Source organism: Burkholderia sp. 9777_1386, from assembly GCF_015712265.1.
Lineage (GTDB): Bacteria > Pseudomonadota > Gammaproteobacteria > Burkholderiales > Burkholderiaceae > Burkholderia > Burkholderia cenocepacia.
In genome coordinates this window covers 1-115,343 of record NZ_JACCQB010000002.1, presented here as the reverse complement: position 1 = coordinate 115,343, position 115,343 = coordinate 1, and the positions used below count along the sequence as shown (strand labels likewise).

Genomic DNA, 115,343 nt, shown 5'->3' with positions numbered 1-115,343 from the left:
GGACGTCGCCGCGGCGTGGGTGCTGGCGCGCCTGCCGGACGCGCACCGGCCGGTTCTGGCGGCTGCGCGTGCGGCCTATCTCGATGGTGACGCAGGCGCGGCGATCCTGTCGGGCGAACCGCTGGCGGAATTCATCGGCTACGCGCGACGGACGATCGAGTCGATGCTGTCGGCGTAGCAGTTCGCGCCGACGATGCACGCTACCGGTTTGCCGGCCGGCCGCGAAGCCGGCGGCATGCGCGCACCGTCGAGCCGAGCGCGTGCACGCGACCCGGCGCGGCGTCACGCATGCGCGGCCCGGTGCGCCGGGTCAGCTCGCGGTGCCCGCAAAGGCGGCCTTCAGCGCGGCGTCGTCGAACTTGGTCATCTGCATCATCGCTGCGGCCACGCGGCCCGCCTTGACCGTGTCGCGGTCGGCCATCATCGGAATGAGCGCTTCCGGAACGATCTGCCACGACACGCCATAACGATCCCGCAGCCAGCCGCAGCCGTCGGCCGTGCCGCCGTTGTCGAGCAGCGCGCTCCAGTAGCGATCGAGTTCGGCCTGGTCCGCGCAGCTGACGAGCAGCGAGATCGCGTGGTTGAACGTCTCCGTGCGCGGGTGGCTCATCGCGAAGAACGGCTGCCCGAACAGCTCGAATTCGACCATCCGCGTGCCGTCGGTGCCGGGCACCGCCGTGACGCGCACGATCCGCGAATCCGGAAAGATGCCGGCATAGAAGGCCGCTGCTTCTTCGGCTTCCGTCGAATACCAGAGAAAAGGCGTGATCTTCTGAATCGTCATGACGAATCTCCTGTCTGTATGGGTCCGGGGCAAACCACGTGCCGCCATCGATACGACGGACGACGCCCGCCGAAATCGACACGCGGCGCGAACCAATCCCGCATCGGTCGGGCCGGGCGGTGCCGGCAGTGCGGATGTTAGTCGTCCTTGGCGGAAACGGCGAGCTCTCCGGGCCGCGGAAACCGGGTTGCGCGGGCATGGCAGCGGCCAGGCGCCGCTGCCGGCCGGCCGACCTATGTCGGGCCCGGCTGTCGCGCGGAGGCCGTGCAGACGCTGCCGGCCCGCGAGCCGGAGGCGGACGAAAAAAAGCCAGCCGCGGCCGAAACCGGGGCTGGCTTTCCAGGTCGGCGACAAGGCGTCGGAGACGCCATGCACGCCGGAAACGTACTTCTTAGAACTTGTGGCGCAGGCCGAGTGCGACGATTTCCTGCGAGCTCTTGCCGGCGATGCCGTACGAGCCGATCGACGCTTGCGCATCGCTGCCGTCTGCGTTGTGGCCGCTTGCGTGCTGGTATGCGCCGACCAGGTACACGTCGGTGCGCTTCGACAGCGAGTAGTCCGCGCCGAGCGAAACCTGGTGGTACTTGGCGTTGTTGTCGCCGCTACCCTTCGTGTAGATGTAGCCGAGGCCGAGCAGCAGCGGTGCCGATGCCTGGTACGTGACGAAGCCGCGACCCGTGTTGTACTTCTGGTTCGTGCCGAACGTCGACGCGCCGTCAGCCTTGTACTGGGCGTTGCTGTAGCCTGCACCGACCGTCACCGGGCCGAATGCGTACTGGGCTGCCACTTGCGCGATGCCGATCGACGTCGACGACGTGAACGCGTTGTTGATGAAGGTCGTGCCCGAGTCGCCGTCGAAGATTGCGTCCGACGTACCGGTCCAGCCGCTACGCTTGCCGGCCGTGAGCGCCGATGCGTTGTTCGCGTGGAAGTAGCCGGCAGCCACGCCGAGCGGGCCGTTGTTGTAGGCTGCGGCTGCGGCCCACGTCTGACCCTTGCCGGTCGAGCCGGCGACGCCGCCGAGTGCGTACATGCCTTCGAACTGGAGGCCGGCGAACACCGGGGACGTGTATTTGATCGCGTTGCTGACGCGCAGGCTGTTGTCGTTGTTGTCGACGTCGCCCGGCGTGGCGAACACGCTGCCGAAGTAGTTGTCAGCCGTGACTGCCTGAACCAGGTCGACCAGCGGGTCGTACTGGCGACCCAGCGTCAGCGTACCGTACTGGTCGCTTTGCAGGCCGACGAACGCCTGGCGGCCGAACATGCGGCCACCCTGGCCCAGTGCGCCCGATGCCGAGTTGAAGCCGTTTTCCAACTGGAAGATCGCCTTCAGGCCGCCACCGAGGTCTTCCGAACCCTTCAGGCCGAAGCGGCTGCCTTGCAGGTTGCCGCTACCCATCGACCACGAATTGTTACCTTGACCGGCGTTACCGTGAACGTACGTGATCGACGTGTCGATCACACCGTAGAGCGTCACGCTCGACTGAGCCTGAGCGGCGCCAGCGGCGCCCAGCAGGGCGAGCGAGAGGGTCGAGAGAGCAAGTTTCTTCATCGTTGAGTTTCTCCACGCAAGTGATTCATCGTTATTTGTTGCGGATTGGAGAATAGCTCAGTGCCATACACGCAAGAAAGCTTAAAAAATAAAGTGTCTCGAAAAGGTAACAGCAGGAAAAAGTCCATATATATCAAGCACATCAGACACTGTTCCTGTTTATGAAATAGTTGACAATTGCTGCGCTGCGATTGTTTCAATCGCTGATGCACATGGCGGCAGACCCCCTGTTTCGGCCCGTTGCAGCAAGGAAATGAGGGTGTGCAAACGTTTGCGGTTGCAGGTGCATGCACGCCGACGTGTCAGGCAAGCGTCGACGCCGCGCGAATGCGCGGCGAACCACGGGGTTGCAAGCGAGGGGAGGGTGTGCCGGGTACGCGCGGGATCGATGCGCGGCCGTCTTCAGCGGGCTGAATCAGTCGTCGCGCGGGCGATTCCCGGCGGGATCGGGCCGAGCGGCGCGAGTCGCTTGAGCGGCCGCGGCCGGCGCCGGATTCGCGGCCGGCCGATGCGCGTCGCCGCGGGCGGCCGCGAATTCCGCGCCGAGCAGCAACACGATCGCGGAGAAGTACAGCCACATCAGCAGGACCGCGAACGACCCGGCCGCGCCGAACGCGCTCGCGGTGCCCGCATGCGCAAGATACAGCGCGAACAGCTTCTTGCCGCCGGAAAACAGGATCGCGGACACGATGCCGCCGATCGCGGCGTCGCGCCACGCGACGCGCGCGTCGGGCAGGAACTTCATCAACGACGCGAACGCGGCCGCGAGCACCGCGATGCCGACGAAGAACTGCACGACGTTCGTGACGACCACGTACGGCGAATTGCCCAGCAGCCAGGTGCCGATGAAGGTGATCGCGGTGTCGAGCACGAGCGACACGATCAGCAGGAACGCGACGCCGAGCACGAGCCCGAACGAGATCAGCCGCACGCGCACCAGCCCGAGCATGCTCGACCAGCGGCTTTCGGTGGCCGGCCAGATCACGCTGAGCGCCGCGCTGAGCGACGCGAACGTGGCCGACGCGCCGATCGCGAGCGCGGCGAACGAGATCAGCGTGGCGATGCCGCCGCGTTCGCCCGCGCGGTGCGCGTTCTGCACGATCGTCTGGATGCTGGCGGCCGCGTCGTCGCCGATCAGCTGGTGCGCCTGCTCGAACACCTGGCCGCGCGCGGCGTCGTCGCCGTAGAACCAGCCGGCCACCGCGATCACCATCACGAGGGTCGGCGCGAGCGAGAACGCGGAGAAAAACGCGATGCCCGCGGCCATCGCGGAGCAGCGGTCGGACGAGAAGCGCTTGAACGCGGTGAGGGCCCAGTTGGCCTGCTGCTGGGCGAGACGGGTGGCTTCTGAAGTGATCTGTCGTTTCATGACGGTTCGGTTGCGCGCGGAACGCGGATCATCGCAGGTTAATCGGACATATCGGTATTGATCCGAGGATTCGATCATAGTTGCCTGAACTGTCTATAATTCCTTTCAGTTTCACCCCACCCCACAATAACGCCGAGACCGCCATGCTACAAATGTCCCGGCGCCAGTTCCTGAAGGTGACGGCCACGTCGCTTGCCGGATCGAGTCTTGCCCTGATGGGCTTTTCTCCGTCCGAAGCGCTGGCCGAAGTCCGACAGTACAAACTGGCGCGCACCGTCGAAACGCGCAACACCTGTCCTTACTGTTCAGTGGGTTGCGGCATCCTGATGTACAGCCTCGGAGACGGCGCGAAGAATGCGCAGCCGAGCATCATCCACATCGAAGGCGATCCCGACCACCCCGTCAATCGCGGCACGCTGTGCCCGAAGGGCGCGAGCCTGATCGACTTCATCCACAGCCCGAACCGCCTGACGCACCCCGAGTATCGTGCGCCCGGCTCGGACAAGTGGGAACCCATCTCGTGGAACGACGCGCTCGACCGCATCGCGAAGCTGATGAAGGCCGACCGCGACGCGAACTTCGTCGAGACGGCCGAAGACGGCGCGAAGGTCAACCGCTGGCTCACGACCGGCATGCTGGCCGCGTCGGCGGGCAGCAACGAGGTCGGCTACCTGACGCACAAGACCATCCGCAGTCTCGGGATGCTCGCATTCGACAATCAGGCGCGTGTCTGACATGGCCCGACGGTGGCAGGTCTTGCCCCGACGTTTGGCCGTGGAGCGATGACGAACCATTGGGTCGACATCAAGAACGCGGACGTGATTCTCGTGATGGGCGGCAATGCAGCCGAGGCCCATCCGTGCGGTTTCAAGTGGGTGACGGAGGCGAAGGCGCACCGCAAGGCGCGGCTGATCGTCGTCGACCCGCGCTTCACGCGTACGGCCTCGGTGGCCGATTACTACGCGCCGATCCGCACCGGCACCGACATCGTCTTCCTGGGCGGCGTCATCAACTATCTGCTGACGAACGACAAGATCCAGCATGAGTACGTGAAGAACTACACGGACTTCTCGTTCATCGTGCGCGAGGATTTCGCGTTCAACGACGGCATTTATTCCGGCTACGACGCGCAGAAGCACGCGTACCCGGACAAATCGAGCTGGGACTACGAGCGCGGCGACGACGGTTTCGCGAAGATCGATCCGACGCTGCAGCATCCGCGCTGTGTATATAACCTGCTGAAGCAGCACTACGCGCGCTATACGGCGGACATGGTCCAGCAGGTCTGCGGCACGCCGAAGGACAAATTCCTGAAGGTGTGCGAGATGCTCGCGAGCACGGCCGTACCCGGCCGCGCCGGCACGGTGCTGTACGCGCTCGGCTGGACCCACCACTCGATCGGCGCGCAGATCATCCGCACCGGCGCGATGGTGCAGCTGCTGCTCGGCAACATCGGCATCGCCGGCGGCGGGATGAACGCGCTGCGCGGCCACTCGAACATCCAGGGGCTGACCGACCTCGGGCTGATGTCGAACCTGCTGCCGGGCTACATGACGCTGCCGATGCAGGCGGAGCAGGACTTCGACGCGTACATCAAGAAGCGCGTGCAGCAGCCGCTGCGGCCGAACCAGTTGAGCTACTGGAAGAACTACAAGGCGTTCCACGTCAGCTTCATGAAGTCGTGGTGGGGCGACGCGGCTACCGCCGAGAACAACTGGGCGTACGACTACCTGCCGAAGCTGGACAAGCAGTACGACCTGCTGCAGGCGATCGAGCTGATGAATGCCGGCAAGATGAACGGTTACATCTGCCAGGGCTTCAACCCGCTCGCGGCGGCGCCGTCGAAGGTGAAGACGGCGGCTGGCCTCGCGAAGCTGAAGTGGCTCGTGATCATGGATCCGCTCGCGACCGAGACGTCCGAGTTCTGGAAGCCTCACGGCGACTACAACGACGTCGATCCGTCCAAGATCCAGACCGAGGTGTTCCGCCTGCCGACCACCTGCTTCGCGGAGGAAAACGGCTCGCTCGTGAGTTCGAGCCGCGTGCTGCAGTGGCACTGGAAGGGCGCGGAGCCGCCGGGCGAAGCGAGGAGCGACCTCGAGATCATGTCGGGGCTGTTCCTGCGCATGCGCAAGCTGTACCAGAAGGACGGCGGCAAGTATCCGGACCCGATCGTGAACCTGACCTGGCCGTACGCGAACCCGGAAAGCCCGACGCCCGAGGAACTGGCGATGGAGTTCAACGGGAAAGCGCTCGCCGATCTGCCCGATCCGAAGGATCCGGCGAAGACGCTCGTGAAGAAGGGCGAGCAGCTTGCCGCGTTCGCGCAACTGAAGGACGACGGCACGACCGCGAGCGGCTGCTGGATCTTCTGCGGCGCGTGGACCCAGGCCGGCAACCAGATGGGGCGGCGCGACAACTCCGACCCGACCGGTATCGGCCAGACGCTGAACTGGGCGTGGGCATGGCCGGCGAACCGGCGGATCCTGTACAACCGCGCGTCGTGCGACGTCGCCGGCAAGCCGTTCGACCCGACCCGCAAGCTGATCGGCTGGAACGGCAGCGCGTGGAAGGGCGCCGACATCCCGGACTTCAAGGCGGACGAACCGCCCGAAAACGGGATGGGGCCGTTCATCATGAATCCGGAAGGCGTCGCGCGCTTCTTTGCCCGCGCGGGGATGAACGAAGGTCCGTTCCCCGAGCATTACGAGCCGTTCGAGACGCCGCTCGCCGCGAACCCGCTGCACCCGAACAACCCGCAGGCGCTGAACAACCCGGCCGCCCGCGTGTTCCCGGACGACCGTGCGTCGTTCGGCAAGGTGGCGGAATTCCCGCACGTGGCGACCACGTACCGGCTGACCGAGCACTTCCACTACTGGACCAAGCATGCACGGCTGAACTCGATCATCCAGCCCGAGCAATTCGTCGAGATCGGCGAAGACCTCGCGAAGGAAGTCGGCGTCGCGCATGGCGAGCGCGTGAAGGTGTCGTCCAAGCGCGGCTACATCATCGCGGTCGCCCTCGTCACGAAGCGGATCAAGCCGCTGACGGTCGACGGCAAGAAGGTCCAGACGGTCGGCGTCCCGTTGCACTGGGGCTTCAAGGGCCTGACGAAGCCCGGCTATCTCGCCAATACCCTGACTCCGTCCGTGGGTGACGGCAACTCCTATACACCGGAATTCAAGTCGTTCCTGGTGAAGGTCGAAAAGGCGTAAGGGGGAAGAGATGGCATTGCAATCGCTGGATATCAAGCGCGTCTCGGCCACCACGACGCCACCGCCCACGGTGCGCGAACCGGTGACCGGGAGCGTCGCGAAGCTGATCGACGTATCGAAGTGCATCGGCTGCAAGGCATGCCAGACGGCATGCATGGAGTGGAACGACCTGCGCGACGAAGTCGGCACCAACGTCGGCGTGTACGACAACCCGGCCGACCTGACCGAGCATTCGTGGACGGTCATGCGGTTCTCCGAATACGAGAACCCGGCGGGCGACCTCGAGTGGCTGATCCGCAAGGACGGCTGCATGCACTGCGAGGATCCGGGCTGCCTGAAGGCATGCCCGTCGCCGGGCGCGATCGTGCAGTACAACAACGGGATCGTCGACTTCCACGAGGAGAACTGCATCGGTTGCGGCTACTGCGTGACCGGTTGCCCGTTCAACGTGCCGCGGATCTCGAAGAAGGATCATCGCGCATACAAGTGCACGCTCTGTTCCGACCGCGTCGCGGTCGGCCAGGAACCGGCCTGCGTGAAGACCTGCCCGACGGGCGCGATCGTGTTCGGCACCAAGGAGGACATGAAGCAGCACGCGGCCGAGCGGATCGAGGACCTGAAGGAGCGCGGCTTCGAGCATGCGGGGCTGTACGACCCGCAGGGCGTCGGCGGCACGCACGTGATGTACGTGCTGCACCACGCGGACAAACCGTCGCTGTATCACGGTCTGCCCGACAATCCGTCGATCAGCCCGATGGTGAAGCTGTGGAAGGGTATCGCGAAGCCACTCGCGGTCGCCGGCCTCGCGCTGACCGCGCTGGCCGGGTTCTTCCACTACACGCGGGTCGGTCCGAACGAGGTCACCGACGAGGAAGAAGCTGCTGCCCGCGACGAGGCACGACGCATCAAGGAGGACGCGAAATGAGCCACGACGACCCCAACCTGATCGTCCGCTACACGCCGAACGAGCGCACGAACCACTGGATCACCGCGATCACGTTCGTGCTGCTCGCGCTGTCCGGGCTCGCGCTGTTCCATCCGTCGATGTTCTGGCTGACCGCGCTGTTCGGCGGCGGCCAGTGGACGCGGATCCTGCATCCGTTCGTCGGTCTCGTGATGTTCGTGTCGTTCGCGATTCTCGTGGTGCGGTTCTGGCACCACAATGCGCTCGATGCGGACGATCGCCAATGGCTGAAGCAGATCGGCGACGTGCTGACCAACCAGGAAGACAAGCTGCCGCCGGTCGGGCGCTATAACGCCGGACAGAAGCTGCTATTCTTCACGCTGGTGGCGTGCCTGTTGCTGCTCCTGCTGTCGGGAATCGTGATCTGGCGGCGCTATTTCTCGTTCTACTTCCCGATCGGGGTGATCCGCGCGGCCGCTGTCGTGCATGCCGTGGCGGCCTTCGTGCTGATCGCGAGCATCATCGTGCACATTTACGCGGCGTTGTGGGTGAAGGGTTCGATCGGCGCGATGGTGCGCGGCACCGTCACGCTGGGCTGGGCCCGCAAGCATCACCCGAAGTGGTTCCGTGAAAGCGTGAAATAACGCACCGGAGCGGAAGCGGTACGCCGATTGCGGCGTACCGCTCCGCCAACCGCCGGAATCGCCTGAAGAGCGCCGATTCGTCGGCGCTTGTTTTTTGGAAGAAATTTTCGTGACACAACGCATTCTCGAACCGACCGAGATCTCGGCACTCGATCATTCGGCCATTCCGCGCTTTCGCCTGCCGGAGCGCGCGACCGCGTTCGCGGCGCGCGCCGCGCGGCTGCGCAAGCTTGCCGACCTGAACCCGATCAGCGGCTACCTGCGGCTGATGGCCACCGTCGCCGACGCGCAGCACGCGACGCTGCAAGCGCTGGAGCTGCCGCTGCCGTCGAAGGAAGCGATCGCACGCGCACAGGAACATTCGATGCCGCTCGTGCCGGCGCTCGACGGCGAGCGCGATGCGCGCTGGCGCGCCGTGCTGTATGAATTGCTCGACCGCGTCGAAAGCGCGGGGCTCGTCAATCCGCAACTCGCGAAGCTGCTCGACCGGCTGCGCCTGATGGCGCCCGCCGAGCTTGACGCACAGGCCGACGCGATCCTCGCGCTGCGCTTCGCCGAGGTCGACCCGGCCACCGCGCCGTTCCTGATGGCCGCGCTGCAGGTCGCGTGGACGGACCTCGCGAGCCGCGTGACGCCGACCGATGTCCCGTATCTCGACCAGCCGGGGCTGTGCCCGGTGTGCGGCACGCATCCGGTCGCGAGCGTCGTGCGGGTCGGCGGCCAGTATCAGGGCTACCGTTTCCTCCAGTGCGGGCTGTGCACGACCGAGTGGCACATGGTGCGTACCAAGTGCTCGCACTGCGATTCGACGAAAGGCATCGCGTATCACGGGATCGAAGGCGGCAGCGAAGCGATCAAGGCCGAATCGTGCGACGAGTGCAAGACCTATCGCAAGATCGGCTATCAGGAGAAGGACTACGAGTTCGAGCCGCTGGCCGACGATCTCGCGAGTCTCACGCTCGACCTGCTGATGAACGAGGCCGGCTACCAGCGCAGTTCGCCGAACCCGCTGCTGTGGCCGGACGTGTCGCGCGAAGCGGACTGACGGCACGGGGCCGGGGCGGGGCGCGAGCGCCGGCCCGGCCGACTGCGAAGCATGAGACTGGAGCCACGACGACGTGACCGAACCGGGTGTGAATGAACTGAATGCCGTGCTGGCGCGTGTGCCGTCCGTCGAGCGCGTGCTGTCGTCGACACCGTTGCAACCGCTGATCGACGACTATGGCCGCACGCGTGTGCTGAACGCGGTGCGCGCCGAACTGGAACGCTGGCGCACGGCCGCGCAGCACGATCCCGCGGCGGCCGAGCCACTGGACGAGCCGCGCATCGCAGCGGCCGTCGCGCGGACGCTGGCCGCGCAGAGCGCGGGCGCCGTGCGCACCGTGTTCAACCTGACCGGCACCGTGCTGCACACGAACCTCGGGCGCGCGTTGCTGCCCGACGACGCGGTGCGCGCGGTGGTCGACGCGCTCACGCGGCCCGTCAACCTCGAGTTCGACCTCGCGACCGGCCGCCGCGGCGATCGCGACGACCTGATCGACGATCTGCTGTGCGAACTGACGGGTGCGGAGGCCGCGACCGTCGTCAACAACAATGCGGCGGCCGTGCTGCTGACGCTGTCGGCGCTCGCGACGAAGCGGGAAGTGGTCGTGTCGCGCGGCGAGCTGGTCGAGATCGGCGGGGCGTTCCGGATCCCCGACATCATGAGCCGTGCCGGCGCGAAGCTGCACGAGGTCGGCACGACCAACCGCACGCACCTGCACGACTACGCGGCCGCGATCGGCCCGCGCACGGCGCTGCTGATGAAGGTGCACTGCAGCAACTACGCGATCAGCGGCTTTACGAAGGAGACGACGCTCGCTGAACTCGCGCCGCTCGCACGCGAGCGCGGGGTGCCGGTCGCCGTCGATCTCGGCAGCGGCACGCTCGCCGACCTGTCGCAATGGGGCCTGCCGCACGAGACGACCGTGCAGGAAACCGTCGCCGCCGGCGCAAACGTTGTCACGTTCAGCGGCGACAAGCTGCTCGGCGGGCCGCAGGCCGGCCTGATCGTCGGCGACCGCGCACTCGTCGCGAAGATCAAGAAGCATCCGCTCAAGCGCGCGCTGCGCGTCGGCAAGCTGACGCTCGCGGCGCTCGAACCCGTGCTGCGGCTGTATCAGTCGCCCGAATTCCTGCGCGACCGGCTCACGACGCTGCGCCTGCTGACGCGCCCGCAGCGCGAGATCGCCGAGGCCGCCGAACGCGTGCGTCCGGCGTTCCAGGCCGCGCTCGGCAGCGGTTTCGACGTGACGGTCGAGCCGATGTTCAGCCAGATCGGCAGCGGCGCGCTACCGGTCGACCAGTTGCCGAGCGCCGGGCTCGTCGTGCGCTCGGCGGACGGCAAGCGCAGCGGCCGCGCGCTCGCGCAGCTCGAGAAACGCCTGCGCGAATGGCCGCGCCCGGTGATCGGCCGCGTGGCCGACAACGCGCTGCGGCTCGACCTGCGCTGCGTCGAAGCGGCCGACGAAGCGGCGTTCGTCGCGCAATGCGTGCCGCTCGCGGGGCCCGCCGCATGATCGTCGGGACCGCGGGACACATCGACCACGGCAAGACCACGCTCGTGCGTGCGCTGACGGGCGTCGACACCGATCGGCTGAAGGAAGAGAAGGCGCGCGGCATCTCGATCGAGCTGGGTTATGCGTATACGCCGCTCGACAATGGAGACGTGCTCGGCCTGATCGACGTGCCGGGCCACGAGAAGCTGATTCACACGATGGCGGCCGGTGCGTGCGGCATCGACTTCGCGTTGCTCGTGATTGCCGCCGACGACGGCGTGATGCCGCAGACGCGCGAGCATCTCGCGATCCTGCAATTGCTCGGCGTCACGCATGGTGCCGTCGCGCTGACGAAATGCGATCGCGTGGATGCCGCGCGGGTCGCCGAGGTGCGCGACGAGATCGCCGCGTGGCTGCACGATTCGACGCTCGCCGGCGTGCCGATCTTCGAAACGCGCGCGACGGTGGCCGACGATCCGGGCGTCGCCGCGCTGAAGCGGCACCTGGCCGACGCGGCGATCGCGTGGCGCGCGCGTCGCGATGACGGCCTGTTCCGGCTCGCGGTCGATCGTGTGTTTACGCTCGCCGGGCAGGGCACCGTCGTGACGGGTACCGCGTTCGCGGGCCGCGTCGCGACCGGCGACACGCTCGCGATCGTGCGCACCGGCGGTGCGGCCCGCGTGCGCAGCATCCATGCGCAGAACCGGCCGGTCGAGGCCGGTCGCGCGGGCGAGCGTTGCGCGCTGAATCTGGCCGGCGTCGACAAGGCCGACGTCGAGCGGGGCGATACCGTCGCCGATGCGCGGCTCGTCGCGACGTCGCCGCGCCTCGATGTCGAACTGACGTTGCTCGCGGACGCGGGGCTGACGTTGACGCACTGGGCGCCGCTGCATGTGCATCTCGGCACGCTGCATCGCGTCGCTCACGTCGCGCTGCTCGACGGCGACACCCTCGCGGCCGGCCAGCGGATGCGCGTGCAACTGGTGTTCGACGAACCGGTGTTCGCGCTGCCGGGCGACCGCTTCATCGTTCGCAATCCGCAAGCAACGCGCACCGTCGGCGGCGGTCGCGTGCTCGATCCGTTCGGGCCGGCGCGCAAGCGCCGCACGCCGGCGCGCCGTGCGTGGCTCGATGCGCTCGCCGCGTGGCTCGACGAAGGGCGCCTCGATGCACTGCTGGCGCAGGCGCCGCTCGGCATGCCACGCGCGACGCTCACGCATCTGACGGGATTCGCACCCGATGCGCTGGCGTTGCCGGACGACGCGCTGGCGATCGGGCAGCGCGATGCCGCGTCGAATGAAGGCGCGGTGATTTCGCGGGCGCACTGGCGTGCGTTGCAGGCATGGGCGGTCGATACGCTGCGCGCGTACCACGAGCGCATGCCCGACGAGCAGGGGCTCGACGCCGCACGCCTGCGGCGGATGGCGGCGCCGCTCGTCGGCGATGCGCTGTGGCGCGCGCTCGTCGAGGCGCTGGTGGCGGGCGGCGAGGTCGTGCGCAGCGGGCCGTGGCTGCATCTGCCGTCGCATTCGGTGAGCCTCGAGCCGCGCGAGGAAGCGCTGGTGCAGCAACTGCTGCCGCTGATCCACGCGGGGCGCTTCGATCCGCCGTGGGTGCGCGACCTGGCTCGCGACACGGGCGTGGCCGAGGACGCGGTGCGCACGCTGCTGCGCAAGCTCGCGCGGCGCGGCGACGTGCACCAGGTCGTGCGCGACCTGTTCTATCACGCGGACGTCGCACGGGAACTGGCGGAACTGGTCGCGCACCTCGCGCCGTCGCGCGGCGGCGGGCTCGATGCCGCGACGTTCCGCGATGCGACGGGGCTCGGTCGAAAGCGCGCGATCCAGATTCTCGAGTTCTTCGATCGGGTTGGGTATACTCGCTTCCACCGCGATCTTCACTACCTGCGGCCTGACAGCGGTTGGGTGGGTATTCAGGCGTAGGCGCTCGTCGTTCTTCTCGCTCTTTTGATTCTTTTCCCCACGGAAGGCATTCGTATCCGGTGGTACGGCCGGGCTTCAAACCCGGTTAGGGGCGTCAGACGCTCCTGGGTAGGTTCGACTCCTGCTGCCTTCCGCCACCTCGTTTTTCTCCCGACTCGGCATGCTTCGGACTGCGCGCGCCCGCGTCGAGCGCCCGCATCGCGCAACGGCCGCGACCGCGCAAACTTGATCGGGAAAAGCACTAGAAGTGCGGGAATTATTTCCCGGCTATAGTGAAATGACTGAAGGTAGACGCGCGCGTTTTTGCCGATACCGTTCAGGTCATGACTGTAGACGGGTGCTGTATGAAAAATAAAATCGAAAAGACCGCCGGACCGATCTGGGGTGTGGCTGCAGGATTGTTTCTCGCGGCGGCAGGGTTGAGTCTCGGCATCTTCCCGCAATCCTTGCACGGCTCGGGAAGCGCGAACGACTTCATGGCGTCCGGCGTCGCGATGCTAGGCGTTTTCCTCGTCGTCTATTCCACGCACGAACTGCGAAGAAAGCGCTCGCATTGAGCGCACGCGTGCCGCTGATCCACGAAAATTGACTCGAGTTCGCCGGCTGCGCGTGCATGCGTTCGCCGCGCCGATGTCTACGCTTTACGGATTTCGTGGTTGTAGACGAGTTCGACGATCCGTTTCGTCGGGATGCTTGCGCGCAGCGCATCAACACCGTCGATCGGAAACCACTTGCATTTCTCGATCTCGTTGTTCGCTTGCGGCGTCTGGTCCGGGCCGACTTCCGCGAAGAACACGTGATGGATTTTTGCGAGCCCGGTGAACTGCATCGAGTACACGAGATGCTGGCCGGTCACACCGGTTTCTTCGCACAACTCGCGATGCGCGGCTTCGAGCGGCGTCTCCCCACGCTTGATCGTGCCGCCCGGTAGCGCCCAGCGCGACGACGCACGCGCGACGAGCAGGACTTGCTCGTCGCGGTAGCAGACGACGGTCGCGCGTTCCTTGATCGGGACGGCGCTCGTTTCGGCGGAGGGGTTGGGCGCTCGCGTTTGGGGCATGGAGCCATTCTAACCAGCGCGGATCGATCGGCCAAGGCAGCCTGACCCGATTTGACGTTCGCGGACGACGGTCGAACGACGCGGCCCGTCATGCGTGCCGCGCCGTCATGCGGTTCGTGCCGCGTTTGCCTTTACTTCTTTTCCGGCAGGAACCAGTTCATCACGAGCGCGCAGATGCCGCCCGTCGCCACGCCCGATTCCAGCACGTTCTTCAGTGCATGCGGCAGGCTGTTCAGAATGTCCGGCACCTGCGACACGCCGAGGCCGAGCGCGAGCGACACCGCGATGATCAGCAGCGCACGGCGGTCGAGGTGGACGCCCGCGAGGATGTTGATGCCCGACGCGGCCACCGCACCGAACATCACCATCGCCGCACCGCCGAGCACCGGCTCCGGCACCGCCTGCAGCACGCCGGCGACGACCGGGAACAGGCCGAGCACCACCAGCATGCCCGCGATCCAGATGCCGACGTAGCGGCTCGCGACGCCGGTGATCTGGATCACGCCGTTGTTCTGCGCGAATACCGAGCTCGGAAACGTATTGAACACGCCGGCCAGCAGCGAGTTCGCGCCGTTGACGAGCACGCCGCCCTTGATGCGCTGCATCCACACCGGCCCTTCGACCGGCTCGTTCGAGATCTTGCTGGTGGCCGTCACGTCGCCGATCGCTTCGAGCGACGTGACGAGATAGATGATCAGCATCGGCACGAACAGCGCCCACGAGAAGCCGATGCCGAAGTGCAGCGGCGTCGGGACCTGGAACAGCGCGGCCTGGTGCATGCCGGTGAAATCGAGGCGGCCGAGGAACGCGGCCGCGAGGTAGCCGATCGCAAGCGCGATGACGAGCGCGGTGCTGCGCACCCAGACGACCGGCACGCGGTTCAGCAGGATGATCGTGCCGAGCACGAGGCCCGACAGCGTGAGGTTCTCCGCGCTCGCGAACGTGCCCTTGGCCATCGCGCCGTAGCCGCCGCCCATGCTGATGAGGCCGACCTTGATCAGCGTGAGGCCGATCAGCAGCACGACGATGCCGGTGACGAGCGGCGTGATCAGGCGTTTCACGAACGGCAGGATGCGCGACACGCCCATCTCGACGAACGACCCCGCGATCACGACGCCGAAGATCGCGGCCATCACGGTCTCGACCGGCGTGCCTTGCTTGACCATCAGGCTGCCGCCGGCGATCAGCGGGCCGACGAAGTTGAAGCTGGTGCCCTGGACGATCAGCAGGCCGGCGCCCAGCGGGCCGAAGCGCTTGCACTGGACGAAGGTGGCGATGCCGGAAATGACGAGCGACATCGACACGATCAGGGTCGTATCGCGGCTGGACACGCCGAGCGCCTGGCAGATCAGCAGGCCCGGCGTGACGATCGGCACGATGATCGCCAGCAGGTGCTGCAGCGCGGCGACGAAGGCGACCATCGGCGCCGGCCGGTCGTTCGGGCCGTAGACGAGGTCGCGGGCCGATTCTGCGGCGTCGGCGCCATGGGAGGCGGATTGGGCGGAGGAGGCGGGTTGCATGGCGAGCGGGCCGGACAAGGTGGAAAGTGCGGCATTTTAGCCGAAGGGCCCGCCGGCGCCGCCCGGCCGTGCCGCAATAGTCGACGGCGGCCGGCTGGCGTGAGCCGCGCGACGTCAGCCCGCTGCGCGCGTTGCTTTGCCGCGCGTCGTCGTGCGTGGCGGGCGCGAATCCGGATACGCGCGCTGGCAGACGGCGATGACCGCATCGCGCAGGCGGCGATGCACGGGGTCGCCGTGCATGCGCGGATGCCACAGCGCGGACACCAGGATCGCCGGCAAGCGGACCGGGATCTCGAAACTGCGCAGCCCGAGCGCGTCGGTGAGCCCCGGCGAGCACGCGTTGCCGAGGCTGGAGCGCGGCACCAGCGCGACCAGGTCGGTACTGGCCGCGACACGCATCGCGTCCGGATAGCCCGGCACGACGACGTGCACGGCGGGGCCCGGGCCGGCCTGGCCGGTCGAGTCGTCGGCCGGTCCGTCGAAATCGCCGAACTGGGCCGCGATGACGTGACGGCAGGCTGCATAGCGCGCGGGCGTGATCCGGGCCGACGCGAACAGCGGATGCCCGACGCGCGCCACCGCGACGTGCCAGTCGTGAAAGAGCATCCGCGTGTGCAGCTCGGGCGCGTCGTCGCCGCGCTTGCCGATTTGCAGGTCGACGGTGCCGTCGCGCAGCGCTTGCGGATCGCTGTCGAGCTTCGGGACGAAGCGGATACGCACGTGCGGCGCGACGTCGGCCAGCGCGGCCACGACCGGGCCGGCCAGCATTTCCATGAACGACGCGGCCGCCCGGATCGTGAACGTGGCCGTGAGCGTCGCGAGGTCGACGTCGGCCGTCGCCGGCCGCAGCACGGCGCGCGCGTCGCTCGCGACGGCATGCACGCGGTCGCGCAACGCGGTTGCGTGCGGGGTCGGCACGAGCCTGCGCCCGGCGCGCACGAGCAGTTGATCGCCGGTGGCGGCGCGCAGCCGCGTGAGCGTGCGGCTCATCGCGGACGTGCTCAGGCCCAGCCGGCGCGCGGCGCCGGTCACGCTGCTCTCTGACAGCAGCGCGTCGAGCGCGGTGACGAGGTTCAGGTCGATGTTTTCCATGTGGACAGGATACGCCACTGCGAGGCGTGACATGGCGTTCGATGCAACGATGGATTGCATTCGGTGCGTCTGGCGCCTGTCGTGGTGCCCGCCTATAGTGGGTGCATGACGAACACGGTAAACGCAAAAACCATGCAATCGACTGAATCGAATCGACGCAACGCGCCCGCGATCCTCCTCGTCGCGGCGTCGCGCGGCCTCGGGCTCGCGATGGCGGAGGCCTTCCTGAACAAGGGCTGGAACGTGACGGGGACCGTGCGCGCAGAATCGGGGCGCACGCAGCTGCACGAGCTGGCCGAGCGGTTCGACGGCCGGCTCGAGATCGGCACGCTCGACATCTGCGCGCCCGCGCAACTGGCCGCGCTGCGCGAGCGTCTGGCGGGCCGGCGCTTCGACATGCTGTTCGTGAACGCGGGCACGACCAACGATCCGAACGAAACGATCGGTGAAGTGACGACCGACGAATTCGTACGCGTGATGATCACGAATGCGCTGGCGCCGATGCGCGCGATCGAGACGCTGCAGGATCTGGTGACCGACGACGGGCTGATCGGCGCGATGTCGTCGGGGCAGGGCAGCGTCGCGAACAACGTCAGCGGCATGCGCGAGGTCTATCGCGGCAGCAAGGCCGCGCTGAACCAGTTCATGCGCAGCTTCGCGGCGCGTCAGGCCGATACGCGCCGCGCGATGGCGCTGATGGCGCCCGGCTGGGTCCGCACCGAACTCGGCGGGCCCGACGCACGCCTGACCATCGACGAAAGCGTGCCGAGCCTCGTCGACGTGCTGCTCGCGAAGCGGGCGCGGCCCGGGCTCGAATACCTCGACTATCTGGGGCGCACGGTGCCGTGGTGAACAGGTGGCTGACCGCGCGCGGCCAGCCGGGAGATGACGTTGCGTACGCAACGATTGCGGGGAGCGCCGACGTGCGCGTCGCTGCATCGCACAACCGACCGCGCTTGACACCAGCGCGTTGCCCGCCGTAAATTGCGCAGGCAGATCTAGATAAGAGACTATCTGTAAGATGGTCTCTCCATGCGTCGATCGCATCTGCAATGTCGAGCCTCTTACAGAACAAATATACGGAGGCCGATTGTGCAAACGATCGCGGTCAAGCTTCATGGCATTGAAGACGTCATCTCCTTTCTCGACACGCGCCCCGGTATCGCGGGCAGGGCGGGACTCGTCTGGTGGCTGTCGCTCGGCGGGCTGTTTCTCGACGCATTTTCCAACTCGGCATTGAGCGCCGGCCTCGGGCCGATGACGCACGAATTGCATCTGTCGGCCGCGCAGGTCGCATGGATGACGTCGTTCGCGTCGTGGGTCGCGATCGCGTTCAACCCGATCGGCGGCTGGATGGCCGACCGCTGGGGCCGCGTGCGGCCGCTGATCGCCGCGAAGCTGCTGTCGGTGATCGGCGCGCTGCTGGTGGTGTTCGCGCCCGATTTCAATACGATTCTCGCGGGCCGCTTCTTCGTCGGGATGGCGTACGGCATCGACTTCGCGATCGCGATGGCGATGCTCGCGGAATTCACGCCGGGCCACCTGAAGAGCCGACTCAATACCTGGCAGGGCATGTGGTACACGGCCGTGTGCCTGAACCTGCTGCTCGCGCTGCTGTTTCATGCCTGGCAGGTCGGCGATTCGATCTGGCGCTACTCGGTGGCGGCGACCGCCGTGTTCGGCGTCGCGATCCTCGCGCTGCAATGCGCATTCCTCGTCGAAAGCCCGATCTGGCTCGCCCGCAAGGAGCGGCTCGACGAGGCGGCGCGCGCGATGACGCGCATCTACGGGCAGCCATTCGTCGCCGCGCCCGCGCATGAACGTACTCCCGTCGTCAATCCGGCCACGCGCGGCCTCGCGAACGTGCTGCTGATCTTTCGCGGCGTCTACCTGCCGCGCACGATCCTGGCCGCGACCGTGCAGATCGGCCAGTCGATCGAATACTTCGCGATCGGCTGGTACCTGCCGCTGATCAGCGCGGCGCTGTTCGGCAAGGACTTCGTCTACGCGACGCTCGGCGCGCTCGTGTTCAACCTGTTCGGGATCGTCGGCGGCTTCTCGTCGTCGGCGGTCGGCCGCCGTGTCGGGCTGCGTCGCGCGTCGGCGTTCGGCTTCGCGGCGGTCTGCGTGATGCTGGTTACGCTCGGGTTGTTTCATGCGCGCATGCCGCTGTGGCTGTCGGTGGTCGTGCCGTCGCTGTTCATCCTGTTCCACTCGGCCGGCCCCGGCGCGAACGGCAAGAGCCTGTCGTCGCTGTCGTTTCGCGGCGAATTGCGCGCGGGTGCGAACGGCATCGTCGGGGCGCTCGGCTCGATCGGCGCCGCGCTTGGCCTGCTGGTCTTTCCGCTGTTTCGTGCGCGCTACGGCCTCGAACACACGTTCCTGATCCTCGCGATCGTGCCGTGCGTGGCCAGCGCGATCTGTTTCGCGATCCGCTGGGATCCGACCCGCACCACCGTCAATCCCGACAACGAACCCGACGCGCCGCACTTCGGCGACGACGCGCGCGCCACGTCGGACTTCCTGAAACCCGCCATCGAGAAAACGCAGCGATGACCGAATCCCGAAACGCCATTCTCGCGATCGACGAAGGCACGTCCGGCACGCGCGCCGCGCTCGTCGACGCGAGCGGCCACGTGTCGTGCCTGGAATACCTGCCGCTGTCGGTCGAGAGCCCGCAGCCCGGCGTCGTCGAACAGGACGCGAACGCGATCCTCGACAAGACGCTCGCCGTCTGCCGTGCGACGCTCGCGCAGGCGCATCAACAGCACGTGCGCATCGTCGCGCTGGCGCTCGCGACGCAGCGTGCGACCGCCGTGCTGTGGGACACGCGGACCGGGCGCGCGCTCGTGCCCGCGATGGTCTGGCAGGACACGCGCCATGCGGCCGAGCTCGACCGTCTCGCGGCCGACTGGGACCGCGTGCTGGTGCCGCAGGTCGGCCGGCCGGCGGGGGTGCGCTCGCCGTATCTGTGGGCCGTGCACCAGTTGCGTACGTCGCGGGCGGTGGCCGATGCGCATCGCGCCGGCCGTCTCGCGTTCGGCACGATCGACACGTGGCTGCTGTGGCATCTGTCCGAGGCACGCGCGTGCATCACGACGCCGACCAACGCGACGTCCGCCAGCGCATACCTGCTCGGCGAGCATCGCTATTTCGACCCGTGGCTCGACGCACTCGGCTTTCCGCGCGAACTGCTGCCGGCGCTGCGCGAGGACGCCGACGCGTTCGGCCACACGCGCGCGGACGTGCTCGGCATCGACGTGCCGATCCTCGCGTGCGCGGGCGACCAGTTCGCGGGCGCGGTCGGCCTCGGCTGCGTCGAGCGCGGCCAGGCGATGTGCGTGCACGGCACCGGCAGCTTCGTCGACCTGCTGACGGGGACGGCGCGCCCCGACGCCGGATCGCATGCGCAACCCGGCCACGCGCACGACGGCACGCTGGCGATGACCGCGCGGCGGCACGGCGGCGTGTCGCATTACTCGCTCGAAACCTTCGTCGCGACGACCGGCTCGGCGTTGCGCTGGGTCTGCGAAAAGTTGCGCTGGTTCGACGACCCCGCGCAGATCAGCGCGCTGGCTGGCACCGTGGGGTCGGCGCGCGGCGTGACCTTCGTGCCGGCGCTCACCGGCCTGCGCGTGCCGAGGATGGAGCCGAACGCGCGTGCGCTGCTGTCCGGCATCTCGATCGCGACGACCCAGGCCGAGGTCGCGCATGCGGTACTCGAAGGCATCGCGCATTCGGTCGCGTCGTGCATGGAGGCGAACGAGGCGGTCGCGCGGGCCGGCGTGTCCGAGCTGATCGTCGGCGGCGGCCTCGCGGGCAGCGACACGCTGCTGCAGATCCAGGCCGACGTGAGCGGCGTGCCGGTGCGCCGGATGCGCGACGGCGATCGCGCGAGCCTGCGCGGCGCGGCGTTTCTCGCGGGCGCGTCGGGGTTGCTGTGGGAATCGCTCGAGGCGGCCCGTGCGACGCTCGTCACCGACGCCGTCTTCGAACCGTCGATCGATGCGGACAGCCGGCAGCGGCGGCGCGCGGCCTGGCATGCGCGGATCGCGTCCGAGCTCGCGCACGCGGCCAATTTTGCTCATGCGTAAGCACGGAGAACGACCAGCATGATGTTTTTGCCATCCAGAAAACCCCGCACGGACCGGGCCGGCATGACGGCCACGGAGCCGCTACGCGTGAACCGCGACGAGCATCTGGCGCGACTCGAGACGGATACGTTCGACGTACTGATCGTCGGCGGCGGCGTGACGGGCGCTTACGCGGCGTTCGACGCGAGCCTGCGCGGGCTGCGCGTCGCGCTCGTCGAGAAGAGCGATTTCGCGTCGGGCACGTCGTCGAAATCGTCGAAGATGGTGCACGGCGGACTGCGCTACATCGAGCAGGGCAATCTCGGGCTCGTGCGCCATTCGCTGCTCGAGCGGCAGCGGTTGCGGCGCAACGCGCGCCATCTCGTGCAGCGGCTGCCGTTCCTGTTCCCGGTGATGGAGCGCGAGGGCGTGTTCGACCGGCGTCTCGCGAAAGCCTTCGAAAGCCTGCTGTGGACCTACGACATCGCCGGCGGCTGGCGCGAGGGCATCCTGCACCAGAAGCTGACCAAGGCCGAGGTGTTGTCGCATTGCCCGACCTTCAACGAAACCTACCTGACGGGCGGCTTCCTGTACTTCGACGCGCGCGTCGACGATGCGCGCCTGACGCTGAACCTCGTGCGCACGGCCGCGTTCCATGGCGCGGCGGTGGCGAATCATGCACGCGTGGTGGAACTGACGCGCGACGGCCACGGCAAGGTCGACGGCGCGATCGTGCACGCCGACGGCCGCGAGCGGCGCGTGCGGGCACGCGTGGTGGTGATGGCGACCGGCGTGTGGCTGCGCGACTGGACCGGTGCACGCAAGGGCGACGCATCTGGATTGCAAGTGCGGCCCGCGAAGGGCGTGCACGTCGCTATTCCGTGGCTGAAGATCCGCAACGACTGCACGGTGACGATCCCCGTGCCGGGCCGCAACCGCCGCGCGACGATCACGCGCTGGGGCAACGTGTCGTATCTCGGCACGACCGACGAGGACTACGACGGTGATCTCGACGACGTGCACTGCACGCGGCAGGAACTCGATTTCCTGCTGGAAGGCGCGCGCTCCGCGTTGAAAGTCGACCTGAGCGCGGACGACGTGGTCGGCAGCATCGCCGGATGCCGGCCGCTCGTCGGGCCGCCCGGCGGCAAGACGATCGAGATGAAACGCAATCACGAGATCCATGTCGCGCCGGACGGCCTCGTGACGATCGTCGGCGGCAAGCTGACGACGTCGCGGCACATGGCCGAGCAGACCATCGATACGGTCGGCAAGCTGCTCGGCCGCCGCACGCGCTGCCGCACGAAATCGGCGTACCTGCTCGGGGCGGCCGGCTACGACCCGCAGGCGATCGTCGCATCGGGCGGGCTCGCCGCGCATCTCGGCGAACGCTACGGCACCGAGGCGCGCTTCGTCGGCGACCTCGCCGATGCGACGCCGTCGCTGCTCGCGCCGATCGTCGAAGGGCTGCCGTACAGCGAAGCGGAAGTGCTCTATGCGGTACGCCACGAATTCGCGCGCAGCGTCGACGACGTGCTGTCGCGCCGCACCCGCGCGCGGCTGATGGCGCGCGACGCGTCGGCACGCGCCGCGCCGCGCGTCGGCGCCATCCTTCAGGCGGAGCTCGGCTTGTCCGACGCGGCCATCGCCAGCCAGGTGCGCGACTACGTCGCCGCCGTCGCACTCGAAAAAGCCATCCTCATCGGAGAAAACGGATGATCAGCAAGGAAGCCATCAAGCGCGGCTACAACCGCGGCAACTACGTCGTCGGCGCGCATACGCCGCCGCCCTACGCACTGAACCTGCCCGCGACAGGCGGCGCGCCTGTCGAGGCCGGCATGCAGCGGGCGCCGGTCACGGTATCGCCGCAGCAGGTCGACGCGCTGCGCGCGGTGGCCGACGAGGTGCTCGTGCAGCCGGCCGACGTCGTCGTGTGGACGCGCGACTGGTGGGCCGCGTCGATGGTCGCGGAGACGGGCGGCCGGCCCGCGACGCCGCACGCGGTCGTCGTGCGCGTGTCGACGGTCGAGCAGGTGCAGGCCGTGATGCGCATCGCACACGCGGCGACGCTGCCGGTCACGGCGTCGGCCGGCCGCAGCAACGTGACGGGTGCGGCGCTGCCGGTGCGCGGCGGCATCGTGCTCGACGTGTGCGGGTTGAACCGGCTGGTCGGCGTCGACGCCGAGAGCCAGATCGTCGACGTCGAAGCCGGCATGTTCGGCGACGTATTCGAGGCCACGCTGCAGCGCGAGCACGGGCTGACGATGGGGCACTGGCCGTCGTCGTTCGGGATCAGCACCGTGGGCGGCTGGATCGCGTGCCGCGGCGCGGGGCAACTGTCGACGCGCTACGGCAAGATCGAGGACATGGTGTTCGGCATGGACGTGGTGCTCGCGGACGGCAGCCTCGTCACGCTGGGCGGGTATTCGCGCGCGGCGGTGGGCCCGGACCTGCAGCAGTTGTTCATCGGCAGCGAAGGCATGCTCGGCATCATCGTGCGTGCGCGCCTGAAGCTGCATCGGCTGCCGGACTACGGCCGTGCGCTCGCGTACGGCTTCGACACGTTCGCGGCCGGCCTCGACGCGTGCCGCGAGATCCTGCAGCGCGGCGCGAATCCGGCGGCGCTTCGGCTCTACGACGCGCTCGAGAGCGGCGTGCAGTTCGGCCTGCCCGACACGAACGTGTTGCTGATCGCCGACGAGGGCGCGCCGGAGATGGTCGATGCGGTGATGGCGATCGGCGCGCGCGTCGGCGACGCGAGCGGGCACAAGCTCGATGGCGACGCGATCTTCGAGAAGTGGCTCGACACCCGCTACCTGACCGGCAAGAGCGCGGAAGGCTTCAAGCGCAGCCCGGGCTTCGTCGCCGACACGCTGGAAATGTGCGGCCGCTGGCGCGACCTCGCGGCGATCTATCGCGACGTGGTGGCCGCGTTGCAGGCGGTGCCGGGCACGCTGGCCGGGTCCGCGCACCAGTCGCATGCGTACGCGGACGGCGCGTGCCTGTATTTCTCGCTGCGCGGCGACGTCGCGGTGGCCGAGCGGGCCGCGTGGTATCGCGCGGCGTGGGACGCGGCGAACGCGGTGCTGATCCAATACAATGCGGCGTTGAGCCATCACCACGGTGTCGGGCTGTTGCGTGCGCCGTACATGCGCGATTCGCTGGGCACCGCGTTTCCGGTGCTGCGGGCGGTGAAGCGCGCGCTCGACCCGAAGCATATCCTCAACCCCGGCAAGCTCGGTCTCGGCGACGAGACCGGCCCGCACGTCGACCGGTAAACGTCATGGACAAGTCGCTGGGCGCGCGTCTCGCCCGTCATCCCGTCATCGCCACGCTGTACGGTGTCGAGCAGGCCGACAGCTTCGTCGACAGCGCGGCCGAGGTCGGCATCGTCGCGAACGTCGACCTGCGGCGCTTGCAGGCAGTGGTCGCGGCGCTCGCCCGGGCCGGCAAGTTCGTGATCGTCAACATCGACAGTTGCGACGGGCTGTCCCAGGACAAGGGCGGCGTCGAGTATCTGGCCGATATCGGTGTCGCGAGCGTCGTGTCGACGCGCGTCGCGACGATCCAGCGCGCGAACCGCGCGGGGCTGATCACGATGCAGAAGGTGTTCGTGACCGACCGTTCGACGTGGCCGCGCAGCGTGAAGGCGATCGAGCAGAGCGATCCGAACCTGGTGCAGCTGATGCCGGCGCCGATGCTCGCGCACCTGAGCGAAGCCGACCGGCAGGCGCTGCCGCCGATCGTCGCGTCCGGTTTCGTCGGCAACGCGGACGACGTGCGCAGCGCGCGGCGGCACGGCGCGGTCGCGGTATCGACGAGCGACAGCGCGTGGTGGAATTTCGACCCGTCGGCGTGACGGGCTTGTGTCGAACCTGGAGCCCAGCATGAACGAACCCTATCTGCAGGTGATCGCGCATTACTTCGCAAAACCCGGCAACGGCGACCGCGTGGTCGAACTGCTCGCGGAACTCGCGCCGGCCACGCGCGCCGAGCCCAAGAACCTCGACTACGCGTATTTCCGGTCGCCGGAGCATCCCGACCACATCGTGATCCTCGAGCGCTACCGCGATGCGGACGGCCTCGACGCGCATCGGGAAACGCCGCATTTTCAGCGGATCGGAATCGGGGCGATCATGCCGTTGCTCGATCGCCGCGACGTGTCGCGCTACATGGTGCAGCCGGACACCGGCACGGCGACGCCACCGGGAGGCACCCGATGAATCCGTTTCAATTCCGTACCGTGCCGACGCAGATCGTCGAATTCGGCGCCGCGCGCCGGCTCGGCGCGCTGTTGCGCGAACGCTTTCCGGCGCTCGCGCGGCTGTGCGTCGTCACCGATGCGTTCCTGCATCGCAGCGGCGTGCTCGCGCCCGCGCTGGAGAGCCTCGCCGCGCACGGCTGGCAGGTCACCGTGATCGACGACGTGATCGCCGATCCGCCCGAGCACGTGGTGCTGGACGCGACCGAGCGGGCCGTCGCGGCCGATGCCGAGATCGTGCTCGGCCTGGGCGGCGGCTCGTCGATGGACGTCGCGAAGCTGATCGCGGTGCTCGCGCCGGGGCAGCAGGCGCTGGCCGACATGTACGGCGTCGACAAGGTCGCGAGCGCGCGGCTGCCGCTCGTGCAGATGCCGACCACGGCCGGCACCGGCTCCGAGGTCACGGCGGTGTCGATCGTCACGGTCGGCGAGGCGCGCAAGATGGGCGTCGTGTCGCCGCATCTGTTCGCGGACGTCGCGATCCTCGACGCGGAACTCACGCTCGGCCTGCCGCGCGCGGCGACGGCCGCCACCGGCATCGACGCGATGGTGCATGCGATCGAGGCGTACACGTCCGCACGGCTGAAGAATCCGGTCTCCGACATGCTGGCCACGCACGCGCTGACGCTGCTGTCGCGCAACCTGCTTGCCGCGTGCGACGACGGCCGGAACCGGCACGCGCGCGAAGCGATGCTGGTCGGCGCGATGTTCGCGGGGCAGGCGTTCGCGAATGCGCCGGTCGCGGCCGTGCACGCGCTGGCCTATCCGGTCGGCGGAATCTTCCACGTGCCGCACGGGCTGTCGAATGCGCTGGTGCTGCCGCACGTACTGCGCTTCAATGCGCCGGCCGCCGCGCCGCTGTATGCGGAACTGGCAGCCATCGTCGCGCCGTCGGCCACCGGCAGCGACGAAGCGAAAACGCATGCGCTGATCGCCGAGATCGACCGGCTGATCGTCGCGACGGGCATTCCGCGCACGCTGCGCGAAGTCGGCATCGGCGAGGCCGATCTGCCGAGGATGGCGTCGGACGCGATGCTGCAGACGCGCCTGCTCGTGAACAATCCGCGCGAGGTGACCGAGGCAGACGCGCTGGAGATTTACCGGCAGGCGTGGTGAGACGGCGGGCGGTGCAGCACATCGCCCGGCACGATTCACGACGCGCGCACGACCTGCCGCGCGGGCCGTGCCGCGACCCATGCGCATGCCAGCGCGACGGCCACCAGCACGCAGCCGGCCCACGGTGTAACGAGCAGTGCATTGCGCCCGACCAGTACGCCGCCGAACGCCGACCCGAGCGCGACGCCCGCATGCATCGCCGACACGTTGATGCCGACGCTCGCGTCGGCCAGCGACGGCGCGGTGTGGATCAGATAGTTCTGCACGATCGGCGAGATCGACCAGCTGATGCCGCCCCACAGCATCATTGCCGGCACGAATGCGAGCGGCGACGCACCGGCCGCCGGCAGCACGGCCATCGCGACGAGAAACACGGCCGGACATGCGCACAGCGCGCGCGAAGCGCCGAGCCGATCCGAGAAGAGCCCGCCGAGCCACGCGCCGGTCACGCCGGCCATCCCGAACGCGACGTACAGCCCTTCGAGCGCGGCCGCGCCGGGCGACAGCACGGCCTGCAGATATGGCGTGAGATACGCGAACAGCGTGAAATGCCCGCCGATCATCGCGATCGATACGCATTGCGCGGCGAGCAGCCGCGGCCGCGCCAGCACGGCGCGATACGACGGCACGCCGGAGGCGCGGGCCGCGGCAGGCGCCATGCGCGGCAGCCGGCGGGCGAGCCAGATTCCGAGCGGCAGCGCCGGCATCGCGATCGACACGAACATCGTGCGCCAGCCGGCCCATTCGGTGATGCGCATCCCGATCGGCACGCCGAGCACGAGCGACGCGCTGATCCCCATGAACACGATGCCGATCGCGCGGCCGCGTTGCGACGCCGGCGCGAGTTCGGCCGCGAAGCGCGTCGCGACGAGGATCAGCGTCGCGCAGCTCGCGGCCATCAGCACGCGCGCGGCAAACAGGCTCGCATAGCCGGGGCTCGCGGCGGCGCCCAGGTTCGCGGCCGCGAACGCGCCGAGCGCCGCGAGCAGCGCGGTGCGCCGTTCGACCCGTGCGACGAACGACGCGGCCACGAGCGCGGCGAGCGCGAACACGGCGGAGAATATCGTGGTGAGCTGTCCGGCAGCGGCGATCGACACGTGAAGGCCGGCGGAGATCGCCGGCAGGATGCCGACGCAGATGTTTTCGGCAACGCCGGCCAGGAACACGGCGGCGGCCAGCAGATACACGCGAACGTCCAACGCAAACCCCTCCTGTACGCGCGATGCGACGGCGCCGGGCAGGGGCGGGGCCGCATCGGATCGAATCGACGGATGGGTTTCGAGGCGAGGCTTCGGTTATCCCGGAAAGGAGGACGGTACCGCACGGTCGGACCATGCGCAAGTGCCGGTGCACGGTCGTCGCGGCGCCGGGCGGTCGTCTCCGGAACAGACGGCGGGCGGCGTGCAGCCGCCCGCCGGACCTACATGCGCGACGCGTCCGCGCCGGCCGCGACCACGTACGCCGATGCCTGCTTGGTGCCGTCCGGCTTCGTCTGCAGGTACACGCCCTGGATTTCCGGCTCGAAGCCCGGCAGCGCGTTGATCCCGGCTTCGAGCGCGCGGAAGTAGTCGAGCGCCGGGCCGCCCCACACTTCGCCCGGCACCACGCAGAAGATGCCCGGCGGGTAGGGCAGCGCGCCTTCGGTCGCGATCCGGCCTTCGATGCGGTCGAGCGTCACGAGTTCGACGTTGTTGCGGATCAGCTCGGCATTCGCGGCCTGCGGCAGCATCGCCTGCTTCGGGAACTGCGCGCGCCGGAACATCTGTTTCTGCAGATGCTTCATGTCGTGGCTGCGGTAGAAGTCGTGCATGCGCTGGCACAGCTGCCGCAGGCGCATTGTGCCGTACAGCTCCGGATACGCTTCGCACAGCGACGGAATCGCTTCGCGCAGCGGCGTGTCCTGGTCGAGATGGCGCTCGAACTGCGCGAGGTGCGCGACCAGATGCTGCAGCTTGCCGAAACTCTCCGATGGCGTGAGCAGGAACAGGATCGTGTACAGGTCGGCCTTCTCGGGCACGACGCCGTGCTCGCGCAGGTAGCGCGCGAGAATCGGCGCCGGCGCGCCGAACGCCGCGTATTCGTGCGTGTCGCGATCGATGCCGGGCGTCGTCAGCAGCAGCTTGCACGGATCGACGAAATACTGGTTGTCCGCATAGCCATCGAAGCCGTGCCACGTGTCGGCCGGATGGAAGCGGAAGAAGCGCAGGTCGTCGACGATCTGCTCGGTCGGATGGTCGGCCCACGGGCGGCCGTCGACCTGCTGCGGGACGAACGGGCGGATCTGGCGGCAGGTTTTCAGCAGCAGCTTGCGCGCGTCGACGCCGTGCGCGACGCAGTCGCGCCACAGGCGCTTGCCGGCCGGGCCCGCGTGCATCTGCGCGTTGACGTCGAGCGCCGCGAACATCGGGTAGAACGGGCTCGTCGACGCGTGGATCATGTACGCGTTGTTGAAGCGCCGGTGATCGCAGAAGCGCTTCTGGCCCTCGATGTGGCTGTCCTTCTTGTGGATCTGCGACGTCTGCGAGAAGCCGGCCTGCTGCTTGTGCACCGACTGCGTGACGAAGATGCCGGGATCGTCGGGGCCGAGCGTCAGCATCAGCGGCGAGCAGTCCTGCATCATCGGGATGAACTGTTCGTAGCCGACCCACGCCGAATCGAACAGGATGTAGTCGCACAGATGGCCGATCCGGTCGACGATTTCGCGCGCGTTGTAGATCGTGCCGTCGTAGGTGCCGAGCTGGATCACCGCGAGCCGGAACGGGCGCGGCAGGTCGGCGCGCTCGGGCGTGACGTCGCGGATCGCGTCGCGAATGCGCGCCTCGCCGAGCGCCGCGCTGTCGACGCCGCCGATGAGGCCCCACGCGTTGCGCGCGGTCTCGAGGTAGACCGGCCGCGCGCCGGACAGCACGAGCGCGCCGAGGTGCACCGACTTGTGGTTGTTGCGATCGAACAGCACGAGATCGTCGGGAGCGAGCAGCGCGCTCGTGACGACCTTGTTCGACGTCGACGTGCCGTTCAGCACGAAGTATGTCTTGTCCGCGTTGTAGATGCGCGCGGCGTTGCGCTGCGCTTCCAGCGCGGGCCCTTCGTGGATCAGCAGGTCGCCGAGCCGCACGTCCGCGTTGCAGAGGTCCGCGCGAAACAGCGTTTCGCCGAAGAAATCGAAGAACATCCGGCCGAGCGGATGATTCGAGAAGAACTGGCCGCCCTGGTGGCCCGGGCAGTCGAATTCGACGTAGCCGCGCTGCACGTATTCGCGCATGACCTTGAAGAACGGCGGCAGCAGGTTCTCGCTGTAGATGTCGGCGGCGGCGGAAATCTGCCGGCCGTAGTAATGGCGGCCGCCGTGCCGAAGCTGGATCACGCCGCTCGCGCTCGGCAGGACCGACGGCGGCACTTCCTGGTCGGGCTCGACCGCGACGAAGAACGGAATCGCGAAACCGGTTCTTTCGACGGTTTTCAGTACCTTTTCCGCGGAATCGATTCCGACGACGATTGCCGCGATATTCGTGAAATCGGTCTGGAATACGTCGACCTGTTCGCGCGTGGTGAGGAAGGCGCCGATCAGCGCCGGCTCGACTGCGATTTTCAACAGGCTCACGCGAACTCTCCGGTAAATGACCTGAAACGGGAGCCGTATTCGCGCCAGGACGCAATCGCGAACCGATACGCGCTACAGCCGATTGAAAACGGTCCCGCGAATGCCGATTGCCGATTGCGCACTGCATCAGGACCCTTGTGCGGCGCGGCACAGCCGCGATCGGGCCGTGCCCGGCGCAGCCGATCGTAGCAACAAAAACATACGAACTCAATCGGACCGGATCGAAATGCCATTGCGGCATGAGCATGATCAAATAATCGGAAATTGGCGTGCTGCGGCGCACATAAAAATGATCCAATGATGAAATCCGATTTGAAACGCGTCGATGGCTTTACCGAATCGTCAGCTTTTCATCGAAAGGCATCCATGGCATAGTCGGCTCCGAATTGGACGGCGAATCAAGCCGGAATGGCGAGCGTCTCATGCCGCTGCCCGTGGCCTGCTGTCCGCGTGCTCGTGAGACGAACAATACCAATCGAAGCAACGCAACAGCGAGGGCAACATCATGAATACTTCTGTCGGCGGCATCCGCCGTCTCGGCATGCGTGCGCTACTGGTCGACGACGAGATCGCGCAGGAAACCGCGACCGGGCGTGCGGTCCGCACGCTGAGCGCGGAGCTCGCGCAACGCGGTATCGACGTGCTGACGGCGACGTCCGCCGACGATGCCATCGTGCTGCTCCGCTCCGATCCGTCGATCCAGTGCGTGCTGCTCGACTGGGATCTCGGCGTGGACGGCCACGGGCCGTCCGAGGCCGTGGTCGACGCGATCCGGCATCGCAACGGCAGCGTGCCGATCTTCCTGCTGGCCGACCGCAGCGTCGCGTCGTCGGTACCGGCCGCGGTGATGGGCAAGGTCGACGATTTCGTGTGGCTGCTCGAGGATACGGCCGACTTCATCGGCGGGCGCATTCACGCGGCGATCGAACGCTATCGCTCGACCGTCCTGCCGCCGATGTTCGGCGCGCTCGCGAAGTTCTCGCGCGTGTACGAATACTCGTGGCATACGCCCGGCCACACGGGCGGCACCGGCTTCCTGAAATCGCCGGTCGGCCGCGCGTTCTTCGAATATTTCGGCGAATCGCTGTTCCGCTCGGACCTGTCGATCTCGGTGGGCGAGCTCGGCTCGCTGCTCGACCACTCGGGCCCGATCGGCGAAAGCGAACGCTACGCGGCGCGCGTGTTCGGCGCGCATCGCACGTATCACGTGACGAACGGCTCGTCGACGTCGAACCGCATCATCCTGATGGCGAGCGTGAGCCGCGACCAGATCGCGCTGTGCGACCGCAATTGCCACAAGTCGGCCGAACACGCGATGACGATGTCGGGCGCGATCCCGACGTACCTCGTGCCGACGCGCAACCGCTACGGGATCATCGGACCGATCGCCTCGGAGCGCCTCACGCAGACGGCGATCCGCGAGGCGATCGCATCGAACCCGCTCGCGGCCGGGCTGGCCGATCGCCAGCCGAAGCACGCGATCGTCACGAACTCGACGTACGACGGCCTCTGCTACAACGTGACGCGCGTCGAGGAGCTGCTCGGCGCGAGCGTCGACCGGCTGCACTTCGACGAGGCGTGGTACGGCTACGCGCGTTTCAATCCGATCTATCGCGACCGCCATGCGATGCACGGCGACCCGCGCGACCATCATGCGGACCGGCCGACGGTGTTCGCGACGCAGTCGACGCACAAGCTGCTGACCGCGCTGTCGCAGGCGTCCTACATCCACGTGCGCGACGGCCGCAGCCCGATTCCGCATGGCCAGTTCAACGAAACGTTCATGATGCATGCGTCGACGTCGCCGAACTACGCGATCATCGCGTCGAACGACGTCGCGGCCGCGATGATGGACGGCCCCGGCGGCGCCGCGCTGACGCGCGAGTCGATCGAAGAGGCCGTCGCGTTCCGGCAGATGATCGCGCGGATGAACGGCGAATTCGGCGCGAAGGGCGACTGGTTCTTCGAATGCTGGCAGCCCGACACCGTGCTCGAGGCGCGCACGGGCCGCACGCTGCCGTTCCACGATGCGCCGCCCGAACTGCTCGCGAGCGACCCGGCGTGCTGGGTGCTGCGCCCGGGCGCGCAATGGCATGGCTTCGGCAACATCGAGGACGGCTATTGCATGCTCGACCCGATCAAGGTGTCGATCGTCACGCCGGGCGTCGCGCCGGCCGGCGGCCTGATGCCGGTCGGCATCCCGGCGAGCGTCGTCACCGCGTATCTCGATGCGCGCGGCATCGTGGTCGAGAAGACGACCGATTTCACGATCCTGTTCCTGTTCTCGATCGGCATCACGAAGGGCAAGTGGGGTTCGCTCGTCAGCGCGCTGTGCGATTTCAAGCGCGACTACGACGCGAACCTGCCGCTCGACCTGGCGATTCCGTCGCTCGCGAAGGAACATGGCTCGCGCTATGCGGGCATGGGGCTGAAGGACCTGGCCGACACGATGTTCGCGGCGATGGAGCAGCTCGGCACGACGCGGCTGATGTCGGAGGCGTTCTCGATCCTGCCGAAGCCGGAGATGAGCCCGGTGCGCGCGTACGAGCATCTCGTGCAGGGTCGCATCGAGCAGGTGACGCTCGACGAGCTGGCCGGGCGTACCGTGGCCACCGGCGTCGTGCCGTATCCGCCGGGCATTCCGCTCCTGATGCCGGGCGAGAACGCGGGGCCGGCTGGCGGTCCGGTGCTCGGCTACCTGAAGGCGCTCGAAGCGTACGACCGGCGGTTCCCGGGGTTCGCGCACGACACGCATGGCGTGGAGGTCGAGGACGGTACGTACCGCGTGTACTGCCTGACGGCCTGACGCCCGACCGGGCGAACGAGCGACCGGCCGCGCGGCGGCCTCACATCGAAGGATCGACACCATGGAAAATGCAGCACGCGTGTCCGGCGCGGCCCCGGCGGCCGCGCAAAAACACCGGATGAACGTCTGGCAGCTCACCATTCTCACGGCGGTCAACATGATGGGCTCCGGCATCATCCTGCTGCCGTCGAAGCTCGCGCAGGTCGGCACGATCTCGCTGCTGTCGTGGATCGTCACGGCCGGCGGTTCGCTCGCGCTGGCCTATGCGTTCGCGCGCTGCGGGATGCTGAGCCGCAAGCCGGGCGGGATGGGCGGCTACGCGGAGTACGCGTTCGGCAAGGCCGGCAACTACATGGCGAACTATACGTACGGGCTGTCGCTCGTGATCGCCAACGTCGCGATCGGCGTCACGGCGGTCGGCTACGGCACCGTGCTGTTCGACGCGACGCTGTCGCCGCTGCAGACGGGCCTGTGGACGATCTTCCTGCTCGTGCTGACGACGGTCGCGAATTTCGGCGGCTCGCGCATCACCGGCCGGATCGGCGCGGTGACGGTGTGGGGCGTGATCATTCCGGTGGTCGTCGTGTCGCTGATCGGCTGGTTCTGGTTCAGCGGCGCGACCTGGGGCGCCGCGTGGAATCCGCACGACATGCCGTTCGGGGCGGCCGTCGGCAGCTCGATCGCGGTGACGCTGTGGGCGTTCCTCGGGCTCGAATCGGCGTGCGCGAACTCGGACGCCGTGGAGAATCCGGAGCGCAACGTGCCGATCGCCGTGCTCGGCGGCACGATCGCGTCGGCGATCTTCTACATCGTGTCGACCAACGTGATCGCGGGGATCGTGCCCAACGCGATCCTCGCGAAGTCGAACGCGCCGTTCGGCATCGCATTCGCGACGATGTTCACGCCGACCGTTGGCACGATCGTCACCGCGCTGATGGTGATCGCGTGCATCGGCTCGCTGCTCGGCTGGCAGTTTACGGTCGCGCAGGTGTTCAAGAGCTCGGCGGACGTCGGCTACTTCCTGCCGGTGTTCGCACGTGCCACGCGCACGGGCACGCCGATCGTCGGCATGGTGATCCTGCTGGTCGCACAGGTCGCGCTCGCGCTGATGACGATCAGCCCGGAGCTGAGTAGCCAGTTCCAGAAGATCGTCGATCTCGCGGTCGTCACGAACCTCGTGCCTTACGTGATGTCGATGGCCGCGCTGATCACGATCCAGAAGGTCGCGAAGGTACCGCCGGGCAAGGCGCTCGTGACGAACGTGGTCGCGATGGTCGCGACCGCGTACAGCTTCTATGCGCTGTTCAGCTCGGGCGAGCAGGCGCTGATGCTCGGCGGCCTGTGCGTGTTCCTCGGCTGGACGCTGTTCGGCTTCGTCAGCGCGCGTTTCTACCAGATGGAAGTCGATGCGCACGTGAAGGAGCCGGGGAAGTCGCTGCAGGCGTGATGGCGGCGCAGGGCGGCGACTACCGGCGATGCTTCGTCAGCAGCAGCGGAACTTCCTTCTTCAGCAGGTCGACGACGGCGCGCACGCGTGGCGGCAGCGGGCGCTGCGCGTGCACCAGCACATTGAGCGCGAAGTCGGGAACGTCGTAATACGGCAGGAGGCGGACGAGCCGGCCATGCGCGAGCGCATCGGTGCAAGCCGGGTGCTGGACCACGCCGATGCCGCCGCCCGCCGTGATCGTATCGAACATCGGGCGCCAGTGGCTGGCGGTCATGACGGTGCGGATGCGCGCGTATTCGACTGCGCCGCCGTCGCGCTGCAGCGGTACCTGTTCGTTCGCGAACACGCCTTTCACGCGGATGAACGGATGGTTCGCGAGATCGGCCTTCGTGTCGATCGGGCCGTACTGGCGGAGATACGACGGCGCGGCGACGAGCACGCGGCCCACCGCGCCGAGCGCGTACGCGACGAACCCGCCGTCGCCGAGCTGGCCGACCCGGATCGAAATGTCGACGCCCTCGGTGACCGGATCGACGATATCGTCGTTCAGCACGAGGTCGATGTGCAGCTTCGGGTACGCGGTGCGGATCTGCATCAGCACGCCCGGCAGCACGACCTCGCCGAAACATTGCGGCGCCGCGAGCCGGATCGTGCCGTCGAGCGCATGCTCCGTCTTCGATACCGACGCAACGGCCAGTTCGGCCGCTTCGAGCAGCGCCTTGCTGCGTTCGTAGAAAATTCGGCCTTCCTCCGTGCACGCGAGGGTGCGGGCACTGCGCATCAGCAGTCGCGTGCCGAGGTGCTTTTCGAGCTTCTCGATGCGCTCGCTGACGGCCGGTTGGCCCATGTCGAGATCCCGCGCCGCGCCGGACATCGTGCCGCGCTCCACGACCCTCACGTAGATGCGCATCGTCGCCAACAAATCCATGAAGTCGCGCCTCGTGTCTTCCGGTTCGATTTTTACCGATCGACGGATGGTACCAAAGCGGCGAAGGGGCGACGGAGTGTGTCGGGCCGATACTGACTATCGGCCGGTGCGCCCGTGGCACCGCCGAAGCCGCGTGCGTTCATCCGCACGGTGAGCGAAAATCGGCCTTCTTCCGCGCGACACGACAGGAGGCCCGACATGACGCAACGGAATGACGCCCGACGCACGCACTGCGTCGCATGGCAGATCGTGCAGACGTGGCAGGCGGCCGAATGGTGCCGGCTCGACGAGTCGCAAACGGGCATCGCGCTGTCGGGGGCGGTGACGGGCGCGCTCGACGGCACGCCGTTCCGGATCGACTACGCGATCGCATGCGGCGCCGACTGGCTCACCCGTTCGGCGCGCGTGACGCGGTGGACCGGCACGGCGCCGCCACGGCAATGGGACATCGCTTGCGATGCCGGGCAGTGGACGATCGACGGCGTCGAGGCGCCGATGCTTGCGGGCGCAACCGACATCGATCTCGGCTTCAGTCCGTCGACCAATACGCTGCCGATCCGGCGGCTGGCGCTCGCCGTCGGCGAGTCGGCCGAGATTCGCACCGCGTGGCTGCGTTTCCCCGGTTTCGACATCGTACGCGGCGAGCAGCGCTATGCGCGCACGGCGCCGCACGTGTATCGCTACGAGAGCGGCACGTATGCGGCCGATATCGGAACCGACGACGCGGGCCTCGTCACCGACTACGACGAATGGCGGCGCATCGGCGCGACGCCTGCATCGTGACGCGTCAGCGTGCGCTTGCCACCGACAGCTTGCCCGGGATCAGCTTCAGCGTGCTGAACGCGTCGGCAATGTTCTGCTGGTACGCGACCGTCGCGTCCGTGATCGGCTGCACGCCGTAGCCGGCGCGCTTGAGCGCGACTTCGAGCGTCGGTGCGTCGAGGCCGACGAGCGGCGACAGTTGCGCGGCCACCTCGGGCACGTGATCGCGCGCCCAGCGATCGACCGCGTCGACTTCGTCTAGCAGCGCGCGCAGCACCTGCGGATGCGCGGCCGCGTACTTGCGCGCCGCGAGGTAGTACTGCGTGTTGCGCACGAGAGCGTCGCCGTTCGCGACCACGCGCGCGCCGAGCTGCCGTTCGGCGGCGGCCAGATACGGATCCCAGATCACCCACGCATCGACGCTGCGCTGCACGAACGCGGCGCGCGCGTCGGCCGGCGTCAGGTAGATCGGCTGGATGTCGGCGTACGCGAGGCCCGCATGCTCGAGCGCCTTCACCAGCAGGTAGTGGACGTTCGAGCCCTTGTTGAACGCGACCTTCTTGCCGCGCAGTTGCGCGACGGTGCGGATCGGCGAATCGGGCAGCACGACGATCGCCTCGCCCTGCGGCGCGGGCGGCTCGTTGCCGATGTAGACGAAATCGACGCCGGCGGCCTGCGCGAAGATCGGCGGGGTTTCGCCGACCGTGCCGACGTCGATCGCGCCGGCGTTCAGCCCTTCGAGCAGTTGCGGGCCGGCCGGGAATTCGAGCCATTGCACGGTGACGCCCTGGTTCGCGAGACGCTTCTCGAGCGTGCCGCGTGCCTTGAGCACGACGAAGTTGCCGTATTTCTGGAAGCCGATGCGCAGCCGCGTGCCGTTGGCCTCGGCCCGCGCGGGCACGGCCGCGAGCGGGCCGAGCGCGAGCCCGGCCAGCCCGGCGGCCGCGCCGTGCAGCCACTGGCGGCGGCGCGGGTTCGCCGGGTTCGTTTCAAGGTCTGCGTGCGGGGTGTCGTTCATCGGAATGTCCTGCGTGCGGGTTCACGGACCGCGCGCGGGGGCGGCGCGGCCGGCGCAGGACCGGGCCGGATGCGGGCGACGCACGCAACGGGCCGGCCCGCGCCGGATTCAGGACGATACGGCCGCGCGGGCCCGCGGCCAACCAACGAATGCTGATATGCAAATCAGCGGGCGCACGATACCGGCCCGCGGTGGAGCCGGGCGCGACCGTTTTCACTCGCTGACGAGCAGACGTTCCTCGATCGAATCGACGCGATCCGGGTAGAACGCGAGGTGCCCGCGAATCGATTCGACGGCCGGATTCGGATGCTCGTACGTCCACACGGCATTGATCGAGCGTTCGCCGCCGGCGGGGATCGAGTAGTACGCGCAATCGCCCTTGTACGGGCAGTACGTCGCGTGGTCGGTACGTTGCAGCAGCGACATGTCGGCATCCTCGCGCGGAATGTACAGCACCGCCGGATAGCTGGCCTCGCGCAGCACCAGCGCGTGGCGCGTATCGGCGACGACCTTGTCGGCCACCTTCACGATCACGCGGGACGAGTGCGGTTCGATCAGGATCGGATGATCGGGGCCCGGCGATTTCACCGGACGAGAGGGCGTATCGGGGCTGAGCGGCATCGTGGTTCCTCCAGAAAGGGCGGCGCGCACGGACGCGCCGTGCCGGCACGTGCGCGCGGGGCGGATTCCCGCGCGGGGGTGTCGGCGTCGGCCAACCGATACGATGCGCCCATTCCGGAGAACCTGCAGGGGGCCGGAAGGCCATGCGGTGGCGCGCGAATGGTCGCGACGGTTTCGACGGTTTCGTCGCGCGTGCCCGGGCGGCCCGCGGTGTTCGGCATGGACGCGCCGCTCGCATGGACTTTTCGATGCAGCGGCAGCGGGATGCATCGGCGACGATAAGCAACGCGGAATTAATTGGTAAGCGATCGGCGGGAGGCGCGCGAAGATCGGCGGTCGTCATTCGCATGACAGCCCTTGCTTCCATCCGCCACCATGAAGAATCCTTTCGTTTCGTCAGCCGCGCGCCGTACGCGCGGCGTACCGCATGCCGGCGCCGTGCTTCGCGGCGTCGCCGCGTCGTTGCTGCTGGCCGGCGCCGCGACGCACGCGCTCGCCGCACCCGCCGGCAAGACGCTCGTGTACTGCTCCGAAGGTAGCCCGGCCGGCTTCGATCCCGGCCAGCACACGACGAGCACCGATTTCGATGCGAGCACGTACACGATCTACAACGGGCTCGTGCAGTTCAAGCGCGGCACGCTCGATCTCGTGCCGTCGCTGGCGACGAGCTGGGACGTGTCGCCCGACCAGCGCACGATCACGTTTCATTTGCGGCGCGGCGTGAAGTTCCAGACCACCGCGTGGTTCACGCCGACGCGACCGTTCCAGGCCGACGACGTCGTGTTCACGTTCCGCCGGATGCTCGACCCGGACGATCCGTTCCGCAAGGCCTATCCGGTCAGCTTCCCGTATTTCAGCGATCTCGGCTTCGACCGCAACATCGAGCGCATCGAGAAGGTCGACGACTATACGGTGCGCTTCGTGCTGAAGTCGCCCGACGTCGTGTTCGTGCGCAATCTCGCGATGGCGTTCGCGTCGGTGCTGTCGGCCGAATATGCGGGGCAGCTCGCCGCGCGCCATCGCGAGTCCGACATCAACCAGTTCCCGGTCGGCACGGGGCCGTTCCTGCTGCGCACGTACCAGAAGGATGCGCTGATCCGCTACGACGCGAATCCCGACTACTGGAAACCGGACGACGTGAAGCTCGCGCGCCTCGTGTTCGCGATCACGCCCGATCCCGCCGCGCGCTTGCAGAAGCTCGTGGCCGGCGAATGCCAGGTGTCGGTGTTTCCACGGCCGGCCGATCTCGAGACGGTGCGGCGCGACCCGAGGCTGACGCTGTTTTCGGGGACGGGCTTCAACGTCGGGTTCGTCGCGTACAACACGCAGCATCCGCCGCTCGATCGCGTCGACGTGCGGCGCGCGCTCGACATCGCGATCGACAAGACGGCGATCATCAAGACCGTGTTCAACGGCGACGCGACGGTCGCGACGAACCCGATGCCGCCCGCGCAATGGTCGTACAACCCGCGCCTGAAGGACGCGCCGCGCGATCCGGGCGCCGCGAAGGCGCTGCTCGCGCAGGCCGGCTTTCCGAACGGCTTCGACCTGACGCTGTGGGCGATGCCCGTGCAGCGCCCGTACAACCCGAATGCGCAACTGATGGCGCAACTGATCCAGCAGGACTGGGCGAAGATCGGCGTGCGCGCGAAGATCGTCAGCTACGAATGGGGCGAGTACAACCGCCGCGCGAAGCACGACGGTCAGCACGACGCGATCCTGTACGGCTGGTCGGGCGACAACGGCGACCCCGACAACTGGCTCGGCACGCTGCTCGGCTGCGACGCGGTGCACGGCAGCAATCTCGCGAAGTGGTGCAACAAGGACTTCGAGCAGCTCGTGACGGCGGCGCGTTCGAACGCGGATGTCGCGAAACGCACGGCGCTGTACGAGCAGGCGCAGGTGGTGTTCAAGGACCAGGTGCCGTTCACGCCGATCGCGACGTCGATCGTGTCGCTGCCGATCTCCAAGCGCGTACACGGGCTGACGTTCTCGCCGCTCGGCGGGCACCGGTTCGACGGCGTGTGGCTCGATTGACGGAAGTGGGGGCCGGCGCGTTCGTACGCGCCGGCGTTCGCCGCGTCAGTTGAGTGCGACGGCGGCCGCGGCCTCGACCGGCGTGCCTTCGAGTGCGACCGACGGCCGGCCGTCGGGGCCGACCGGCACGTCGCCGATCAGTGTCGTGCGATACAGCTGGCGATCGAAGTCGAGATCGAAGATGTCGACGGGCGCGAGATGGGCGGTCGCACGGTTGTCCCAGAACGCGATGCTGCGCGGCTCCCATTTGAAGCGGATCGTGAATTCCGGCCGCGTCACGTGTTCCCACAGCAGTTCGAGCAGCGCCTGGCTCTCGCGCGGCGTCAGCCCGACGATCGATTTCAGGAAGCTCGGGCTCACGTACAGCGCGCGTTCGCCGGTTTCCGGATGCACGCGCACGAGCGGATGCTCGGTCACGAGCGGGCGGCGCTCGACGGCGTCGTCGAATGCGCCGGTCGCGCGCGCGCCGGGCGGCGGCGTGAAGCGATGGATGCCGCGCAGGGTATCGACGAAGCCGCGCAGCGGCGCGGACAGCGTTTCGTACGCGCGCACGAGGTTGGTCCAGTGCGTGTCGCCGCCGTACGGCGGGATCGTCACGCCGCGCAGGATCGACGCCCACGGCGGGTTCACGGCGGCCGTCACGTCGGTGTGCCAGCCGGTCCAGGGCCGGCGCACCGGTTCGCCTTCGAAACGCGTCGCCTTGCGATGCTTCGCGATCGAATAGACGGCCGGATGGCCGTCGACGTGCCCGAACACCGGGTGGCCGACCGTCGGTTCGCCGAATTGCGCGGAGAACGCGACATGCTGCTCGTGCGTGAGGAATTGTTCGCGGAAGAAGACGACGCGCCATTTCAGCAGCGCGGTGCGGATCGCCGCGATCTGCGGCGTGGTCAACGGTTGCGTGAGGTCGACGCCGCGGATTTCCGCGCCGATATGGGCGGACAGCGGGATCACGTCGACCGGCTGGGCGGCGGGTTCGAGTAGGGCGCTCATGCGACGCTCCTGGCGGTTGTGAACGGGAGAGACGGACGACATCGTTGCGCGTGCAGGCGTCGGTCAGGTGGCGTGCGGTTCATCGCGGGTGTCCTCCAGGGAAATGGCGCGGCGGCGCGGGAAAGGGCGCCGCCGCGGGACGTGGACGTTATTGCAGCGTGGCGCCCGGCCCCTTCAGCAGGACGCTCCGGCGTCCGTCGATGCCGACCGGCACGTCGCCGTGAACGGTCGCGCGGCGCACGACGCGGCGCGCATCGCCGTAGTCGTTGATCGCGTAGTGCTGGGTCGCGCGGTTGTCCCAGATCGCGACGTCGCCTTCCCGCCAGTTCCAGCGCACGGTGTTTTCGAGGCGCGTCACGTGCTCGTGGAACACCTGCAGCAGATGCGCGGAATCCTGCGCCGACAGCCCCTTGAGCCGCTGCACGAAGTGGCCGAGCACGAGCGTGCGCTCGCCGGTTTCCGGATGCACGCGCACGACCGGGTGCTCGGTTTCGTAGACGGTCGACGTGAACACTTCGCGGTAGCGCTTCAGTTGCGCATCGTCGGCATGCACGTGCGTCGACGCATAGTCGTACGCGTTCGTATGCAGCGCCCACAGCGTGTCGGCGAGCGCACGCAGCGGGTCGGGCAGATGCGCGTACGCGGCGGCCGTGTTGGCCCAGACGGTATCGCCGCCGAATGGCGGAATCACGACCGCGCGCAGGATCGAGATCTTCGGGTACGCGTCGACGAAGGTCACGTCGGTGTGCCACGAATTGGCGCGTGCGCCGTGCGCGGAATCGAGTTCGAGCAGGGCCGCGCTGCCGTCGACGGACGGCACGGTCGGGTGCGCGACCGTGTCGCCGAAGCGGCGGGCGAATGCTTCCTGTGCGGTGTCGTCGAGATGGTGCTGGCCACGGAAGAACAGCACCTTGTGGCGCAGCAGCGCGGCCTGGATCGCGTCGAACGTCGCATCGTCGAGCGTGGCCGACAGCCGCACGTCGGCGATTTCGGCGCCGATCCGGCCGGCGACCTGGCGAAGCTGGAGCGGGACGGCGGCCGGGCGCGGTGCGGCATGCGAAGCGGGCGAAAACGACGGAGCGGCGTGCTGGACTTCGGACATCGGGAGTCTCCTGGAGTCGGGGTCGGTCGAATCTCCATTCAAGCAGGGACCGCGCGGAACCGGAACCGATGAATCGTCACAACCTTAGCGTGCGCGCTGCGATAAACGATATGTGTCGTCCTGCTGAACAAGGCGCGCGCGTCGCGTCGCTACCACGCGAGCCTCCATTCGCCGATCCGGTGCGGGCGCGCCGCGTCGATGCGCGTGCCGCCCGACGCGTCGTCGCCCGGCGGCTCGCCGTCGTCGAAATCGGCGAGTACGGTGTCGCGCAAGCGCGCGAATTCCAATGAATCGCGCCGGCGCGGGCGCGGCAGCGCGACGTTGACGATGCGCGCGATGCGGCCCGGACGCGGCGCCATCGTGACGACGCGGTCGCCGAGATAGACCGCTTCGTCGACGTCGTGCGTGACCAGCATCATCGTGATGCGTTCCTGTTCCCAGATGCGCAGCAGTTCGTTCTGCATCTTCGCGCGCGTCTGCGCGTCGAGCGCGCCGAACGGCTCGTCGAGCAGCAGCACGCGCGGCCGGTTCACGAGGCCGCGCGCGATCGCGACGCGCTGCGCCATCCCGCCCGACAACTGGTTCGGAAACGCGTGCTCGAAGCCGTTCAGCCCGACGAGCGCGATGTGTTCCGCGACCGCGCGCCGTTTCGCGGCCGGGTCCAGCGGTGCGTTGCGCAGTGCGGCGCCGATGTTCTGTTCGACGGTCAGCCACGGGAACAGCCGGTGATCCTGGAACACGATGCCGCGCTGCAGCGACGTGTCGCGCACGCGTTCGTCGCCGGCACGGATTTCGCCCGTGTAATCGGTATCGAGTCCGGCGACGAGCCGCAGCAGCGTCGACTTGCCGCAGCCGCTGGCGCCGACGATCGTGACGAATTCGCCGGCGCGCACGTGCAGCGAGACGTCGTCGAGCACGGCGAGCGTCGTGCCGCGCTGCGTGTAGTGCTTGCTGACATGGAGGATGTCGAGCGAATCGGAGGCGAGGGTCGTCATGGCGGTCCGGGGAAGAGGGCGACAGGAAGAAAAAGGACGCTCAACGGGGCAGGTCGCCGCGCCGGGCCAGCACCTTGCGTTCGAGCGCGCGCGCGGTCGCGTTCAGCGCCCAGCCGGTCACGCCGACGACGATGATCCCGAACAGCACGAGATCCATCCGGAACTGCTCGCTGCCGTCGATCAGCGTGTTGCCGATCCCGCTGCCGGCGACGAGCAGGTACTCGGCGCCGAGCGTCGCGAGCCACGAATAGATCAGGCCGAGATACAGGCCGGTGAAGATCGACGGCAGCGCGGCCGGCAGGATCACGTGGCGGATCAGCTGGAGCCGCGAGTAGCGCAGTGCGCGAGCGACATCGACATACGCGCGCGGCACTGCGTGAATGCCGTCGCAGGTATGGGCGGCGACGGGCAGCAGCGCGGCGAGCGACAGGAACACGACCTTCGCGACGTCGCCGAGCCCGAACCACACGGAAATCAGCGGAATCCACGCGAACAGCGAGATCTGCTTGAACGTGTCGAAGCTCGGGCCGACCATTCGCGCGGCGATGCGCGACAGCCCGAGCGCGGCGCCGAGCAACAGCCCGCCCGTCGCGCCGATCGCGAACCCGCACGCCTCGCGCGCGAGCGATGCCGACAATGCACGGCCGAGCGCGCCGCTCGCGGCCTGCGCCCACGCGGTGTGCAGCACGTCGGCGGGGCCGACGAGCAGGCCGCTTTTCACGAGATGGGCGGAAGCGACGGCCCACCAGCACGCCAATGCGGCGAGCGGCAGGACGAAGCCGCGCCAGTCGGGTGCATGCAGGCGGCGGGCAGGCGTGGCGGGCGGTGTCGTTGACGGCGTGGCGGCGTGGGGCACGGGCGACTCTCCTTCGATTGGTCGGGCGGACCGGTTCAACCGCGAAACGCGGACGGCACGCCGCGGCGCAGGCGCGCTTCGAGTGCGTCGAGCGCCCGGTTGATCAGCAGGCCGACCGCGCCGACCACGACCACGGCCGCCATCACGAGATCGAGCTGGAACAGTTGCCGCCCGTACACGATCAGGTAGCCGAGCCCTTCGGACGACGCGACGAGTTCGACCACGACGAGCGCGAGCCACGATTTCGTGAACGCGAGCCGCACGCCGGTCGCGAGCGTCGGAATCGCGGCCGGCAGCACGACGTGGAGGACGCGTTGCCGGCGCGTGTAGCCGAACCCGCGCGCGACTTCGTCGAGCGCGGGCGGCGTCTGGCGAAACCCCTGCAACGTGCTCAGCGTGACGGGGACGAGCGCTGCATGCGCGATCAGCAGGTATTTCAGCGGTTCGCCGACGCCGACGAGCAGCAGCAGGAACGGCAGCCAGCCGAGCACCGGAATCTGCACGAGCGCGTTGAAGCTCGGCAGCACATAGGCTTCCAGCGTGCGCGACAGTCCGAGCGCGACGCCGAGCGACACGCCGAGCAGCGTGCCGGCCGCGAAGCCGACGAGCACGCGCTGCAGGCTGATCAGCGTGTGGCGCGCGAGATCGCCGCTCGATGCGAGGTCGGCCAGCGTGTCGACCACGCGTTCGGGCGGCGGCAGGATCTGCGGCGCGATCCAGCCGCGCGCGCTGCCGACGCTCCATAGCGCGAACAGCAGCGCGGGCAGCGCCCACGGTGCGAGCTGCCACGCGAGTCGTCGCAGCGCCGCCGCGCGGCGCGGCGGCACGGCGAGCGCGGGCGATTCGGACGACGGGACGGGAAACGCGGTGTCGCTCATCGGGGCGGTCCGGGTCAGGAGAGGGGCTTGCCGGCCGCGTCGTAACGTTGCCAGTAGTGTTCGAGCTTCAGCGTGCGCAAGGCATTGTCGAGATATTTCGGCTCGAACCAGCCGTCGACGTCGACCGGCTGGCGGATCAGCTTCAGGTTCAGCGCATCCTGCGCGACGGCCTTGTAGCGCGCGATGACGAACGGGTCGATCAGCGGGGACAGGCGGTCCTTCAGGCGCTGGTTCGCGTAGTCGTCCTGCCACGACGAATACGGCACGCCGCTTTTTGCCCACAGCTTGAACAGCGCATCGCGGTTCGCCTCGTCGGACGACCATTGCGCACCCTTCACGAACGCGGTGACGACGCGCTGCACGATGTCCGGATGCGCGCGGTCGAAATCGTCGAGCACGAGCAGGTGGGTCTGGCGCGTCAGCTGCGGGCCGTCGTTCTGCGATTCGTAGATGATCTTCGCGAGGCCCGCGTCGCGCAGCTTGTATAGCGCGTAGTCGCCCACCGACGCGTCGATGCCTTTCGACGCGAGCGCGGCGAGCGAACTGGCGGCGTCGAGGTTGATCACGCGCAGGTCACGTTCGCCGAGGCCGTTCTTCGCGAGCGCGTTGTCGGCGACGAGCTGCAGGTTGGTGCCGCGGAAGATCGACACGCGGCGGTCCTTCAGGTCCTTGATCGAGCGGATCGTCGAGTCGGGCGGCACCGCGATCTTGATGCCCGAGCGCACGCTCGCGGCGAGCAGCAGGCGCGTCTTGATCCCGTTCGAGCGCGCGAGCACGGCGGGCAGGTCGCCCTGGTACGCGAAGTCGAGCGCCTTGTTGGCGATCGCCTCGTTGACGGCCGGGCCCGCGCCCTTGAAGAACAGCCATTGCACCTTGATGCCGTCGGCGGCGAATTCCTTCTCGACGAGCTGTTGCAACTGCACGGTGGCGGCGCTCGATCCGCCGAAGGTGGGGGGATCGCCGGCGCCTTGCTGGGCAACGCCGATACGCAGGGTGGTGGGCTTGTCGGCGTGCGCGGCGGCGGCCGGCAATGCAACGAGGGACGCGATCAGCAGCGATCGCAGCAGGCGCAGTGGAAGCATGGAATCGATGGATCCGGGACGTTGGGGAACGAGGCCGGGCCGCAGCCCGTCGGGTCATTCTCGGTGACGCCCCGGGGCCGGACAAGCAACGATTTGAACTATGCTTATCGCCGCGCGGGGGATCGCGGCAGGGAGCCTGCGCGCCGCAGCAGCACGAGCAGCGCGATCGATATGACGGCGGGCCCGATCTGCGGCAGCTTCATCCACGGATTCAGAAACTCGTACAGCGGCAGCGCCCACATGACGGCGACGATGGATTGCTCGCCGCGCCGCCAGCCGTACTGCGAGCCGATGGCGATCATGCACGCGATCGGGACGCACAGCCACGACAGTTCGTAGTGCCAGACATACGGATTGGCGGCCAGCGTCGCGACGACGAGTACCGCACCGCGCAACCGCGCGTCCCGGCTGCGGCGCCAGACGCAGCACGCTGCCGCGAGCGCGATTGCCGCGATGGCGGCTTGTCCCGCGAACGCGAGGGCCGGCGGCAGGCCGGCGAGCCGAAACGCCGCGAACGGCGTCGGCGACGCAAACCAGAACGGCACGCCATGTTCGATGATCAGCGAACGCAGCGCCCCGGCATTCTGCAGAAACAGGCGGAGCGGTTCGATGCCGCCCGCCGCGATCCCCAACGCGGTGATGGCGGTCGCCCAGGCCGCGGCCCACGCGAACGCGCGCCACGCGCGCGCGGCAATCAGCACGAACGGCAACAGCATGGCCAGTTGCGGCTTGACCGACAGGAGTCCGATACAGAGGCCGGCCAGCATCGGCCGCCGGTCGACGAAATACACGGCGAGCGCCGCACACGCCGCGGTCAGCATCGCGTTCTGCCCGTACATCGCGGTGACGAGCACGCCCGGGCAGGCGAGCAGCGCGAGCCAGCCGATGCGCGTCGCGCCGGGTACGGCGCCGAACCCCGACACGCGCCACACCGCGAGGCCGAGCAGCACGATGCCGAGCACGACGAACAGCGGATAGCTGATCGCGTAGGGCAGCAGCGCGAGCGGTGTCACCGCGAGCAGATACGACGGCGGGTACAGCCACGGCAGGAACGCATGGCGGCCCGCCGACGGGAACAGTCCGGCGAGCGCGCGCGAGAACGCGGGGACGTCGTACGCCTGCCACGGCGAGCCGTGGAGCATCAGATGGGACGCGGACCAGAACACCATATACCCCGAGCCGGGGCGGAACGTGTCCGAATCGGTCGAATGAAAGCCGATCCAGAGCAGGATCGACCCCAGCAGCACGCCGATCACCAGCATGACCGCGCTGTAAAGCGCGATGCGTCCGGGGGTGAGCCAGACGCGGACAGGGCGTTCGTCGCGCCGTATCGACGAGCCGGAAATATCCATGCGGCGCTACTTGACCGACAGATTGCGCGGCGCCTGCGCGCCAGCCACGACCGTCTGCCGGCGCCGGGCCGTCGCGATGCGCCGGACCGGAAACTGCAGCAGCTTCGAGCCGTCCGGGGCCCCGGCGTGCCGTGCGGGCTGCAGGCCGGCCTGCGCATCGGCCCGGTAGCGGCGCCGGACGAGGTAGACCGGGCGCTGCTTCGATTCATGATAGATGCGGCCCAGGTATTCGCCGATCACGCCGATGCCGATCAACTGGATGCCGCCGACGAACAGCATGACCGAGATCAGCGACGCGTAGCCGTGCACCGGATTGCCGAATAGCAGCGTGCGCATCACGATGTACGCGCCGTAGACGAACGACAGCACGGCGAACGCGAGGCCGATGTAGGTCCACACGCGCAACGGCACGGTGCTGAAGCTCGTGATGCCCTCGAGCGCGAAGTTCCAGCGTCGCCACCCGGAGAATTTCGAGTGACCGCCGCTGCGTGCGGCGCGCGTGTATTCGATGATCTCGGTCCGGTAGCCGACCCACGCGAACAGGCCTTTCATGAAGCGTCGGCGCTCGGGCAGCGCGCGCAGCGCGTCGACGACCTGACGGTCCATCAGCCGGAAATCGCCGACGTTCTCCGGCATCTCGACTTCGGACAGCTGGTTATGCACGCGGTAATAGAGCGCGGCGGCCACGCGCTGCATCAGCGGGTCGCACCTGCGGTCGGTGCGCTTCGCGGCGACGACCTCGGCGCCGGCGTGCCAGCGTTCGAGCATCGCGGGGATGAGCGCGGGTGGGTCCTGCAGGTCGGCGTCGATCAGGATCACGGCGGCGCCGGCCGCTTCGTCGATGCCGGCGGTCAGCGCGGCCTCCTTGCCGAAGCGCCGCGTGAGGTCGACGATGCGCACGCGCGAATCGGCGACCGCGATGTCGATCAGCTTGTCCAGCGTGCCGTCGCGGCTGCCGTCGTTCACGCAAACGATCTCGAAGCGCGCGGTGCCGATCGCTTCCAGTATCGGAACGGTGGTCGCGAAGAACGCATCGATCGCTTCTGCTTCGTCGTGAAACGGCACGACGAGCGATACCAACGGCTTCAGGGTGTGCCTGGACATACGTCCCCCCGTGAGATCCGGTCTGCGCCGCATTGTCTGGTCCTGTTGTCGCCGAACGTGCGGAAACGGGTCCGGATCGGCGCGCGTTTGTGTTTGTGATGGGCTCGATGGCGTGCCGCGGGCCGGGCGGCAAGCCGTCAGATCATTCTACGCAGGAATGTCACACAGGTGACAGCGTGCGCGGGTTTGTTCGGGGGCGGGATTTCGCGATGCAGCGGCTCGCCGGGGCGCCGAGGCGCCGTCCGGACCGCGCGTGCGTGCGCAACGGTTAGCATGTCGACTGGAACGACGGCGACGGAGAGGGCCATGCAAGTCCAGGATCTGACCGGTGCGGCGCTGGATTACTGGGTCGCGACCGCGGAAGGCCACGAGGTGCCGCGTGCCGACGCGTCCGGCTGCACGTCGATCCGCGAACCGGGCGGCGTCCCGACACCGTTCGCGCCGTCATCGTCCTGGGCGGACGGCGGTCCGATCGTCGAGCGGCTGCCGTTTGCCGGGTTCGAGCGCGACGGCGGGCGAGGTGCGTGGCGTGCCGTGCTGCACCGCGCGGTGCCGGCCGCGGGCGAGCGCTGCACGTTCAACCAGTCGGGGCCGACGCTGCTGATCGCCGCAATGCGCACGCTCGTCGCGTCGACGTTCGGCGACGACGTGCCGGATCTCGATATGGCGCGGCCGCGCTGAACGCATCCTCGCGCCGCATCGCTCACGCGGACACCTGCCGGATGGCGATCGATGCAACGTCGACACGGCGCGGCAGGATCGCGTCCGCCGCCGCGCGATCGGCGACGCGCTGCAACACGTCGATGTCGGCGCCGCTGAGGCTGCGCTGCGCGAGCGCGGCCCGGCGCGCGATGTCGGTGGCCGCATCGGGCGGCAGGCGCGTGAGCGACGCATAGACGCTCGCGTAGTCGGCCGGGTGCGCGAGCGCCCACTGGCCCGCGCGGGCGAGCCGCGCGAGCACGTCCGCAAGCGCCGCGCGCTTGCCGCGATCGTCGAGTGTCTCGACCGGCGACGTCAGGAACGCGAGCCCCGAATTGATGCCGCTGCCGTCGCGGACGATGCGCGCGCCGCGGCGCACCGCATGCCCGTAGTACGGATCGAACGTGGCCCAGATGCCGATCCGCTTCGCCTCGAACGCGGCGAACGCGTCGACCGGCAGCACGAAGCGCACGTCGACGTCGCGTGGCGCGAGCCCGTGTTCGCGCAGCGCGCCATACAGCTGGTATTGCGAGATGCTGCCGCGCGCCGATGATACGACGACGGTTTGCCCTTTCAGGTCGGCCACGGCGCGAACCGGCGAGTCGGGCTGCACGACGATGCCGAGCGACGCCGGCGAACCGACGCGCGTCGCGACGATCCGCAACGACGGATCGCCGAGCGCGGCCGTCAGGACCGGCAGGTCGCCGGCCGGCGCGAGATCGATCGCGCCCGCGCGCTGCGCTTCGAACAGCGGCGCGGCGCCCTGGAAGTTGGCCCAGCGGAACCGGTACGGCGTGCCGTCGAGCACGCGCGCCGCTTCGGCGAGCGCGCGCAGGCCGCCGGCCTGGTCGCCGAGGACGAGCGTGACGCCCGACAGATCGGCGCCGGCCGCACGGGCGGGCAGGGCAAGGCCGCCCGCGAGCGGCGCGGCGGCGAGGGCGGCAAGGCGCTGCAGCGCGCGGCGGCGCGCTGGGGCGGAAGCGTGGGGCATCGGCGGTGTGTCCTCGGTGATCCGCGCGCGGGCCGCGCGGCTGCCGGGCAGGTTACGGAATCGTTTTCCGGCCGACAAACATCGAATCGTGAAATGCATATTCGCGCGGCGGGCGCCGGTGCGGCCGGCGTCGACCCGGACGCCCGGGACGCTTGCGCGGGCGCTTTACGCGGCCGGCGGCATCGTGCGCAGGAATGCCCGCACCGCAGGCGCCTTTTCGAACCGCCGGTGCGCGAGCGCGAGTTCCGACATGATCGGCTTGCCGGCGATCGGCCGGTACACGACGCCCGGCAGCGACACGCAACCGGCGAGCGCGTCGGGAATCACCGCGACCCAGCCGTTCACCGACACGCACGCGAGCACCGCGAGCAGGCCGCCCGGCCGCGCGGCGACCACCGGCGCGAAGCGGCCGCGGCGCGCGACTTCGAGCGTGCCGAATTCTTGTTCGGGCACCGCGAAGCGCGCGTCGGCGAGGTCCGCCGCGCGCACGGCGGCCATCGCCGCGTAGCGCGAATCGGCGGGCACGGCCGCGACGAACACGTCGCGCTGCAGCGTGACGATCCGCAGGCCGCCGGGCAGCGCGAGCGGCGGGCGCACGTACGCGAGGTCGAGCCGGCCGGCGTCGAGCTGGTTCGCGACGTCGTCCATCGGCACTTCGCGCAGGTTCAGCTCGATGCGCGGGTGAGCGGTGCGAAATGCGCCGACGGTGCGCTGCAGCGTGCCCGAATACACGGCCGACGACACATAGCCGATCTCGATCCGGCCGAGTTCGCCGCGTTCGGCCAGCGCGGCGAGTTCGCGGCCGCGTTGCAGATGCTCGACCGCGGCGCGCGCTTCCGCGAGATAGGCCTCGCCGGCGGCGCTCAGCGTGACCGCCCGGCGCGACCGGTGAAACAGCCGCACGCCGAGCACCCGCTCGGCTTCCTGGATCTGCCGCGTGAGCGCGGGCGGCGCCATGTCGAGCGCCTCCGCCGCGCGCGCGAAATGCAGATGTTGCGCGACGCTCAGGAACGCCCGCACGTGACGGAATTCGAGCCGGTCCATGGTTGCAATTTTCGTCAATAAAACAGCATTGAAGTGTCAATGACAGGCAATACGGGACAAGCCTAGCATACGGCTCCCTCATCCTGTTCCGGAGTGCCGGATGTCCCAGTCTTCACCGGCGTCGCGCACGAGCGCGGCTGCCGTCCCGCGCACGGGCACCCGCCTGCCTGCCGCCGCGACGCTCGCCGTCGCATCCGCGACCTGCTCGCTGATCGTGCTCGACACCAACGTGGTGGCCGTCTCGCTGCCGAGCATCGCGCGCAGCTTTCATGCGAGCTTCGCCGATATCGAATGGGTCGTGAGCGCGTACATGACCGCGTTCGCCGCGTGTCTGCTACCGGCCGGCGGGCTCGCCGACCGCTTCGGACGCAAGCGGATGCTCTTCACGGGGCTCGCGCTGTTCCTTGTCGCGTCGCTCGGCTGCGGCATCGCGCCGTCGGCCGGCTGGCTGATCGCCGCGCGTGCGGTGAAGGGCGGCGGCGCCGCGCTGCTGCTGACCGCGGCGCTCGCGGTGATCGCGAACCGTTTCCCGGACGGCCGCGAACGGGCCCGTGCGTGGGCGATCTGGGGCATGTGCATGGGAATCGCGACGGCCATCGCGCCGCTCGTCGGCGGCGCGATCACGCAATGGATCGGGTGGCGCTGGGTGTTCCTGCTGAACCTGCCCGTCTGCCTGCTGCTGGCGGCCGGTGCGCGCGTCGCGATCGACGAATCGAACGATCCGCATGCGAAGCGCGTGGATGCGGCCGGCAGCCTGCTGTTCGGCGCGGCGCTCGCCTGCGCGATCGCGGCGCTGATCGGTGCGCCGTCGCACGGCTGGCTGTCGGGCGCGACGCTTGGCCGGTTCGCGCTCGCGGCCGCGCTGCTGGCGGCGTTCGTCGGCGCGGAGCGCTGGCAAGCGCGGCCGATGATCGATCTCGCGCTGTTTGGCCAGCCGCGCTTCGTCGGCGCCGTGCTCGCGATGTTCGGTTACGCGGCGTGCGCGCAGGTGATGATGACGTTCCTGCCGCTGTACCTGCAAAACGCGTTCGGGATGTCGGCGATCGACGCGGGGCTCGGGATGCTGCCGTTCGCGTTCGCGATGATCGCCGGTCCGTCGCTCGGCGCGGCGCTGGCCCCGCGCGTTTCGTCCGGCGGCGTGCTGGCGGGCGGGCTCGCGCTGATCGGCGCCGGCAACCTCGCGACCGCGGCGCTGACGGCCAGTGGCGACTACCGGCTCGTCGCGCTCGGCATGTTCGTGACGGGGTGCGGCGCGGGCATCATGAACGGCGACACGCAGAAGGCGATCATGGCGTGCGTGCCGCCGCATCGCACCGGCATGGCGTCGGGCATCAGCACGACGACGCGCTTCTCGGCGATCGTCACGGCCGTCGGCGTCCTCGGCGCGGTGCTGGCGGCGAGCACGCATGCGCGGCTCGACCGCCTGCTGTCCGCGACACCTGGCCTGCGCGTATTCGCCGATGAGCCGTTCATGTCGAGCCTGCTGGCCGGCGATCTGGCGCAGGCGCTCGGCCGCGTGCCGCCGGCCGCTGCCGGCACCCTCGCGCGGGCGGCGCCCGTCGCGTTCGCGAGCGGGTTCGCCGATGCGCTCACGGTGAGCGGCGTGCTGGCGCTGGTTGCGGCCGTCGTTGCATACAAGTTGCTGACGCAACCGATGCGAAGGCGCGTGATGTGAAACGATGTGAAGCATGCGCAACGTCGCGCACGATCCTGCTGTTTGTCGACGTTCGGGGCGATCGTGTCGCTGCCGGTGATTCGATCGAGTGGCCACCGGCGTTCGCGATGCGACGTCCACCGACACGGGTTCGACGCGTCATCCCGACGATTCGGCACGGCGCGGGTAAACAGGACCGGCCTGACATGCGGCGGCCGAGCGGATCATGCCGGCCCGGGTGCGGTGCCGGTCAGTGCGACTTCGTCGCGGTGCGGTGGATGCGTGCCGCGTGCGCGACGCGCGCCGGATGCGACGCATGACAATGCGGGGCCGGTCTGCGGCGCGTGCGCCGGGTGGGTTCGGGCGGCTCGGCGGCGGCCGGCGCGGTTTTCGCGGTGTCCGCATCGGGCCCGGAAGCGGATACGGCGGCGACCGCCGCGACCGCCGGCAGCCTCGCCTCGGCGTCGAGCCATGCGCGCGTCGCCTCGGCGATCAGCCCGCGCAGCCAGCGAACGCCTTCCGCGCACGGCCCCGATTCGTTCCACGTCATCCGGTACACGATATCCGGCGGCTCGGCCGGCAGCGCGACCGCGGCGAGCGGCAGCAGCTTCGCGTAGTGCCGCGCGAGCCGGTACGTGGTGGTGAGGATCAGGTCGGCGCGCACCAGTGCGTGCGCGGCCAGTTCGAAGTGCGGCAGCGTGACGACGATGCGCCGCTGCAGGCCCACGCGTTCGAGCTGCCGGTCGATCGCGCCCGACGCTTCGAGCCACGACGGCGTCGGGCACAGCTGCGGCGCCGCCGCGAATCCGGCGGCCGTCATCGCGCCGCATCGCGCGAGCGGATGCGTCGCGCGCATCAGGCACACGACGCGGTCGTCGAACAGGTCGTCCTGCCGGAAGCGCGACTGGCGTGCGGGCCGGTTGTCGATCACGACGTCGAGTTCGCCGTCCGCCAGCGCGCGCTCGTCGTCGAACCCGTCGCCGAGCGGATGAAACACCAGTTGCGCGTTCGGCGCGCGCTCGCGAAACAGCGCGACGAGTTTCGGCACGAACAGCACGTTCAGGTAGTCGGGGCAGCCGATCCGGTAGGTGCGCACCGACGTGCGCGCGTCGAACGTCGGCTGCTGGATGCGGATGAAGTCGATCACGCGCAGCGCGTTGCGCAGCGGCTCGATCAAGCGCGCGCCGAACTCGGTCGGCACCATCCCGTAGCGGCTGCGCACCAGCAGCGGATCGCCGAGCAGCGTGCGCAGGCGCTTGAGCGCGGCGCTCGTCGCCGGCTGCGACATGTTCAGGCGCACGGCCGCGCGCGACACGGTGCGCTCGGTCAGCAGCACGAGCAGGATGCGCATCAGCCGTGCATCGAGCACGTCGAGCGCGCCCGTGGCGTCGGACGCGCCGCGGCGCAGCGCGGTCGGGTCTAGCGGGTCCGGCATGCCGATCCGCCTCCCGGCGATACGAGGCGGCCGCACGATGCGGCCACCGGCCGGCGGCCCGTCATTTTGCGAAGGTTCCGGGCCAGCCGACGATCCGCTTCGGGCGCGGCGGCGCATACGTGCGGACCTTCGACGTCTTCAGCTTCAGGCGCACCAGCGACTCGGCGAGCGCGACCGCGGCCGACACGCCATCGACCACCGGCACACCCGTGCATTCCTCGATCTGCCGGTCGAGGCCGGCCATCCCGCCGCAGCCGAGGCAGATCACTTCCGCGTGATCGTCCTTCACCGCGCGCTGCGCCTGGCCGACGATCGATTCGATCGCGCGAGCCGGGTGCGCCTCGAGTTCGAGCACCGCGAGGCCGCTCGCGCGCACCGACGCGCAGCGCGCATCGAGCCCGGCGAGCTTCAGGCGATCCTCGATCAGCGGCACCGTGCGGTCGAGCGTCGTGACGACCGAGTAGCGATGGCCGAGCAGCATCGCGACGCTCGCGGCCGCTTCGGTGATGTCGACGACGGGCACCGTCAGCAGTTCCTGCAGCCCTTCGCGGCCGTGCTCGCCGTAGCCGGCCTGGATCACCGCGTCGTACGGCTCGTCGTAGCTCAACACGCGATCCATCACGGCGATCGCCGCGAGGTAGCTCTCGAAGTTGCCTTCGATCGACTCCGCGCCGAAGCGCGGCGTCAGCCCGACGATCTCCGTGCCGGGCGACGCGGCGGCCTGCGCCTGCGCGGCGATCGCATCGGTGATCGACTCGGTCGTGTTGACGTTGACTACCAGGATCCTCATTGCTGACTCCGTATGCGTGTGTATCAGTGTTGCGCGCAGGCGACCGCGATGTGCTCGCCCGAACGTTCTTCGTAGTGCCGTGTGCGATCGGCCAGCAGCCAGTACACGCTGCCCGCGATCGCGGCGCCGAGCAGCCACGAGAACGGCGTCATCGCGCTGAAGGCCGGTACGACGGCGAGCGTGATCGAGATCAGCGCGGACGGCACGAGCGCCGCGAGCGCCTTGCGGTTCACGCCGCGCGTGTAGAAGTAGGCGCCGGTCGGCGCTTCGGTGTAGAGATCGGGCACGTTCACGCGCTGCTTGCGCACCAGCCAGTAGTCGACCGTGATGATTCCGTACAGCGGGCCGAGCAGCGCACCGAGGCCGGACAGGAAATAGACGATCACGATCGGGCTGTTGTACAGGTTCCACGGCAGGATCAGCACGGCGATCGTCGCGCTGATCAGGCCCGCGCGGCGGAACGACAGGCGGTGCGGCGCGAGGCTCGTCAGCACGAAGGCCGGCGCGACGAAGTTCGCCATGATGTTCACGGCCACCGTCACGATCAGGAAGGCGAGGCAGCCGAGCACGAGGAACAGCTTGTCCGGCACCGTCGCGATGATTTCCGTCGGGCTGTGGATGATGTGGCCGTTCAGCTTGAACTGCGCGCCGGCGAGCACGAAGCTGATCGTCGCGAACACGAGGATGTTGACCGGCAGGCCCCAGAAGTTGCCGACGCGCACCGTCTTCGCGCTCGGCGACGAACGGGCGAAGTCGCAGAAGTTGAGCACCAGCGTGCCGTAGATCGCGAGCCACAGCGAGCCGCCCGCGAGGATTTCCGTCCACATTTTCAGGCCGGTCATCGGCTTGCCGATCGACATCGCGAGCTGGCCGCCGGTGCGGCTGAACATCCACGCGGCGAGCGACAGCGTCGTGACGAGGATCACCGGGCCGGCGAGCCCCTCGTACTTGCGGACCATTTCCATCCCGTACGTGAGGATACCGATCTGCACCAGCCAGATCGCGACGAACGTGATCCAGCCGAGCGTCGACAGCCCGAAGATCGCATTCTGGTCGAACGCGGCGAGGCCCGGCCAGATCGCGGTGAGCAGCACGCGCAGCACGACGGATGCGAGATAGGTCTGGATGCCGAACCATGCGATCGCGATCACCGCGCGGATCATCGCGGGCAGCAGCGCGCCGTAGATGCCGAAGCTCATCCGGCTGATCACCGGGAACGGCACGCCGGTCTTCTGGCCCATGTAGCCGGTCAGGTTCATGAAGCAGTACACGAGCACCGCGCCGATCGCGAGCGACGCGAGTATCTGCCAGCCCGACAGGCCGAGCGCGAACAGCCCGATCGCGAACGAGTAGTTCGCGATGTTGTGCACGTCGTTGGTCCACAGCGCAAAGATGCTGTAGCGGCCCCATGTCCGGCCCTCGGCCCGGGTCGGCGCGAGATCGGGGTTATGCAGCCGCGGGCTCAGCGCGGGATCGCGCGCGGCCGTGTCGGTTCGATGCGATGCGTCGTCCGCGCCGAGCCCGAGGCCCGTGCGGTGGATGGCTTCCAGTTGCACGCCGTTGTCTCCTTCCATGTGCGGGGCGCGACACCGGCTGCGTGGGTACGCAGCGCGGTCGGCCGCCGTGGACGTTATGTCTCGGATTTGTTCGCGAGTATGGGCGGCGGGCCGGACGATGGGAAATTAAATATTCGGCTGGGCGTCATTTGGAAAACGAATGGAACGCGGGCGGCCGCGGCGGCGGGGAACGGCACGCAAATTGCGAGTCAGCGGGTTCCATCCACATCGACATCAGCGGAGGTGTCATGCAGCGATATTCACTTCGTCACGTATCGCGAGCCGTCTTCGCCGGCATCCTGATCGCGGGCCTCGCGGCAGGCGCAGGCTGCCAGAAGAAGGGCGACAACGGCGCGACCAGTTCCGACTCGGGCGCAGCCAGCGGCATGTCGGTCGCGCCGTCCACCGCGCCATCGGGCACGCCGAGCAGCGGGGCGGCCGGCACCCCCGGCGACGCCGGCGCGAGCATGCCGGGCGCGGCCTCCGCGCCGGCCGGCGCGAGCGGCGGCTGACGCGCGCCGGTAGTCGGGCGGGCGGCGCGACGACGCGTCGTCCGCCGCGCGGGTGCGGTGCCGGCGGGCACGCGCGCCGGACGGCGTGCGTGCGCGGCCGTGCGCATGAAAGATTTGCAAGGACCGTTGTAGCGATTTCCGGCCCGGCGGCGACGGCGTGACGCCGGCGTCCGCCGGCCGGGCAAGGAGGTGCGATGCAGAACGCGGAATCGAACCCTACCCCGGAAAAGCAGCGGGAACAGATCGAGAAAAGCCCGGTGAAGACACCGGCGGCCGGCGACATGCCCGACGCGGCGACCCAGGCCGCGCAGGTGGTGCGGCGTCCGCTGACGCCGGAAGCGGTCGCCGGGAAGATGCCGACCGGCCTGCCGGCGATCGACGTCGACGCGCATGCGGTCGACAGCGGCGATCCGGTGCGCCGGGCCGCCGGCCGGATCGTCACGCTCGACAACGCGAACATGGCGATGACCGACAACACGGTCGACGTCGACGGCAAGGGCATGGAGGCGCGCACCGGCGCGTCGGAGTTGCAGGACAACGTGATCTATTCGAACGCGTCGCTCGACGAGGCGATCGACACGCCCGACGAAGGGCTCGGCGGGATCGAGAGCCGGCCGTCCGGCAACATGCCGCAGATCGCGACGCGGCCGGGCTGGCGTGTGCGCCATGTCGGCGACGTCGATATCGAGCACGGCGACGGCACACGCGCCGAGCACGTGATCTGCCTCGAACGGTCCGACGACTGATACCGCTGACCGACACGCGGCGGCCGATGCGAGCGCACCGGCCGCCGCGATCGCTTTCGGCCCTTACTGCGGCCCGAGTTCCTGCGCGGACGTATCGGCGTCGTTGCCCTGGGCGACGAGCACGTGAATGTCGTTCGGCGTCACGTCGCCGACCCCGCCCGACGGGATCGTCAGCAGCAGCCAGTCGGCGTTGTTGCCGATGTTGACCGGTGCGGTCTTGAGGATCGGCGACTTGCTGCCGGCCGTCGTGACGACCACCTGGTAGGTGCCGCCGTTCAGGTAGACCGAATCCTGCGTCGTGGCCGGGACGGCGTTCTGGTAGGCCGCGCCCGCCATCGTCGGGCTGACCGTCGTGATGTCGGTGCCCGGCGCGACGACGTACACGTCGACGTTCTGCGCATTCGGCGATGCGTTGAAGCTGCGCACGCGTGCCTTGTCCGACAGCAGGCCCTTGTCGTACGGGTCGTCGATGACGGAGATCAGCGACGTCGTGCTCGGCAGCGCGATCGTCGTGTAATGGTGACCGTTCGCCGCGCTGAACGATTGAGACGCGACGGTCGAGGTCGTGCCCGACACGTCGTAGCTCGCGGTCTGCGTGCCCGAATCGATGTCGTGATAGCGCGTCACGCCCTTGTAGGCGACACCCGACTGATCGACCTTCGCATTCAGGTAGTAGTCGAGGTTCGGGCCGGCCGGCACCGCGTTGATGAAGCGCGCCTGCGGCTTCGAGATGCCGAGTACGGTCCCGGCGTCGTCGCCGCCGCCGCATGCCGTGAGCATGGAAATGACCGAGCACAGGGCCACTATCGTTCGTATTGATTTCATGTCGTCCTCTCGTTCAGGAAACCTGCATTGCGATGCGGGACCGCCGCGCAGAGAACCGCGCGGAGCGCAGCGCCGGTTGGAAGGAAGATGCTGTCCGCCGGATGGCGGGCGCGGGGATGACGCAATCGACGTGCCTGTGCGGCGCAAAAACCGGCGAACGGCGGCGGCGTGGGGCAGGCAGCGCGCACGCGCCGCGATGGCGGCGTGCGCGGGAGGACGTGGGGAGCGTGGGAGCAGACCGCGCGAGCGGCGCGGTTGTAAAAAGGGAGCGTCGCGCGCGCGGCGCGAGGCGTCAGCGGTTCACGAGCCGGGCCGGGTAGGCGAGCGCGAGTGCGCAGCCGACCAGCATGCATGCGGCAAAACCATACAAGCCCGCGCTTTGCGAATGGAACGTATCGCGCAGCCAGCCGATGAAATAGGTGCTGCCGAAGCCGCCGAGGTTCGCGATCGAGCATGCGAACGCGATGCCGCCGGCGGCGGCCGAGCCCTTCAGGAACGTCGACGGCAGCGCCCACACGACCGGCATCGCGGCGGCCGCGCCGGCGTTGATCAGCGAGAACAGCAGCACCGTGCCGAGCGTGCCGTGCGACGACGAAGCCGCGATCGCCAGCGCGACGGCCGACACCATGAACGGTACGACGATATGCCAGCGGCGCTCTCGCGCGCGGTCGGAGCTCGCGCCGCAGTACAGCGTGGCGAGCACGGCGGCGGCGTTCGGGATCACCATCAGCCAGCCGATGTGATACGCGTCCTTCACGCCGGTGTCGCGCAGGATCGTCGGCAGCCAGAAACTCACCGCATACAGGCCGAGCAGCACGCACAGGTCGATCAGGCCGAGCGCCCACACCTTCGGATCGGAGAACGCCTTGCCGAGCGCGTGGCTCTTGTTGCCGGACGGATCGGCGTCGAGATTCGCGCGCAGCACCCGCTTCTCGTCGGCGTTCAGCCATTGCGCGGATTCGATGCCGTTGGGCAGCCAGCGCAGCACCGCGAAGCCGAGCAGCACCGACGGCAGCGCCTCGAGCAGGAACAGCCACTGCCAGCCGCCGAGCCCGTGCGCGCCGTCGAACGCCCGCATGATCCAGCCGGAGATCGGACTGCCGATCATGCTCGACAGCGGCAGGCCGACCATGAACAGCGCGACGATCCGCGCGCGGCGCGCATCGGGATACCACTGCGTCAGGTACAGCAGCACGCCCGGCAGGAAGCCGGCTTCGGCGGCGCCGAGCAGGAAGCGCACGATGTAGAACTGCATCGGCGTGTGCACGAACATCGTCGCACCCGACAGCAGACCCCACGTGATCATGATCCGCGCGATCCACAGCTTCGCGCCGACGCGTTGCAGCACCAGATTGCTCGGGACTTCGAACAGGATGTAGCCGGCGAAGAACAGGCCGGCGCCGAGGCCGTACACGGTGTCGCTGAACTTCAGCGCATCGAGCATCTGGAGCTTCGCGAGCCCGATGTTGATGCGGTCGAGATAGGCCGCGAAGTAACACAGGCAGAAGAGGGTGATGAGGCGCAGCGTGACCTTGCGATAGAGAGTGCCGTGCAGCGCGTCGTCGGGGGAAACGGCGGCGCTCGGGTGTGCGGTAGACATGGGACTGCCCCTGTTCGAGTGTGACGGATGAATGGGTGGCTCGATCGACGCGAGCGGACGTTCCGCTGCGCACTGGAGTCTGTATATCACGTCAAATACGTAGCGTACACACTAGAAAATACCGAAGCGCACAGGCATGGATATGGCCGCCGAAAAGCAAGCGTTTGCATGAGAAAAGGCCGTGTTTGAAAAGGGGTTTTGCTCGATATGGAGCGTGCGCTGAAAAGGTCGGTTCATCGCGGGAGGCATGCACGAAATTCGTGCGTATGCACTCAAAATTGAAGTGTGTGCACGAAGATCTGCCGCAGCACGCGAGCGCATGTCCGGCAGGCGCTGCGACGGTGCGCGACTCGGCCGGCGCACCGATGCGATGGTCGGACGCATTGCCGCGATCGGGCGGTCGTCACGCGCGACTTGCACGCGATGCCGCGAATCATGATGCACCGCAATGACGCGCCCGGCCGGTCGCCGGTCGCACCGATTTGAGGGTGTACACTGCTTGTCTTTCATTTGCATGCAGGCGTGGGCCGGCACTCTCATGGCGTCTTCCAAGGATTCGTACGATTTTCACGACCAGGTCGGGCATCTGCTGCGCCGCGCGTATCAGCGGCACGTTTCGATTTTCCAGGAAGCGATTCCCGATTCGGATCTCACGGCCGCGCAGTTCGTGACGCTGTGCGCGGTCAAGGAGCGGCAGGCGTGTTCGCTGAACGACATCGTCAAGGCGACCGCGATCGACCAGGCGACGATTCGCGGCGTCGTCGAGCGGCTCAAGACACGAGCGCTGATCGAGGTGTTGCCCGACCCGAACGACGGCCGCAAGCTGATCGTGCGCGCAACCGCGGCCGGCCTCGCGCTGATCGACCGCACGGTGCCGTTCGCGCGGCAGGTGACGGAACGCACGTATGGCGCGCTCAATCCCGGCGAGCGGGTCGCGCTGCAGTTCCTGCTGCGCAAGATGATGGAAGAAGACGGCGACGCGTGACGGGTGACGCGCGGCGCGGGCCGCCCTACGTCGCGCCCGCGGTGACCGGTGCGCGGGCCGCCTCCGCGCTCATCAGCCGGCCCGCTTCGCGCAGCGCGGCCCGCACCGTTTCCGGCGTGAACGGCGGGGCGTAGAACCGTACGCCGGTGGCATCGAACAGCGCGTTCGCGACCGCCGCCGGCCCCGGCACCGATGCCGATTCGCCCGCACCCAGCGGCGGTTCGCCTTGCCGCGGCATCAGCACGACGTCGACGTCCGGCACTTCCGCGAACGTCAGGATCGGGTAGCTCGCCCATTCGCGCGACGCGACCTTGCCGTCCGCGAACCGCACGCGTTCCTTCAGCGTGCGACTCAATACCTGGATCACGTTGCCGTGGATCTGGTGGCGCACGCCATCGGGGTTGATCATCGTGCCCGTGTCCTGACCGACCGTCACGCGCTCGATACGAATCTCGCCCGACACGCGATCGACGCTCAGGTCGACGATCCACGCCGACCATGCCGCGCCGAAACCGGGGAAGCGGCTGTGCACGTAGCGCGCATACGCGATCCCGCGGCCATGCACGAGCCGCGATGCGTCGCGTTCTTCGCGTTCGTTCGTCGGGCGCGGCGCGCGCGGCGTCCAGCCCACGCGGTCGGCCACTGCCTGCAGCAGTTCGGTTGCGCGCAGATCCTGCAGATGGCGCAGCCGGAACGCGAGCGGATCGACGCCGGTCAGCGCCGCGCATTCGTCGACGAATGCATCGTGCGCGAACGAATTCGGCAAGGCCGATACGCCGCGCAGCCACGATGCGCGCACGAGCGGCGCGAGATCCTCGCAGACGAAGCGCCGATGCGGGCTCGCATACGGCGACACGGCCGTGCGGTCGCCCATCTCGAACACGCGCGGCTCGGGCGCGATCGCGCCGGTCAGCAGCGCCGCGAGCAGCGGCGCGTCGTTCGACGGGTAGCGTGTCGTGAAGTCATAGCCGAGCAGGCGGCCGTCGCGCGTGACGGTGCCCGTCACCTGCATCGACTGGCCCGCGCCTTTCGGTTCCCACAGATGTTCGTCCGCGCGCGACAGTTGCACACGCACCGGGCGGCCGACCGCGCGCGACAGCAGCAGCGCGTCGCCGCACACGTCGTCCGCGCCGTTGCGGCCGTAGCAGCCGGCCGCTTCCATCCGCACGATGTCGACATCGGCTTCGTCGCGCGCGACGAGCGTCGCGAGGTCGTAGCGCAGCGACACGGGATTCTGCGTGCCGGACCACACGGTGATGCGCCCGTCGCCGGGCGCGCGGTAGTCGGCGAGCGCACAGGACGGGCCGATCGAGCCGTGCATCTGGAACGGCCACGCGTAAGTACGCGACAGCGTGAGCGTGTCCGGTTCCGATCGCGCGGCGTCGACGTCGCCTTCGTCGAGCAGCACGCGCCGTCTGGCCGGCGCGGCGGCGATCGCGGCGGCCGGTTCGTCGAGCGGCGGCAGCGCGGGCAGCGGCCGCCACGTCACGCGCAACTGGCGCGCGGCGCGGATCGCCTGCTCCTCGCGCTCGGCGACCACGCCGACGAAATCGCCGAGCACGACGACGGCCACGAGCCCCGGCACGTCGGCCACCGACGCGCGATCGACGTCCAGCAGCGACGTGCCGACGAACGGGCCGCTGTCGTGGCCCGCGTACGGCGGCCGCACGACGCGGCCGTGCAGCATGCCCGGCACGCGCATGTCGTGCACGAACGTGAGCTGGCCGGTCGCCTTCGCGGGCAGGTCGACGCGCGGCGACGCGCGGCCGACGATCCGGTATCGAGCAGGGTCCTTCGTGCGGGCGTTCAGGTCGAGCGTCAGCGCGATCCGCCGCGCGGCGACGAGCGCGGCGAACGTGATCGTGTGTCCCTCGGCGGAAATCGTTCCGTCGTCGATGTCCAGCCGCGCCGTGTCGACGCCGAACCGCTCGGCGGCGAGCGCGAGCAGCGCGTGACGGGCCTGCGCGGCCGCGCAGCGCAGCGGCGTCGCGGCAATCTGGATCGTCGCGCTCGCGATGGTCGGGCCCTGGTTCGGCGTCGCGGCCGTGTCGCCGAGCACCATCGTCACGCGCGCGGCCGGCACGTCGAGTTCTTCGGCGACGATCTGCGCGAGCGACGTGCGGATGCCGGTGCCGAGATCGACGTGTCCGTTGAATGCGAGGATGCGGCCGTCGTCGAGAATCGCGACGAAGACTTCGGGCAGCGCCGGCACGTAGGACGACAGGCTGCCCGGCTGGCCGGGCGCCGGCTTCACGGGCGGCGTGGGCGGCCGGATCACGGTCAGGCAGCCGGTGCGCGCGAGCAGTTCGGAGCGGTTCACGGGGAGAGGTCCTGTCGAGGGCGGCGTGGCCGGCGGGCGATGGCGTCGGGCAGCGTGCGGGGCGGCGGCGCGCGTGAAGGAAATCTAGGTCGCCAAAAGCGCAGCGTCAATCGCGGGCGGCGCACCGGCGCCGCCCGCGATGCGTCGCGACTCAGCGTGCGCGGGCCTGCACGGCGTCGATCGCCGCGATCGCATCGTCGAGCGGCATCACGGCCGCATATTTCTGCTGCATGTCGAACAGGTTCGCGTCGTGCGGCGCGATCGCGCGATCGCCGACGCAATCGGCGAGCACGAGCGGGCGGAACCCGTGCGACATCGCGTCGACGACGCTCGCGCGCACGCAGCCGCTCGTCACGGCGCCCGCGACGAGCAGCGTCTGCACCGCGCGCTGCGCGAGCCACGGCGCGAGCTGCGTGCCGAAGAACGCGGACGGCACGGTCTTGCGCACGACCAGTTCGCCCGGCGCGGGCGTGAGTTCGGGCACGATCGCGCTGTTCGGATGATGCTCGGTCAGCGTCGCCATGCCGGGCACCTTCAGCGAGAACACGTTGTCGTCGCTGCCGTCGTCCGCATACACGATGCGGCTGTGCGCGACCGGCCAGCCGCGTTCGCGCGCGAGCGCCAGCGCATGCGTGGTGCGCGCGATCGCCGGCGCGATGTTGCCGCCGCCGAAGGTCGCGGGATCGGCGAAGCCGACCACGAAGTCGACGATCAGCAGGCCGAGGTTGCCGTGCGGCGGCAGCGGCGTGCCGAAACCCTGCTGGCGATACACGTTCGCTTCGGCGTGACGGGAAAGATCGTTCATGGTGTCGGGCTCGTCGGTATCAGGCGGGTTGGTCGGTCACGCGGCCGTCGCGCACGACGGTCTCGCCGTCGAGTTCGACCGTGCAGCGGCGCAGCGGGATGTCGATATGGCAGGTGGTCGTGCGGCTGCCGCCGCCTTCGTTGTTCGGGCCGAGCGAGAACAGGAAGTTGCCCTCGAACGCGCGCGCGTCCATCCCGATCGTCGCCTCGCGGTCGTACAGCCCGAGCGTCGACCAGCGCGCGCGCGGCTGCAGCCCCCAGCCAATATGCGAGATCGCATAGCCTTCGGGGTCGGCGAACGTGTCCATGTAGTCGCGCAGCAGGTCGGCGTCGACGCCGCCTTCGATGCGCGTCGCGTAACCGCCTTCGACGGTCAGCGCGATCGGCTCGCGCACGTAGTGCTTCTGCGGCAGCAGGATGTCGCCGCGATCGATCACGATCGTGCCGCGCGCGGTGCGATCGTTCGGATAGGTCAGCGCGAAGCCGCTCGGCCAGTGGTCCCAGCGGCCCGGCGCGTCGACGAAGCCGTATTCGGCGGTCGGCGGGAACTCGCCGAGCGGGCACACGAGCGCGGTGCCGGCCGCCGAGCTCACGCGCATCTCGCGCGCGGCGGCGATTTTCTTCGATGCGGCGAGCACGCGCGTGCGGTCGGCTAGGGTCGGCACCATCCGCACCAGCACTTCGGGCGGCTCGACCGCGAGCAGGATCTTCGTGCCCGATTTCAGGATGTCGTGCTGCTCGGGCGAGAACAGCAGCGTCATCAGGTCGAGCACGAGGTCGCTCTCGCGCAGCGCGGCGATCGCGGCGCGGTTGCCGGTCAGCGGCGTCGTGCCGAGGTAGGCGAGCGGGTCGCGGCTGAATGCCTTGTCGCCGTTGACGGGCGGCAGGTCGAGCCGGTTGACGATCGCGCCGAGCGACTGCGTCGCGATCAGCGCGCACGACAGCGTCTGCGGATGGGTGGCCGCGCTCGTCAGGATCGTGACGGTCTGGCCCGGTTCGAGGCGCGACAGCGTGAGGACCTGCTTCCACGCGTCGATCAGTTGGGTATCGCTGACTGGCATCGTCGGCTCCGGTAAAGGCGTGAAGGAAAGCGGCGGACGCCGCGCTCAGGGCGCGAGCGGCGCGCCGAGGAAGTCGCCGAACGCCGCGTAGAAGCCCGCCGCGTTGTCCCACGGGATCATGTGGCCGGCGTCGGGCACGCGCACGTGCCGCATCGTCGGCGTCGCGCGCTGCAGCTCGGCGACGTCGTCGTCGCGCACCACGTCGCCGCGCTCGGCGGTGATCAGCAGCGACGGCACGGCCAGTTGCGCGGCATCCGCGTGGAAATCGTCGGTGTGGAAGCCTTCGTACGACGTGCGCACCGCGCGTTCGTCGCAGGTGTGCAGCCATTCGGCGCGCAACTGCAGCTCGGCATCGGTCCAGGTCGGGCAGAACGCGCGCATGCCTTCGGCGTCCGTGCCGGCACGCGCGAGCGCCATCGAGTCGATGTACCACGGCAGCTTGCCCGGGTAGTCGCGGCGGTTCGGGCCCGAGACGGGCGGATCGACCAGCACGACGGAGGCGAGCCCGCGGATGCCGCGCCGGGCCGCGCGCGCGGCGATCCGCGCGCCCATCGAATGGCCGACGAGGCTCGTGCGCGGCAGATCGAGCGCGGCGACGAGCGCCGCGACGTCGTCCGCCTGTGCATCGAGGCCGTAGTCGAGCGACGGAGACGCGTCCGACAGCCCGCGGCCGCGCACGTCGAGCACGTAGGTGTCGAACGCCGCGCCGAAGGTTTCGCCGACGAAGCCCCACGTGATCGCGGGGCTCGTGATGCCGGGAATCAGCACGATCGCCGGGCGCGACGCGCGTGCGCCGGTCGCGCCGCCGTAGCGCAGATAGTGCTGGCGGATGCCGTTGGCGCGGACGTTCGCGCCGTACAGGAAAGTCGAGGACATGAAGATGCTCCGAAGTAGCGGCGGCGCTCAGTACGCGCCGGACAGCAGCGCGCCGGCGCCCGGCACGACCGGTTCGAGATCGAGTTCGCGCAGCATCGCGTAGGTGGTCGCGATCGCGGCGGTGATCACCGGCTTGCCCGTCATCGCCTCGACCTTCGCGACGGCGGGCAGCGACGGCATCTGCACGCACGCGGACAGCACGATCGCGTCGGCGTCCTGGTACGGCAGCGTCTTCACGATGTCGGGCAGGCGCGCCGGATCGTGGCGGCCGACGTCGAGGTTATCGGGGATTTCCAGCGCGCGGTACGCGAGCACGTCGAAGCCTTCGTTGCGGATGTAGTCGACCACCAGCTCGGTGAGCGGCAGCATGTACGGCGCGACGACGACGATGCGCTTCGCGCCGATCACCTTCAGCGCGTCGACCAGCGCACCCGCGCTCGTCAGCACCGGCGCCTGCGCGCCGTTGTCGGCCGTGTGCTTCGTGAGGCGCGCCTGCGACACGCGGTGGTAGCCGTGCCCCATCGCCATGATCGCGACGAGGCACGCGTAGCCGAGCACGTCGACGCGCGCATCGCTCAGTTCCACCGCGCAGCGGTCCGATTCGGCGTCCATCGCCGCGAGTTCTTCCTTGACGACCTTCTTCATCCGCATCCGGCTCGAGTGATACGTAAAGCGCTCGGGGCGGATCGCTTCGCGCAGCCGCAGCATCGCGGGAATTTCCGTTTCCATCGTCGTGTTGGAACTCGGCACGATCTGGCCGATGCGGTAGGTCTTGCTCATGACGGGAGGCTCCGTGTCGGTAAGGAGGGGGCGGCACGCTGGCGCGGGATCGCCGGATGTTGGGCAAAGTCTAGTGTGTACATTTGAAAATGGCAATGGATCAAAATGACGTTCGGCACGGCTGGATTGTTGTTGCGCGCGGTATTTTGTCGATTTATTAGTGTTTTCCCGAATGTGTCGATGTCGATCAACAATCCGCTTGTCCTGAATAAATTGAGTGTGTACGCTACATAAACGCCATTCAATCCGCCCGTCCTCGCACCGTGTTCGGCAACGGGCCACCCACGATCAGGAGATCCGCATGAGCAAACCCCGTATCGCAATCATCGGCGCCGGTCTCGGCGGCACGGCCGCGGCTGCGCTGCTGCAGCGCGGCGGCTACGACGTCGCGCTGTACGAGCAGGCGCCCGCGTTCTCGCGCCTCGGCGCGGGGATCCATCTCGGCCCGAACGTGATGAAGATCATGCGGCGCATCGGCTGCGAGGACGCGCTGGAAACGATGGGTTCGCATCCGGATTTCTGGTACAGCCGCGACTGGCGCACGGCCGACGTGCTGTCGCAGATTCCGCTCGGCGAATACGCGCGCAAGACTTACGGCGCGCGCTACCTGACCGTGCATCGCGGCGATTTCCATGCGCTGATGACGCAGGCGGTGACGCCCGGCACGATCCGCTTCGGCAAGAAGCTCGCGGCGGTGGAGGACACCGGCAGCGACGTGCGCCTGACGTTCGCCGACGGCAGCGTCGAGACGGCCGACATCGCGATCGGCGCGGACGGCGTGAATTCGCGGATCCGCGAGCACCTGCTCGGTGCGGAACCGCCGCGCTACACCGGTTACGTCGCGCACCGCGCGGTGTTCCCGGCCGCGCTGCTCGGCAACAAGCCGTACGACATGTGCGTGAAGTGGTGGTCGGAGGATCGCCACATGATGGTCTACTACGTGACCGAGAAGCGCGACGAGTACTACTACGTGACCGGCGTGCCGCAGGCCGAGTGGCCGGAAGGCGTGTCGATGGTCGACAGCAGCCGCGACGAGATGCGCGAGGCGTTCGCCGGTTTCCACGCCGACATCCAGCATTTGATCGACGTCTCGCCGTCGATCACCAAATGGCCGCTGCTGGAACGCGATCCGCTGCCGTTGTGGAGTCGCGGCCGTCTCGTGCTGCTCGGCGACGCGTGCCATCCGATGAAGCCGCACATGGCGCAGGGCGCGGCGATGGCGATCGAGGATGCGGCGATGCTCGCGCGCTGTCTCGACGAGGTCGGCATCGGCGACCATGCGGGTGCGTTCGCGCTGTACGAGGCGAACCGCGCGGCGCGCGCGTCGAAGGTGCAGCTCGTGTCGCACAACAACACGTGGCTGCGCACCAACGAGGATCCGTCGTGGGTGTTCGGATACGACGTATTCGACGTGCCGCTCGAAGCGCCGTCGCGCAGCAACGTGGCGGCCGCGGCCTGACGCGCGGCGCCCGCGCCGGCCGGCGCCGTGCAGCCGCCTCGCCGGTGCGGGGCCGATGCGCCGCAACGCACGCATTTCGGCGTGTTATATGTCAGGCGCGCGCCGACAAGCGCCAGCCGGCGGCCGTGCCCGCCGCCGGCCGACTCGGCCCGCATTCTGCATTCCGGATCGATCAATGTCCCATCCCGCTTCTCCGCCGCGGCCGCTGGCGTTTCGCGTGAACGGCACGCCGTACACCGTCGCCGACGCCATGCCCGACACGCCGCTGCTGCTGGTCCTGCGCAACGACTGCGCGCTCAATGGCCCGAAATACGGCTGCGGGCTCGGGCAATGCGGTGCGTGCACGGTGCTCGTCGACGGGCAGCCCACGCGTTCATGCGTCGTGCCGGCCGCCGCCGCGCATGGACGCGACGTCACGACGCTGGAAGGGCTCGGGTCGTGCGACGCGCCGCATCCGATCCAGCGCGCGTTCATCGACGAGCAGGCCGCGCAATGCGGGTATTGCCTGAACGGGATGATCATGAGCACGAAGGCGCTGCTCGATCGCAACCCCGCGCCCGACGATGCGGCGATCCGGGATGCGCTGCGCTTCAACCTGTGCCGTTGCGGCACGCATCTGGAGATCATTCGCGCGGTGCATCGCGCCGCACGCTATCTGCGAGGCGGCGATGAAGCATGACGCAGGTTCGCCCGTGGCGCCGGCGCGCGTGACGGAACCGGCGCCGCCCGATGACGCGGCCGCCGACGCATCGCGCCCGCATCGCGCGCGCTACGCGTGGCCGATCGGCGCTGCGTACACGCATGCATCGTTCGATATCGAAACACGGACCGCGCCCGACGGCCGGATGACGACCTGGCGCTATCGCGCGCAGGCGGCCGGCGCGGGCGGGGACGATGCTCGCGGTGTGGACGAGCGTGCCGGGCGCGGCCCCGCATCGCCATTCGTCTACCGGCACGCGCAGACGTCGATCGAACTGGCCGATGAAGATGGCGCGATTCCCGGTCACGCGCACGTGTTTGCCCGCGAGTCCTTCGTCGACGAACTCGCGGGCGCGTTGCGGCGCGACCCGGTCGCGTTGCGGTTGCAGCATCTCGATGCCGAGCGCGATGCGGGGCCGCGCGAAACGATCCGGATGGTCAGCGAACGCGCCGCCTGGGGCGTGCCGACCGCGGCCGGGGCGAACGCGGCGTCGCGTGTCAGCGGTCGCGGTTTCGCGTTCGATGGCGAGCGTGTCGATGCGCACGCAACCGCATCCGGCGACGATGCCGACCATGACCGCGATCCGCGCTGGTCCGCGTGGGTCGTCGATCTCGACGTGGACTGCGCGACGGGCGACGTCTCGGTGCGGCGCGTGGTGGCCGGGCAGGGCACCGGCGAGCCGGGCGACGCGTCGCTGGCCGGCCTGCCCGCGTGGCAGATCGAGGCCGCGATTTCCCGCGTGATGGGCGCACGGTTGTCCGCGCGGCCCGCGCACGACGAGACCGGTGCCGGCGAGCGGGCCGACGCGATCGCGCACGAACTGATTGCAGTCGACGCGGCCGCGCGTCGCGCGCACGGTGACCTGTCCGAACACGATGCGCGGCGGATCGAACAGGCGGCCGCGCCGGCCGCTGCCGCGATCGCGAACGCGCTGTACGACGCGACGGGCGTGCGGTTTCGCGCACCGCCGTTCGATGCCGCGCACATTCGCGCCGCGCTCGCGCAACCGGTGCCGGTCGATGCCGGCGACGGCCGGCAAGCAGCCCCGCGCCGCGCGTCGCGCTGGCGCCGCTGGCTGGCCGGCGGCGGCGCGGGCGGGGTGGTCGGCGGGCTGATCGGGCTGGCGTGCGCGATCCTGCCGGGCCCCGCGCCGATCGCGCCCGTTGCGTCGATGGCGCCCGGCGGCGCGGACGGCGCGACGTGGAGCGCGGCGATGCTCGAACGCGGCCGCCAGGTCGCGCTCGCCGGCGATTGCGCGGTATGCCACACGGCGCCCGGCGGCGCGACCAACGCGGGCGGCCTCGCGCTCGATACGCCGTTCGGCACGATCTACACGACGAACCTCACGCCCGATCCGGACACCGGCATCGGTGCGTGGTCATACCCGGCGTTCGCCCGCGCGATGCGCGAAGGCATCTCGCGCGACGGTTCGCACCTGTATCCGGCGTTTCCGTACACCGCATTCGCGAAGCTGAGCGAGCCCGATCTGCTCGCGCTCTATGCGTACCTGATGTCGCAGCCGCCGGTGAAGCACGTGCCGCCGAAGACGAAGCTGCCGTTCCCGCTCGACCAGCGGCGGCTCGTGGCCGGCTGGAACTGGCTGTATCACGACGCGCGGCCGTTTGCGCCGGACCCGGCGCGTTCGGCGATGTGGAATCGCGGCAAGTATCTGGTCGACGGCGCCGGACACTGCGGCGCCTGCCATACGCCGCGCAACGCGCTCGGCGCGGAGAAGGGCGGCCTCGCCTACCTGTCGGGCGGCGAAGCGGAAGGATGGGTCGCGCCGCCGCTCGTCGCGTCGCCGGCCGCGCCGGTGCCATGGACCGAAGGCGCGCTGTTCGACTATCTGCGCACCGGGTTCTCGGCGCAGCACGGCGTCGCGGCCGGGCCGATGGCGCCCGTCGTCGCGGGGCTCGCGGCGCTGCCCGAGTCCGACGTGCAGGCGATCGCGCACTATCTGGCGTCGCTGTCGCCGCCCGTCGATGCGGCGGTCGCCGCGAACGCGGCCGCCGGCCACGCGCGCGGCGCGGACACCGTCGCGACGCTCGGCCTCGAGAACGGCCGCCGCGCGTTCGAAGCCGCGTGCGCGGTCTGTCATGCGGAATCGGGCGGTGTCGGGCATTTCGGCGTGCGTCCGCTGATGGGGCTCAACACGAGCGTCAGCCAGGCGACGCCGGACAACCTGCTGCGCGTGCTGCACCACGGGATCGACCAGCCGGCCACCGACCGGCTCGGCTACATGCCGGGCTTCGGCGATGCCTTCGACGATCGGCAGATGGCCGAGCTTGCCGCGTACATCCGCGCGCGCTACGCGCCGGGGCAGCCGGCGTGGCGTAACCTCGCGGAAGCATCCGCTCGAATCCGTCAGGCGGGTGCACATTGACCGTCGCGCCGGCGTGAGCGGCCGCGCCGGCGGGCATGCCGGGCGAAATGACCTGACGAACGAAAACGATGGCCGGCGACGGCTGTAATTCTTGCCAGATTTGGCCATCGTTTAACCATTCGAAACAATGTGTTCACCGAAAGGGGCATGATCTCCGGCGATCGAGCAGGCATACTGTCGCCTATGTTGTTCAATGCACGTCGACCGGCGTGCGCCTGCCCTCCATGTCCATTCCAGTCTCTTTTCGAACCCTGCGATGGTTGACCATTGCGGCTGCTGCATGCTTGCTCGCCGCGTGTTCGACTGCTTCCGACGTGACCGCGACGTCGAACCCGAACGTATTCACCGTGACGACGCGCACGATCGGCGTGTCGACGACGTGGGCCGACGCCCACGAGAAGGCCGTCAACGAAGCCACCAACTACTGCACGCAGCGCGGGATGCGCGCAAGCGTGAAGCAGGAATCGCTGACCGGCGGCCGCCGCGTCGACGCCCGCTCCGAACTCGCGTTCGAGTGCCATCCGACCTTCGAGACGGCGTCGAACCCGCGCGGTTGACCGACCGGTTGACCGACCGGCGGCATGACGCCGCCGCCCGCGTTTTTCTTCCCCCGCCGGCAAACCGACCCGCGATGCCGTACCGGCACGTCGCGGGTCGACGCACGTCCGGCGTCGGCCGGGCAGGTCAGGCCGGCTGCGCCTCGTACAGCTTCACGCACGCGGAGAAGTCGAGCGTGCCGAGCCCCTGCTGGCTCATCGACTGATACAGCTGCTGCGCGAGCGCGCCCATCCAGACCGGCTGATGCGCGCTGCGCGCGGCTTCCGTCGCGAGCCCGAGATCCTTCAGCATCAGGTTCGCCGCGAAGCCGCCCGCATAGCCGCGTGCGGCCGGCGCCGTGTCGCTCACGCCCGGATACGGGTTGTACGCGTCCGAACTCCAGCAGCGGCCGGTCGACGTGTTGATGATGCCGGCCAGCACGGCCGGTTCGATGCCGAGCGCGGCGCCGAGCGCCATCGCTTCCGATACGCCCATCATCGAGATGCCGAGCAGCAGGTTGTTGCAGATCTTCGCGATCTGGCCGGTGCCGGTGCCGCCGCAGTGCACGACGTTCCGGCCCATGTCGAGCAGCACCGGGCGGATGCGCTCGAACAGCGGCGCGTCCGCGCCGACCATGAAGGTCAGCGTGCCGGCCTGCGCGCCGCCGGTGCCGCCCGACACGGGTGCATCGGCGAGCGGGAAGTCGCGCTGCGCGGCGGCGTCGGCCACCGCGCGCACGGTGCCCGGATCGATCGTGCTGCAGTCGATCAGCGTCGCGCCGGCGCGCGCGCCGGCTAGCACGCCGTCGTCGCCGAGGTAGACGGCGCGCACGTGCTGCGCGGCCGGCAGCATCGTGATGATCAACGAGCCGCGCGCGGCGGCTTCACGCGGCGACGCCGCTGCCGTCGCGCCGGCGCGCACCGCGGCGTCGACCGCGTGCGCGTCGAGGTCGAACACCGTCAGCGCGTGGCCGGCCTTGAGCAGGTTGGCGGCCATCGGGCCGCCCATGTTGCCGAGTCCGATGAATGCGATTTCCATGTGCAGGCTCCTCGTGCTCGGCATCAGCGCAGCGCGATCGTCGTGTTCACGCCGCCGGCCGTCGCGTCGTCGTCGAACCAGCGCGCGGTGACCGTCTTGGTCTGCGTGTAGAACTGCACGACCTGCTTGCCGTACGGGCCGAGATCGCCGAGCTTCGAGCCGCGCGAACCGGTGAAGCTGAAGTAGGGCACCGGCACCGGAATCGGGATGTTGATGCCGACCTGGCCGATGTCGATCTCGCTCTGGAACTTGCGCGCGGCCGCGCCGCTCTGCGTGAACAGGCCCACGCCGTTGCCCATCGGGTTGCGGTTGACGAGCGCGATCGCGTCGTCGAGCGTGTCGGCTTCCATCACGACCACCACCGGCCCGAAGATTTCTTCCTGGTAGATCGACATGTCGGTCGTCACGCCGGAGAAGATCGTCGGGCCGACGAAGTTGCCTTGCTCGTAGCCGGACACCTTCACGTCGCGGCCGTCGAGCAGCAGCGTCGCGCCTTCCTTCACGCCGGCGTCGATCAGCGACAGGATGCGCGCCTTCGCCGCCTTCGACACGACCGGGCCGACGTCGGTGCCGGCTTCCGCGCCCGCATTGACCTTCAACGCCTTCGCCTTTTCGACGAGATCGGGCAGCCAGTCGCGCGCCTGGCCGACCAGCACGACGACCGACGTCGCCATGCAGCGCTGGCCGGCCGCGCCGAAGCCCGCGCCGACGAGTGCGTTGATCGACTGCTCGCGATGCGCATCGGGCAGCACGACCGCGTGGTTCTTCGCGCCCATCATCGACTGCACGCGCTTGCCGTGCTGGCTGCCGAGGTTGTACACGTGCGTGCCGACGCGCGTCGAGCCGACGAACGAGATCGCCTTGATGTCCGGGTGCGTGCACAGGCGGTCGACCACCGTCTTGCCGCCGTGCACGACGTTCAGCACGCCTGGCGGCACGCCGGCCTCGATCGCGAGTTCGACGAGCTGCATCGTCGACAGCGGGTCCTGCTCGGACGGCTTCAGCACGAACGTGTTGCCGCACACGATCGCCATCGGGAACATCCACAGCGGAATCATCCCGGGGAAATTGAACGGCGTGATGCCCGCGCAGACGCCGATGGGCTGGCGCAGCGTGTAGGTATCGACGCCGCCCGCGACGTTCTCCGCGAATTCGCCTTGCTGCAGCGTGCCGATCGAGCACGCGTGCTCGACCACCTCGAGGCCGCGGAAGATGTCGCCCTGCGCGTCGGGCAGCGTCTTGCCTTGCTCGGCCGTCAGCGTGTGCGCGATGCGTTCGAGATTGCGGCGCACGAGATCCTGGAACTTCAGCATGATGCGCAGCCGCGCGCCGATCGGCGTCGTCTTCCAGGTCTGGAACGCGCGCTGCGCGGAGGCGATCGCGGCATCGACCTCGTCGAGCGTCGCGTACGGCACGCGGCCGATGACTTCCTGCGTCGCGGGGTTGACGATGTCGCCCCATTCGGCGCTGCGCGAATCGACGAACGCGCCGTCGATCAGCAGCTTGGCGGTGGGCAGGGCGAGGGTGGTCTGGGGAACTGCGGCGTTCATGGAACTCTCTCCGGGAAACGGTGGTGCGAAGCAAAAGGGTGGCCTGCGTCCGCCGCGCGTGCGGCGACGGCGGACGGCAGGTCGAACTGAAATCGAATGAAGGCGGGCGGTGCGCTACGCGCGCGCCGGTCGCATCAACGCGGTGCACATGAGCGCGAACACGCCGAAGCCGACGAGGTACGCGATCACGTAGTGCGGCTGGCCGCCGCCGGCCTTGAGCAGCGACGTCGCGATCATCGGCGCGAAGCCGCCGCCGATCACGCCGGCAAGCTGCACGGACAGCGAGATGCCGCTGTAGCGGATTTCCGCCGGGAACTGCTGCGCGAACAGCAGCGATTCCGGCGCATAGAGGATCGGGAACACGACGCCGAGGCCGAGCACGATCGCCCACCATGCGGTCGACGTCTGCTGCGTGCCGAGCATCATGAAGAACGGCGCGGCGAACGCGCACATCAGCACGAGGCCGATCGCGAACATCCGGCGCTGGCCGATGCGGTCGCTCAGATGCCCGCACAGCGGCATCGTGACGAGCGACAGCGCCGCGCCGGCCGTGATCGCGTGCAGCATCTCGGCCTTCGGCAGATGCAGTTGCTGCGTCGCGTAAGCGAGCGCGAACGTGACGACCATGTAGAACCAGGTGTTCTCGGCGGCGCGCGCGCCGACGATCGTCAGCACCTCGCGCGGATGGCGGCGTAGCGCGGCCGTCACCGGCGATTTCTCGGCCTTGCCCTGCTTGCGGACCTTCTCGAAGTCGGGCGATTCCGGCACCTTCGCGCGGATGAACCAGCCGAGGCCGACGAGCGCGATGCTCGCGAGGAACGGCACGCGCCAGCCCCACGACAGCATGTCGGCTTCCGGCAGCGCGGCCACCGCGGCCATCGCCACCGACGACAGGATCAACCCGAGCCCGACGCCCGTCTGCGGCAGGCTGCCGAACAGCCCCTTGCGGCCCTTCGGCGCGTGCTCGACGGCCATCAGCACCGCGCCGCCCCATTCGCCGCCCACCGCCATGCCCTGCAGGAAACGCATCGCGATCAAGAGCGCGGCGGCCCAGTAGCCGATGCTGTCGTACGACGGGATCAGCCCGATGATCATGCTCGGCACGCCCATCAGCAGCAGCGTGATCATCAGCATCGACTTGCGCCCGATGCGGTCGCCGAAGTGGCCGAACACGATGCCGCCCATCGGCCGCCCGATGAAGCCGACCGCGAACGTGCCGAATGCGGCGAGCGTGCCGACGACCGGGTCCAGCGACGGGAAGAAGATGCGGTTGAACACGAGCGCGGCGGCCGTGCCGTAGAGGAAGAAGTCGTACCACTCGATCGTGGTGCCGGCCATGCTGGCCCAGCCGGCCAGCAGGTAGTGCTTCGCGGTGCGCTCGGGCGCCGGCGTCGCGATGGTCGCATGCTCATCGAGGGTGGATCGCGTTTGCATGGTGTCTCCGTGGTGGTGCCGCGGTTCATGGTCCGCAGGTCACGGTCGAGTATAGTTATGCGCAGATTCATGATGTACCGATAAAGAAACCGGTTGGATGTGCATTTATGCATATCGACGGCCGGCCCGGAGACGCCCGCCTTTTTCCTTCGCCGATGCGACATGCCACCGAGCCGGTTTCCGGCAACCTGAACTGGGACGACCTGCGCTTTTTCCTCGAGGTTGCGCGCACGCAGCGCGCGAGCGGCGCCGCGAAGCGGCTCGGCGTCGACTACACGACCGTCGCACGGCGCATCCGCGCGCTCGAGGCCGCGATGGGCACGCTGCTGTTCGACAAGTCGCGCTCCGGCGGCTTCACGCTGACGGCGGAAGGGCAGCGGCTCGTCGCGTATGCGGATGCGATGGAGACGACCGTGCAGTCCGCGTGCGACCAGGTCGCGAACACCGGCGAGGCGCTGTCGGGCCACGTGCGGATCGGGTCGACCGAAGGGTTCGGCTGCTTTTTCCTCGCGCCGCAGCTCGCGCGGTTCCGCGCCGCGCATCCGCACGTGACGGTCGACCTGCTGCCGGTGCCGCACTTCGTCAACCTGCCGAAACGCGAGGCCGATCTCGCGATCACGCTCGAGCGGCCCGAACGCGGGCCTTACGTGGTCACGAAGCTGTGCGACTACCAGTTGCGGCTCTATGCGACCCGCGACTATCTGGCGAACCATGCGCCGATCACCTGTACGGACGATCTCGCGCAGCACGCGTTCATCAGCTACGTCGACGATCTCGCGTTCAGCAACGAACTGCTGTACCTGGACCGCGCGGTGCCCGGCGCGACGGCCGGCTTGCGCACGACCAGCGTGATCGCGCAGGTTTTCGCGGCGCTGCAGGGCGGCGGCCTGGCGATCCTGCCGTGTTTCATGGCGGCCACGCAGCCGGCGCTGGTGCCGGTGCTGCCGAACGACGTGGTCGTCACGCGGTGTTTCTGGCTGACGTGCCGCGAGGATCTGCGCAAGCTGCGGCGTGTGACCGCGCTGTGGGATTACCTGCGCGCGGCGGCCGATGCGAACCGCGCGTTGCTGTCGGGAGAATCGGGGACGCTGCGATTCGTCGGCGAGCAGGAATAGCGGTCGACGAGGATGTCGCGACGGCGACGCGACGATCGATCTGGATGACAAAACGGCCGGCGGCGCCTCGACCGGCTATCGGGGGAAAGGCAGATGGCTTTGACGCATGCGGGCAAGGTTTTCGTGGTGTGCGTGGTGGTATTCGGCGTGGTCGCTTACTGGCTCGCGTCGCGCATGGTGCGCCGCCAGACGGGCGGCAAGCGCGGCTCGGGCGGCGCGGTTGCGTTCTGGTGGCTCGTGTGTTTTTGCCTGGTGTCGCTGTTGTTCCCGTTCGCGTACTGGATCGGCGACGAGCTCTACGTGCTGACGGTGTCGCCGACATACGAAGCGACCGTCGTGTCCTACCGGTCCGAATGGGACACCTGCGAGCGCCGCGACAGTTCGGGGCGAACCTCGTCGTACCGGTGCATCAAGTACACGTCGATCCTGGAAGCCGTGATGCCGGATGGCGAACGCATCACGCTACCGGGCAACATTCGCTCGGGCGCCGTGCCCGATCTCGGCGAGAAGGTCGATGTCGTGTTGCCGCCGGGCGCGCAACAGTTGCACGAGCGCAGCGTGCGCAGTATCGGCCTGCTGGCGGGCGGCGCGGTGGTGGTCGCGATCATCGGCTATTTCGTCTACCTGATCGCGGCGTACGGGGCCGGGAAGAAGATCGACGGCGCGGCCCGCTTCGGCATGGCGGCAGTGCTGAACGGGCTCGTGCCGCTCGGTGCGCTGCTGATGGAAATGGCATTCCTGAGCGTGCCGTACCGCTACTGGGCGCACGGGAATCCGCAGCAATGGCCGGTGTGGGTGCTCGCGCTGAGCATGCTGTTCGCGCTGGCGCTGCTGCCCTTGTTGCTCGTCTATGCGCGCACCGCGTGGCGGGCGGTGGTGAAGTAGCGGAGGCGCGGCACGCCTGTGCCGTCATGTCCGCACCGACAGCCGCGAGGAGACGGTCGTGGAAATTCGTTCGCGGTGGACGTTCGAGTGCCGGCCCGAGCACGTGTGGCCGCATTTCCTGCATACGCGGATGGACGACACGCGGCCGCTGCTATTTCGCCTCGATGCGCCGTTCCGCCGGCGCCGCCTCGCGGCCCGTCGTGCGCTGCGACGCGCACCGACCCCGGCCTTCAACCCGGGCAACCGAGCCGATCCGCGAGCTCGTTCAGATCCCTGACGTCGAAATCCCACGCATCGTCGGCTCGCAGGTCGGTCGTCTGGCCGGGCCCGTGCTCGGTCGGCCGCAGCACGAATGCGGTCGACAGCCCGAGCCCGCGCGCGGCGGCAAGATCGCCGTTGTGCGCGGCCACCAGGCACAGCTCGGCCGGTGCGAGGCCGAGAATCTCGACCGCTTCGGTATAGACCGCCGGCGACGGCTTGTACGCGCGGGCAACCTCGGCGCCGAGAATCGCGTCCCACGGCAGCCCGCCGTGTTTCGCGACGTCGACCATCAGCCGGATGTTGCCGTTCGACAGCGGCGCGATGATGTAGCGCTGCTTCAGCCGGTGCAGCCCGGCAACGGCATCGGGCCACGGATCGAGCCGGTGCCAGGCGAGATTGAGCGCGTCGATGTCGGCATCGGGCACGTCGTCGATCCCGAGGCGGTCGAGCGTGCGCACGAGGTTCTCGCGATGCAGCACGTCGAGCCGCACGTAGCGGCGGCGCCCGCTGCGGATTTCTTCCATCGACGGCGAATACTCGGCGCGCCACGCATCGGCGAACGCGAACGGGTCGAGCGTCGGCGCGTGGCGGTCCAGGAAGGCGGCGGCACCGCGTGCGACACCGCTTCTCCAGTCGACGATCGTTCCGAAGACATCGAAAACGAGCGCCTTGATTTCGGCAGGGTTCGTCATGGTGATCCAGTGAAGGTCGTTCGATGAGAGTTCACATCGCCGTGCCGCCGGATGGCGCGGCGCGGGTTCGATCGACATTGAATCACGGATACGACAACGCGGCCCGGAAGGCCGCGGTGCGGGGCTCGCGCGCCGGTCGCACGGGGCCGGCGAGCGGGGCGATGGCGTGCGGCGGCCGGACGGCACCGGCCGCCGCGCGCGCCGGGCCGGTCAGCTCTTGTCGTACGAGAACTGGATGCCGGCCGTGCCGCCGGTTTCGATGAACAGGTTCATGAACGCGGGCACGGTGGCGCTGCGCGCCCAGTCGCGCTGCAATTCGCAGAACAGCTGCGCGACGCTGATCATCTGGCCGCCGGCCTGCTCGATGCGGCGCAGCGCGGCTTCGTGCGCGGCGACCGACGTGCCGCCGACCGCGTCGACGACCACGTACACCTCGTAGCCGGCCTTCAGCGCGTCGAGCGCCGGGAACGTCAGGCACGCTTCGGTCCACAGCGCGGTCATGATCAGCTTCTTGCGGCCGGTCGCCTCGACGGCCTGACGGAACTCGACGTCCTCCCACGAGTTGATGCTCGTGCGGTCGTAGGTCGGATAGCCTTCGAGCGCCGCGCGCAGTTGCGGGATCGGCGGCTTGTTCAGCCCGGTCTTCACGTTGACGGTCGAGTGGACGATCGGGAGGTCGTACGCAACCGCCGCCTTCGATGCGCCGACGATGTTGTTGATCAGCAGTTGGCGATCCATCGACGCGATCGAGTTCACCTGGACCGGCTGGTAATCGATGACGATGAACGCGGCGTTCTGCGGGGTGAGCAGGTGGTCGTTCGCGGGGTCGCGAATCGGTTCGCTTGCCATGGTTGCCTCCAGAGACAGAGCAGGAAGTGAGGGAAATCCCGAGGGTCCGGGCCGGCGGCCGCGGTGTCGGGACACTCGCCGCGGCTGCACGCTCGCGCCGTCGCAAACGTCCGACGCCGGTTGCACGGCAGGCGTTTGCTCCAAGCTTAGTGAATCGTGCGGACGAGCGAGGCAGTCGGCTGAAAAAAATCCCGCTTGCCTCGACGACACCGATCCACGTCGAAACACGATGCTAAGCGTGCAACAACGGGTGTTCCAGTCCCTTAAAATGCCGTCAGTGTTCTATGGGTGGAACAATCATGGATGACCTGAACGACCTCTACTATTTCGTGAAGGTGGTCGAACACGGCGGCTTCACGCAGGCCGGGCGCGCGCTGGACGTGCCGAAATCGACGCTGAGCCGGCGCATCGCGGCGCTGGAAGCGCAGTACGACGTGCGGCTGCTGCAGCGCACGACGCGCCATTTCACGGTCACGGAAACCGGGCGCGAATTCTACGAGCGCTGTCTCGCCGTGCTGGTCGAAGCCGACGCCGCGCGCGAGGTGATCGAGCGCCGGCACGCGGAGCCGCGCGGCATCGTGCGCGTGAGCTGCCCGACCGCCTTGCTCGAATACCGCGTGAGCGCACTCGTTGCCCGTTTCATGGCGATTCATCCGCAGGTGCACGTGCACCTCGAGGCGACGAATCGCCGCGTCGACCTGTTGAGCGAAGGCTTCGATCTGGCGCTGCGCGTGCGCTTCCCGCCGCTGGAGGACAGCGATCTCGTGATGCGTGTGCTGGCCGACAGCCCGCAGCGGCTGGTGGCGGCGCCGCACTGGCTGGACGGGCGCGCCGCACCGTCGGACCCGGCCGGGCTGATCGGCGCGCCGAGCCTCGACTGGGGGCCGGCGCGGCATCACGTCTGGCAACTGGTCGGGCCGAACGGCGAGCACGCGCAGTTGCGCCATCACCCGCGCTTCGTGACCGACGACATGCACGCGTTGCGCGATGCGGCGATTCATGGCGTCGGCATCGTGCAACTGCCGTGCATGGTCGTCGAGGACGACCTGCGCGATGGCACGCTGATCGACGTGCTGCCCGGCTGGGCGCCGAAGGGCGGCGTGGTGCACGCGGTGTTTCCGTCGCGGCGCGGGTTGCTGCCGCGCGTGCGGCTGCTGATCGACTTCCTGGCCGAGCACATCCGGAAGGATTGACGGGCGGCGCGCGGCGCGGCGCCGCCCGCGCTCCCGTGCGTTCAGGTGGTCAGTGCCACTTGCGGATCTGCACCTGGACCTTCCCGTCGCGGATCGGCATCACGTCCGGGCTGTCGTCGCCGACCTCGCTGTCGATCAGGTCGTTCAGGCGGCCGTTCATCGCGAGCAGCAGCTCGCCGTGCCGCTTGCGGTCGATCGCGAGATTGCGCATCTCGCCCGGGTCGCGCGCGACGTCGAACAGCTCGACGTCGTTGCGCGCGAACAGCGCGTCGAGCGTCGTGGGCCGGTTGAATTCGAGCGGCGAGAAATAGCGCGTGAAGCGGTAGCGGCCGTCGAACACGCTGCGGATCGTGCCGCGCAACCGGAAATCCGGCTGCTGCGCGAGCGCGCGGCGCAGCAGTTCGTCCTCCGGCACGCCTTTCTGCCGCAGCGTGCCGAGTTCCTTCAGCATCCATTCGCTGTCGTAGTACAGCAGCATCGCGTAGTTGAACAGCGTCGCGTCGCGCGCCGCGTGCCGTTGCGCGTCCGCCGGTTTCGCGAGCCAGCGCGTGAGGTCGTGCCCCTTCAGCGCGCTGCCGCGGATCGTCGCGCGCCGCGCATCGTCGAGGCCGGTGAGTCCGAGCAGCGTCGGCGCGATGTCGATGTGCGACGTCAGCGCATCGCACTGCATGCCGCCCGGATACGCGGGATGGCGGATCACGAGCGGCACGTGATTCTGCGGCTGGTAGGCCGCCGCGCCCTTGCCGACGAGCTGGTGCGCGCCGACGTGGTCGCCGTGGTCGGCCGTCATCACGACGATCGTGCGTTCGTCGAGGCCGAGCGATTGCAGCGTCTGCAACAGGCGTACGACGTGCGTGTCGCAATCGCGGATGCAGTTGAAGTAGTTGTCCTGATAGAGGCGTACGCGTTCGTCGGTGAACGGGTAGCGTCCGACGAGATTCGCATGCGCGGCGTTGAACATGCCGTGCGCGGGCGGCCGCCCGGGCTCGTCGTACGGCTGCCGCCGGGACGCGGCGAGCGGCACGTCGCGCCATGACGTGCGATACAGCGCATCGTTCGGCGGCGGCGCGTTGCCGAGCATCGGGTGGTTGGCGTCCTGCACCGTCGAGCCGTGCGTGTCGGTGTTCACGAACATCGCGTCGTGCGGGTTCACGAGATTCACCGCGAGGAACCACGGCTTGCCGTCCTGCGCGAGGCGCGGCGCATGGTTGCGCATCCAGCTCACCGCGGCCTCCGCCGTGAGCCCGTCGTACTGGTAGCCGCCGCGAACCATGCCGATCAGGTCGCCCACGCCGAAATAGTCGTCGAAGCCGTACGCGCGGATCGTGCGGTTGTAGTCGGCCACGGGCGCCGTGTACGGGCTCGCGGTTTCGTGCATCGACGCGCTCAGGTGCCACTTGCCGAGATACGCGGCGTAGTAGCCGGCGTCGCGCAGCATGTGGCCGACCGTGCGAATGTCCGGCGACATGTCCTTTTGCCAGGGCAGGCCCGCGTTGTCGAGCACGCCGGTGTGCTGGATGTGCTGGCCCGTGTAGACCGTCGAACGCGACGGCGAGCACACGCATGCGGCGATCTGGTGGTGCATGAAGGTGATGCCGTCGCGGCGCAGCGCTTCGCGGCCGGGCACGGGGAACGGCCAGCGGTCGAAATGGCGTTCCTGGTCGGTCAGGATGAACAGGATGTTGTAGCCGGCGGGCGGCGCGGCAGGCGCGGTGGTGGCGCCGCGCAAGGCCGGCGCCGGATCGACGGCGGCGACCGTTCCGGTGCCGGCAGCCGGGTTCGCGGCCAGCGCATCGGCGCCGAAGCCGGCCGACGCGACGGCCGCACCGGCCAGCTTGAGGAACTGGCGTCGCGCGGTGGGTTCGGTGGCGGGGGTGTCCTGATCGTCTTTCACGTCGGCTGTCTCCTCTCATGCCGGCTCGTGCCGGGGGTTTTCATGCCGACGACTATGCGGCAGGATCGCGTATCGATCGATGAAAGATCAGGGTCGATCGATAACCTGCCGAACATGAATGACGGAGACGCCCGTGACCCTCGACCCCCGCGGCCCGGCCGGCCGCACGCGACCGGACCTGCTCGCGCCGCCCGGCGCGCCGGCCCGCCACGAGCTCGACCTGCTCGTGTGCCGGCTCGACGCGTCGGCGTTGAGCGCGGGGCTCGCCGTCGCGCCGCTGTACCGCGACGACATGATCGTCGTGTGCGGGCCGCGCCATCCGTTGCTCGGGCGCGCACGGATCGGCTGGCGCGACGCGGCCGCGTTTCCGTGGATCGCGCCGCCGTCGGGTTCGCCCGCGCGCACGGCGCTCGACGCAGAGTTCGCTAAGGCGGGCCTGGCGCCGCCGGCCGTGCTGATGGAGTCGGTGTCGTGGCAGACCAACCGCGCGGTCGCCGGCCAGTCGCCGTGCCTGTTCGTGCAGTCGGCCCGTGCGTTCGACCTCGCCGCGCGGGCCGGCGAGCGCGTCGGCCGGCTGCCGCTGAAGCTGTCGACGATGCCGGAGACGGTCGGCGCGCTGTATGCGGCGCCCGCGAGCGCATCGGTCGCCGCCGCGATCGACGCGCTGAAGGCGGTGACGGGCGCGCATCCCGGCGCGGACGACCGGCCGGCAGCGGGGCAGGGTGCGGACACATTCTGACGGATCGTTGTCGGAGAAGGCGCGCGCGGCCTTCGTGCGCTGCAGCAACCGGTCGGCGAACCGGTCGCCGCCGGTGCGAGCCGCGCGGCAACCGAGCGTATCCCCTGATGCAAGCAGGCACGCCGGCTGTCACGGATTGGTGTTAAATACATTTCGGCGCGCCCTGGCTCGGCGCGCAAACGGGGCGCACCGGGCATCGGCGTAAACCCGGGGCGGGACAGGGCACGAAAAGGCACGAAATATCGATAACGAATCGGGCGCATCAGACCCGGTCGGACAGACGGCAGGATTCATCTTGAATACCGAACCGCAAAGTTCTCGCTACAGCCTCGGGCTCGCCGCGGAAGTGCTCGCATCCGAGCAGAGCGTACTGAGACTCATCACGCGCAACACGCCGCTGCCGGAACTGTTGGTCGAAGTTTGCCGGCGTGCCGAGACTTTGCTCGGCGACGGCGCGTCGTGCACGATCCTGCTGCTCGATACGGACGGCGTGCACGTGCGCGTCGGCGCGGCGCCGTCGCTGCCCGCGCAGTACAGCGCGGCGATCGACGGCGCGACGATCGGGCCCGCGGCCGGCTCGTGCGGCACCGCGATGTACGAGCGCCGGATGGTCGCCGTCGAGGACATCGAAACCGATCCGCTGTGGGCCGACTACCGCGCCATCGCGTTGCCGCTGGGCCTGCGCGCGTGCTGGTCGGTGCCGTTCCTCGACGATGCGGGCATCGTGCTCGGCGCATTCGCCGTCTATCACCACTGGCCGTGCCGGCCGAGCGACGAGGAAACCGCGCTGTTGCGCGATATCGGCAACAGCGTCGGACTCGCGGTGCACCAGGACCGGATCGCGCGACAGCTCGCGCACAGCGAGGAGCATCACCGGCTCGTCGTCAACAGCCTGAGCGAGGGCATCCTGGTCATATCGCGCGAGGGCGTCGTGATCGCGAGCAATCCGAGCGCGAACCGGATGATGCGCGTGAAGGGCGAACTCGTCGGCCGCCGGCTGTCGACGGTGATCCTGCGCAAGCTGCGCGAGGACGGCACGCCGATCGAGCCGCGCGACTGGCCGAGCCGGCGTGCGCTCGAGACGGCCACGCCGATGCTCGACTACACGGTCGGCTTCGGTCTCGCGGACGGCGACATCATCTGGGTGCGCGGCAACGCGGTGCCGATCGTGCGGCCGGGCGAGACGCGGGCCGACTCGGTGCTCGTGTCGTTCAACGACATCGGCCCCGTGCGCGAAGCACAGCAGCAGCTGCGCTACATGGCGACCCGCGATGCGCTGACGGGCCTGTACAACCGTCGCTGGCTCGGCGATCGCATGCGCGATCTGTTCGGCGTGCACGATGCGGCGACCGGGCCCGCGCGCGTCGCGATCCTGTTCATCGATCTGGTCGGCTTCAAGAAGGTCAACGACACGGCCGGCCACGACGCGGGCGATGCGCTGCTGCGCAGCGTCGCGGCGCGGCTCTCGGCCTGCGCGGACCGCTACGCGCTCACGCGGGTCGGCGGCGACGAGTTCGTGATCCTCGTCGACGACTGCGACGATCCCGAGCGTCTCGCGGTGCTCGCCCGCGAGGTCATCGACGCGATCGCGAAGCCGTTCGCGATCGCGAACAACGAATACTGGCTCGGCGTATCGATCGGCATCAGCGTCGCGCCGCGCGACGGCGACGATGCCGTGACGCTGATGCGCAACGCCGATTCGGCGATGTACGACGCGAAGCAGCGCGGCCGCAACCACTTCACGTTCTTCACCGCGCAGCTCAACCTGCGGCTGCAGCGCCGCTTCGCGATCGAGCAGTCGCTGCGGCGCGCACTTGCGTCGGACATGCTGCGGCTCGCGTATCAGCCCGTCGTCGATGCGCGCAGCGGCCGCACGGTCGGCGCCGAGGCGCTGCTGCGCTGGACGAGCCCCGAGCTCGGGCCGATGTCGCCGGCCGAGTTCATTCCGGTCGCGGAAGACACGGGGCTGATCGTCGCGATCGGCCAGTGGGTGCTCGAAACCGCGTGCCGGCAGGCGGCCGAGTGGCGCCGCACGATCGCGCCGGACCTGATGCTGGCCGTCAACCTGTCGCCGCGGCAGTTTCACGAAGGGCTCGTCGAATCGGTCGGCCGCTGTCTCGCGCAAACGCGGCTCGACCCGTCCGCGCTCGAACTGGAAATCACCGAAGGCGTGCTGATGAACGACACGGACACCGTGCTGCCGATGCTCGAAGCGCTCACGGACATGAACGTGCGGATTTCGGTCGACGATTTCGGCACCGGCTATTCGTCGCTCGCGTACCTGAAGCGCTTTCCGCTGCACAACCTGAAGGTCGACCGCTCGTTCGTGTCGGGCGTGCCCGATCATCACGACTCGGTCGCGATCACGCAGGCGGTCGTCGCGATGGCGCATTCGCTCGGGATGAAGGTCACGGCCGAAGGCGTCGAGACGCAGGCGCAGTCGTGGTTCCTGCAGCAGATCGGCTGCGACATGCAGCAGGGCTATCTGTTCAGCCGCCCGCTGGAGGCGAGCGACTACGCGCGCCGGCTCGGCGCGGCCTGAGCGCGGCGCGCGCGCCGGTCGTACCCGTTGGTGTGCGTCAGTGCGCGCCGAACCCGCCGCTGCCCGGCGGCGTCGACGACCGATCGATCTCGACCCGGTTCTTGCCTTCGTGCTTCGCGCGATAGAGCGCGCGGTCGGCCGCCTCGATCAGCAGGGTCGTCGGCAGGCCGGGCGCGGGCACGATGCTCGCGCCGCCGATGCTGATCGTCACGGTGTGGTTGCCGGTCGACGAATGCGCGTGCCGCAGCCGCAGTGCCTCGACCGCGAGCCGGATCTTCTCGCCGAGCAGCCGCGCGGCGCCCGGCGACGTGGCCGGCATCACGACCGCGAATTCCTCGCCGCCGAAGCGCGCCGCGAGATCGCCCGACTGCCCGAGGCAGCGCTCGATCGTCGACGCGATCTGCTTGAGCACGCTGTCGCCCGACACGTGACCGTACGTGTCGTTGTACAGCTTGAAGTTGTCGACGTCGATCATCAGCAGCGACAGCTCGCTGCGCTCGCGCGTGCCGCGCCGCCACTCGGCGGCCAGGTATTCGTCGAGATAGCGCCGGTTCGACAGTCCGGTCAGGCCGTCGGAATGCGTGAGGCGCCGCAGTTCGAGATTGGCCTCGAGCAGTTGCTGCTGCGATTGCCGCAGCGCGCGATAGGCTTCGTCGCGCTGCAGCAGGTTCAGGTACGAGCGCGAATGGTAGCGGATGCGCGCGACGAGCTCGATGCGATCGGGCAGCTTGACCAGGTAGTCGTTCGCGCCGGACGCGAACGCGGCGCTCTTGATCACCGGTTCCTCCTGCGTCGACAGCACGATGATCGGCACGTCGCGCGTCGCCGGATTCGCGCGGTACGCCTTGACGAGGCTCAGCCCGTCGGTGCCCGGCATCACGAGGTCCTGCAGGATCACGGTCGGACGCGTCTCGATCGCGGTGGCCATCGCGTCGTCCGAGCGCGGGCAGTAGTGGAAGTCGATGCCTTCCTCGTCGACGAGCGCGCGCCGCACGGCTTCCGCGACGATCGTCTGGTCGTCGACCAGCAGCACCATCGCCGGCACGTCGGCGGGCGACGCGGTCGGGCCGCCGGGCGGGCGAGTCAGGTCAATCGTCATGGTCGATGCGGGTTGTTGCGGTCGTTGCAAGGGCGGGCATGGGTGTTGCGGACGGTCATCGTCGGGCTCAGATCCGTGCGAGCGCCGCCAGTTCGCCCGCGATGCGCCCGAGCGGCAGGATCGCACGCGCCGCGCCGAGCGTCGCGGCCGCCTTCGGCATCCCGTATACCGCGCTGGTCGCCTCGTCCTGCGCGATCGTATGGTAGCCCTTCATCCGCAGCGCCTTCAGGCCGATCGCGCCGTCGCGGCCCATCCCCGTCAGCAGCACGCCGATCACGCGGCCGGGCCAGTGCTCGGTCAGGCTGTTGAAGAACACGTCGACCGACGGACGATACGGCGTGGCGGCCGGCTCCCGCGTGTATTCGAGCGTGCCGGCGCGCGTGATGCGCAGGTGATCGTCGGTCGCGGCGAGCAGCGCGACGCCCGGCTGCGGGCGGTCGCCTTCGCGGGCGACGCGCACGGCGAGCCGGGTCTGGCCGTCGAGCCATTGCGCCATGCCTTCGGCGAACGCGCGATCGACGTGCTGCACGATCACGATCGGCGCATTGAAATCGGCGGGCAGGCTGCCGAGGATCGACGCGAGCGCGCCGGGGCCGCCGGCCGATGCGCCGATCGCGACCAGCGGGCCGCCGCCGTTGCGCGCGGCCGTGCCGGCGATGCGCGGGCCGCCCGGCGCGTCGAGCAGGCGGCCGATCTGGTCGATCTTCGCGAGCAGCAGTTTCGTCGTGTCGCCGGCCGCGCCGTCGCCGAGCCGCGGCGTGTCGACCGCGTCGAGCGCGCCGGCGCCCATCGCCTCGAACACGCGCCACGCGTTCGCGCCGATGCAGCTCGTCACGATCAGGATCGCGCATGGTCGTTCGGAGCGCATGATCCGCCGCGTCGCTTCGATCCCGTCGAATTTCGGCATGATCAGGTCCATCAGCACGATGTCGGGCGGCTGCGCGGCGCACAGTTCGACGGCCTGCGCGCCGTCGGTCGCGACCCACAGCACGCGGTGCTCGGGCCGTCGCGCGATCGCGCGGCGCATCGCCTCGACGGCAAGCGGGAGGTCGTTGACGATGCCGATGTTCACAAGCGGAATTCTCCGGTCGGTTCGTAGTGTTGGAGGTGGGCCGGGTTCATGGAAGGGCGTAGCCTGTTCGGCGCTGCCGGGCGGCATCGGCGGCCGGACGGCGCGGCATTCTTTTCGGTTGGCGACGCCCGAATGCTGTCATGCGGCGCGAGCGGCGGCAATCGAAAAATGTGCGCATGATGCCGTTTCAGTGCGTTTCCTCTATGGCCGTGCGGCATTGCCCGCAAGCGGGCCGGTCGATCCTGCCCGGACCGGCCGTGAAAGTCCGCATGTTACCGTGTCGGCATCGACAAAAAAGAAAGGAGGGAGCCGGATGACCGCGCCCCATACCGTACTCGTCCGCCGCGACCCGCATGCGCCGATCGTGATCGAGCAGGACGGCCGTTTGCTGTACCGGATCTACATCGAGAGCGGACACGCGTCGTTCTACCGCGATTTTCCGGTCGAACCCGATGCGGTGCGCGTGCTGCGCGACGATGCCGAGCGCTACTACTTCCTGTTCGCGGCGCTTCACCATCCGTACCAGTTGAGCGCGACAAACCTCTCCGACGCGGAACGCGCGCGTTATTTCGGCACGATCCTGTTTGCCGGCCGCGACGAGATCGAAGCCTTCATGACGGAGCGCGATCGCGCCAGCCACGGCGCGGTGGCGAATCTGCTGCAAATCTTCACGCAGGCCGACTACCGGCAACTGCGCGAGGGCCGGTGGTTCGGCATGGGCGCGGGCACGCCGGCCGCGTAGCGGTCGCGACCGGGTCGCCGGCGGCACGCTGGACGCGCCGCCGCGTCGTCAATGGCTGCGCGCGTAGCCCTGGATCAGCGCGCGCATCATCCCTTCGACCGTCGCGTCGAGCAGGTCGTCTTCCTGCTCGGCTTCCTCGACGAGCGCGGCATAGGCGGTCGCGAGCGTCACGCGGTCGACTTCCTGGCGTTGCTCCATCAGCGTCACCATCCCGTCCTTCGCCAGATGGGCGGAGAACGCGCGGCTGCCGATGGTCTGGAATACGTCAATCATGGCGGCTCTCCCGTACGTTGCCGTTGCTTTTCAGTGTAGTCGGCGTCCCGGGCCCGCGCCACGCGCGCCGGCCGGCCCGCCCGATTCGTCCGATGAAATGTGGCCGACACACGGCGCGGGCACGGTGTCCGTCGGCTTCAACGTTTACCCGAACCGGCAAATTGTCGACTTTTTATCGATAAAGTCTCGTGTTAGATTTCGCCGTCCGAGCCCGATGCAAACCGGGCCGGCCGCGCGTGGCCGACGTGCCGCACGTCCAGACACAAGGAGGGGAAATGCTGGTGCTGATTGGAGTGCCGATCGTCGTGATCGGCTTCGCGCTGCGCTTCAATGCGCTGCTGGTGGTCACGATCGCGGGGCTCGCGACGGGGCTGGCGGGCGGGCTGAATCTCGTCGACATCGTCAGCGCGTTCGGCAAGGCGTTCACCGAGAACCGCTACATGGGGCTGATCTGGCTCACGCTGCCGGTGATCGCGCTGCTCGAGCGCAACGGGCTCAAGGAGCAGGCGAAGCGGATGATCTCGCGGGTGCAGGCGGCCACCACGGGCCGCGTGCTGATGCTGTACTTCGTGCTGCGCCAGGCGACGGCCGCGCTCGGCCTCACGTCGCTCGGCGGCCACGCGCAGATGGTGCGGCCGCTGATCGCGCCGATGGCCGAGGCCGCCGCGGTCAGCCGGCACGGCGAGCTGCCCGAGTCGGTGCGCCAGCAGATCCGCGCGCATGCGTCGGGCGCCGACAACGTCGCCGTGTTCTTCGGCGAGGACATCTTCATCGCGATCCAGTCGATCCTGCTGATCAAGGGCTTTCTCGAACAGAACGGCCTCTCCATCGAGCCGCTGCACCTGTCGGTGTGGGCGATCCCGACCGCGATCGCCGCGCTGCTGATCCATTGCACGCGCCTCGCGCTGCTCGACCGCCGGCTCGCGCGCGGCTTCGGCCTGGTGAAGCAGGAGGGCGCGCGATGATCGGCCTCGAATCGCTGTACACGCTCGCGGGGCTGATGTTCGCCGCGTTCGCGTATTTCAACCTGACGGACCGCACGAACCCGCGGCGCGTCGTCAATTTCGCGTTCTGGGCGATCTACGCGGTCACATTCCTGTTCGGCGCGCTGCTGCCGCATGTCGTGACGGGCTGCCTCGCGATCGCGCTCGCGGTGATCGCCGGCTCCGGCAAGCTGGGCCGCGGCCAGTCCGACGAGGCCGGCGAAGCGGCGGCCGTGCGGCGCGAGACGCTCGCGCAGCGCTTCGGCAACCGGCTGTTCCTGCCCGCGCTGCTGATTCCGGTCGTCACGCTGATCGGCACGTTCGCGTTGAAGAGCGTGCCGTTCGTCGAGTCGAAGAGCGTGACGCTGATCTCGCTCGTGCTCGGCACGATCGTCGCGTTCGTCGTCGCGCTCGCGATGCTGCGCGATTCGCCCGTGCATGCGCTGAAGGAAGCGCGCCACACGATGGATGCGGTCGGCTGGGCCGCGATCCTGCCGCAGATGCTCGCGGCGCTCGGCGCATTGTTCGCGGTGGCGGGTGTCGGCGGCGTGGTGTCGGGGCTCGTGAAGGAGTGGGTGCCGATCGATTCGCCGTTCGCGGTGGTCGCGGCCTATACGGTCGGCATGGCGCTCTTCACGATGATCATGGGCAACGGCTTCGCCGCGTTTCCGGTGATGACGGCCGGCATCGGCCTGCCGCTGATCGTCCACCAGTTCCACGGCAATCCGGCGATCATGGGCGCGATCGGGATGCTGAGCGGCTTCTGCGGTACGCTGATGACGCCGATGGCCGCGAACTTCAACATCGTGCCCGCGGCGCTGCTCGAACTGAAGGACAAGAACGGCGTGATCAAGGCGCAGTGGCCGACGGCCGTGCTGCTGCTGGCCGTGAACACGCTGCTGATGTACGCGTTCGTATTCCGCTTCTGATTCGATGGACGAGAGATGCTCATGACCGACCGACTCACCCCCGAACTCGCTTCGAAATTCGCGTCGCTCGCGCTCGCGCACCTGACCCGCGAATATCCGAACAAGCTCACGCATGCGCTCGAAGGGCCGCACGACGTGCAGGGCCCGCGCGCATTGCACCCGATCTTCTACGGCAGCTACGACTGGCATTCGTGCGTGCACGGCTACTGGCTCGTGCTGCGCGTGCTCGAACGCTACCCGGCATTGCCGGAGGCCGAGCGCATCGTCGCGATCGTCGACGCGCATTTCACCGACGCGAACGTCGCCGGCGAGCGCGCGTATCTCGCGCTGCCGCACAACAGCGGCTTCGAGCGGCCGTACGGCTGGGCGTGGCTGCTCGCGCTATCCGCGCAGCTCGAGCGGCTCGCGCTGAAGGGCGTGTTGCCGCAGGCCGCGCGCTGGGCGAAGACGATGGCGCCGCTGGCCGATCTGTTCGTGTCGCGCTTCGAGACTTTTCTGCCGAAGGCGACTTATCCGCTGCGCGTCGGCACGCACTTCAACACCGCGTTCGCGCTGGCGCTCGCGCTCGATTTCGCGCGCGATACGCAGCGCGACGGGCTCGCGGCGCTGATCGTCGATACCGCGAAGCGCTGGCACCTGAACGACGTCGCGTGCCAGGCGTGGGAGCCGTCCGGCGACGAATTCCTGTCGCCCGCGCTGATGGAGGCCGAACTGATGCGGCGCGTGCTGCCGGTCGCCGAATTCGACGACTGGTTCGCGCGCTTTTTGCCCGACCTCGCGCGCGGCGAGCCGGCGACGCTGTTCCAGCCGGCGACCGTCAGCGATCGCAGCGACGGCAAGATCGCACACCTCGACGGGCTGAACCTGAGCCGTGCATGGTGCCAGCGTTCGCTGGCCGGCGCGCTGCCGGAAGGCGATGCGCGGCGCGCGAAGCTGCTCGACGCGGCCGACCGGCATCTCGCGAGCGCGCTCGCGCACGTGGCCGGCGATTACATGGGCGAGCACTGGCTCGCGACGTTCGCGTTGCTCGCGCTGGACGCGTAGCGCGCGAAACCCCGCCGGCCGCAAGGTCTTCGGCCCGCGGCTATACTCGCCGCTCGGGCCGCTTCGCGCCGCATGCGCGGTGCGAAGCGCGCCATCCGCCAGTTCGCCGCCTCGCCATGGACAAGCTCATCTCCTATGTCGCCGCGATCCACGGGCTCGCCGGCCCGGTGCAGATCGTGTCGCACGCCACGTCGCACGACCGCTGGACCGACGATGACGTCGAGGTCACGCGCGACGAAACCGAATACCGTTTCGACAACGGCGCGATCGTGCGCCGCTCGGTCGAGCAGGACCGCGCGCCGTCCGACCTGCTGTGCGCCGAATGCTGGATCGACTACGACGTGCTGCGCCATCCCGATGCGCAGCCGATCAATCCGTCGCGGCTGACGTTCGACAACGCATGCCGCGAAACCTTCTGGCTGCGCTACCACCTCGCATGAGCGCGCGCGGCCGCATCAACCCGGCGACGCGCCTTCAGTCGCATGCAGCAGCGGCGCGAGCCGCGTGGCCGCGTCGCGCATCTTCTGCACGTTCTCCAGCAGATCGTTGAGCGTCGCGCGCGCGGTCGGTGCATGCACGGCGAGCGCCGCGAGCACGCGACCGCTCGCCGCATCCTTCACCGGCACCGCGACGGCCACCATTCCGCGTACGAATTCCTCGTTGTCGATGCCGACGCCGCGCGCGGCCAGCCGGTCGAGCTCGGCCGCGAGCAATTGCGCATCGGTCAGCGTTCGGTAGGTCATCTTCTGCAATGTGAGCCGCGCGAGCAGCGCGTTGCGCTCCAGCGCATTCATCTGCGACAGGAACAGCTTGCCGCTCGCCGTGCAATGCAGCGGCACGCGCATGCCGGGCCGCATCTCGAGCCGCAGCGGTTCGGTGGTCTCGACGCGTTCGACGTACAGCACCGTGTCGCCGTCGAGCGCGGTGAGGTTGCAGGTCTCGCCGAGCACGTCGACGAGCGTGCGCAGCACCGACCGGCAACCGCGCGTAAACGTGTTGTTCGACAGCGCCGCGAGCGCGAACTGCGCGGCGCGCGGGCCGAGCGCGATGCCGCGGTCGTGGCCGCGCGAGTCGGGCATGTGCATCACGTAGCCGCGCGTTTCGAGCGATTCGATCAGGCGCAGCAGCGTCGCCTTCGGGATGTGCAGCCGTGCGGCGAGCTGCGACAGCGTGTACGGCTGTCCGGCCGCGGCCAGCGCTTCGAGCACGGCGAGCGCGCGCAGCACGCGCGCATCGTCGGCGGGCGCGCCGTCGGGCGGCGCGGGGGCGGTGTCGCGCATGTGTCTCCTCCGTCGGGATCGGCGTGCGTCCCGGGATGGTGTGTGCGAGAGAAATGAAACGAATTGAACGGTTTTTGTACCACATTCGCGGCGTGGACAATAAATCGGCTTGTACGTGGTCCGTGTGCTCAATAAATTTGGACAAAACATACCGGATTTTTCGCATACCCCGGAACGGAGACACGGAATGACACGCAGCTTCGACTATGTCGTGGTCGGCGCAGGATCGGCCGGTTGCGTCCTCGCCAACCGGCTGTCCGACGGCGGCCGCCATACGGTGTGCCTGCTGGAGGCGGGCCCCGCCGACAACTACATGTGGATCCACGTGCCGATCGGTTATGGCAAGACGATGTTCCACCCGGTGTACAACTGGGGCTTCCATACCGATCCCGATCCGAACATGCACAACCGCCGCCTGTACTGGCCGCGCGGCCGCACGCTCGGCGGCTGCAGCTCGATCAACGGGCTGATCTACGTGCGCGGGCAGCAGCAGGACTACGACCACTGGGCCGCGCTCGGCAATCGCGGCTGGAGCTGGCGCGACTGTCTGCCGTATTTCCGGCGGCTCGAACACAACACGCTCGGCGAAGGCCCGACGCGCGGCACCGGCGGCCCGCTGTGGGCGTCGGCGATCCGGCAGCGGCACGAACTCGTCGATGCGTTCGTCGCCGCGTCGAACCGGCTCGGCGTGCGCACGGTCGACGACTTCAACACGGGCGACCAGGAGGGAGTCGGCTACTACCAGCTGACGACGCGCAACGGCCTGCGCTGCTCGACCGCGGTCGCGTACCTGAAGCCCGCGCGCGGACGGCCGAACCTGCACATCGAGACCGACGCGCAGGCGCTGAAGGTGCTGTTCGACGGCGCGCAGGCGTCCGGCGTGCGCTACGTGCAGCACGGCAAGGTGCACGAGGTGCGCGCGCTGCGCGAGGTGATCCTCGCGGCCGGCGCGCTGCAGTCGCCGCAATTGCTGCAGGTGTCGGGCGTCGGGCCCGCCGCGCTGCTGGACCGGCACGGGATTGCGGTCGTGGCCGATCGGAAGGGCGTCGGCGAAAACCTGCAGGATCATCTGCAGGTACGGCTGATCTACGAGGTGACGAAGCCGATCACGACCAACGACGAGCTGCATTCGTGGGTCGGCCGCGCGAAGATGGGGCTGCAATGGGCGCTGTTCCGCGGCGGCCCGCTCGCGATCGGGATCAACCAGGGCGGGATGTTCTGCCGCGCGTTGCCGGACGAATCGGCGACGCCCGACATCCAGTTCCATTTCTCGACGCTGTCGGCCGACTCGGCGGGCGGCAGCGTGCATCCGTTTCCCGGCTGCACGTACTCGATCTGCCAGTTGCGGCCCGAATCGCGCGGGACCGTACGGATTCGGACCGACGATGCGCGCGACGCGCCGTCGATCCAGCCGAACTATCTCGACACCGAGCGCGACCGCCGCACGACGGTGGCCGGCGTGCGCTTCGCGCGCCGTGTCGCGGCCGCCGAGCCGATGGCGCCGCTGATGAAGCGCGAGGTGCGGCCCGGCGCGGACGCGCAGACCGACGACGAGTTGCTCGAGTTCTGCCGCGAGTACGGGCAGACGATCTTCCATCCGTCCGGCACCGCGAAAATGGGCGTCGCGAGCGATCCGCTCGCGGTCGTCGACGAGCGGCTGCGCGTGTATGGCACGCGCGGCTTGCGCGTGGTCGACTGCTCGATCATGCCGACGCTCGTATCGGGCAATACCAACGTGCCGATCGTGATGGTCGCCGAGAAGGCGTCCGACATGATCCTGGAGGACGCGCGCGAGGCCGATCGCGGCCGCAGCGTCGCGCCGGCCGCCGAGGCGCTCGCGTAGCGCGCAGCGCCCGCGCGGCCCGTGCTCCTGCGCCCGGACGGCCGCCGCGCGCTCATCGATGCCCCCGCCGGCACGGCGTCGGGGCAGGTTGCGGCGCATCCTTACCTGGAGAAGCTCGCATGGCAATCGATTCCCGGGTCGTCCGACGCGTGGCCGCGGCCAGCGTGATCGGCGCGACCGTCGAGTGGTACGACTTTTTCCTGTACGGCGTGGTCGCCGGCATCGTGTTCGACAAGCAGTACTTTCCGTCCGGCGACGCGTTCGTGTCGACCATGCTCGCGTATGCGACGTTCGCGGTCGGCTTCGTCACGCGGCCGCTCGGCGGCTTGCTGTTCGGCCATCTCGGCGACCGCGTCGGGCGCAAGTCGGCGCTGATCCTGACGATGCTGATCATGGGCGTGTCGACGGCCGGCGTCGCGTTCCTGCCGACCTACGCGCAGATCGGCATGTGGGCGCCCGTGCTGCTGCTGACGCTGCGCGTGCTGCAGGGGATCGGCCTCGGCGGCGAGTGGGGCGGCGCGGTGCTGATGGCATACGAATACGCGCCGCCGCACCGGCGCGGACTGTATGCGAGCCTGCCGCAGATCGGTCTCGCGATCGGGCTGTGTCTCGCGGCCGGCGTCGTCGCGGGGCTGTCGCGCGCGCTGCCGGACGCCGCGTTCCTCGCATGGGGCTGGCGCGTCGCGTTCACGGCGTCGCTGCTGCTCGTCGCGGTCGGCTTCTACATCCGCACGCGCGTGGCCGACACGCCCGAGTTCGTCGCGCTCAAGCGTCAGCGGCGCGACACGAAGCTGCCGGTGGTCGAGCTGCTCGGCAACTACCGGCAGGCGATCCTGCTCGGGATGGGCGCGCGCTATATCGACGGCGTGTTCTTCAACGTGTTCGCGGTGTTCTCGATCGGCTACATGACGCGCAACCTGTCGATCTCGCGCGGCGACGCGCTGCTCGGCGTGATGAGCGCGGCCGTCGTGATGTGCGGGTTCATCCCCGTGTTCGGCAGCCTGTCGGACCGGCTCGGCCGTGCGCGCGTGTACCGGTGGGGCGCGACGCTGTGCGGGCTGTCGGTGCTGCCCGCGTTCTGGCTGCTGCAGACGCAGTCGACGAACCTGCTCGCCGTGTGGCTCGCGCTGGTGATTCCGTTCGGGATCTTCTATGCGATGGCGTACGGGCCGGAGGCCGCGCTGTTCGCGGAGCTGTTCGACGCGAACGTGCGTTACACGGGCATTTCGTTCGTCTACCAGGTGTCGGGCATCTTCGCGAGCGGCCTCACGCCGATCGTCGCGACCGCGCTGCTGCGGGCGAACGGCGGCGCGCCGTGGCTCGTCGGGGTTTACGTGATGTTGTCTGCACTCCTGTCGATCGTGTCCGCGCGGGCGATCGAGAAACGCGGCGGCATGGCCGCCGTCGCGGTACGCGCGACGTGACGCCCGCGCCGGGCGGGCGGCGGTGTGCGGGGTCGTATCGGCGCCGGGGCGCCGGCGGCCTCGCGTTCGCGCTGGCCTGACTGCCGGCCCAGGTGCTGGTCCAAGCGAATCCGGCCCACTGGCCCTACCTGCGGTAAATCGGCCTGCCTACACTTTCCTCGACAGATCGCCGCATGGAAGCATCTGCACACGATCGACCCGAAGAGAACGATCAGGAGACAGGCATGACCAACAGGCAGTCGGCAGCATCCGCCCGCGCGGCGGACACGCGCCCCGCATCAGTCAGTCGAATCGCCTCGCGCGCCGGTTGCGGCGCAACGGGCATGCCCGCAACGGAGGGCTGACCATGTCGACCCCTTCCATCGAACGCACCACGAGCGGCTTCGCCGGCGGCCGGCCGAACGACACGCGTTACGACCCGACCTACGATCCGCTCGTGTCGCCGGGACCCGGCTGCGGCAAGCAATACGCGCCGACCTACTGGGTCGCGACGGCCGGCACTCCGCCGGCCGACGACGGCCCCGTCACGCGCGATCTCGACGTCGACGTCGCGATCATCGGCGCCGGCTATACGGGCCTCGCGACCGCACTGTGCCTCGCGCGGGATCACGGCATCAAGGCCGTCGTGCTCGAGGCCAACCGCATCAGCTGGGGCTGCAGCAGCCGCAACGGCGGGCAGGGGCAGAACGCGTCGGGCCGGCTGTCGCGCTCGCAGTGGATCGAGCGCTGGGGCAAGGACGTCGCGCTGAAGATGCACGACGAGATTCTCGAAGGCTTCGAGCACTTCAAGTCGCTCGTATCGGAAATCGACTGCGATCCGCAGCCGGGCGGCCATTTCCTGATCGCGCATCGCCCGCGCATCATGGCGAAGCTCGCGGCCGAGGCGAAGGTGTGGAAGGACGTGTTCGGCTATCCGTCCGAACTGCTGAGCGCGGAGACGTTCCGCCGCGAATTCATCAACGACCACGAGGCGGCCGGCGCGCTGCACGAGCCGGAAGGCATCGGCATCCATGCGCTGAAACTCGCGTTCGGCTACCTGCGTCTCGCACGCGAAGCCGGCGCGAAGGTGCATACGAGCAGCCCCGTGCTCGGCTTCGAGACGATCGACGGCGTGCACCACCTGCGCACGCCGGGCGGCGTGGTGCGGGCTCGCGCGGTCGGCATCGCGACCGGCGCGTACACCGCGCAGACGCTGCATCCGTCGCTGCGCAGCAAGGTGATGCCGATCCTGTCGAATTCGATGGTCACGCGGCCGCTGACCGACGCCGAGATCGATGCATGCAACTTCCGCACGACGCAGGTGCTGACCGACACGCGCACGCTGCGCTTCTACTATCGTTTCCTGCCCGATCGCCGGCTGCAGATCGGCAGCCGCAGCGCGATCACCGGCGACGATGCGCCGAACCCGCGCCACCTCGATTTGCTGAAGGAAGGCATGGCGCGCAAGTTTCCGGCGCTGCGCGGCGTCGAGATCGATTACTCGTGGTGGGGCTGGGTCGACGTGAGTCACGACATGATGCCGCGCGTGTGCCAGCCCGATCCGCGGCAATCCGTGTACTACGCGCTTGGCTACGGCGGCAACGGCGTGTCGTATTCGCAGCAGGCCGGCCGTCGGCTCGCCGAGCAGATCGCGGGGAAGGGCGCACGCCAGACGCTGCCGATCTTCACGTCGCCGCTGCCCGGTCACCCGTTCGCGCCGTTCCGGCGTATCGGGCAGCGGATGCTCTACCTGTCGTACTTCAGGAACGACGAAAAGCCCTGAGCGCGGGGCGCACCACCCGGCGCGACGCAAGACCGCGCGCGCCGGGCAACCCGACACAATAAAAGCCACAGAAATCCGTGCGGCCGGGGCTGCAGGTGCCCCTGCACGCGCCGTCGCCGGCGGCGCCCGCGTTCACCCGAAGGTGACGCGGGCGGCGCCGGACAACTGGATATGGAGAAGACATGCAACCCTCGATGAACCAGAGTGACCTGAAGTGTGGGCTCAAGCAGCGCCACATGACGATGATCGCGCTTGGCGGCGTGATCGGTGCCGGGCTGTTCGTCGGCAGCGGCGTGGTGATTCAGCAGACCGGGCCGGCCGCGATCCTGTCGTTCCTGATCACGGGCGGGCTGGTCGTGCTCGTGATGCGGATGCTCGGCGAGATGGCGTGCGCGATGCCGGCCGTCGGCTCGTTCTACGAGTACGCGCGGCTCGCGTTCGGCAACTGGCGCGGGCCCGGCAGGATGGCGGGTTTCCTGACCGGCTGGATGTACTGGTATTTCTGGGTGATCGTCGTCGCGCTGGAAGCGGTCGCGGGCGCCAGGCTGATCCAGTTCTGGCTGCCCGACACGCCGGCGTGGATCATCAGTCTCGCGCTGCTGGTCGTGCTGACGCTCACGAACCTGATCTCGGTCGGCAGTTACGGCGAATTCGAATTCTGGTTCTCGTCGATCAAGGTCGGCGCGATCGTCGTGTTCCTGTTCCTCGGCGGCCTCTACGTGCTCGGCATGTGGCCCGCGTCGATGCACACGACGGCCGTGCTGCCGACGCTGCTCGGTCACGGCGGCTTCATGCCGCTCGGCATCGGGCCGGTGATGAGCGGGGCGGTCGCGGCCACCGGGTTCTACTTCGGCGCGGAAATCGTCACGATCGCGGCGGCCGAGGCGAAGGAGCCGGCCAAGGCGGTTGCGAAGGCAACCAACTCGGTGATCACCCGCGTGCTGGTGTTCTACGTCGGCTCGGTCGCGCTCGTCGTCGCGCTGGTGCCGTGGAATTCCGCGCAGATGGCCACGCCGTACGTGAGCGCGCTGGAAGTGATGGGCCTGCCGGCCGCCGCCAACGTGATGAACGCGATCGTGCTGACCGCCGTGCTGTCCGCGCTCAACTCGGGCCTCTATGCGGCCTCGCGGATGCTGTTCGCGCTGACCCGCCACGGCGACGCGCCGGCCGCGCTCGCGAAGGTCAACAAGCGCGGCGTGCCGGTGCGCGCGATCCTGCTCGGCACGGTGTTCGGCTACGTGTCGGTCGTGATGTCGTACGTGTCGCCCGATACCGTGTTCGCGTTCCTCGTCAATTCGTACGGCACCGTCGCATTGTTCGTGTACGTGCTGATCGCGTTCTCGCAACTGCGCCTGCGCAAGCGTCTGGACCCGGTCGCCGCCAGCAAGCTGCGCGTGAAGATGTGGGCGTACCCGTACCTGACCTGGGTCGCGATCATCGGCATGGTCGGCATCCTCGTCGCGATGGCGTTCATCCCGGACCAGCGCAAGCCGCTCTGGCTCGGCGTCGCGAGCCTCGGCGTACTCGTGGTCGCGTACGGGCTGACGCGCCGCGGCCGCCGCGAGCATCTCGACGACAGCGAACTGCTCGCGTATCCGCCGCGTTGACGGGCGGCACCGCATGGCGCCGAAGGCCCGGTGCATGCGCCGGGCCTTCGCGCATGCGGCCCGCGGGGGAGCCGGCGCAACTATCGGGCCGACCGATAGCACCGATCAGAGGATGCGACTTTATGTCGGGCGCCGGCCGGCATAGCATGGATGAACCGATTCACCGGTGCGCGGCAACGACGCGCACCGTCATCCGCGAACGAGGACAGACGATGGAACATCGGGCACGCGAGCGCGACGAGCAGGCCGAGATCAAGACGACGACCTGCTACATGTGCGCATGCCGCTGCGGCATCCGCGTACACCTGCGCGACGGCGAAGTACGCTATATCGACGGCAATCCGCACCATCCGCTGAACCAGGGCGTCATCTGCGCGAAAGGTTCGTCGGGGATCATGAAGCAGTACTCGCCCGCGCGGCTCACGCAGCCGCTGATGCGCAAGCCGGGCGCGGAGCGCGGCGATGCGCAGTTCGAGCCGGTGTCGTGGGAGGTCGCGTTCGACGTGCTCGAAAAGCGCCTGTCGCACCTGCGCGCGACCGATCCGAAGCGTTTCGCGCTGTTCACGGGCCGCGACCAGATGCAGGCGCTCACCGGCCTGTTCGCGAAACAGTTCGGTACGCCGAACTATGCGGCGCACGGCGGGTTCTGCTCCGCGAACATGGCGGCCGGGATGATCTACACGATCGGCGGCTCGTTCTGGGAGTTCGGCGGCCCCGATCTCGACCGCGCGAAGCTGTTCTTCATGATCGGCACCGCGGAGGATCACCATTCGAATCCGCTGAAGATCGCGCTCGGCAAGTTCAAGCGCGCGGGCGGCCGCTTCATCGCGATCAATCCGGTGCGCACCGGTTACGCGGCGATCGCCGACGAATGGATTCCGATCCGCCCCGGCACCGACGGCGCGCTGTTCATGGCGCTGATGCACGAGTTGATCGCGCGCGATGCGTTCGACCACGAATTCGTGTCGCGCTTCACGAACGCGGCGGAACTGGTCGACCGGCGCGACGGCGCCGACACGTTCGGGCTGTTCGTGCGCGACGCCGACGCGCCGGAGGTCAACCCGCTGTATCCGCAGAACCGGATGTGGTGGGACACGAAGACGAACCGCGCGGTGCTGCACCACACGGATGGCGCGGAGCCGGCGCTCGACGGCCGCTATACGCTCGACGACGGCACGCCGGTCGCGCCGTCGTTCACGCTGCTGCGCGAACAGGTGGCCGCTTGCACGCCCGAATGGGCGGCCGACATCACCGGCATCGCGGCCGACACGATCCGCCGCCTTGCCCGCGAGATGGAGACGGTCGCGCGCGAGCAGGCGATCGAGCTGCCGGTGCGCTGGACCGATTCGTGGGGCCACGCGCACGAATCGGTGAAGGGCGTGCCGATCGCGTTCCACGCGATGCGCGGGCTGGCCGCGCATTCGAACGGCTTCCAGACGATCCGTGCGCTCGCGGTGCTGATGTCGCTGCTCGGCACGATCGACCGGCCGGGCGGCTTTCGCCACAAGGCGCCGTATCCGCGCGCGGTGCCGCCGTCGGCGAAACCGCCGAACGATCCCGACCAGATCAAGCCGAACACGCCGCTCGCGAGCGGCCCGCTCGGCTGGCCGGCCGGCCCCGAGGACCTGTTCGTCCATCCGGACGGCACGCCCGCGCGGCTCGACAAGGCGTTCTCGTGGGAATACCCGCTCGCGGTGCACGGGCTGATGCATTCGGTGATCACCAATGCATGGCGCGGCGATCCCTATCCGATCGATACGCTGCTGATCTTCATGGCCAACATGGCGTGGAATTCGTCGATGAATACGACGGAAGTGCGCAAGATGCTGGTCGACAAGCGCGCCGACGGCGAATACCGGATTCCGTTCCTGGTCGTATGCGATGCGTTCGCGTCGGAGATGACCGCGTTCGCCGACCTGATCCTGCCCGACACGACCTACCTCGAACGGCACGACGTGATGTCGGTGCTCGACCGGCCGATCTCCGAATTCGACGGGCCGGTCGATTCGGTGCGCGTGCCCGTCGTGCCGCCGACCGGCGAGTGCAAGCCGTTCCAGGAAGTGCTGATCGAGCTGGCGAGCCGGCTGAAGTTTCCGGCCTTCACGACGCCGGACGGGCAGCGCAAGTACCGCGACTATCCGGATTTCGTCGTCAATTTCCAGACCGCGCCGGATTCGGGCACCGGCTTCCTGATCGGCTGGCGCGGCAAGGACGGCGAGAAGGCCGTCGTCGGCGAGCCGAACCCCGACCAGTGGAAACGCTATGCGGAGAACGACTGCGTGTACCACCACCGGTTGCCGGAATCGCTGCAGTACATGCGCAACTGCAACGGGCCATACATGCAGTGGGCGGTCGACAACGGGATGCGCAAGTTCGGCGTGCCGATCGTGATCCAGCTCTACTCGGACGTGATGCAGAAATTCCGGCTCGCCGCGCAGGGCCGCACGTCGGGCCGCCAGCCGCCGGATCATCTGCGCGAACGCATCGCGCGTTACTTCGACCCGTTGCCGTTCTGGCATCCGTCGCTCGAAAGCGGGCTGACCGATGCGAACCGCTATCCGCTCGCGGCGATCACGCAGCGGCCGATGGCGATGTACCACTCGTGGGATTCGCAGAACGCGTGGCTGCGGCAGATCCACGGCGAGAACCACCTGTTCGTGAACCCGGTGACGGCCGCCGCGCAGCAGATCGACGACGGCGCATGGATCTACGTCGAATCGCCGTGGGGCAAGGTGCGCTGCCGCGCGCGCTACAGCGAGGCGGTCGAGCCCGGCACCGTGTGGACCTGGAACGCGATCGGCAAGGCGGCCGGCGCGTGGAACCTCGGCCCCCACGCGGGCGAATCGCAGCGCGGCTTCCTGCTCAATCACGTGATCACCGACGAGTTGCCCGACGCGGCCCGCGGCGGTGCGCGGCTGTCGAATTCCGATCCGGTGACCGGGCAGGCCGGCTGGTACGACGTGCAGGTGCGGATCTACCCGGCCGAAGCGGATGCGGCGACCACGCTGCCGCAGTTCGCGCCGATGCCGGCGCTGCCGGGCACGCCGCGCGTGCTGCAACGCGTGCAGGCGTATTTCGCGGGAACCGGCGCATTCGCCGCGCGGCTGCGGCGCGCGGCGCCGGCGGGCCCGAAGTCCGACGATCGCTAAGCGAAGGAGCGCAACCATGACCCAGATGGCCCTCGTCATCGACCTGAACGTGTGCGTCGGCTGCCATGCCTGCGTGACGAGCTGCAAGGAATGGAACACGTCCGGCGAAGCCGGCAGCCTTGCCGATCTGCGTCCGTACGACGACGATCCGTCCGGCACGTTCTTCAACCGCGTGCAGACCTACGAGGCGGGCGTGTTCCCGATGACGGACACGATCCACTTCCCGAAGTCGTGCCTGCACTGCGAGGACCCGCCGTGCGTGCCCGTTTGTCCGACCGGCGCGAGCTTCAAGCGCAAGTCGGACGGCATCGTGCTGGTCGACTACGACAAGTGCATCGGCTGCAAGTACTGCGCGTGGGCATGTCCGTACGGCGCGCGCGAACTCGACGAAGGCCGCAAGGAGATGACGAAGTGCACGCTGTGCGCGGACCGCATCGACAACGAAGCGCTGCCGGAGCGCGATCGCAAGCCGGCCTGCGTGCTCGCGTGCCCGACGTCGGCGCGGCTGTTCGGCGACGTGCACGACCCGGAATCGGACGTGTCGCGCGCGATCCGCGACCGCGGCGGCTATGCGCTGATGCCCGAGTGGGGCACGCGGCCGTCGAACCATTACCTGCCGCGCGTGAAGACCGAAGCATCGTGCGGATGCGGCAGCAGCGGCGGATGCGGCAGCGCATCGAACGGGCGCGACGACGAATCGTTCGAGGCCCGCGCGGCGCGCGGCGACATCGATCTCGTGTCGCTGGCGACCCCGCGCTGAGCGACGCGCATTTCATTCAGACACAGACGGAGTTTCCATGCGCCCAGCCTTTTCGGTCGTTTTTCTCACCACGCTGTGCGGCGCCGCACAGGGCCTGCTGCTGACGCTCGTGATCGTCGAGGCGCTGGCGCGGCTGGCCGGCGTTGACGTTGCCGCCCCGTTCTACGTGACCGGGGCCGCGCTGTCGGTCGCACTCGGCGTGCTCGGCCTGTTCGCGTCGTTCTTTCATCTCGGCCACCCGGAGCGCGCGTGGCGCGCGATCGCGATGTGGCGTACGTCGTGGCTGTCGCGCGAGTGCATCGCGCTGCCGGTGTTTCTCGCCTGCGCGTTCGCGTATGGCGCGGCGCATCTGTTCGCGTGGCCCGGCACGCTGCTGATCGGTGCGGCGGGCGCGCTCGCGAGCGTCGCGCTGTTCGTCTGCACGGCGATGATCTACGCGTGCCTGCGCTTCCTGCAGGAATGGGCGAGCCCGCTGACGCTCGTGAACTTCGTGCTGCTCGGCTGCGCATCGGGCTGCACGCTCGCGACGGCCTGCGCCGCGTGGCTCGCGCCGGCGCTGGTCGGCCGGCTCGCGGCGGCCGCCTGCGTGCTGACGTTCGCCGGTGGCGTGGCGCGGCTCGCGTCGCTCGCACGCAATGCTCGGCTGCGGCCGAAGTCGACCGTGCAGAGCGCGACGGGGATTCGTCACGCGAAGGTCGAACAGAAGTCGCGCGGCTTCACGGCCAGCGCGTTCAACACGAAGGAGTTCTTTCACGGGCAGGGCAACGGCACGCTGCGCGCGGTGAAGGCCGGCTTCCTGATCGGCGCATTCGCGGTGCCGTTCGTGCTGACCGGCGCCGGTGCGTTCGCGCCGACCTCGATCGCGGCGGCCGTCGCGCTCGGCGCGGCGTTCGTGATCCAGTACGCGGGGCTGGTGGCGGAACGCTGGTTCTTCTTCGCGGACGCGCGGCATCCGCAGAACCTCTACTACCAGCGCGCGTCATGACGCGGCCGGCGCGCCGCCGCGCGGCACTAGAAGGTCTTCGCGAGCGCGCGGGCCGCTTCCTGCAGCCGCGGCACGTGGTCGAGCAGCCGCGACAGCGGCGCGCGCGACACCGGCGCATGGACGGCGACCGCGGCGATGCACGCGCCGTCGTCGTCGAGCACCGGCGCCGCGATGCAGACGATCCCCGCGACGAATTCCTCGTTGTCGATCGCGATGCCCTTGTGCGCGGTGCGGTCGAGTTCGGCTTCGAGCAGTTCCGGGTCGGAGATCGTGTTCGGCGTATGGCGCGGCAGCGCCATCGTGCGCACCAGCGCCGCGCGTTCGTCGCGCGGCAGCAGCGCGAGCAGCAGCTTGCCGCTGGCGCTGCAGTAAGCGGGCACGCGCGAGCCGGGTTTCAGGTCGAGCCGCAGCGGCCAGTCGGCTTCCACGCGGTCGAGATAGACGACTTCCGTGTCGTGCAGGGCGGTCAGGTTGCAGGTCTCGGCGAGGTCGGCGACGAGCCGTTCGAGGATCGCATGGCGCAGCCGGCGCGTGCCCGCGTGCAGCATCACGCCGGTGCCGAGCCGCGCGAGGCGCGGGCCGACCGCATACGCGTTCTTGCGGCCCGGTTCGCGGATCACGAGCCCGCCGGCTTCGAGCGACGCGAGCATCCGGTGCAGCGAGGCCTTCGGGATATCGACGTCGCGCGCGAGATCGGCGAGCGACACGGCGTCGCCGGCCTGGACGAGATGTTCGAGCAGCGCGAAGGCGCGCAGCGTGGGCGTATCCGCGGGCAGCATGTCGGGCGTTCCGGAAACTGGACTGCGGCCATTGTACCGAACGGTCCGGCAGGCCGGCCGCACGGGGCGGCGGGGGCCTGCAACCCGGCCCGCATTTTCGGCAGCGGAACGCATCGTTCCGTCAACAGGATCGACGCAGGCGCCATCGACGCCTGCGCAACAGGCAACGACAGGAGCGCCACGCGATGGATGGGGTAACGAACAAGCCGGACTGCATGGTGTCGGTCCGCGAACGGTTCGGTTTCGACTCGGACCTGATGGTGCCCGCGTTCGGCGCGCGCGACGATCACGTGCCCGATATCGACGACGCGTACCGCTTCAACCCGGACGTCACGCTCGCGATTCTCGCGGGCTTCGCGCGCAACCGCCGCGTGCTCGTGCAGGGGATGCACGGCACCGGCAAGTCGACCCATATCGAGCAGGTCGCGGCGCGGCTGAACTGGCCGTGCGTGCGCGTGAACCTCGACGGTCACATCAGCCGGCTCGACCTCGTCGGCAAGGACGCGATCGTCGTGCGCGACGACGTGCAGGTGACCGAGTTCCAGGAAGGGATCGTGCCGTGGGCGCTGCAGCGTCCGGTCGCGCTGATCTTCGACGAATACGATGCGGGGCGGCCCGACGTGATGTTCGTGATCCAGCGGATCCTGGAGCGCGACGGCAAGTTCACGCTGCTCGACCAGAACCGCGTGATCCATCCGCATCCGTCGTTCCGGCTGTTCGCGACCGCGAACACGGTCGGGCTCGGCAACCTGAACGGGCTCTACCACGGCACGCAGATGCTCAACCACGCGCAGATGGACCGCTGGAACGTGGTCGCGACGCTCGACTATCTGCCGCGCGACGAGGAGATCGCCATCGTGCGCGCACGCGTGCCGGCACTCGCGGACGAAGCCGGCCGCCCGCTGCTCGAATCGATGGTGAGCCTGGCCGAGCTGACGCGCAACGGTTTCGCGACCGGCGATCTGTCGACGCTGATGTCGCCGCGCACGGTGATCAACTGGGCCGAGAACTGCCAGATCTTCCGCGATCCGGCGCTCGCGTTCCGGCTGACGTTCCTGAACAAGTGCGACGACGCCGAGCGGCCGGTCGTCGCCGAGTATTACCAGCGCTGCTTCGGCGAGGAACTGGCGGTCGCGTCGCGCGCCGGCGGCGGCGAGCCGGGAGCGGGGCGGTGAGCGCCGATCGCGACGCGGCGCGCCGTGCCGCCGCGCGCGAAGCGCTGGGCGCGTCGACCGTGCGGGCGCTGACGCGCGATGCGGCGCTGCATTACCGTGCGGGCCGCGTGTGCCGCGACCTGCGGCCGCTGCCGATCCATGCGCCGCACCTGCGCGCGCAGGCCGCCGACGACGATCTCGCGTCGTGGCGCGGCGCGACCGACGGCGCGGCGTTGCGCATCCTGCACTCCGATGCCGACCTGCATCGTGCGCTGTCCGGCGACGATCCGGTCGAACGCGTGCTGTTCGAGATGCTCGAGCAACTGCGCTGCGAATCACTCGCGCCGGCCGCGCTGCGCGGCGTCCTGCTGAACCTGCGTCATCGTTTCGAAACCTGGTCGCGCGCGTTTCACCGGTCGGGGCAGGCCGATACGCATGTCGGAATCCTGGTCTACACGGTCGCGCAGATCGCGTGGTCGCGGCTGACCGGCTGGCCCGTGCTCGAGGAAACGGAAGACCTGATCGAGGCGCCGCGCGCGGCGATCGTGCCGGAAATCGGCGTGGCGCTTGCCGGGCTGCGCCGCTGCCGGCACGACCAGCGCGCGTTCGCCGGCCACGCGTTGGCGCTGGCGCGGCGTATTGCGTCGATGATCCGCGACGCGCGCGCGGCCGTCGTCGAAACACAGACGGAAGACGCGCGCGAGCAGGACGACGCGCTGACGAATTTCTCGCTGTGGGTCGATTTCGACGACACGGGCATCGACCTGCCGGCGCTCGTGGAGACCGGCGACAGCGTCGTGCTGCACGGCGGCGGCGCCACGTATCGGGCGTACACGACGCGCTACGACCGCGAATTCAAGCCGGCCGTGCAGATCCGCGCGGCGTTGCTGCGCGAGTATCGCGACCGGCTCGACGCGCAGGTCGCCGCGCAGCGGATCAACGTCACGCGGCTCGCGCGCGTGCTGCGCGCGGCGCTCGTCGTGCCGCAGGCCGACGGCTGGTCGTTCGGCGAGGAACACGGCCGCCTCGACGGCCGCCGGCTCGCGCAACTCGTCAGCTCGCCGGCCGAGCGGCGGCTGTTCCGGCTCGAACGCGTGCGGCCGCATGCCGATTGCGCGCTCGCGTTCCTGATCGACTGCTCAGGGTCGATGAAGGCGTGGATCGACGGCGTCGCGCTGATGGTCGACACGCTGGCGCGCGCGGGCGACGCCGCGGGCCTCGCGACCGAAGTGCTGGGTTTCACGACGCTTGCGTGGAACGGCGGCCGCGCGCGCCAGGACTGGCTCGCGCGCGGCAAGCCGCGCCATCCGGGGCGCCTCAACGAAATCGGCCACCTGGTGTTCAAGGATGCCGACACGCGCTGGCGGCACGCGCGCGCCGGCATTGCCGCGCTGTTCAAGGCCGACCTGTTTCGCGAAGGGATCGACGGCGAAGCGGTCGACTGGGCGTGCGCGCGGCTCGCCGCGCGGCCGGAAGCGAGAAAGATCCTCGTCGTGATCTCGGATGGCAGCCCGATGGACGGCGCCACCGCACTGGCGAACGATCCGTTCTACCTCGACAACCATCTGAAGCAGGTGGTCGCCCGCCAGGAAGGGGCCGGCCGCGTCGAAGTGCTCGGGCTCGGCGTCGGGCTCGATCTCGGCCCGTACTACCGGCACCGGCTCGCGATCGATCTCGTATCGCCCCCGGACATGAAGCGGCTCGTCGAAATCGCCGGCTGGATCGGCGCGCGACGGTGAAGCCGGAAGGAGTCAGCCGCGATGCAGCAGCGGCGGCAGCGACGTCGCGATCAGCCCGACGCCGATCGCCATCAGCACGCCGAACGCGAGCCGGCGCAGCGCGACCGGCGACAGCGGCGGCGGGTAGTGCCGGCCGGCGACCGTCGTCAGCATCACAACCGGGGTCGCGAGCGCGGCCAGCAGCCAGATGTCGCGATCGAGCTGGCCTTCGCACGCGCTGTACAGCACCCGCGTGGCCGACGTGGTCGTGAACAGCACGATCAGCGCGCAGCGGATCTGCACGAGCGTCAGCGGCTGCCGGTAGAACTGGAAGATCAACGGCGGCCCCGACACGCCGAACATCCCGCTCAGCAGCCCGCCGAAGATGCCGCTGACGAAGAAGCTGCGGTTGTCCGAGCGTTCCGTCAGCGGCGTCGGCCGCAGCGCCGCGCTCAGGCCGCCGTACAGCACGACCACGCCGAGGATCAGTTGCAGCAGGTCGGCCGCCGAGCGGCTCAGGCATTCGAGCAGCACCACGCCGGCGACGACCGACGGCAGGATGCCGAGCGTCGCCGCGCCAACCGCCCGCCAGTCGATGTGATGCAGCCGGCCCGGCAGCGCGGTCGCGCCGTTCGCGAGCGACACGACGCTCATCAGCGTCGCGACGGTGGCGAGCGGCGCGAGCCCGAAGCCGCTCGTCACGCCCATCACGATCATCCCGAGGCCGAAGCCCGTGACGGTCTGGAAATAGCTGCCGGCGCCGATCACCGCGATCAGGATCGCCAGTTTGTCGGCCGTCATGCGGGTGCGACCTCGCCGGTCGCGGCCCGTTGCATGGCCGCTTGCGCCTGCACGGTGGTCGCCGCGATCACGTGATACACGTCGTCGGCGCCGCAGCCGCGCGACAGGTCGTTCGCAGGCCGGCGCAAGCCCTGCAACAGCGGTCCGACGGCCTTTGCGCGGCCGATCCGCTCGGCGAGCTTGTAGCCGATGTTGCCGGCTTCGAGGCTCGGGAACACGAGCACGTTCGCGTGGCCGCCGACCTGCGAATGCGCGATCTTGCGCTCGGCGATTTCCGCGACGATCGCCGCGTCGAGCTGCACGTCGCCGTCGATCGCGAGCGCCGGGCGCAGTTCGCGCACGCGCGCGGTCGCGGCCGTCACCTTGTCGACCGCCGCATGGTGCGCGCTGCCGCTCGTCGAGAACGACAACATCGCGACGCGTGGTGCTTCGCCGAGCAGCGCGTGCGCGCTGTCGGCGGCGGCCATCGCGATCTCGGCGAGCTGGCCGGCGTCCGGATCGACGACGAGCGCGCAGTCGGAGAAGATCAGCCCGCCCTTGATCGTATGGAACGGCTCGCACAGCATCATCAGGAAGAAGCTCGACACGATCCGGAACGCCGGATCGACGCCGATCAGCTGGATCGCCGCGCGCACCACGTCGGCCGTCGCATGCACGGCGCCCGCGACCGAGCCGTCCGCGTCGCCGAGCCGCACCATCAGGTTCGCATGGCAGAGCGGGTCGAGCACCGCGTCGCGCGCGGCGTCGGCCGTCATGCCCTTGGCTTTGCGCAACGCGTGCAGCGCGTCGGCATACGCGTCGCGTTGCGGGGCGGTGGCCGGATCGACGAGCGTCATGCCGTCGAGGTCGAGCGCGTCGCGCGCGGCCGCCGCGTGGATGGCCGCACGGTCGCCGACGAGCACGATGCGGGCGATGCCGTCGCGTGTCGCGCGCGCGGCGGCTTGCAGCACGCGCGGGTCGTCGGCTTCGCACAGCGCGATGCGCATCGGCTGGCGGCGCGCGGATTCGAGAATGCGGTCGAGGGCTTTCATCGGGAATTCGAAGTAAAAAAGGCCGGATGCGGCGGCCCGCACGGGGCACGGCGTCCGGCCGGATTCCGGCCGTGCGGGGAGGGCACGGCCGGACGCGGGTGCGTCAGCGACGCGGCATCACACGTAGTCCTTGTACTTGTCGAGCAGGCGAACCGGCTTCGACAGCGCGTCGCGGCGGAACGGATCGCCGAGTTCGCGCGTGCACATGATCTCGATGATCGTCGTCTTGCCTTCGTTCATCTGCATGTCGATCGCGCGCTTGAGCGCCGGCCCGACATCCTCCAGACGGTCGACCGTGATCCCTTCGGCGCCCATCGCACGGGCGATCGCCGCGAAACTCTGGTTGTCCAGTTCGCCCGCGACGAAGCGGCGGTTGTAGAAGTCGACCTGGTTCTTCTTCTCCGCGCCCCATTGACGGTTGTGGAACACCACGGCCGTGACCGGGATGTTGTGACGCACGCAGGTCATCGTTTCCATCAGGCTCATGCCCCACGCGCCGTCGCCCGCATACGACACGGCCGGGCGGTGCGGCGCGGCGACCTTCGCACCGATGATCGTCGGGAACGCGTAGCCGCAGTTGCCCCAGCTCATCGCCGCGAAGAAGCTGCGCGGCTTGTTGAAGCGCAGGTAGCTGTTCGCGACCGAGTTGATGTTGCCGATGTCGGTCGACACCATCACGTCCTCGGGCATCGCCTTTTCGAGTTCGCGCAGCACCTGGCGCGGATGCAGGTAGCGCCCGCCGTTGAAGGTTTTTTCGTTCTTCTGTTCCTCGATCATGTCGAGGCTGTAGGCGTCACGCTCGTGCGTCCAGTCGTCGAGTTCCTTTTCCCACGCGGCCTTCTCGGTCGCGATCTGGTCGGCGCGCTCGCCGCGCGAGCCGTCGCATGCGAGCGTGCGGCCGTCGAGGCGCTGCGTGAGCGCGACGGCCGCCGCCTTCGCGTCGCCGCAGATGCCGACCGAGATCTTCTTCACGAGGCCGAGCATCTTGTGGTCGGCGTCGATCTGGATGATCTTCGCGTCCTTCGGCCAGTAGTCCATCCCGTGCTGCGGCAGCGTGCCGAACGGCCCGAGGCGCGAACCGAGCGCGATCACGACGTCCGCGCGCGACAGCAGCTTCATCGCGGCCTTCGAGCCCTGGTAGCCGAGCGGGCCGCACCACAGCGGATGGTTCGCCGGGAACGAGTCGTTGTGCAGGTAGCTGTTGACGACCGGCGCACCGAGCCGTTCGGCGAGCGCCTTGCATTCCTCGATCGCGTCGGCCATCACGACGCCGCCGCCCGAGATGATCACCGGGAATTTCGCCTGCGCGATCAGATCGGCCGCGTCGTTCAGGCTCTGTTCGCCGCCGGGGCCGCGATCGAGCCGGCGCGGTTGCGGAATCTCGACCTTGACCTTGCCGTAGAAGTAGTCGCGCGGAATGTTCAGCTGCGTCGGGCCCATCTCGGCCTGGGCGCGATCGAAGCAGCGCGCGGTGAATTCGGCCATCCGCGCCGGGTGCGTGACGTGGCCCTGGTATTTCGTGAATTCCTGGAACATCGGCAACTGGTTCGCTTCCTGGAAGCCGCCGAGGCCGATGCCCATCGTGCCGGCCTCCGGCGTGACGATCACGACCGGGCTGTGCGCCCAGTACGCGGCCGCGATCGCGGTCACGCAGTTGCTGATGCCGGGGCCGTTCTGGCCGATCACGACGCCGTGGCGGCCCGACACGCGTGCATAGCCGTCGGCCATGTGGCCGGCGCCCTGTTCGTGCACGACCGGGATCAGGCGGATGCCGGCCGGCGCGAAGATGTCCATCGCGTCCATGAACGCGGAGCCCATGATGCCGAACATGTCGGTCACGCCGTTGGCCGCGAGGGTTTCGACGAAGGCTTCGGATGGCGTCATGTCCTGCGGGCCGCTGGTCGATGCACGCAGGGAAGTGGATTGTTCGCTCATGGGTTGTCTCCGATTGTTCAATTAACGGAACGTCTTGTTCCAGATGCTATTGGCTGGGAAAAGCCGGTCAAGTCATTCCGCCCGCTGGCGGGGAATGTGGAATGAAATGAAATGATTCGTTTCAAAATGCGCGCCCGGGGTGGGATGGCCCGAACGCGCGCGAGCGGCGCGCTCAGGCCGGCTGCTTCGGCCGTTCCTTGCGGAACGCGCGCTTGACGGCGATCAGCCCGTCGCGGAACTCGAACAGGTCGCAGCCTTCGGCTTCGATGCGCCAGCCTTCCGCGTGCGTGCCGGTGAACACCCATTCGGATACGCCGCGTTCGCCGGCCACGTAGTGGCGGCCGTGGCCCCAGTGCGCATCGGGGAAGGTCTTGAACACGGCTTCGAACGCGGCGCGCACCGCGTCGCGGCCGACGAAGCGCGTGCCGTGAATGTCGGGGCCGCCGGCCGCGTCGAACACGCAGTCCTCGGTCATGAAGCCCATCAGCGCGTGGGCGTCATGCCGGTTGAAGGCGTCGGAAAAAGCCGCGAGCGTGGCGGCCGTGACGGGGGCGGTAAGCGTGTCGGACATAACGTGTCTCCTGTCGAATGATGGACGGTGCGCGAGGCGCTGATGCGCATGCGGCACGCGGTATCGACACGTTAGTGAGCGCTCGTTTTTGGCGGTAGCGCCAGTTCAGGGGATTCGGTTGGGCCAGGGACGAGCGTGACCGGCTGACGCGATGCCGCGTTCAGGCGTCGGGCTTCTGCGCCCGCACGCACCGCGCGAGCGCCCGCACGCCCGGCTCGATCCGTTCCAGCGGAATCGCGGAAAAGCCCATCCGGAAGCAGCGCCGCGCATTGCTGTCGTCCTTCATGAAGAACACGCCGCCGGGCTCGATCAGGATCCCGGCCTCCTGCGCGTCCGCCGCGAGACGCGCCGCGTCGAGCCACGGCGGCCCCTCGACCCAGCACGACGCGCCGCCCGTCACGGGCACATGGCGCGCTTCCGGCAGATGCGCATCGAGCGCGGCCATCAGCGCCTGCGAGCGCTCGCTGTACGCATGCGCGAGCCGGCGCAGCAACGCGTCGTGATGGCCGAGCGCAAGAAAGGTCGCGAACGCCCGCTGGATATACGCGACCGGATGGCGCACCATCAGCCGCCGCAGCGCGCGCAGCTCGCGGATCAGCTCGCGCGGCCCGACCACGTAGCCGAGCCGCAGGCCCGGCGCGAACGTCTTCGACAGGCTGCCGACGTAGATCACGCGGTCGGCCGTATCGAGGCTCTTCAGCGCCGGATGCGGCGTGCCGGAGAACGTGTTCTCGCTCTCGTAGTCGTCCTCGATGATCACGAAATCGTGCTGCTGCGCGCAATCGAGCAGCGCGCGGCGGCGCTCGACCGGCATCGTCGCGGTGGTCGGGCATTGATGGCTCGGCGTCACGTACACGTAGTCGCAGCGCGACAGCGTATTGCCGAGCGAGTCGGGCGCGATCCCGTGCCCGTCGACGGGCAGCGGCAGCAGCCGCGCGTTGCGGTTCTCGAAGATGTTGCGTGCGTCCGGATAGCCGGGATTCTCGAAGCCGACCGTCGTGTGCTTGCCGCACAGCAGGTCCGCGATCAGGTACAGCGCCTGCTGGCAGCCGTTCGTGACGACGATCTCGTCGGGCATCGCGAACACGCCGCGCCGCGGCAGCACGCGCGTGCGGATCTGCTGGATCAGCGATTCGTCGTCGCGCTCGATCAGGTCGGGCGCCCAGTTGCGGATCTCCATCACCGACAGCGCCTTCAGGCAGCATTCGCGCCAGTCGTTGGTCGGAAACAGCGACTGGTCGAATTGCCCGTAGATGAACGGATATTCGTAGTGCTGCCAGTTCGCGGGCTTCACGATGTTGCGCTGCCTCGACGGCGGATGCGCGATGCGTTTGTCCCATGCGGGGCGGCCCGGCGTGTCGTCGCCGGCCTCCGTTTGCGCGGCGGGCCTGGCGGCCGCGAAGCCGGGCACGCCTTCGAGCATCTTCGGGTTCACGAAGTGCCCGCTGCGTTCGCGCGAGATCAGGTAGCCCTCTTCGACGAGCATCTGGTACGCGAGCACGACGGTGTTGCGCGCGACGCCGAGCTGGTCGGCGAGCTCGCGGCTCGACGGCAGCGCCGCATCGGGCGCGAGCTGGCCGTCGAGGATCGCGGCCACCAGCATGCGCCGGATCTGGTCTTGCAGGCTCGACGCCGACGACCGCCGGAACTGCTGGGCCCATAAGGCGGTCGGGGTACGACTCGGCATGCTTCCTCCTGTGATCGGTACGGGACACGCGAGGCGGCGCGCGGCGGATGCGCAGGCCCGCGAGGGCGCGGTGTGGCGAGAATACGCGCGTCGCGCCGCGGATGTGGACTCAATGAAATGTGGCGTCTGGCACTACTGCGCGTCGACGTGGCAAGACGATACTCAACTCGTCGCGCCCGCACGATCCGGATAACTCCCCGGTACGCGGGCGCAGGGAGGCGTGCGCGCGTCGCGCGCCGGCATCTTCACCGGAGGGGCGGCATGCACGTCGTCGTGTTCAGGGATCGTTGCGCACGCGTGATCCGCATCGTGTTCGACGACGCGCGCGCGACGGCGGTCGCGTATCGCGACGACGAGGCGATCGGCGAACTCGGCATCGACGCCGACGACGGCGCGGTGTGCTCGCCGTCGCTCGCTCGTCTGTACGTCGAACCGGCCTACCGACGCAGCGGCATCGCGCACACGCTGCTGGCGTGCGCGTCGCGCGAATTCGGCCGGCCGATCCGCATCGACACCGCGGCGCGCGAATGGCCCGATTCGCCGGCGTGGGCGACGCTGTGCCGCTGCCTCGAATACGAAGGGCTGGTGGTGGTGCGCTAGCCCGACAGCGTGGCCACGACCACGCCTCACGACAACGGAGACGACATGAGCACGGTTTTGAAGCCGATTCCCGCATCCGACGTGCGTCACGAAGCGTTGCGCATCGACGGGCAGCGCGTGTGGCGCGACGCGGTGATCGACGTGCGCAACCCGTACGACGGCGCGCTGGTCGGCACCGTGCCGAAGGCGACGCTCGACGACGTGCGCCGTGCATTCGCGGTCGCGCGTGCGTACCGGCCGGCGCTCACGCGCCACGATCGCGCGGCGATCCTGCGCCGCGCGGCCGACATCGTGCGCTCGCGCACCGCGGAGATCGCGGCGCTGATCACGGCCGAGGCCGGTTTGTGCATCAAGGATTCGACTTACGAGGCCGGCCGCGTGGCCGACGTGCTCACGTTCGGCGCCGGCGAAGTGCTGAAGGACGACGGGCAGATCTTCTCGTGCGATCTGACGCCGCACGGCAAGAAGCGCCGCGTGTACACGCAGCGCGATCCGCTGCTCGGCGTGATTTCGG

97 protein-coding genes and 1 tRNA gene (1 of these 98 running past the window's edge) are annotated in these 115,343 nt (G+C 68.9%); 51 read left to right on the top strand and 47 right to left on the bottom strand.

Annotation, left to right across the window (positions count from 1 at the left end):
• Positions 1-178 carry the final stretch of an AadA family aminoglycoside 3''-O-nucleotidyltransferase gene (locus H0X91_RS02570; protein WP_043205167.1) on the top strand. 614 nt of this gene lie to the left of the window's left edge, so the window shows 178 of its 792 coding nt (coding positions 615-792); the start codon falls outside the window, past its left edge; its stop codon occupies positions 176-178.
• A 132-nt stretch (positions 179-310) separates the two neighbouring features.
• Here H0X91_RS02570 and H0X91_RS02565 read toward each other — a convergent pair whose 3' ends face one another.
• The 3 genes from H0X91_RS02565 to H0X91_RS02555 all read right to left on the bottom strand — a co-directional run bounded on the left by H0X91_RS02565 (position 311) and on the right by H0X91_RS02555 (position 3,705).
• Positions 311-784 carry a VOC family protein gene (locus H0X91_RS02565; protein WP_060212508.1) on the bottom strand — a complete coding sequence of 158 codons (474 nt, stop codon included), beginning with the start codon at positions 782-784 and terminating at the stop codon, positions 311-313.
• A 391-nt stretch (positions 785-1,175) separates the two neighbouring features.
• A complete protein-coding gene (locus tag H0X91_RS02560; RefSeq protein ID WP_006488818.1) occupies positions 1,176-2,336 on the bottom strand; it encodes a porin in 1,161 nt (386 codons plus the stop codon).
• 415 nt (positions 2,337-2,751) lie between these two features.
• Entirely contained in the window at positions 2,752-3,705 is a 954-nt protein-coding gene (locus H0X91_RS02555) for a YihY/virulence factor BrkB family protein (RefSeq protein WP_006495933.1), read from the bottom strand.
• Positions 3,706-3,848: 143 nt separating this feature from the next.
• Here H0X91_RS02555 and fdnG point away from each other — a divergent pair, with 143 nt between their 5' ends.
• The 8 genes from fdnG to H0X91_RS02515 all read left to right on the top strand — a co-directional run bounded on the left by fdnG (position 3,849) and on the right by H0X91_RS02515 (position 13,505).
• Entirely contained in the window at positions 3,849-6,920 is a 3,072-nt protein-coding gene (gene fdnG, locus H0X91_RS02550; protein WP_148094030.1) for a formate dehydrogenase-N subunit alpha, read from the top strand.
• A gap of 10 nt (positions 6,921-6,930) precedes the next feature.
• Positions 6,931-7,845: a formate dehydrogenase subunit beta gene (fdxH, locus tag H0X91_RS02545; protein ID WP_006488883.1), complete on the top strand. Its 915-nt coding sequence runs from the start codon at positions 6,931-6,933 to the stop codon at positions 7,843-7,845.
• Positions 7,842-8,468 carry a formate dehydrogenase subunit gamma gene (locus tag H0X91_RS02540; protein WP_006488816.1) on the top strand — a complete coding sequence of 209 codons (627 nt, stop codon included), beginning with the start codon at positions 7,842-7,844 and terminating at the stop codon, positions 8,466-8,468. Before fdxH ends, H0X91_RS02540 begins: the two co-directional genes overlap by 4 nt.
• Before the next feature lie 109 nt (positions 8,469-8,577).
• Positions 8,578-9,513, top strand: a complete 936-nt coding sequence (fdhE, locus tag H0X91_RS02535; protein ID WP_006492897.1) for a formate dehydrogenase accessory protein FdhE — start codon at positions 8,578-8,580, stop codon at positions 9,511-9,513.
• Between the two features lie 73 nt (positions 9,514-9,586).
• On the top strand, positions 9,587-11,026 hold the full coding sequence (gene selA, locus H0X91_RS02530; RefSeq protein ID WP_006495931.1) for an L-seryl-tRNA(Sec) selenium transferase: 1,440 nt from the start codon (positions 9,587-9,589) through the stop codon (positions 11,024-11,026).
• Positions 11,023-12,948, top strand: a complete 1,926-nt coding sequence (selB, locus tag H0X91_RS02525) for a selenocysteine-specific translation elongation factor (protein WP_196432783.1) — start codon at positions 11,023-11,025, stop codon at positions 12,946-12,948. Before selA ends, selB begins: the two co-directional genes overlap by 4 nt.
• Positions 12,949-12,989: 41 nt before the next feature.
• Positions 12,990-13,085, top strand: a tRNA-Sec gene (locus tag H0X91_RS02520).
• A gap of 207 nt (positions 13,086-13,292) precedes the next feature.
• Positions 13,293-13,505, top strand: a complete 213-nt coding sequence (locus tag H0X91_RS02515) for a hypothetical protein (RefSeq protein WP_006488812.1) — start codon at positions 13,293-13,295, stop codon at positions 13,503-13,505.
• 77 nt (positions 13,506-13,582) lie between these two features.
• Here H0X91_RS02515 and H0X91_RS02510 read toward each other — a convergent pair whose 3' ends face one another.
• The 3 genes from H0X91_RS02510 to H0X91_RS02500 form a co-directional block, all read right to left on the bottom strand.
• On the bottom strand, positions 13,583-14,008 hold the full coding sequence (locus H0X91_RS02510; protein WP_006488849.1) for an NUDIX hydrolase: 426 nt from the start codon (positions 14,006-14,008) through the stop codon (positions 13,583-13,585).
• A 131-nt stretch (positions 14,009-14,139) separates the two neighbouring features.
• A complete protein-coding gene (locus H0X91_RS02505) occupies positions 14,140-15,528 on the bottom strand; it encodes a nucleobase:cation symporter-2 family protein (protein WP_034178302.1) in 1,389 nt (462 codons plus the stop codon).
• Positions 15,529-15,642: 114 nt separating this feature from the next.
• Positions 15,643-16,620 (bottom strand): LysR substrate-binding domain-containing protein, encoded by a 978-nt coding sequence (locus H0X91_RS02500; RefSeq protein WP_006488825.1) that lies wholly within the window; start codon positions 16,618-16,620, stop codon positions 15,643-15,645.
• Between the two features lie 132 nt (positions 16,621-16,752).
• Between H0X91_RS02500 and H0X91_RS02495 the strand changes: the two genes are divergently transcribed.
• The 8 genes from H0X91_RS02495 (at position 16,753) to H0X91_RS02460 (ending at position 26,070) form a co-directional block, all read left to right on the top strand.
• A complete protein-coding gene (locus H0X91_RS02495) occupies positions 16,753-17,472 on the top strand; it encodes an SDR family oxidoreductase (RefSeq protein WP_006492889.1) in 720 nt (239 codons plus the stop codon).
• A 240-nt stretch (positions 17,473-17,712) separates the two neighbouring features.
• A complete protein-coding gene (locus H0X91_RS02490; RefSeq protein ID WP_196432782.1) occupies positions 17,713-19,176 on the top strand; it encodes an MFS transporter in 1,464 nt (487 codons plus the stop codon).
• Positions 19,173-20,714 carry an FGGY family carbohydrate kinase gene (locus H0X91_RS02485; protein ID WP_196432781.1) on the top strand — a complete coding sequence of 514 codons (1,542 nt, stop codon included), beginning with the start codon at positions 19,173-19,175 and terminating at the stop codon, positions 20,712-20,714. The genes H0X91_RS02490 and H0X91_RS02485 overlap by 4 nt, the downstream gene beginning before the upstream one ends.
• An 18-nt stretch (positions 20,715-20,732) precedes the next feature.
• On the top strand, positions 20,733-22,412 hold the full coding sequence (locus H0X91_RS02480; RefSeq protein WP_196432780.1) for a glycerol-3-phosphate dehydrogenase/oxidase: 1,680 nt from the start codon (positions 20,733-20,735) through the stop codon (positions 22,410-22,412).
• A complete protein-coding gene (locus H0X91_RS02475; protein ID WP_196432779.1) occupies positions 22,409-23,971 on the top strand; it encodes an FAD-binding oxidoreductase in 1,563 nt (520 codons plus the stop codon). The genes H0X91_RS02480 and H0X91_RS02475 overlap by 4 nt, the downstream gene beginning before the upstream one ends.
• 5 nt (positions 23,972-23,976) lie before the next feature.
• Positions 23,977-24,552 carry a glycerol-3-phosphate responsive antiterminator gene (locus tag H0X91_RS02470; RefSeq protein ID WP_006488888.1) on the top strand — a complete coding sequence of 192 codons (576 nt, stop codon included), beginning with the start codon at positions 23,977-23,979 and terminating at the stop codon, positions 24,550-24,552.
• 28 nt (positions 24,553-24,580) lie between these two features.
• Positions 24,581-24,916 carry a putative quinol monooxygenase gene (locus H0X91_RS02465; protein ID WP_034202541.1) on the top strand — a complete coding sequence of 112 codons (336 nt, stop codon included), beginning with the start codon at positions 24,581-24,583 and terminating at the stop codon, positions 24,914-24,916.
• On the top strand, positions 24,913-26,070 hold the full coding sequence (locus H0X91_RS02460) for an iron-containing alcohol dehydrogenase (RefSeq protein ID WP_006495922.1): 1,158 nt from the start codon (positions 24,913-24,915) through the stop codon (positions 26,068-26,070). Before H0X91_RS02465 ends, H0X91_RS02460 begins: the two co-directional genes overlap by 4 nt.
• A 35-nt stretch (positions 26,071-26,105) precedes the next feature.
• On the opposite strand, the gene H0X91_RS02455 is transcribed toward H0X91_RS02460, so the two are convergent.
• Both H0X91_RS02455 and H0X91_RS02450 read right to left on the bottom strand, forming a co-directional pair.
• Positions 26,106-27,269 carry an MFS transporter gene (locus H0X91_RS02455; RefSeq protein ID WP_196432778.1) on the bottom strand — a complete coding sequence of 388 codons (1,164 nt, stop codon included), beginning with the start codon at positions 27,267-27,269 and terminating at the stop codon, positions 26,106-26,108.
• A gap of 221 nt (positions 27,270-27,490) precedes the next feature.
• On the bottom strand, positions 27,491-29,671 hold the full coding sequence (locus H0X91_RS02450) for an ornithine decarboxylase (RefSeq protein ID WP_196432777.1): 2,181 nt from the start codon (positions 29,669-29,671) through the stop codon (positions 27,491-27,493).
• Positions 29,672-30,176: 505 nt separating this feature from the next.
• On the opposite strand from H0X91_RS02450, the gene H0X91_RS02445 reads away from it, so the two are divergent.
• Entirely contained in the window at positions 30,177-32,477 is a 2,301-nt protein-coding gene (locus H0X91_RS02445; RefSeq protein WP_006495918.1) for an Orn/Lys/Arg decarboxylase N-terminal domain-containing protein, read from the top strand.
• Between the two features lie 61 nt (positions 32,478-32,538).
• The gene (gene potE / locus H0X91_RS02440) at positions 32,539-33,924 is read left to right on the top strand and encodes a putrescine-ornithine antiporter (protein ID WP_006488914.1); all 1,386 of its coding nucleotides are present in this window, start codon (positions 32,539-32,541) and stop codon (positions 33,922-33,924) included.
• Positions 33,925-33,943: 19 nt separating this feature from the next.
• Here potE and H0X91_RS02435 read toward each other — a convergent pair whose 3' ends face one another.
• On the bottom strand, positions 33,944-34,852 hold the full coding sequence (locus H0X91_RS02435; protein ID WP_062885439.1) for a LysR family transcriptional regulator: 909 nt from the start codon (positions 34,850-34,852) through the stop codon (positions 33,944-33,946).
• 198 nt (positions 34,853-35,050) lie between these two features.
• Between H0X91_RS02435 and H0X91_RS02430 the strand changes: the two genes are divergently transcribed.
• Complete coding sequence (locus tag H0X91_RS02430; RefSeq protein WP_060263526.1) at positions 35,051-35,635, top strand: putative glycolipid-binding domain-containing protein; 585 nt, start codon at positions 35,051-35,053, stop codon at positions 35,633-35,635.
• Positions 35,636-35,639: 4 nt separating this feature from the next.
• Here H0X91_RS02430 and H0X91_RS02425 read toward each other — a convergent pair whose 3' ends face one another.
• Together H0X91_RS02425 and H0X91_RS02420 are read right to left on the bottom strand one after the other, a co-directional pair.
• Entirely contained in the window at positions 35,640-36,632 is a 993-nt protein-coding gene (locus H0X91_RS02425; RefSeq protein ID WP_006495915.1) for a sulfonate ABC transporter substrate-binding protein, read from the bottom strand.
• Between the two features lie 213 nt (positions 36,633-36,845).
• Positions 36,846-37,253, bottom strand: coding sequence for a DUF427 domain-containing protein (locus H0X91_RS02420; RefSeq protein WP_006486183.1), 408 nt, complete (start codon positions 37,251-37,253; stop codon positions 36,846-36,848).
• 375 nt (positions 37,254-37,628) lie between these two features.
• On the opposite strand from H0X91_RS02420, the gene H0X91_RS02415 reads away from it, so the two are divergent.
• Positions 37,629-39,290, top strand: coding sequence for an ABC transporter substrate-binding protein (locus tag H0X91_RS02415; protein WP_006486177.1), 1,662 nt, complete (start codon positions 37,629-37,631; stop codon positions 39,288-39,290).
• 45 nt (positions 39,291-39,335) lie between these two features.
• Here H0X91_RS02415 and H0X91_RS02410 read toward each other — a convergent pair whose 3' ends face one another.
• The 8 genes from H0X91_RS02410 to H0X91_RS02375 all read right to left on the bottom strand — a co-directional run bounded on the left by H0X91_RS02410 (position 39,336) and on the right by H0X91_RS02375 (position 47,652).
• Positions 39,336-40,283 (bottom strand): TauD/TfdA dioxygenase family protein, encoded by a 948-nt coding sequence (locus H0X91_RS02410; RefSeq protein ID WP_080323719.1) that lies wholly within the window; start codon positions 40,281-40,283, stop codon positions 39,336-39,338.
• A 148-nt stretch (positions 40,284-40,431) separates the two neighbouring features.
• A complete protein-coding gene (locus tag H0X91_RS02405) occupies positions 40,432-41,385 on the bottom strand; it encodes a TauD/TfdA dioxygenase family protein (protein ID WP_006486182.1) in 954 nt (317 codons plus the stop codon).
• A 149-nt stretch (positions 41,386-41,534) separates the two neighbouring features.
• A complete protein-coding gene (locus H0X91_RS02400; protein ID WP_006495911.1) occupies positions 41,535-42,380 on the bottom strand; it encodes an ABC transporter ATP-binding protein in 846 nt (281 codons plus the stop codon).
• 40 nt (positions 42,381-42,420) lie between these two features.
• Positions 42,421-43,236 (bottom strand): ABC transporter permease, encoded by an 816-nt coding sequence (locus H0X91_RS02395; protein ID WP_006486184.1) that lies wholly within the window; start codon positions 43,234-43,236, stop codon positions 42,421-42,423.
• A 35-nt stretch (positions 43,237-43,271) separates the two neighbouring features.
• Positions 43,272-44,114, bottom strand: coding sequence for an ABC transporter permease (locus H0X91_RS02390; RefSeq protein ID WP_196432776.1), 843 nt, complete (start codon positions 44,112-44,114; stop codon positions 43,272-43,274).
• 14 nt (positions 44,115-44,128) lie between these two features.
• On the bottom strand, positions 44,129-45,196 hold the full coding sequence (locus H0X91_RS02385; protein ID WP_006486187.1) for an ABC transporter substrate-binding protein: 1,068 nt from the start codon (positions 45,194-45,196) through the stop codon (positions 44,129-44,131).
• A gap of 104 nt (positions 45,197-45,300) precedes the next feature.
• Positions 45,301-46,548, bottom strand: a complete 1,248-nt coding sequence (locus tag H0X91_RS02380) for a glycosyltransferase family 87 protein (protein ID WP_034202530.1) — start codon at positions 46,546-46,548, stop codon at positions 45,301-45,303.
• A gap of 6 nt (positions 46,549-46,554) precedes the next feature.
• A complete protein-coding gene (locus tag H0X91_RS02375) occupies positions 46,555-47,652 on the bottom strand; it encodes a glycosyltransferase family 2 protein (protein ID WP_012493244.1) in 1,098 nt (365 codons plus the stop codon).
• 306 nt (positions 47,653-47,958) lie between these two features.
• On the opposite strand from H0X91_RS02375, the gene H0X91_RS02370 reads away from it, so the two are divergent.
• A complete protein-coding gene (locus H0X91_RS02370) occupies positions 47,959-48,333 on the top strand; it encodes a phage protein NinX family protein (RefSeq protein ID WP_006486180.1) in 375 nt (124 codons plus the stop codon).
• Between the two features lie 22 nt (positions 48,334-48,355).
• On the opposite strand, the gene H0X91_RS02365 is transcribed toward H0X91_RS02370, so the two are convergent.
• Entirely contained in the window at positions 48,356-49,342 is a 987-nt protein-coding gene (locus H0X91_RS02365; RefSeq protein WP_058902935.1) for an ABC transporter substrate-binding protein, read from the bottom strand.
• Between the two features lie 165 nt (positions 49,343-49,507).
• Positions 49,508-50,386 (bottom strand): LysR family transcriptional regulator, encoded by an 879-nt coding sequence (locus H0X91_RS02360; RefSeq protein WP_006495905.1) that lies wholly within the window; start codon positions 50,384-50,386, stop codon positions 49,508-49,510.
• A 100-nt stretch (positions 50,387-50,486) separates the two neighbouring features.
• On the opposite strand from H0X91_RS02360, the gene H0X91_RS02355 reads away from it, so the two are divergent.
• Entirely contained in the window at positions 50,487-52,061 is a 1,575-nt protein-coding gene (locus H0X91_RS02355) for an MFS transporter (protein WP_196432775.1), read from the top strand.
• A 229-nt stretch (positions 52,062-52,290) separates the two neighbouring features.
• Here H0X91_RS02355 and H0X91_RS02350 read toward each other — a convergent pair whose 3' ends face one another.
• The 3 genes from H0X91_RS02350 to H0X91_RS02340 form a co-directional block, all read right to left on the bottom strand.
• On the bottom strand, positions 52,291-53,475 hold the full coding sequence (locus H0X91_RS02350) for a LysR family transcriptional regulator (RefSeq protein WP_077190736.1): 1,185 nt from the start codon (positions 53,473-53,475) through the stop codon (positions 52,291-52,293).
• A 61-nt stretch (positions 53,476-53,536) separates the two neighbouring features.
• Positions 53,537-54,265, bottom strand: coding sequence for an aspartate/glutamate racemase family protein (locus H0X91_RS02345; protein WP_006488622.1), 729 nt, complete (start codon positions 54,263-54,265; stop codon positions 53,537-53,539).
• A gap of 23 nt (positions 54,266-54,288) precedes the next feature.
• A complete protein-coding gene (locus H0X91_RS02340; RefSeq protein WP_196432774.1) occupies positions 54,289-55,839 on the bottom strand; it encodes an NCS1 family nucleobase:cation symporter-1 in 1,551 nt (516 codons plus the stop codon).
• 230 nt (positions 55,840-56,069) lie between these two features.
• On the opposite strand from H0X91_RS02340, the gene H0X91_RS02335 reads away from it, so the two are divergent.
• Together H0X91_RS02335 and H0X91_RS02330 are read left to right on the top strand one after the other, a co-directional pair.
• Positions 56,070-56,333 (top strand): hypothetical protein, encoded by a 264-nt coding sequence (locus tag H0X91_RS02335; protein ID WP_049017396.1) that lies wholly within the window; start codon positions 56,070-56,072, stop codon positions 56,331-56,333.
• 194 nt (positions 56,334-56,527) lie between these two features.
• Positions 56,528-57,079 carry a DUF3005 domain-containing protein gene (locus tag H0X91_RS02330; protein WP_196432773.1) on the top strand — a complete coding sequence of 184 codons (552 nt, stop codon included), beginning with the start codon at positions 56,528-56,530 and terminating at the stop codon, positions 57,077-57,079.
• Between the two features lie 63 nt (positions 57,080-57,142).
• Here the strand turns inward: H0X91_RS02330 and H0X91_RS02325 are convergent, their stop codons facing one another.
• On the bottom strand, positions 57,143-57,904 hold the full coding sequence (locus tag H0X91_RS02325) for a DUF4397 domain-containing protein (protein WP_006491053.1): 762 nt from the start codon (positions 57,902-57,904) through the stop codon (positions 57,143-57,145).
• A gap of 292 nt (positions 57,905-58,196) precedes the next feature.
• A complete protein-coding gene (locus tag H0X91_RS02320) occupies positions 58,197-59,504 on the bottom strand; it encodes an MFS transporter (RefSeq protein WP_006491056.1) in 1,308 nt (435 codons plus the stop codon).
• Positions 59,505-60,042: 538 nt separating this feature from the next.
• On the opposite strand from H0X91_RS02320, the gene H0X91_RS02315 reads away from it, so the two are divergent.
• Positions 60,043-60,489: a MarR family winged helix-turn-helix transcriptional regulator gene (locus H0X91_RS02315; RefSeq protein ID WP_006491051.1), complete on the top strand. Its 447-nt coding sequence runs from the start codon at positions 60,043-60,045 to the stop codon at positions 60,487-60,489.
• A gap of 25 nt (positions 60,490-60,514) precedes the next feature.
• Here H0X91_RS02315 and H0X91_RS02310 read toward each other — a convergent pair whose 3' ends face one another.
• From H0X91_RS02310 to H0X91_RS02290, 5 genes are all read right to left on the bottom strand, one after another.
• Positions 60,515-62,809 (bottom strand): xanthine dehydrogenase family protein molybdopterin-binding subunit, encoded by a 2,295-nt coding sequence (locus H0X91_RS02310; RefSeq protein ID WP_196432772.1) that lies wholly within the window; start codon positions 62,807-62,809, stop codon positions 60,515-60,517.
• A 151-nt stretch (positions 62,810-62,960) separates the two neighbouring features.
• Complete coding sequence (locus tag H0X91_RS02305; protein WP_006483545.1) at positions 62,961-63,614, bottom strand: isochorismatase family protein; 654 nt, start codon at positions 63,612-63,614, stop codon at positions 62,961-62,963.
• Positions 63,615-63,633: 19 nt separating this feature from the next.
• Positions 63,634-64,674, bottom strand: a complete 1,041-nt coding sequence (locus H0X91_RS02300; RefSeq protein ID WP_062885446.1) for a hypothetical protein — start codon at positions 64,672-64,674, stop codon at positions 63,634-63,636.
• A 45-nt stretch (positions 64,675-64,719) separates the two neighbouring features.
• Positions 64,720-65,550 (bottom strand): alpha/beta fold hydrolase, encoded by an 831-nt coding sequence (locus H0X91_RS02295; protein WP_060212473.1) that lies wholly within the window; start codon positions 65,548-65,550, stop codon positions 64,720-64,722.
• Between the two features lie 27 nt (positions 65,551-65,577).
• Positions 65,578-66,330: a maleate cis-trans isomerase family protein gene (locus H0X91_RS02290; RefSeq protein WP_006483547.1), complete on the bottom strand. Its 753-nt coding sequence runs from the start codon at positions 66,328-66,330 to the stop codon at positions 65,578-65,580.
• Positions 66,331-66,631: 301 nt separating this feature from the next.
• Here H0X91_RS02290 and H0X91_RS02285 point away from each other — a divergent pair, with 301 nt between their 5' ends.
• From H0X91_RS02285 to H0X91_RS02270, 4 genes are all read left to right on the top strand, one after another.
• Positions 66,632-67,789 (top strand): FAD-dependent monooxygenase, encoded by a 1,158-nt coding sequence (locus H0X91_RS02285; protein WP_006483550.1) that lies wholly within the window; start codon positions 66,632-66,634, stop codon positions 67,787-67,789.
• A gap of 175 nt (positions 67,790-67,964) precedes the next feature.
• Positions 67,965-68,468: a (2Fe-2S)-binding protein gene (locus H0X91_RS02280; protein ID WP_058902944.1), complete on the top strand. Its 504-nt coding sequence runs from the start codon at positions 67,965-67,967 to the stop codon at positions 68,466-68,468.
• Positions 68,458-70,872 carry a cytochrome c gene (locus H0X91_RS02275; protein WP_196432771.1) on the top strand — a complete coding sequence of 805 codons (2,415 nt, stop codon included), beginning with the start codon at positions 68,458-68,460 and terminating at the stop codon, positions 70,870-70,872. Before H0X91_RS02280 ends, H0X91_RS02275 begins: the two co-directional genes overlap by 11 nt.
• Before the next feature lie 224 nt (positions 70,873-71,096).
• A complete protein-coding gene (locus H0X91_RS02270; protein ID WP_034178297.1) occupies positions 71,097-71,429 on the top strand; it encodes a hypothetical protein in 333 nt (110 codons plus the stop codon).
• A gap of 127 nt (positions 71,430-71,556) precedes the next feature.
• Here H0X91_RS02270 and mmsB read toward each other — a convergent pair whose 3' ends face one another.
• The 3 genes from mmsB to H0X91_RS02255 all read right to left on the bottom strand — a co-directional run bounded on the left by mmsB (position 71,557) and on the right by H0X91_RS02255 (position 75,431).
• The gene (mmsB, locus tag H0X91_RS02265; RefSeq protein WP_012493250.1) at positions 71,557-72,447 is read right to left on the bottom strand and encodes a 3-hydroxyisobutyrate dehydrogenase; all 891 of its coding nucleotides are present in this window, start codon (positions 72,445-72,447) and stop codon (positions 71,557-71,559) included.
• 23 nt (positions 72,448-72,470) lie between these two features.
• Entirely contained in the window at positions 72,471-73,997 is a 1,527-nt protein-coding gene (locus tag H0X91_RS02260; RefSeq protein ID WP_196432770.1) for a CoA-acylating methylmalonate-semialdehyde dehydrogenase, read from the bottom strand.
• 114 nt (positions 73,998-74,111) lie between these two features.
• Positions 74,112-75,431, bottom strand: coding sequence for an MFS transporter (locus H0X91_RS02255; protein ID WP_006485292.1), 1,320 nt, complete (start codon positions 75,429-75,431; stop codon positions 74,112-74,114).
• A gap of 155 nt (positions 75,432-75,586) precedes the next feature.
• On the opposite strand from H0X91_RS02255, the gene H0X91_RS02250 reads away from it, so the two are divergent.
• Positions 75,587-76,546, top strand: coding sequence for a LysR family transcriptional regulator (locus H0X91_RS02250; protein WP_012493251.1), 960 nt, complete (start codon positions 75,587-75,589; stop codon positions 76,544-76,546).
• A 93-nt stretch (positions 76,547-76,639) separates the two neighbouring features.
• Complete coding sequence (locus tag H0X91_RS02245) at positions 76,640-77,431, top strand: hypothetical protein (protein ID WP_012493252.1); 792 nt, start codon at positions 76,640-76,642, stop codon at positions 77,429-77,431.
• Positions 77,432-77,661: 230 nt separating this feature from the next.
• On the opposite strand, the gene H0X91_RS02240 is transcribed toward H0X91_RS02245, so the two are convergent.
• Together H0X91_RS02240 and H0X91_RS02235 are read right to left on the bottom strand one after the other, a co-directional pair.
• On the bottom strand, positions 77,662-78,384 hold the full coding sequence (locus H0X91_RS02240; protein WP_006492048.1) for a haloacid dehalogenase type II: 723 nt from the start codon (positions 78,382-78,384) through the stop codon (positions 77,662-77,664).
• 210 nt (positions 78,385-78,594) lie between these two features.
• Positions 78,595-79,233: a hydrolase gene (locus H0X91_RS02235; RefSeq protein ID WP_006483761.1), complete on the bottom strand. Its 639-nt coding sequence runs from the start codon at positions 79,231-79,233 to the stop codon at positions 78,595-78,597.
• Positions 79,234-79,532: 299 nt separating this feature from the next.
• On the opposite strand from H0X91_RS02235, the gene H0X91_RS02230 reads away from it, so the two are divergent.
• Positions 79,533-80,426: a LysR substrate-binding domain-containing protein gene (locus tag H0X91_RS02230; protein ID WP_006483763.1), complete on the top strand. Its 894-nt coding sequence runs from the start codon at positions 79,533-79,535 to the stop codon at positions 80,424-80,426.
• 49 nt (positions 80,427-80,475) lie between these two features.
• On the opposite strand, the gene H0X91_RS02225 is transcribed toward H0X91_RS02230, so the two are convergent.
• Positions 80,476-82,320, bottom strand: coding sequence for a sulfatase-like hydrolase/transferase (locus H0X91_RS02225; RefSeq protein WP_034202519.1), 1,845 nt, complete (start codon positions 82,318-82,320; stop codon positions 80,476-80,478).
• 133 nt (positions 82,321-82,453) lie between these two features.
• Here H0X91_RS02225 and H0X91_RS02220 point away from each other — a divergent pair, with 133 nt between their 5' ends.
• Positions 82,454-83,059, top strand: coding sequence for a LysR substrate-binding domain-containing protein (locus H0X91_RS02220; protein ID WP_230205747.1), 606 nt, complete (start codon positions 82,454-82,456; stop codon positions 83,057-83,059).
• A gap of 295 nt (positions 83,060-83,354) precedes the next feature.
• Entirely contained in the window at positions 83,355-85,601 is a 2,247-nt protein-coding gene (locus H0X91_RS02215; protein WP_062910526.1) for a putative bifunctional diguanylate cyclase/phosphodiesterase, read from the top strand.
• A gap of 37 nt (positions 85,602-85,638) precedes the next feature.
• Here the strand turns inward: H0X91_RS02215 and H0X91_RS02210 are convergent, their stop codons facing one another.
• Entirely contained in the window at positions 85,639-86,700 is a 1,062-nt protein-coding gene (locus tag H0X91_RS02210) for a diguanylate cyclase (RefSeq protein ID WP_058902951.1), read from the bottom strand.
• Between the two features lie 67 nt (positions 86,701-86,767).
• Positions 86,768-87,772 (bottom strand): chemotaxis response regulator protein-glutamate methylesterase, encoded by a 1,005-nt coding sequence (locus H0X91_RS02205; protein WP_006495190.1) that lies wholly within the window; start codon positions 87,770-87,772, stop codon positions 86,768-86,770.
• Between the two features lie 313 nt (positions 87,773-88,085).
• On the opposite strand from H0X91_RS02205, the gene H0X91_RS02200 reads away from it, so the two are divergent.
• Positions 88,086-88,514, top strand: coding sequence for a hypothetical protein (locus H0X91_RS02200; protein ID WP_062910525.1), 429 nt, complete (start codon positions 88,086-88,088; stop codon positions 88,512-88,514).
• A gap of 48 nt (positions 88,515-88,562) precedes the next feature.
• On the opposite strand, the gene H0X91_RS02195 is transcribed toward H0X91_RS02200, so the two are convergent.
• Positions 88,563-88,787 carry a hypothetical protein gene (locus tag H0X91_RS02195; protein ID WP_006491315.1) on the bottom strand — a complete coding sequence of 75 codons (225 nt, stop codon included), beginning with the start codon at positions 88,785-88,787 and terminating at the stop codon, positions 88,563-88,565.
• Positions 88,788-89,062: 275 nt separating this feature from the next.
• Here H0X91_RS02195 and H0X91_RS02190 point away from each other — a divergent pair, with 275 nt between their 5' ends.
• From H0X91_RS02190 to H0X91_RS02175, 4 genes are all read left to right on the top strand, one after another.
• Positions 89,063-89,752, top strand: coding sequence for a DUF969 domain-containing protein (locus tag H0X91_RS02190; protein ID WP_006491314.1), 690 nt, complete (start codon positions 89,063-89,065; stop codon positions 89,750-89,752).
• Complete coding sequence (locus tag H0X91_RS02185; RefSeq protein ID WP_006491307.1) at positions 89,749-90,699, top strand: DUF979 domain-containing protein; 951 nt, start codon at positions 89,749-89,751, stop codon at positions 90,697-90,699. Before H0X91_RS02190 ends, H0X91_RS02185 begins: the two co-directional genes overlap by 4 nt.
• Positions 90,700-90,720: 21 nt before the next feature.
• Positions 90,721-91,743, top strand: coding sequence for a DUF2891 domain-containing protein (locus tag H0X91_RS02180; RefSeq protein ID WP_058903586.1), 1,023 nt, complete (start codon positions 90,721-90,723; stop codon positions 91,741-91,743).
• Positions 91,744-91,859: 116 nt separating this feature from the next.
• Positions 91,860-92,183 (top strand): hypothetical protein, encoded by a 324-nt coding sequence (locus H0X91_RS02175; RefSeq protein WP_006495187.1) that lies wholly within the window; start codon positions 91,860-91,862, stop codon positions 92,181-92,183.
• Between the two features lie 15 nt (positions 92,184-92,198).
• Here H0X91_RS02175 and H0X91_RS02170 read toward each other — a convergent pair whose 3' ends face one another.
• A complete protein-coding gene (locus tag H0X91_RS02170; RefSeq protein WP_058902952.1) occupies positions 92,199-93,023 on the bottom strand; it encodes an IclR family transcriptional regulator in 825 nt (274 codons plus the stop codon).
• A gap of 187 nt (positions 93,024-93,210) precedes the next feature.
• Between H0X91_RS02170 and H0X91_RS02165 the strand changes: the two genes are divergently transcribed.
• From H0X91_RS02165 to H0X91_RS02135, 7 genes are all read left to right on the top strand, one after another.
• Positions 93,211-94,866 (top strand): GMC family oxidoreductase, encoded by a 1,656-nt coding sequence (locus H0X91_RS02165; protein WP_006495185.1) that lies wholly within the window; start codon positions 93,211-93,213, stop codon positions 94,864-94,866.
• A gap of 119 nt (positions 94,867-94,985) precedes the next feature.
• Positions 94,986-96,290 carry an MFS transporter gene (locus H0X91_RS02160; RefSeq protein ID WP_058902953.1) on the top strand — a complete coding sequence of 435 codons (1,305 nt, stop codon included), beginning with the start codon at positions 94,986-94,988 and terminating at the stop codon, positions 96,288-96,290.
• A 346-nt stretch (positions 96,291-96,636) separates the two neighbouring features.
• A complete protein-coding gene (locus tag H0X91_RS02155) occupies positions 96,637-98,052 on the top strand; it encodes an NAD(P)/FAD-dependent oxidoreductase (RefSeq protein WP_196432769.1) in 1,416 nt (471 codons plus the stop codon).
• Positions 98,053-98,234: 182 nt separating this feature from the next.
• Positions 98,235-99,659: an amino acid permease gene (locus H0X91_RS02150; RefSeq protein ID WP_006491514.1), complete on the top strand. Its 1,425-nt coding sequence runs from the start codon at positions 98,235-98,237 to the stop codon at positions 99,657-99,659.
• A gap of 212 nt (positions 99,660-99,871) precedes the next feature.
• Positions 99,872-102,808: a molybdopterin oxidoreductase family protein gene (locus H0X91_RS02145; protein WP_058902955.1), complete on the top strand. Its 2,937-nt coding sequence runs from the start codon at positions 99,872-99,874 to the stop codon at positions 102,806-102,808.
• Positions 102,809-102,824: 16 nt separating this feature from the next.
• Positions 102,825-103,568, top strand: coding sequence for a 4Fe-4S dicluster domain-containing protein (locus H0X91_RS02140; RefSeq protein WP_006481995.1), 744 nt, complete (start codon positions 102,825-102,827; stop codon positions 103,566-103,568).
• 37 nt (positions 103,569-103,605) lie between these two features.
• Positions 103,606-104,553, top strand: a complete 948-nt coding sequence (locus tag H0X91_RS02135) for a dimethyl sulfoxide reductase anchor subunit family protein (protein ID WP_058902956.1) — start codon at positions 103,606-103,608, stop codon at positions 104,551-104,553.
• A 26-nt stretch (positions 104,554-104,579) separates the two neighbouring features.
• Here the strand turns inward: H0X91_RS02135 and H0X91_RS02130 are convergent, their stop codons facing one another.
• A complete protein-coding gene (locus H0X91_RS02130) occupies positions 104,580-105,332 on the bottom strand; it encodes an IclR family transcriptional regulator (RefSeq protein WP_006481989.1) in 753 nt (250 codons plus the stop codon).
• A 185-nt stretch (positions 105,333-105,517) separates the two neighbouring features.
• Between H0X91_RS02130 and H0X91_RS02125 the strand changes: the two genes are divergently transcribed.
• Positions 105,518-106,507 (top strand): AAA family ATPase, encoded by a 990-nt coding sequence (locus H0X91_RS02125; RefSeq protein ID WP_058902957.1) that lies wholly within the window; start codon positions 105,518-105,520, stop codon positions 106,505-106,507.
• Positions 106,504-108,225, top strand: a complete 1,722-nt coding sequence (locus tag H0X91_RS02120; RefSeq protein WP_058902958.1) for a cobaltochelatase CobT-related protein — start codon at positions 106,504-106,506, stop codon at positions 108,223-108,225. The genes H0X91_RS02125 and H0X91_RS02120 overlap by 4 nt, the downstream gene beginning before the upstream one ends.
• 12 nt (positions 108,226-108,237) lie before the next feature.
• On the opposite strand, the gene H0X91_RS02115 is transcribed toward H0X91_RS02120, so the two are convergent.
• The 5 genes from H0X91_RS02115 to pdxR all read right to left on the bottom strand — a co-directional run bounded on the left by H0X91_RS02115 (position 108,238) and on the right by pdxR (position 114,229).
• Complete coding sequence (locus H0X91_RS02115; RefSeq protein ID WP_006491153.1) at positions 108,238-109,005, bottom strand: sulfite exporter TauE/SafE family protein; 768 nt, start codon at positions 109,003-109,005, stop codon at positions 108,238-108,240.
• Entirely contained in the window at positions 109,002-110,036 is a 1,035-nt protein-coding gene (gene pta / locus H0X91_RS02110; protein ID WP_058903587.1) for a phosphate acetyltransferase, read from the bottom strand. Before pta ends, H0X91_RS02115 begins: the two co-directional genes overlap by 4 nt.
• 117 nt (positions 110,037-110,153) lie before the next feature.
• Positions 110,154-111,971 (bottom strand): sulfoacetaldehyde acetyltransferase, encoded by a 1,818-nt coding sequence (xsc, locus tag H0X91_RS02105; RefSeq protein WP_034202510.1) that lies wholly within the window; start codon positions 111,969-111,971, stop codon positions 110,154-110,156.
• 172 nt (positions 111,972-112,143) lie between these two features.
• Positions 112,144-112,542 carry a nuclear transport factor 2 family protein gene (locus tag H0X91_RS02100; protein ID WP_006491152.1) on the bottom strand — a complete coding sequence of 133 codons (399 nt, stop codon included), beginning with the start codon at positions 112,540-112,542 and terminating at the stop codon, positions 112,144-112,146.
• A gap of 160 nt (positions 112,543-112,702) precedes the next feature.
• Entirely contained in the window at positions 112,703-114,229 is a 1,527-nt protein-coding gene (pdxR, locus tag H0X91_RS02095; protein ID WP_058902959.1) for a MocR-like pyridoxine biosynthesis transcription factor PdxR, read from the bottom strand.
• Positions 114,230-114,490: 261 nt separating this feature from the next.
• Here pdxR and H0X91_RS02090 point away from each other — a divergent pair, with 261 nt between their 5' ends.
• Complete coding sequence (locus H0X91_RS02090; RefSeq protein ID WP_006491133.1) at positions 114,491-114,829, top strand: GNAT family N-acetyltransferase; 339 nt, start codon at positions 114,491-114,493, stop codon at positions 114,827-114,829.
• Positions 114,830-114,874: 45 nt separating this feature from the next.
• The coding region (locus H0X91_RS02085; RefSeq protein WP_196432768.1) for an aldehyde dehydrogenase family protein at positions 114,875-115,343 on the top strand (469 nt) is incomplete at its 3' end.

What these genes read in the sequence shown, in the direction of transcription:
- H0X91_RS02460 (WP_006495922.1), top strand. Translation starts at nt 24,913, where the DNA reads ATGAATCCGTTTCAATTCCGTACCGTGCCGACGCAGATCGTCGAATTC.
- H0X91_RS02385 (WP_006486187.1), bottom strand. Translation starts at nt 45,196, where the DNA reads ATGCTTCCACTGCGCCTGCTGCGATCGCTGCTGATCGCGTCCCTCGTT.
- H0X91_RS02485 (WP_196432781.1), top strand. Translation starts at nt 19,173, where the DNA reads ATGACCGAATCCCGAAACGCCATTCTCGCGATCGACGAAGGCACGTCC.
- H0X91_RS02315 (WP_006491051.1), top strand. Translation starts at nt 60,043, where the DNA reads ATGGCGTCTTCCAAGGATTCGTACGATTTTCACGACCAGGTCGGGCAT.
- xsc (WP_034202510.1), bottom strand. Translation starts at nt 111,971, where the DNA reads ATGAGCGAACAATCCACTTCCCTGCGTGCATCGACCAGCGGCCCGCAG.
- H0X91_RS02435 (WP_062885439.1), bottom strand. Translation starts at nt 34,852, where the DNA reads ATGGATTTGTTGGCGACGATGCGCATCTACGTGAGGGTCGTGGAGCGC.
- H0X91_RS02425 (WP_006495915.1), bottom strand. Translation starts at nt 36,632, where the DNA reads ATGAACGACACCCCGCACGCAGACCTTGAAACGAACCCGGCGAACCCG.
- H0X91_RS02285 (WP_006483550.1), top strand. Translation starts at nt 66,632, where the DNA reads ATGAGCAAACCCCGTATCGCAATCATCGGCGCCGGTCTCGGCGGCACG.
- H0X91_RS02090 (WP_006491133.1), top strand. Translation starts at nt 114,491, where the DNA reads ATGCACGTCGTCGTGTTCAGGGATCGTTGCGCACGCGTGATCCGCATC.
- H0X91_RS02300 (WP_062885446.1), bottom strand. Translation starts at nt 64,674, where the DNA reads ATGCCAGTCAGCGATACCCAACTGATCGACGCGTGGAAGCAGGTCCTC.
- H0X91_RS02355 (WP_196432775.1), top strand. Translation starts at nt 50,487, where the DNA reads ATGTCCCAGTCTTCACCGGCGTCGCGCACGAGCGCGGCTGCCGTCCCG.
- H0X91_RS02185 (WP_006491307.1), top strand. Translation starts at nt 89,749, where the DNA reads ATGATCGGCCTCGAATCGCTGTACACGCTCGCGGGGCTGATGTTCGCC.
- H0X91_RS02245 (WP_012493252.1), top strand. Translation starts at nt 76,640, where the DNA reads ATGGCTTTGACGCATGCGGGCAAGGTTTTCGTGGTGTGCGTGGTGGTA.
- H0X91_RS02255 (WP_006485292.1), bottom strand. Translation starts at nt 75,431, where the DNA reads ATGCAAACGCGATCCACCCTCGATGAGCATGCGACCATCGCGACGCCG.
- H0X91_RS02305 (WP_006483545.1), bottom strand. Translation starts at nt 63,614, where the DNA reads ATGAACGATCTTTCCCGTCACGCCGAAGCGAACGTGTATCGCCAGCAG.
- H0X91_RS02250 (WP_012493251.1), top strand. Translation starts at nt 75,587, where the DNA reads ATGCGACATGCCACCGAGCCGGTTTCCGGCAACCTGAACTGGGACGAC.
- H0X91_RS02270 (WP_034178297.1), top strand. Translation starts at nt 71,097, where the DNA reads ATGTCCATTCCAGTCTCTTTTCGAACCCTGCGATGGTTGACCATTGCG.
- H0X91_RS02500 (WP_006488825.1), bottom strand. Translation starts at nt 16,620, where the DNA reads ATGGAAAACATCGACCTGAACCTCGTCACCGCGCTCGACGCGCTGCTG.
- H0X91_RS02115 (WP_006491153.1), bottom strand. Translation starts at nt 109,005, where the DNA reads ATGACGGCCGACAAACTGGCGATCCTGATCGCGGTGATCGGCGCCGGC.
- H0X91_RS02465 (WP_034202541.1), top strand. Translation starts at nt 24,581, where the DNA reads ATGAACGAACCCTATCTGCAGGTGATCGCGCATTACTTCGCAAAACCC.
- pdxR (WP_058902959.1), bottom strand. Translation starts at nt 114,229, where the DNA reads ATGCCGAGTCGTACCCCGACCGCCTTATGGGCCCAGCAGTTCCGGCGG.
- H0X91_RS02555 (WP_006495933.1), bottom strand. Translation starts at nt 3,705, where the DNA reads ATGAAACGACAGATCACTTCAGAAGCCACCCGTCTCGCCCAGCAGCAG.
- H0X91_RS02200 (WP_062910525.1), top strand. Translation starts at nt 88,086, where the DNA reads ATGACCGCGCCCCATACCGTACTCGTCCGCCGCGACCCGCATGCGCCG.
- H0X91_RS02495 (WP_006492889.1), top strand. Translation starts at nt 16,753, where the DNA reads ATGCAATCGACTGAATCGAATCGACGCAACGCGCCCGCGATCCTCCTC.
- H0X91_RS02235 (WP_006483761.1), bottom strand. Translation starts at nt 79,233, where the DNA reads ATGGCAAGCGAACCGATTCGCGACCCCGCGAACGACCACCTGCTCACC.
- H0X91_RS02480 (WP_196432780.1), top strand. Translation starts at nt 20,733, where the DNA reads ATGATGTTTTTGCCATCCAGAAAACCCCGCACGGACCGGGCCGGCATG.
- H0X91_RS02150 (WP_006491514.1), top strand. Translation starts at nt 98,235, where the DNA reads ATGCAACCCTCGATGAACCAGAGTGACCTGAAGTGTGGGCTCAAGCAG.
- H0X91_RS02335 (WP_049017396.1), top strand. Translation starts at nt 56,070, where the DNA reads ATGCAGCGATATTCACTTCGTCACGTATCGCGAGCCGTCTTCGCCGGC.
- H0X91_RS02325 (WP_006491053.1), bottom strand. Translation starts at nt 57,904, where the DNA reads ATGAAATCAATACGAACGATAGTGGCCCTGTGCTCGGTCATTTCCATG.
- H0X91_RS02430 (WP_060263526.1), top strand. Translation starts at nt 35,051, where the DNA reads ATGACGCAACGGAATGACGCCCGACGCACGCACTGCGTCGCATGGCAG.
- H0X91_RS02540 (WP_006488816.1), top strand. Translation starts at nt 7,842, where the DNA reads ATGAGCCACGACGACCCCAACCTGATCGTCCGCTACACGCCGAACGAG.
- H0X91_RS02170 (WP_058902952.1), bottom strand. Translation starts at nt 93,023, where the DNA reads ATGCGCGACACCGCCCCCGCGCCGCCCGACGGCGCGCCCGCCGACGAT.
- H0X91_RS02515 (WP_006488812.1), top strand. Translation starts at nt 13,293, where the DNA reads ATGAAAAATAAAATCGAAAAGACCGCCGGACCGATCTGGGGTGTGGCT.
- selB (WP_196432783.1), top strand. Translation starts at nt 11,023, where the DNA reads ATGATCGTCGGGACCGCGGGACACATCGACCACGGCAAGACCACGCTC.
- H0X91_RS02560 (WP_006488818.1), bottom strand. Translation starts at nt 2,336, where the DNA reads ATGAAGAAACTTGCTCTCTCGACCCTCTCGCTCGCCCTGCTGGGCGCC.
- H0X91_RS02390 (WP_196432776.1), bottom strand. Translation starts at nt 44,114, where the DNA reads ATGAGCGACACCGCGTTTCCCGTCCCGTCGTCCGAATCGCCCGCGCTC.
- H0X91_RS02130 (WP_006481989.1), bottom strand. Translation starts at nt 105,332, where the DNA reads ATGCTGCCCGCGGATACGCCCACGCTGCGCGCCTTCGCGCTGCTCGAA.
- H0X91_RS02375 (WP_012493244.1), bottom strand. Translation starts at nt 47,652, where the DNA reads ATGTCCAGGCACACCCTGAAGCCGTTGGTATCGCTCGTCGTGCCGTTT.
- H0X91_RS02230 (WP_006483763.1), top strand. Translation starts at nt 79,533, where the DNA reads ATGGATGACCTGAACGACCTCTACTATTTCGTGAAGGTGGTCGAACAC.
- pta (WP_058903587.1), bottom strand. Translation starts at nt 110,036, where the DNA reads ATGAAAGCCCTCGACCGCATTCTCGAATCCGCGCGCCGCCAGCCGATG.
- H0X91_RS02275 (WP_196432771.1), top strand. Translation starts at nt 68,458, where the DNA reads ATGAAGCATGACGCAGGTTCGCCCGTGGCGCCGGCGCGCGTGACGGAA.
- H0X91_RS02410 (WP_080323719.1), bottom strand. Translation starts at nt 40,283, where the DNA reads ATGAGCGCCCTACTCGAACCCGCCGCCCAGCCGGTCGACGTGATCCCG.
- H0X91_RS02165 (WP_006495185.1), top strand. Translation starts at nt 93,211, where the DNA reads ATGACACGCAGCTTCGACTATGTCGTGGTCGGCGCAGGATCGGCCGGT.
- H0X91_RS02175 (WP_006495187.1), top strand. Translation starts at nt 91,860, where the DNA reads ATGGACAAGCTCATCTCCTATGTCGCCGCGATCCACGGGCTCGCCGGC.
- H0X91_RS02370 (WP_006486180.1), top strand. Translation starts at nt 47,959, where the DNA reads ATGCAAGTCCAGGATCTGACCGGTGCGGCGCTGGATTACTGGGTCGCG.
- H0X91_RS02350 (WP_077190736.1), bottom strand. Translation starts at nt 53,475, where the DNA reads ATGCCGGACCCGCTAGACCCGACCGCGCTGCGCCGCGGCGCGTCCGAC.
- H0X91_RS02365 (WP_058902935.1), bottom strand. Translation starts at nt 49,342, where the DNA reads ATGCCCCACGCTTCCGCCCCAGCGCGCCGCCGCGCGCTGCAGCGCCTT.
- H0X91_RS02445 (WP_006495918.1), top strand. Translation starts at nt 30,177, where the DNA reads ATGAATACTTCTGTCGGCGGCATCCGCCGTCTCGGCATGCGTGCGCTA.
- H0X91_RS02565 (WP_060212508.1), bottom strand. Translation starts at nt 784, where the DNA reads ATGACGATTCAGAAGATCACGCCTTTTCTCTGGTATTCGACGGAAGCC.
- H0X91_RS02295 (WP_060212473.1), bottom strand. Translation starts at nt 65,550, where the DNA reads ATGTCCTCGACTTTCCTGTACGGCGCGAACGTCCGCGCCAACGGCATC.
- H0X91_RS02180 (WP_058903586.1), top strand. Translation starts at nt 90,721, where the DNA reads ATGACCGACCGACTCACCCCCGAACTCGCTTCGAAATTCGCGTCGCTC.
- H0X91_RS02155 (WP_196432769.1), top strand. Translation starts at nt 96,637, where the DNA reads ATGTCGACCCCTTCCATCGAACGCACCACGAGCGGCTTCGCCGGCGGC.
- potE (WP_006488914.1), top strand. Translation starts at nt 32,539, where the DNA reads ATGGAAAATGCAGCACGCGTGTCCGGCGCGGCCCCGGCGGCCGCGCAA.
- H0X91_RS02400 (WP_006495911.1), bottom strand. Translation starts at nt 42,380, where the DNA reads ATGACGACCCTCGCCTCCGATTCGCTCGACATCCTCCATGTCAGCAAG.
- H0X91_RS02415 (WP_006486177.1), top strand. Translation starts at nt 37,629, where the DNA reads ATGAAGAATCCTTTCGTTTCGTCAGCCGCGCGCCGTACGCGCGGCGTA.
- H0X91_RS02240 (WP_006492048.1), bottom strand. Translation starts at nt 78,384, where the DNA reads ATGACGAACCCTGCCGAAATCAAGGCGCTCGTTTTCGATGTCTTCGGA.
- H0X91_RS02505 (WP_034178302.1), bottom strand. Translation starts at nt 15,528, where the DNA reads ATGCAACCCGCCTCCTCCGCCCAATCCGCCTCCCATGGCGCCGACGCC.
- H0X91_RS02345 (WP_006488622.1), bottom strand. Translation starts at nt 54,265, where the DNA reads ATGAGGATCCTGGTAGTCAACGTCAACACGACCGAGTCGATCACCGAT.
- H0X91_RS02470 (WP_006488888.1), top strand. Translation starts at nt 23,977, where the DNA reads ATGGACAAGTCGCTGGGCGCGCGTCTCGCCCGTCATCCCGTCATCGCC.
- mmsB (WP_012493250.1), bottom strand. Translation starts at nt 72,447, where the DNA reads ATGGAAATCGCATTCATCGGACTCGGCAACATGGGCGGCCCGATGGCC.
- H0X91_RS02360 (WP_006495905.1), bottom strand. Translation starts at nt 50,386, where the DNA reads ATGGACCGGCTCGAATTCCGTCACGTGCGGGCGTTCCTGAGCGTCGCG.
- H0X91_RS02420 (WP_006486183.1), bottom strand. Translation starts at nt 37,253, where the DNA reads ATGCCGCTCAGCCCCGATACGCCCTCTCGTCCGGTGAAATCGCCGGGC.
- H0X91_RS02210 (WP_058902951.1), bottom strand. Translation starts at nt 86,700, where the DNA reads ATGACGATTGACCTGACTCGCCCGCCCGGCGGCCCGACCGCGTCGCCC.
- H0X91_RS02135 (WP_058902956.1), top strand. Translation starts at nt 103,606, where the DNA reads ATGCGCCCAGCCTTTTCGGTCGTTTTTCTCACCACGCTGTGCGGCGCC.
- H0X91_RS02195 (WP_006491315.1), bottom strand. Translation starts at nt 88,787, where the DNA reads ATGATTGACGTATTCCAGACCATCGGCAGCCGCGCGTTCTCCGCCCAT.
- H0X91_RS02260 (WP_196432770.1), bottom strand. Translation starts at nt 73,997, where the DNA reads ATGAACGCCGCAGTTCCCCAGACCACCCTCGCCCTGCCCACCGCCAAG.
- H0X91_RS02125 (WP_058902957.1), top strand. Translation starts at nt 105,518, where the DNA reads ATGGATGGGGTAACGAACAAGCCGGACTGCATGGTGTCGGTCCGCGAA.
- H0X91_RS02190 (WP_006491314.1), top strand. Translation starts at nt 89,063, where the DNA reads ATGCTGGTGCTGATTGGAGTGCCGATCGTCGTGATCGGCTTCGCGCTG.
- H0X91_RS02100 (WP_006491152.1), bottom strand. Translation starts at nt 112,542, where the DNA reads ATGTCCGACACGCTTACCGCCCCCGTCACGGCCGCCACGCTCGCGGCT.
- H0X91_RS02405 (WP_006486182.1), bottom strand. Translation starts at nt 41,385, where the DNA reads ATGTCCGAAGTCCAGCACGCCGCTCCGTCGTTTTCGCCCGCTTCGCAT.
- H0X91_RS02340 (WP_196432774.1), bottom strand. Translation starts at nt 55,839, where the DNA reads ATGGAAGGAGACAACGGCGTGCAACTGGAAGCCATCCACCGCACGGGC.
- H0X91_RS02330 (WP_196432773.1), top strand. Translation starts at nt 56,528, where the DNA reads ATGCAGAACGCGGAATCGAACCCTACCCCGGAAAAGCAGCGGGAACAG.
- H0X91_RS02160 (WP_058902953.1), top strand. Translation starts at nt 94,986, where the DNA reads ATGGCAATCGATTCCCGGGTCGTCCGACGCGTGGCCGCGGCCAGCGTG.
- H0X91_RS02280 (WP_058902944.1), top strand. Translation starts at nt 67,965, where the DNA reads ATGTCCCATCCCGCTTCTCCGCCGCGGCCGCTGGCGTTTCGCGTGAAC.
- H0X91_RS02475 (WP_196432779.1), top strand. Translation starts at nt 22,409, where the DNA reads ATGATCAGCAAGGAAGCCATCAAGCGCGGCTACAACCGCGGCAACTAC.
- H0X91_RS02140 (WP_006481995.1), top strand. Translation starts at nt 102,825, where the DNA reads ATGACCCAGATGGCCCTCGTCATCGACCTGAACGTGTGCGTCGGCTGC.
- H0X91_RS02510 (WP_006488849.1), bottom strand. Translation starts at nt 14,008, where the DNA reads ATGCCCCAAACGCGAGCGCCCAACCCCTCCGCCGAAACGAGCGCCGTC.
- fdxH (WP_006488883.1), top strand. Translation starts at nt 6,931, where the DNA reads ATGGCATTGCAATCGCTGGATATCAAGCGCGTCTCGGCCACCACGACG.
- H0X91_RS02145 (WP_058902955.1), top strand. Translation starts at nt 99,872, where the DNA reads ATGGAACATCGGGCACGCGAGCGCGACGAGCAGGCCGAGATCAAGACG.
- H0X91_RS02290 (WP_006483547.1), bottom strand. Translation starts at nt 66,330, where the DNA reads ATGAGCAAGACCTACCGCATCGGCCAGATCGTGCCGAGTTCCAACACG.
- H0X91_RS02380 (WP_034202530.1), bottom strand. Translation starts at nt 46,548, where the DNA reads ATGGATATTTCCGGCTCGTCGATACGGCGCGACGAACGCCCTGTCCGC.
- H0X91_RS02320 (WP_006491056.1), bottom strand. Translation starts at nt 59,504, where the DNA reads ATGTCTACCGCACACCCGAGCGCCGCCGTTTCCCCCGACGACGCGCTG.